The 114,474-nt window shown below is 64.0% G+C and carries 102 protein-coding genes, 2 tRNA genes and 1 pseudogene (1 of these 105 cut by a window edge); 45 read left to right on the forward strand and 60 right to left on the reverse strand.

Annotation, left to right across the window (positions count from 1 at the left end; all coding sequences use genetic code 11):
• From M4J40_RS13450 to M4J40_RS13460, 3 genes and pseudogenes are all read left to right on the forward strand, one after another.
• Positions 1–347 (forward strand): annotated as a pseudogene (locus M4J40_RS13450) (altronate oxidoreductase); the annotation flags it as partial.
• 98 nt (positions 348–445) lie between these two features.
• On the forward strand, positions 446–988 hold the full coding sequence (locus tag M4J40_RS13455) for a UxaA family hydrolase (protein WP_251754650.1): 543 nt from the start codon (positions 446–448) through the stop codon (positions 986–988).
• The gene (locus tag M4J40_RS13460) at positions 931–1,197 is read left to right on the forward strand and encodes a UxaA family hydrolase (RefSeq protein ID WP_251754651.1); all 267 of its coding nucleotides are present in this window, start codon (positions 931–933) and stop codon (positions 1,195–1,197) included. The genes M4J40_RS13455 and M4J40_RS13460 overlap by 58 nt, the downstream gene beginning before the upstream one ends.
• A 9-nt stretch (positions 1,198–1,206) precedes the next feature.
• On the opposite strand, the gene M4J40_RS13465 is transcribed toward M4J40_RS13460, so the two are convergent.
• From M4J40_RS13465 to M4J40_RS13485, 5 genes are all read right to left on the reverse strand, one after another.
• Positions 1,207–1,842 carry a LysE family translocator gene (locus M4J40_RS13465; protein WP_251754652.1) on the reverse strand — a complete coding sequence of 212 codons (636 nt, stop codon included), beginning with the start codon at positions 1,840–1,842 and terminating at the stop codon, positions 1,207–1,209.
• Positions 1,843–1,911: 69 nt separating this feature from the next.
• Positions 1,912–5,271 carry an error-prone DNA polymerase gene (locus M4J40_RS13470; protein ID WP_251754653.1) on the reverse strand — a complete coding sequence of 1,120 codons (3,360 nt, stop codon included), beginning with the start codon at positions 5,269–5,271 and terminating at the stop codon, positions 1,912–1,914.
• Between the two features lie 15 nt (positions 5,272–5,286).
• Positions 5,287–6,762: a DNA polymerase Y family protein gene (locus M4J40_RS13475; protein ID WP_251754654.1), complete on the reverse strand. Its 1,476-nt coding sequence runs from the start codon at positions 6,760–6,762 to the stop codon at positions 5,287–5,289.
• 19 nt (positions 6,763–6,781) lie between these two features.
• Positions 6,782–7,657 carry an ImuA family protein gene (locus M4J40_RS13480; RefSeq protein ID WP_251754655.1) on the reverse strand — a complete coding sequence of 292 codons (876 nt, stop codon included), beginning with the start codon at positions 7,655–7,657 and terminating at the stop codon, positions 6,782–6,784.
• 250 nt (positions 7,658–7,907) lie between these two features.
• The gene (locus M4J40_RS13485; protein WP_251754656.1) at positions 7,908–8,663 is read right to left on the reverse strand and encodes a DeoR/GlpR family DNA-binding transcription regulator; all 756 of its coding nucleotides are present in this window, start codon (positions 8,661–8,663) and stop codon (positions 7,908–7,910) included.
• Positions 8,664–8,755: 92 nt separating this feature from the next.
• Between M4J40_RS13485 and M4J40_RS13490 the strand changes: the two genes are divergently transcribed.
• On the forward strand, positions 8,756–9,367 hold the full coding sequence (locus M4J40_RS13490) for an NUDIX domain-containing protein (RefSeq protein WP_251754657.1): 612 nt from the start codon (positions 8,756–8,758) through the stop codon (positions 9,365–9,367).
• 222 nt (positions 9,368–9,589) lie between these two features.
• Here the strand turns inward: M4J40_RS13490 and M4J40_RS13495 are convergent, their stop codons facing one another.
• Complete coding sequence (locus M4J40_RS13495) at positions 9,590–9,835, reverse strand: hypothetical protein (protein ID WP_251754658.1); 246 nt, start codon at positions 9,833–9,835, stop codon at positions 9,590–9,592.
• Positions 9,836–9,987: 152 nt separating this feature from the next.
• Between M4J40_RS13495 and M4J40_RS13500 the strand changes: the two genes are divergently transcribed.
• From M4J40_RS13500 to M4J40_RS13510, 3 genes are all read left to right on the forward strand, one after another.
• The gene (locus M4J40_RS13500; RefSeq protein ID WP_311134130.1) at positions 9,988–10,977 is read left to right on the forward strand and encodes an L-threonylcarbamoyladenylate synthase; all 990 of its coding nucleotides are present in this window, start codon (positions 9,988–9,990) and stop codon (positions 10,975–10,977) included.
• A 90-nt stretch (positions 10,978–11,067) separates the two neighbouring features.
• Positions 11,068–11,997, forward strand: a complete 930-nt coding sequence (locus M4J40_RS13505) for a histone deacetylase family protein (RefSeq protein ID WP_251754659.1) — start codon at positions 11,068–11,070, stop codon at positions 11,995–11,997.
• A 511-nt stretch (positions 11,998–12,508) separates the two neighbouring features.
• Positions 12,509–12,700, forward strand: coding sequence for a hypothetical protein (locus tag M4J40_RS13510; protein WP_100081086.1), 192 nt, complete (start codon positions 12,509–12,511; stop codon positions 12,698–12,700).
• 266 nt (positions 12,701–12,966) lie between these two features.
• On the opposite strand, the gene M4J40_RS13515 is transcribed toward M4J40_RS13510, so the two are convergent.
• Together M4J40_RS13515 and M4J40_RS13520 are read right to left on the reverse strand one after the other, a co-directional pair.
• On the reverse strand, positions 12,967–13,527 hold the full coding sequence (locus tag M4J40_RS13515) for a copper chaperone PCu(A)C (protein WP_251754660.1): 561 nt from the start codon (positions 13,525–13,527) through the stop codon (positions 12,967–12,969).
• Positions 13,528–13,640: 113 nt separating this feature from the next.
• Complete coding sequence (locus M4J40_RS13520) at positions 13,641–14,027, reverse strand: hypothetical protein (protein WP_251754661.1); 387 nt, start codon at positions 14,025–14,027, stop codon at positions 13,641–13,643.
• A 212-nt stretch (positions 14,028–14,239) separates the two neighbouring features.
• Between M4J40_RS13520 and M4J40_RS13525 the strand changes: the two genes are divergently transcribed.
• On the forward strand, positions 14,240–15,217 hold the full coding sequence (locus tag M4J40_RS13525) for a magnesium transporter CorA family protein (RefSeq protein ID WP_251754662.1): 978 nt from the start codon (positions 14,240–14,242) through the stop codon (positions 15,215–15,217).
• Here M4J40_RS13525 and M4J40_RS13530 read toward each other — a convergent pair.
• From M4J40_RS13530 to M4J40_RS13540, 3 genes are all read right to left on the reverse strand, one after another.
• The gene (locus tag M4J40_RS13530) at positions 15,212–16,894 is read right to left on the reverse strand and encodes a Na/Pi cotransporter family protein (RefSeq protein ID WP_251754663.1); all 1,683 of its coding nucleotides are present in this window, start codon (positions 16,892–16,894) and stop codon (positions 15,212–15,214) included. The two genes, M4J40_RS13525 and M4J40_RS13530, sit on opposite strands and share 6 nt — an antisense overlap.
• 615 nt (positions 16,895–17,509) lie before the next feature.
• A complete protein-coding gene (locus M4J40_RS13535) occupies positions 17,510–18,553 on the reverse strand; it encodes a helix-turn-helix domain-containing protein (RefSeq protein WP_251754664.1) in 1,044 nt (347 codons plus the stop codon).
• 138 nt (positions 18,554–18,691) lie between these two features.
• Positions 18,692–19,288: a TetR family transcriptional regulator gene (locus M4J40_RS13540; RefSeq protein WP_251754665.1), complete on the reverse strand. Its 597-nt coding sequence runs from the start codon at positions 19,286–19,288 to the stop codon at positions 18,692–18,694.
• Between the two features lie 479 nt (positions 19,289–19,767).
• Here M4J40_RS13540 and M4J40_RS13545 point away from each other — a divergent pair, with 479 nt between their 5' ends.
• Genes M4J40_RS13545 through M4J40_RS13555 form a run of 3 tightly spaced genes read left to right on the forward strand, consistent with a single transcriptional unit; the run spans position 19,768 to position 24,934 of the window.
• On the forward strand, positions 19,768–20,769 hold the full coding sequence (locus M4J40_RS13545; RefSeq protein WP_251754666.1) for an efflux RND transporter periplasmic adaptor subunit: 1,002 nt from the start codon (positions 19,768–19,770) through the stop codon (positions 20,767–20,769).
• Complete coding sequence (locus M4J40_RS13550) at positions 20,766–21,842, forward strand: efflux RND transporter periplasmic adaptor subunit (RefSeq protein ID WP_251754667.1); 1,077 nt, start codon at positions 20,766–20,768, stop codon at positions 21,840–21,842. The genes M4J40_RS13545 and M4J40_RS13550 overlap by 4 nt, the downstream gene beginning before the upstream one ends.
• On the forward strand, positions 21,842–24,934 hold the full coding sequence (locus M4J40_RS13555) for an efflux RND transporter permease subunit (protein WP_251754668.1): 3,093 nt from the start codon (positions 21,842–21,844) through the stop codon (positions 24,932–24,934). The genes M4J40_RS13550 and M4J40_RS13555 overlap by 1 nt, the downstream gene beginning before the upstream one ends.
• Before the next feature lie 166 nt (positions 24,935–25,100).
• On the opposite strand, the gene M4J40_RS13560 is transcribed toward M4J40_RS13555, so the two are convergent.
• The 11 genes from M4J40_RS13560 to pdxH all read right to left on the reverse strand — a co-directional run bounded on the left by M4J40_RS13560 (position 25,101) and on the right by pdxH (position 39,709).
• The gene (locus tag M4J40_RS13560; RefSeq protein WP_251754669.1) at positions 25,101–27,053 is read right to left on the reverse strand and encodes a bifunctional 2',3'-cyclic-nucleotide 2'-phosphodiesterase/3'-nucleotidase; all 1,953 of its coding nucleotides are present in this window, start codon (positions 27,051–27,053) and stop codon (positions 25,101–25,103) included.
• A gap of 66 nt (positions 27,054–27,119) precedes the next feature.
• Positions 27,120–27,818: a GNAT family N-acetyltransferase gene (locus tag M4J40_RS13565; RefSeq protein WP_251754670.1), complete on the reverse strand. Its 699-nt coding sequence runs from the start codon at positions 27,816–27,818 to the stop codon at positions 27,120–27,122.
• Positions 27,819–27,947: 129 nt separating this feature from the next.
• Positions 27,948–29,870: a 1-deoxy-D-xylulose-5-phosphate synthase gene (gene dxs, locus M4J40_RS13570; protein WP_251754671.1), complete on the reverse strand. Its 1,923-nt coding sequence runs from the start codon at positions 29,868–29,870 to the stop codon at positions 27,948–27,950.
• 121 nt (positions 29,871–29,991) lie between these two features.
• The gene (locus M4J40_RS13575; RefSeq protein ID WP_251754672.1) at positions 29,992–30,450 is read right to left on the reverse strand and encodes a GyrI-like domain-containing protein; all 459 of its coding nucleotides are present in this window, start codon (positions 30,448–30,450) and stop codon (positions 29,992–29,994) included.
• A 257-nt stretch (positions 30,451–30,707) separates the two neighbouring features.
• The gene (locus M4J40_RS13580) at positions 30,708–31,775 is read right to left on the reverse strand and encodes an ABC transporter ATP-binding protein (protein WP_251754673.1); all 1,068 of its coding nucleotides are present in this window, start codon (positions 31,773–31,775) and stop codon (positions 30,708–30,710) included.
• A complete protein-coding gene (locus M4J40_RS13585; protein WP_251754674.1) occupies positions 31,772–34,483 on the reverse strand; it encodes a sugar-binding domain-containing protein in 2,712 nt (903 codons plus the stop codon). Before M4J40_RS13585 ends, M4J40_RS13580 begins: the two co-directional genes overlap by 4 nt.
• A gap of 61 nt (positions 34,484–34,544) precedes the next feature.
• A complete protein-coding gene (locus tag M4J40_RS13590) occupies positions 34,545–35,825 on the reverse strand; it encodes an extracellular solute-binding protein (protein ID WP_251754675.1) in 1,281 nt (426 codons plus the stop codon).
• A 65-nt stretch (positions 35,826–35,890) separates the two neighbouring features.
• The gene (locus tag M4J40_RS13595) at positions 35,891–36,745 is read right to left on the reverse strand and encodes a carbohydrate ABC transporter permease (protein WP_251754676.1); all 855 of its coding nucleotides are present in this window, start codon (positions 36,743–36,745) and stop codon (positions 35,891–35,893) included.
• Entirely contained in the window at positions 36,742–37,662 is a 921-nt protein-coding gene (locus tag M4J40_RS13600; protein ID WP_251754677.1) for a carbohydrate ABC transporter permease, read from the reverse strand. Before M4J40_RS13600 ends, M4J40_RS13595 begins: the two co-directional genes overlap by 4 nt.
• Before the next feature lie 1,172 nt (positions 37,663–38,834).
• Positions 38,835–39,080: an exodeoxyribonuclease VII small subunit gene (locus M4J40_RS13605; RefSeq protein WP_134184991.1), complete on the reverse strand. Its 246-nt coding sequence runs from the start codon at positions 39,078–39,080 to the stop codon at positions 38,835–38,837.
• A 20-nt stretch (positions 39,081–39,100) separates the two neighbouring features.
• Positions 39,101–39,709 carry a pyridoxamine 5'-phosphate oxidase gene (gene pdxH, locus M4J40_RS13610; RefSeq protein WP_251754678.1) on the reverse strand — a complete coding sequence of 203 codons (609 nt, stop codon included), beginning with the start codon at positions 39,707–39,709 and terminating at the stop codon, positions 39,101–39,103.
• 243 nt (positions 39,710–39,952) lie between these two features.
• Between pdxH and M4J40_RS13615 the strand changes: the two genes are divergently transcribed.
• Both M4J40_RS13615 and M4J40_RS13620 read left to right on the forward strand, forming a co-directional pair.
• Entirely contained in the window at positions 39,953–40,945 is a 993-nt protein-coding gene (locus M4J40_RS13615; protein WP_251754679.1) for a DnaJ C-terminal domain-containing protein, read from the forward strand.
• Positions 40,942–41,724, forward strand: coding sequence for a DUF1499 domain-containing protein (locus tag M4J40_RS13620; protein WP_251754680.1), 783 nt, complete (start codon positions 40,942–40,944; stop codon positions 41,722–41,724). Before M4J40_RS13615 ends, M4J40_RS13620 begins: the two co-directional genes overlap by 4 nt.
• A gap of 67 nt (positions 41,725–41,791) precedes the next feature.
• On the opposite strand, the gene M4J40_RS13625 is transcribed toward M4J40_RS13620, so the two are convergent.
• Positions 41,792–42,631, reverse strand: a complete 840-nt coding sequence (locus M4J40_RS13625; protein WP_251754681.1) for an MBL fold metallo-hydrolase — start codon at positions 42,629–42,631, stop codon at positions 41,792–41,794.
• A gap of 109 nt (positions 42,632–42,740) precedes the next feature.
• The gene (locus tag M4J40_RS13630; protein WP_251754682.1) at positions 42,741–43,160 is read right to left on the reverse strand and encodes a hypothetical protein; all 420 of its coding nucleotides are present in this window, start codon (positions 43,158–43,160) and stop codon (positions 42,741–42,743) included.
• 216 nt (positions 43,161–43,376) lie between these two features.
• Here M4J40_RS13630 and M4J40_RS13635 point away from each other — a divergent pair, with 216 nt between their 5' ends.
• The 3 genes from M4J40_RS13635 (at position 43,377) to M4J40_RS13645 (ending at position 46,894) form a co-directional block, all read left to right on the forward strand.
• On the forward strand, positions 43,377–44,690 hold the full coding sequence (locus M4J40_RS13635) for an MFS transporter (protein WP_251754683.1): 1,314 nt from the start codon (positions 43,377–43,379) through the stop codon (positions 44,688–44,690).
• A gap of 244 nt (positions 44,691–44,934) precedes the next feature.
• Complete coding sequence (locus M4J40_RS13640) at positions 44,935–45,669, forward strand: TlyA family RNA methyltransferase (RefSeq protein WP_251754684.1); 735 nt, start codon at positions 44,935–44,937, stop codon at positions 45,667–45,669.
• Positions 45,662–46,894, forward strand: coding sequence for a class I SAM-dependent RNA methyltransferase (locus M4J40_RS13645; protein WP_251754685.1), 1,233 nt, complete (start codon positions 45,662–45,664; stop codon positions 46,892–46,894). The genes M4J40_RS13640 and M4J40_RS13645 overlap by 8 nt, the downstream gene beginning before the upstream one ends.
• 78 nt (positions 46,895–46,972) lie before the next feature.
• Here M4J40_RS13645 and ald read toward each other — a convergent pair whose 3' ends face one another.
• A complete protein-coding gene (ald, locus tag M4J40_RS13650; RefSeq protein ID WP_251754686.1) occupies positions 46,973–48,088 on the reverse strand; it encodes an alanine dehydrogenase in 1,116 nt (371 codons plus the stop codon).
• Positions 48,089–48,255: 167 nt separating this feature from the next.
• Here ald and M4J40_RS13655 point away from each other — a divergent pair, with 167 nt between their 5' ends.
• A complete protein-coding gene (locus M4J40_RS13655; RefSeq protein ID WP_251754687.1) occupies positions 48,256–48,714 on the forward strand; it encodes an Lrp/AsnC family transcriptional regulator in 459 nt (152 codons plus the stop codon).
• 94 nt (positions 48,715–48,808) lie between these two features.
• On the opposite strand, the gene M4J40_RS13660 is transcribed toward M4J40_RS13655, so the two are convergent.
• The 3 genes from M4J40_RS13660 to aroC form a co-directional block, all read right to left on the reverse strand.
• Complete coding sequence (locus tag M4J40_RS13660; RefSeq protein ID WP_251754688.1) at positions 48,809–50,938, reverse strand: methyl-accepting chemotaxis protein; 2,130 nt, start codon at positions 50,936–50,938, stop codon at positions 48,809–48,811.
• A 223-nt stretch (positions 50,939–51,161) separates the two neighbouring features.
• Entirely contained in the window at positions 51,162–51,665 is a 504-nt protein-coding gene (locus M4J40_RS13665; RefSeq protein WP_251754689.1) for a GNAT family N-acetyltransferase, read from the reverse strand.
• A 213-nt stretch (positions 51,666–51,878) separates the two neighbouring features.
• Complete coding sequence (gene aroC / locus M4J40_RS13670; protein WP_251754690.1) at positions 51,879–52,997, reverse strand: chorismate synthase; 1,119 nt, start codon at positions 52,995–52,997, stop codon at positions 51,879–51,881.
• A 148-nt stretch (positions 52,998–53,145) separates the two neighbouring features.
• On the opposite strand from aroC, the gene M4J40_RS13675 reads away from it, so the two are divergent.
• Positions 53,146–53,838 (forward strand): ribonuclease HII, encoded by a 693-nt coding sequence (locus M4J40_RS13675; RefSeq protein ID WP_251754691.1) that lies wholly within the window; start codon positions 53,146–53,148, stop codon positions 53,836–53,838.
• A 53-nt stretch (positions 53,839–53,891) separates the two neighbouring features.
• On the opposite strand, the gene M4J40_RS13680 is transcribed toward M4J40_RS13675, so the two are convergent.
• The 8 genes from M4J40_RS13680 to M4J40_RS13715 all read right to left on the reverse strand — a co-directional run bounded on the left by M4J40_RS13680 (position 53,892) and on the right by M4J40_RS13715 (position 61,769).
• A complete protein-coding gene (locus tag M4J40_RS13680; RefSeq protein WP_251754692.1) occupies positions 53,892–54,374 on the reverse strand; it encodes an ATP F0F1 synthase subunit B in 483 nt (160 codons plus the stop codon).
• Positions 54,375–54,385: 11 nt separating this feature from the next.
• Positions 54,386–55,000, reverse strand: coding sequence for an ATP F0F1 synthase subunit B (locus M4J40_RS13685; protein ID WP_251754693.1), 615 nt, complete (start codon positions 54,998–55,000; stop codon positions 54,386–54,388).
• A gap of 146 nt (positions 55,001–55,146) precedes the next feature.
• Entirely contained in the window at positions 55,147–55,374 is a 228-nt protein-coding gene (locus tag M4J40_RS13690) for a F0F1 ATP synthase subunit C (protein WP_100081062.1), read from the reverse strand.
• 64 nt (positions 55,375–55,438) lie between these two features.
• Entirely contained in the window at positions 55,439–56,197 is a 759-nt protein-coding gene (locus M4J40_RS13695; protein ID WP_251754694.1) for a F0F1 ATP synthase subunit A, read from the reverse strand.
• A 69-nt stretch (positions 56,198–56,266) separates the two neighbouring features.
• On the reverse strand, positions 56,267–56,641 hold the full coding sequence (locus tag M4J40_RS13700) for an AtpZ/AtpI family protein (protein WP_251754695.1): 375 nt from the start codon (positions 56,639–56,641) through the stop codon (positions 56,267–56,269).
• Positions 56,642–56,887: 246 nt separating this feature from the next.
• Positions 56,888–60,346 carry a chromosome segregation SMC family protein gene (locus M4J40_RS13705; protein WP_251754696.1) on the reverse strand — a complete coding sequence of 1,153 codons (3,459 nt, stop codon included), beginning with the start codon at positions 60,344–60,346 and terminating at the stop codon, positions 56,888–56,890.
• A gap of 147 nt (positions 60,347–60,493) precedes the next feature.
• Positions 60,494–61,144 (reverse strand): DsbA family protein, encoded by a 651-nt coding sequence (locus tag M4J40_RS13710; protein ID WP_251754697.1) that lies wholly within the window; start codon positions 61,142–61,144, stop codon positions 60,494–60,496.
• A gap of 97 nt (positions 61,145–61,241) precedes the next feature.
• Positions 61,242–61,769: a DUF721 domain-containing protein gene (locus M4J40_RS13715; RefSeq protein ID WP_251754698.1), complete on the reverse strand. Its 528-nt coding sequence runs from the start codon at positions 61,767–61,769 to the stop codon at positions 61,242–61,244.
• Between the two features lie 61 nt (positions 61,770–61,830).
• Here M4J40_RS13715 and mutY point away from each other — a divergent pair, with 61 nt between their 5' ends.
• Positions 61,831–62,943 carry an A/G-specific adenine glycosylase gene (gene mutY, locus M4J40_RS13720; RefSeq protein ID WP_251754699.1) on the forward strand — a complete coding sequence of 371 codons (1,113 nt, stop codon included), beginning with the start codon at positions 61,831–61,833 and terminating at the stop codon, positions 62,941–62,943.
• A 275-nt stretch (positions 62,944–63,218) separates the two neighbouring features.
• Here the strand turns inward: mutY and M4J40_RS13725 are convergent, their stop codons facing one another.
• From M4J40_RS13725 to M4J40_RS13735, 3 genes are all read right to left on the reverse strand, one after another.
• On the reverse strand, positions 63,219–64,379 hold the full coding sequence (locus M4J40_RS13725) for a site-specific DNA-methyltransferase (RefSeq protein WP_251754700.1): 1,161 nt from the start codon (positions 64,377–64,379) through the stop codon (positions 63,219–63,221).
• 175 nt (positions 64,380–64,554) lie between these two features.
• On the reverse strand, positions 64,555–65,061 hold the full coding sequence (locus tag M4J40_RS13730; protein ID WP_251754701.1) for a DUF1993 family protein: 507 nt from the start codon (positions 65,059–65,061) through the stop codon (positions 64,555–64,557).
• 107 nt (positions 65,062–65,168) lie between these two features.
• A complete protein-coding gene (locus tag M4J40_RS13735; protein WP_251754702.1) occupies positions 65,169–65,870 on the reverse strand; it encodes a glycosyltransferase in 702 nt (233 codons plus the stop codon).
• Positions 65,871–66,063: 193 nt separating this feature from the next.
• Between M4J40_RS13735 and M4J40_RS13740 the strand changes: the two genes are divergently transcribed.
• The 3 genes from M4J40_RS13740 (at position 66,064) to M4J40_RS13750 (ending at position 68,568) form a co-directional block, all read left to right on the forward strand.
• Entirely contained in the window at positions 66,064–67,191 is a 1,128-nt protein-coding gene (locus M4J40_RS13740) for a PA0069 family radical SAM protein (RefSeq protein ID WP_251754703.1), read from the forward strand.
• A 76-nt stretch (positions 67,192–67,267) separates the two neighbouring features.
• On the forward strand, positions 67,268–67,699 hold the full coding sequence (locus tag M4J40_RS13745; RefSeq protein WP_251754704.1) for a metallopeptidase family protein: 432 nt from the start codon (positions 67,268–67,270) through the stop codon (positions 67,697–67,699).
• Entirely contained in the window at positions 67,696–68,568 is an 873-nt protein-coding gene (locus M4J40_RS13750; RefSeq protein WP_251754705.1) for an MBL fold metallo-hydrolase, read from the forward strand. Before M4J40_RS13745 ends, M4J40_RS13750 begins: the two co-directional genes overlap by 4 nt.
• 27 nt (positions 68,569–68,595) lie before the next feature.
• Here the strand turns inward: M4J40_RS13750 and M4J40_RS13755 are convergent, their stop codons facing one another.
• A complete protein-coding gene (locus tag M4J40_RS13755; protein ID WP_251754706.1) occupies positions 68,596–69,438 on the reverse strand; it encodes an SDR family oxidoreductase in 843 nt (280 codons plus the stop codon).
• Positions 69,439–69,565: 127 nt separating this feature from the next.
• On the opposite strand from M4J40_RS13755, the gene M4J40_RS13760 reads away from it, so the two are divergent.
• Positions 69,566–69,934 (forward strand): helix-turn-helix domain-containing protein, encoded by a 369-nt coding sequence (locus M4J40_RS13760; RefSeq protein WP_251754707.1) that lies wholly within the window; start codon positions 69,566–69,568, stop codon positions 69,932–69,934.
• 95 nt (positions 69,935–70,029) lie between these two features.
• Complete coding sequence (locus M4J40_RS13765) at positions 70,030–71,073, forward strand: zinc-dependent alcohol dehydrogenase family protein (protein ID WP_251754708.1); 1,044 nt, start codon at positions 70,030–70,032, stop codon at positions 71,071–71,073.
• Between the two features lie 3 nt (positions 71,074–71,076).
• On the opposite strand, the gene M4J40_RS13770 is transcribed toward M4J40_RS13765, so the two are convergent.
• Both M4J40_RS13770 and M4J40_RS13775 read right to left on the reverse strand, forming a co-directional pair.
• A complete protein-coding gene (locus M4J40_RS13770) occupies positions 71,077–71,583 on the reverse strand; it encodes a GNAT family N-acetyltransferase (RefSeq protein WP_251754709.1) in 507 nt (168 codons plus the stop codon).
• Positions 71,584–71,745: 162 nt separating this feature from the next.
• Positions 71,746–72,273 (reverse strand): single-stranded DNA-binding protein, encoded by a 528-nt coding sequence (locus M4J40_RS13775; RefSeq protein WP_251754710.1) that lies wholly within the window; start codon positions 72,271–72,273, stop codon positions 71,746–71,748.
• 426 nt (positions 72,274–72,699) lie between these two features.
• On the opposite strand from M4J40_RS13775, the gene uvrA reads away from it, so the two are divergent.
• The 5 genes from uvrA to M4J40_RS13800 all read left to right on the forward strand — a co-directional run bounded on the left by uvrA (position 72,700) and on the right by M4J40_RS13800 (position 78,258).
• Positions 72,700–75,612 carry an excinuclease ABC subunit UvrA gene (gene uvrA / locus M4J40_RS13780; protein WP_251754711.1) on the forward strand — a complete coding sequence of 971 codons (2,913 nt, stop codon included), beginning with the start codon at positions 72,700–72,702 and terminating at the stop codon, positions 75,610–75,612.
• A 288-nt stretch (positions 75,613–75,900) separates the two neighbouring features.
• Positions 75,901–76,722 carry a dihydropteroate synthase gene (gene folP / locus M4J40_RS13785; RefSeq protein ID WP_251754712.1) on the forward strand — a complete coding sequence of 274 codons (822 nt, stop codon included), beginning with the start codon at positions 75,901–75,903 and terminating at the stop codon, positions 76,720–76,722.
• Positions 76,719–77,090: a dihydroneopterin aldolase gene (folB, locus tag M4J40_RS13790; RefSeq protein ID WP_251754713.1), complete on the forward strand. Its 372-nt coding sequence runs from the start codon at positions 76,719–76,721 to the stop codon at positions 77,088–77,090. Before folP ends, folB begins: the two co-directional genes overlap by 4 nt.
• Positions 77,083–77,553, forward strand: a complete 471-nt coding sequence (gene folK / locus M4J40_RS13795; protein ID WP_251754714.1) for a 2-amino-4-hydroxy-6-hydroxymethyldihydropteridine diphosphokinase — start codon at positions 77,083–77,085, stop codon at positions 77,551–77,553. Before folB ends, folK begins: the two co-directional genes overlap by 8 nt.
• An 18-nt stretch (positions 77,554–77,571) precedes the next feature.
• Positions 77,572–78,258 (forward strand): (5-formylfuran-3-yl)methyl phosphate synthase, encoded by a 687-nt coding sequence (locus M4J40_RS13800; RefSeq protein ID WP_251754715.1) that lies wholly within the window; start codon positions 77,572–77,574, stop codon positions 78,256–78,258.
• Positions 78,259–78,285: 27 nt separating this feature from the next.
• Here the strand turns inward: M4J40_RS13800 and M4J40_RS13805 are convergent, their stop codons facing one another.
• The 3 genes from M4J40_RS13805 to M4J40_RS13815 all read right to left on the reverse strand — a co-directional run bounded on the left by M4J40_RS13805 (position 78,286) and on the right by M4J40_RS13815 (position 82,238).
• Positions 78,286–79,032 (reverse strand): metallophosphoesterase, encoded by a 747-nt coding sequence (locus M4J40_RS13805; protein WP_251754716.1) that lies wholly within the window; start codon positions 79,030–79,032, stop codon positions 78,286–78,288.
• A 148-nt stretch (positions 79,033–79,180) separates the two neighbouring features.
• On the reverse strand, positions 79,181–81,940 hold the full coding sequence (locus M4J40_RS13810) for a valine--tRNA ligase (RefSeq protein WP_251754717.1): 2,760 nt from the start codon (positions 81,938–81,940) through the stop codon (positions 79,181–79,183).
• Positions 81,941–82,028: 88 nt separating this feature from the next.
• Entirely contained in the window at positions 82,029–82,238 is a 210-nt protein-coding gene (locus M4J40_RS13815; protein WP_251754718.1) for a hypothetical protein, read from the reverse strand.
• A gap of 123 nt (positions 82,239–82,361) precedes the next feature.
• Here M4J40_RS13815 and M4J40_RS13820 point away from each other — a divergent pair, with 123 nt between their 5' ends.
• Both M4J40_RS13820 and M4J40_RS13825 read left to right on the forward strand, forming a co-directional pair.
• Positions 82,362–83,258: a LysR substrate-binding domain-containing protein gene (locus tag M4J40_RS13820; protein WP_251754719.1), complete on the forward strand. Its 897-nt coding sequence runs from the start codon at positions 82,362–82,364 to the stop codon at positions 83,256–83,258.
• Between the two features lie 98 nt (positions 83,259–83,356).
• The gene (locus tag M4J40_RS13825; RefSeq protein WP_251754720.1) at positions 83,357–84,100 is read left to right on the forward strand and encodes a hypothetical protein; all 744 of its coding nucleotides are present in this window, start codon (positions 83,357–83,359) and stop codon (positions 84,098–84,100) included.
• Between the two features lie 19 nt (positions 84,101–84,119).
• Here M4J40_RS13825 and M4J40_RS22625 read toward each other — a convergent pair whose 3' ends face one another.
• From M4J40_RS22625 to M4J40_RS13860, 7 genes are all read right to left on the reverse strand, one after another.
• Positions 84,120–84,230 carry a hypothetical protein gene (locus M4J40_RS22625; protein ID WP_405030752.1) on the reverse strand — a complete coding sequence of 37 codons (111 nt, stop codon included), beginning with the start codon at positions 84,228–84,230 and terminating at the stop codon, positions 84,120–84,122.
• A 140-nt stretch (positions 84,231–84,370) separates the two neighbouring features.
• Positions 84,371–85,051 (reverse strand): PopZ family protein, encoded by a 681-nt coding sequence (locus M4J40_RS13835; RefSeq protein ID WP_251754721.1) that lies wholly within the window; start codon positions 85,049–85,051, stop codon positions 84,371–84,373.
• Positions 85,052–85,305: 254 nt separating this feature from the next.
• Positions 85,306–86,730, reverse strand: a complete 1,425-nt coding sequence (locus tag M4J40_RS13840; RefSeq protein ID WP_257235216.1) for a TolC family outer membrane protein — start codon at positions 86,728–86,730, stop codon at positions 85,306–85,308.
• A gap of 282 nt (positions 86,731–87,012) precedes the next feature.
• The gene (locus tag M4J40_RS13845) at positions 87,013–87,669 is read right to left on the reverse strand and encodes a protein-L-isoaspartate O-methyltransferase (RefSeq protein ID WP_251754723.1); all 657 of its coding nucleotides are present in this window, start codon (positions 87,667–87,669) and stop codon (positions 87,013–87,015) included.
• Positions 87,670–87,877: 208 nt separating this feature from the next.
• A tRNA-Cys gene (locus M4J40_RS13850) sits at positions 87,878–87,951 on the reverse strand.
• Between the two features lie 227 nt (positions 87,952–88,178).
• Positions 88,179–88,418, reverse strand: a complete 240-nt coding sequence (locus M4J40_RS13855; protein ID WP_251754724.1) for a hypothetical protein — start codon at positions 88,416–88,418, stop codon at positions 88,179–88,181.
• Positions 88,419–88,912: 494 nt separating this feature from the next.
• Complete coding sequence (locus M4J40_RS13860; protein WP_251754725.1) at positions 88,913–89,167, reverse strand: PGPGW domain-containing protein; 255 nt, start codon at positions 89,165–89,167, stop codon at positions 88,913–88,915.
• Between the two features lie 257 nt (positions 89,168–89,424).
• Here M4J40_RS13860 and M4J40_RS13865 point away from each other — a divergent pair.
• Positions 89,425–89,500: transfer RNA gene (locus M4J40_RS13865), tRNA-Asn, on the forward strand.
• Between the two features lie 82 nt (positions 89,501–89,582).
• On the opposite strand, the gene M4J40_RS13870 is transcribed toward M4J40_RS13865, so the two are convergent.
• On the reverse strand, positions 89,583–90,743 hold the full coding sequence (locus M4J40_RS13870; RefSeq protein ID WP_251754726.1) for an ROK family protein: 1,161 nt from the start codon (positions 90,741–90,743) through the stop codon (positions 89,583–89,585).
• 298 nt (positions 90,744–91,041) lie between these two features.
• Here M4J40_RS13870 and M4J40_RS13875 point away from each other — a divergent pair, with 298 nt between their 5' ends.
• The 9 genes from M4J40_RS13875 (at position 91,042) to M4J40_RS13915 (ending at position 101,291) form a co-directional block, all read left to right on the forward strand.
• Positions 91,042–92,379 carry a GH1 family beta-glucosidase gene (locus tag M4J40_RS13875; RefSeq protein WP_251754727.1) on the forward strand — a complete coding sequence of 446 codons (1,338 nt, stop codon included), beginning with the start codon at positions 91,042–91,044 and terminating at the stop codon, positions 92,377–92,379.
• Between the two features lie 111 nt (positions 92,380–92,490).
• Positions 92,491–93,720, forward strand: coding sequence for an ABC transporter substrate-binding protein (locus M4J40_RS13880; RefSeq protein WP_251754728.1), 1,230 nt, complete (start codon positions 92,491–92,493; stop codon positions 93,718–93,720).
• 75 nt (positions 93,721–93,795) lie between these two features.
• Positions 93,796–94,668 (forward strand): carbohydrate ABC transporter permease, encoded by an 873-nt coding sequence (locus tag M4J40_RS13885; protein WP_251754729.1) that lies wholly within the window; start codon positions 93,796–93,798, stop codon positions 94,666–94,668.
• 20 nt (positions 94,669–94,688) lie between these two features.
• Positions 94,689–95,582 (forward strand): carbohydrate ABC transporter permease, encoded by an 894-nt coding sequence (locus M4J40_RS13890; RefSeq protein WP_405030760.1) that lies wholly within the window; start codon positions 94,689–94,691, stop codon positions 95,580–95,582.
• A gap of 5 nt (positions 95,583–95,587) precedes the next feature.
• Positions 95,588–96,670 carry an ABC transporter ATP-binding protein gene (locus M4J40_RS13895; RefSeq protein ID WP_251754731.1) on the forward strand — a complete coding sequence of 361 codons (1,083 nt, stop codon included), beginning with the start codon at positions 95,588–95,590 and terminating at the stop codon, positions 96,668–96,670.
• 380 nt (positions 96,671–97,050) lie between these two features.
• Complete coding sequence (locus tag M4J40_RS13900; RefSeq protein WP_251754732.1) at positions 97,051–98,796, forward strand: alkaline phosphatase; 1,746 nt, start codon at positions 97,051–97,053, stop codon at positions 98,794–98,796.
• 78 nt (positions 98,797–98,874) lie between these two features.
• On the forward strand, positions 98,875–99,330 hold the full coding sequence (locus M4J40_RS13905; RefSeq protein ID WP_251754733.1) for a hypothetical protein: 456 nt from the start codon (positions 98,875–98,877) through the stop codon (positions 99,328–99,330).
• Positions 99,331–99,333: 3 nt separating this feature from the next.
• Positions 99,334–100,020: an ABC transporter ATP-binding protein gene (locus M4J40_RS13910; protein WP_251754734.1), complete on the forward strand. Its 687-nt coding sequence runs from the start codon at positions 99,334–99,336 to the stop codon at positions 100,018–100,020.
• The gene (locus tag M4J40_RS13915; RefSeq protein WP_251754735.1) at positions 100,017–101,291 is read left to right on the forward strand and encodes an FtsX-like permease family protein; all 1,275 of its coding nucleotides are present in this window, start codon (positions 100,017–100,019) and stop codon (positions 101,289–101,291) included. Before M4J40_RS13910 ends, M4J40_RS13915 begins: the two co-directional genes overlap by 4 nt.
• Before the next feature lie 23 nt (positions 101,292–101,314).
• Here M4J40_RS13915 and M4J40_RS13920 read toward each other — a convergent pair whose 3' ends face one another.
• Complete coding sequence (locus M4J40_RS13920; protein WP_405030761.1) at positions 101,315–102,700, reverse strand: L-serine ammonia-lyase; 1,386 nt, start codon at positions 102,698–102,700, stop codon at positions 101,315–101,317.
• A gap of 124 nt (positions 102,701–102,824) precedes the next feature.
• Between M4J40_RS13920 and M4J40_RS13925 the strand changes: the two genes are divergently transcribed.
• Both M4J40_RS13925 and rnd read left to right on the forward strand, forming a co-directional pair.
• The gene (locus tag M4J40_RS13925) at positions 102,825–104,264 is read left to right on the forward strand and encodes a deoxyribodipyrimidine photo-lyase (RefSeq protein ID WP_251754737.1); all 1,440 of its coding nucleotides are present in this window, start codon (positions 102,825–102,827) and stop codon (positions 104,262–104,264) included.
• A 76-nt stretch (positions 104,265–104,340) separates the two neighbouring features.
• Positions 104,341–105,489 carry a ribonuclease D gene (rnd, locus tag M4J40_RS13930; RefSeq protein WP_251754738.1) on the forward strand — a complete coding sequence of 383 codons (1,149 nt, stop codon included), beginning with the start codon at positions 104,341–104,343 and terminating at the stop codon, positions 105,487–105,489.
• Between the two features lie 57 nt (positions 105,490–105,546).
• Here the strand turns inward: rnd and M4J40_RS13935 are convergent, their stop codons facing one another.
• The 5 genes from M4J40_RS13935 to M4J40_RS13955 form a co-directional block, all read right to left on the reverse strand.
• Positions 105,547–107,019 (reverse strand): Ppx/GppA family phosphatase, encoded by a 1,473-nt coding sequence (locus tag M4J40_RS13935; protein WP_251754739.1) that lies wholly within the window; start codon positions 107,017–107,019, stop codon positions 105,547–105,549.
• Positions 107,020–107,050: 31 nt separating this feature from the next.
• The gene (locus M4J40_RS13940) at positions 107,051–109,258 is read right to left on the reverse strand and encodes an RNA degradosome polyphosphate kinase (RefSeq protein WP_405030753.1); all 2,208 of its coding nucleotides are present in this window, start codon (positions 109,256–109,258) and stop codon (positions 107,051–107,053) included.
• 159 nt (positions 109,259–109,417) lie between these two features.
• Positions 109,418–110,101 carry an HdaA/DnaA family protein gene (locus M4J40_RS13945; RefSeq protein ID WP_251754740.1) on the reverse strand — a complete coding sequence of 228 codons (684 nt, stop codon included), beginning with the start codon at positions 110,099–110,101 and terminating at the stop codon, positions 109,418–109,420.
• Positions 110,098–111,219 carry an AI-2E family transporter gene (locus tag M4J40_RS13950; RefSeq protein WP_251754741.1) on the reverse strand — a complete coding sequence of 374 codons (1,122 nt, stop codon included), beginning with the start codon at positions 111,217–111,219 and terminating at the stop codon, positions 110,098–110,100. Before M4J40_RS13950 ends, M4J40_RS13945 begins: the two co-directional genes overlap by 4 nt.
• Positions 111,216–111,761, reverse strand: a complete 546-nt coding sequence (locus M4J40_RS13955; protein WP_251754742.1) for a CDP-alcohol phosphatidyltransferase family protein — start codon at positions 111,759–111,761, stop codon at positions 111,216–111,218. The genes M4J40_RS13950 and M4J40_RS13955 overlap by 4 nt, the downstream gene beginning before the upstream one ends.
• A gap of 228 nt (positions 111,762–111,989) precedes the next feature.
• Here M4J40_RS13955 and purM point away from each other — a divergent pair, with 228 nt between their 5' ends.
• Positions 111,990–113,054 carry a phosphoribosylformylglycinamidine cyclo-ligase gene (purM, locus tag M4J40_RS13960; RefSeq protein ID WP_251754743.1) on the forward strand — a complete coding sequence of 355 codons (1,065 nt, stop codon included), beginning with the start codon at positions 111,990–111,992 and terminating at the stop codon, positions 113,052–113,054.
• A 21-nt stretch (positions 113,055–113,075) separates the two neighbouring features.
• Positions 113,076–113,726, forward strand: coding sequence for a phosphoribosylglycinamide formyltransferase (gene purN, locus M4J40_RS13965; protein WP_251754744.1), 651 nt, complete (start codon positions 113,076–113,078; stop codon positions 113,724–113,726).
• A 3-nt stretch (positions 113,727–113,729) separates the two neighbouring features.
• Here the strand turns inward: purN and M4J40_RS13970 are convergent, their stop codons facing one another.
• Positions 113,730–114,474 carry the 3' portion of an SOS response-associated peptidase gene (locus M4J40_RS13970; RefSeq protein WP_251754745.1) on the reverse strand. Its footprint extends 32 nt past the window's final position, so 745 of the gene's 777 nt are visible here — the last part of the coding sequence; its start codon lies beyond the right edge, outside the window; the stop codon is at positions 113,730–113,732.

Consider the following 114,474-nt stretch of genomic DNA (forward strand, 5'->3'; position numbering starts at 1 on the left):
ACCGTCTCCTCGCCTACATGGATCGAAACGGCAAGCCGGCGCCGTTGATGACGCTGGCGCTCGCCGCCTGGCTGGTGTTCTACCTCGGCCGCTTCCAGGGTGCGGAGGCCTATCCGCCGCGCGACGGCGCCGACATCCTCGCCAAGGTGAAGGCGATCGGTGCGCTCGACGACGGCACGGAGAAGGGCCGCGAGGCGATGGTTGCCGCCTATCTCGGCGAGGCCGCCTTCTGGGGCAAGTCGATCGACACGCCGGCGCTCAGGAGTGCCGTCCTCGCCGACTTCGCCGCGCTGACCACCGAGCCGATGAGCTTCGAGCGTCTTGGCCAGTTGATCGACGCCCGCTGAGCAAGACTGCTGATTGGGCGGCGCCCAGCCCCCATATGTCACAAGACCGGCGCTCGGATGCGCCGGTCCCTTCGCCTCAAGTCCCAAGGATGAGAGCCATGCCGCGCGTTCTCAAGATCCACCCCGACGACAGCGTCGCCGTCGCCCTCGAGCCGCTCGCCAAGGGCACCGTGATCGACGCCTTCGGTCTCACACTCGGCGACGACGTGCCGCAGGCGCACAAGTTCGCCCTGAAGGACATCGCCGCCGGCGACAAGGTGATCAAATACGGCGCGGTGATCGGCATCGCCCGCGAGGCGATCGCCAAGGGAGCGCATGTCCACGTCCACAATCTCAAGACCGCGCTCGGCGACATCCTCGACTATCAATACGCCGGCAATGTCGCGGCCCGTCCGCAGAATGGCGGTCCGGTGCCGACCATCTCGGCCTATGAGCGGGTCAATGGCGACATCGGCATTCGCAACGACCTCTTCATCGTGCCGCTGGTCGGCTGCATCAACGGCCTCGCCGACAACATCGCCAAGGCGGTGGAGAAGGCAATGACGGCGTCGCCGTCACCGCGCTCGCCGCCTCGGGCTGTCACATGGTGCTGTTCACCACCGGTCGCGGCACGCCGCTCGGCGGCGTCGTCCCCACCATGAAGATCGCCACCAACTCCGACCTTGCCGGCCGCAAGCCGCACTGGATCGACTTCGACGCCGGTCCCATCGCCACCGGAAAGACCACCGTCGAGGGCCTCCGCGACAGCTTCGTCGAGGCCGTCCTCGACATCGCATCCGGAAAGCCGACCAAGAACGAAACAAACGACATCAAGGAAATCGTCATCTTCAAAACAGGCGTGACGCTGTGAGGTGAGCCCTCAACGCTGGAGGGCGGCGAGCTTCGCGGCAAGGCCGATGAAGAGCGCCCCCAGCGAACGGTCGAGCCACAGGGTAAGCCGAGTGCTGGCGCGCAACCGCGCCGTCAGCCAGGCGCCCCCAAGAACCACCAAGGGCTCCACCGTCGCGGCAACCACGACGATCAGAACGCCGTGCAGCAGAAGCTGCAGCGGCACCGGCCCGGCGCCCTCGACGACGAACTGCGGCAGGAAGGCGAGAAAGAAGATCGCCACCTTTGGGTTCAGGATGTCGACCAGCATGCCCTGCAGGAAGACGGCGGAGAGGCGACTTTCGGCCGGGTCTTCCCCGACATCAAACGCAGTGGCTTTCGAGCGCAAGGCCTGAACGCCCAGGAAGGCGAGATAGGCGACGCCGGCCCACTTCACCAGCGAGAAGGCAGCGGCCGAAGTCGCGACGATGGCCGACAGGCCAATGGCAGCAAAGACCACGTGACAGAAGGCGCCGGCCCAGAGGCCGAACATGGCGGCCATCCCCTGCCGGCGGCCACCGCGCGCCGTATGACCGAGGATGAAGGCAATATCCGGCCCCGGCGAGACGTTCAGCAGAAAAACCGCCACGAAGAAGGTCGCCCAGTGCGCCAGATCGTATGCCAACATGTGTCCCTCACCTCGTCATGCCCAAGCCTTATCTGTTCGCCGCCGACAATGCATGCCCAAACAGTCGCCTCACGCCCGCCGTCGCGCGGGCACATGCCGGGTTGCCCGAGCGGGAACATCAAGGTCGGCGGCCACGTCCGGTTCGGCCGGCAGGGGCGCGTTGGCCGGATGAGGCGGCTGGTAGATGGGATCGGGCAGCCCACCGCCCTTGTCGGTGGCGCGCACCGCCTCGCCGGGCGGGGTCAGCGCCGCCGCCGCGTTGTCGGACGCGAGGTGGCCGAGCAGATGCGTCAGGTTGACGATGCGGTCGGCCACCACATGGATGACGCCACTTTCGGACTGCATGCGGCCGGTGACCGATACCATGCGGGACCCGAGCACGATGGCGCGATGCGCCTCGAACACCTTGGCCCAGACGACGATGTTGGCGATGCCGCTCTCGTCTTCGAGCGTCAGGAAAATGGTGCCCTTGGCAGTGCCCGGTCGCTGACGCACCACGATGAGGCCGGCCACCGTGACACGGCGGCCGTCGGCGGTCCGCGTCAGGTCGTCGCAGGGCATGGCGCGCAGGCGATCGAGATGGGAGCGCAGGAAACTGACAGGATGGGCACGCAGCGACATCCGGAGATGACGATAGTCCATCACCACCTCCTCGCCCGGCAGCATCGGCGGCAGGTGCATGTCCGGCTCGGTTTCGCGCCCCGCACCCTCGGCTGCCAGGAACAGTGGCAGGTCGTCCTTGTCGCCGGAACGTCCAAGACCGCGCACCGCCCAAAGCGCATCACGCCGGCTGAGCCCGAGCGAGGCGAAGGCATCGGCGTCGGCAAGCCGTTCCAGCGTCGAGCTCGGCAGGCCAGTGCGGAGCCAGACGTCGCGGACGGAGTCGTAGCCCCTGTCACGACGCTCGGCGACTAGTCGGCCGTCATTTTCCTTGAGGCCTTCCACCTCGCGGAAGCCGAGGCGAAGGGCATGGGTCGTCCGGATATGCCCGGCCATCGAGGCGTGGCGCGGATGCGGCATCACCTCCGGCGCGCCGGGCTCCAGCGTCGCATCCCACTCCGAGAGGTTGATGTCCGGCGGTCGCACGGTGACGCCATGATCGCGCGCGTCACGCACGATCTGGGCCGGCGCATAGAACCCGAGCGGTTGGGCGTTGAGCAGCGAGGCGGCGAAGACGTCCGGATAGTAGCACTTGATGAAAGCCGAGGCGTAGACCAGCAGCGCGAAGCTCGCGGCGTGGCTTTCGGGAAAGCCGTATTCGCCGAAGCCTTCGATCTGCCTGAAGCAATTCTCGGCGAAGCTGCGATCGTAACCGCGCCCAGCCATGCCCTCGACCATCTTGTCGCGGAAGGTGTGGATGGTGCCCATGCGGCGGAAGGTGGCCATGGCGCGTCGGAGCTTGTCCGCCTCGCCTGGCGTGAAACCGGCGGCGACGATCGCGATGCGCATCGCCTGTTCCTGGAAAAGCGGCACGCCCAGCGTCTTGCCGAGCACCTGTTCCAGTTCATTTTTCGGACCGTGCTCGGGTGACGGCGAAGGATAATTGACCTGCTCGATGCCCTGCCTCCGCCTGAGATAGGGATGGACCATGTTGCCCTGGATCGGCCCTGGACGGACGATCGCCACCTCGATGACGAGATCATAGAAATGGTTCGGTCTGAGGCGCGGCAGCATGCTCATCTGCGCCCGGCTCTCGATCTGGAAGACGCCGAGCGTGTCGGCGCGCTGGATCATGGCGTAGACCGCCTTCCGTTCGGCCGGCAGGCTGGCGAGCGTCCAGTGTCGATCGTATTGCTCGCCAAGCATCTTCAGCGCCTTGGCGAGCGCCGTCAGCATGCCCAGGGCGAGAATGTCGACCTTCAGCATGCCAAGCGCGTCAAGGTCATCCTTGTCCCATTCGACGAAGGTGCGGTCGGCCATGGCGGCGTTGCCGATCGGCACGGCTTCGTCGAGCCGGCCCGCCGTCAACACGAAACCACCGACATGCTGGCTGAGATGGCGCGGAAAGCCCGAGAGTTCGCCGGCGTATTTCAGCACCATGGCGAGACGCGCCTCGGTGGGGTCGAAGCCGGTGCGGCGGGCGTCGTCGTCCTTCAGTCCCTTCGATGGCGAGCCCCAGACAGAACCGGACAACGCCGTCACCGCATCATCGGTAAGGCCGAACACCTTGCCCACCTCGCGCACGGCACTGCGGCCACGGTAGGTGATCACCGTGGCGGCGATACCGGCCTTCTCCCGACCGTAGCGCTGGTAGATGTACTGCATCACCTCCTCGCGCCGGCCATGCTCGAAATCGACGTCGATATCCGGCGGCTCGTCGCGCTCGATCGAGATGAAGCGCTCGAACAGCAGATCGCCTCGCCTGGGATCCACGTCGGTAATTCCGAGGCAATAGCAGACGACGGAATTGGCGGCGGATCCGCGCCCCTGACAGAGAATGCTCTGCGAGCGCGCATAGCGGACGATATCGTAGACGGTGAGGAAATAGGGCTCGTATTCCTTCTGGGCGATGATGGCGAGTTCATGCTCGATGGTCTTGCGGATTGCCTCGTCAACTCCCTCCGGAAAGCGGCGCTTTACTCCCTCTTCGACCAAGGCTCTCAATGCCTCGGCGGCCGTGGCGTAGCCCTCGAAGGCTTCGCGCGGATATTCATACTTGAGTTCGTCGAGCGAGAAGCCGAGCCCATCAAGGAAACGCACCGTCTCGCTCACCGCCTGCGGCAGGTCGGCGAACAAGCGCTCCATTTCTTCCGGGCGCTTGAGATGGCGTTCGGCATTCTGTTCAAGGCGGAAGCCGGCCTCGTCGATGGTGACGTGCTCGCGGACGCAGGTGACGATGTCCTGTAGCGGTCGCCGTTCGGGGGTGTGGTAGAGCGGGTCGCCGAGGGCGATCGGCTTGATGCCGGCCGATTTTGCCAAGGTTGCAAAACCGGCAAGGCGCCGTCGGTCGTCGCCGAGGCGCGGCATGGTGACGCCGAGCCAAAGCTGGTCGGGCAAATCACCAGCGAGCGTCTTCACCTGGGCATCGAAGGCCGGCAGACGACGCCGTGGCGGCACCGCGATCAACCGAAGCCCTTCCGAAAACGCCTTGAGATCGTCAACCGTCAGGATGCAATCGCCCTTCTCTGCCCGCCTGTTACCGGTAGTCAGCAGACGGCAGAGCCGGCCATAAGCGGCGCGATCCTTGGGATAGGCGAGGATGTCTGGCGTGCCGTCGGCAAAGACGAGACGGGAGCCGACGGCGAGCCGCACGCCGTATTCCTTGGCTGCCACATGAGCGCGCACGACGCCGGCCAGCGTGTTGCGGTCGGCGATGCCGATGCCGGCATAGCCAAGCTGCCCGGCCGCTCCCACCATCTCCAGGGGGTGAGAGGCGCCGCGCAGGAAGGAATAGTTGGTGACGGCGGCAAGCTCGGCATAGGCGGTCATGATCGCCTCCGCTCCTCAGGCAAACAGTCCGTGCACGAACCAGCGCGGATGCGTGGTTTCGACCTGAAAGAGGCCTTCGCGGAACATCCAGAAGCGGCGCCCCTCGGCGTCCTCGACGCGGAAATAGTCGCGCGTCGGCGCCTCCTGCCGCCACCACTCGCCGGCGATCCGCTCCGGTCCCTCGGCGCGCTTCACCTCATGCGTGACGCGCCGCCAGCGAAAGCGGAGCGGCGGACCATCCGGCACCGAGGCCATCGCTTCCACCAGTTCCGGCTGAGCGAACAGACGGATCGGCCGCTCGGGCGGATCGCCGGGCAGGACATCGGATGCCGGGAAGCTGCCCTCTTCCGCCACGTGGGCCGGCACGGCGCGGCTTGCCCGCTCGGGAATATGGCTCGCATAGAACTTGAGACGCCGCACGCGGCCCCGGCCGATGCGGGCCCCGACCCGGTCGACGAAGCGGGTCAGTTCCAGCGCCGTGTCGGCCCCGGCAAGCGACAGGACCTCGGCGTCGCGACGGCTCGCCTCGGTCACGGCGACGGTGACGCAGTCGAAGCCATAGCCGGCGTCGAAATCCTCGGCGAGGCTGTCGAGCCGGCGGCAGAGGATATCCTGCATGACCGTTGCCTCGCGGCTTGGCCGGCTGAGGCCCGCCTCGACATGGGCGAGCGCGCCATCGACGCGCCAGAGGCTGAGGCGAAGACGCAACGCCCCCTCGCCAGCGGCCTCCAGCCGTTCGGCCAGTGCGCCGATCAGCGACAGGGCGACGGCGCGCACATCTTCCTGACGGGCAATCGGCTCGAAGAAGCGTCGCTCGGCGCAATAAGGAGCGACGGGCAGTCGTGGAGAAAAGGCCTCGTCGGCGAGCCCCAGCGCCCTGTCGAGCTGGATGAGCGGAGTACGGCCGAAGCGGGCGGTGAGCGGGGCGCGTGGGCCGTCCATCAGGTCGCCGATGCGCTTGAGACCAACGCGGGCGAGCGCATCCACAGTCATCGCGTCGAGCCGCAGCGCCGCCATGGGCAGGCCTGCCAGCGCTCGCCGCTCCTCGCCGGCCTGCAACCGCCCGCCTCGCCCGAAGGCAGCAAGCGCATGGGCGGCGCCGATGGTCGAGGCGATGGCGATGACGACCGTCATCCCCTGTCGTTCGAGCCGTTGCGCCATGTCGGCCGCCAACGCCTCTTCGCCACCGAACAGATGGGCGCAGCCGGCAATGTCGAGGACCAGCGTGAAATCCTCCGGATAGGGAAACTCCAAGTCGACGGACGACGTACCAATGCGGCGGCCGGCCAGCGGCGTATAGCGCTGCGCCCAATCGCAGAGACGATCGAGGAAGGCGGCATCGGCCTCGGGGTCGGCGGCCCGCACATCGAGCCCGGGTACGCGGGCGCGGGCATCGGCCAGACCGAGCCCCGGCTGCAACCCAAGCCGCACCGCCTGCTCGTCGACATGGGCGAGACGCACGGCGCTCCGATGCTTCGCCGTCAGCACCATGGGCGGGCGCGCAGCTGTCTCAGCCGATGCGGAAGGGGACGACCGCTCCCGATCCAGACGGGCGAGACGGTCGGTTGCCAGATGCGGCAGCCAGGCGACCAGATAGCGGGACTGCCAAGGGGCCGACCCCCTGGGTTTTAGGCCTGACGCGCGGGGTTCGGAAGGATTGCTCATCGATACGCCACTCCATCATCCACCCGCCGACAGGACCAAGGCGGTTACGCGCGAGGTCGGCCGCGAAAACCGGATTGCCGGGGTGTCGGCCGCCGTCGCTCGGGGCGGCCGAGATGCGCCAGCGCGTGACGGCGCTGGTCGGTCCCGGCACGCCGCCCGTCCTCAGCAGGATACCGGTGGCGCGGCCGCCATCGGCGATCAGCGACAAGCGGCGGCAGGCCGTCAGATCCAGCCGGCGGTCGTCGCCGAAGGGTTCGATCAACACCGCCGCGAAGGCGCGGGCGGCAAGCCCTTCCTCGGCAGCGCGCAGCACGTCGGCAGTATCGCCGGCCGTCACCGCGACGAGCCGCGACGGATCGAGGCCGAAAGCGGCCAGGCCAGGCCCATAGGGTTCGCCGGCCTCGCGCCCGGCCATCTCGGCCCGCACCCAAAGCCAGAGGCTGTCCCGCCCGGCCGCTCTCAGCAGCAGCCCGGCGCAGGCCAGTGCGAAGCCGGTTGCCGAAGCCATGTCGGGCGCACCAGCCGGGCTCACGTCGTGCAGCGCACCACGCTTGAGGCCGCCCGTCGCCGCATCGACCTCCGGATGGCCGAAGGGAAGCGCCGTCGTCTCCGCGCCCGCCCAGGCGTTCGCGACCCGGCCACCGCGAAAGACGGAAGTCGGCGCGGCACGAACTGCGGCGGGCGCGATGTCGTGCACCGGCACGCCGGCCAATTCTTCCACAGCTCCTGGATCGGCACGATCATCGCGCCGGCCGCGTGCCCGTTCCAATTGGGCAACCTGCCGTCGAAGCATAGCGATCCTGTCCGTCGACTCGCTGGCGAGCACGGTTCAAACCCCCTTTTCCGTGGTTTTGTTCTCTATATGTTCCAGTATAGGAGAGGCTTTCGAAGAGTCAACGGGGATGCGACGGAAACCCGCCGGGATCCATCTGTTCGGACTCGCAAAATCGTCGTTTTCCTGACAGCTTCGGTCATGCCTCGACCAGGGTCAGGCCGGAGGCCCTGAAGGGGGCGAGCACCTCTTCGCCAAGGTCCGACACCGTCACGAGAGTACCGGCATCGCTGAGCGGCATGATCTGGTAGGGCGACGCCGCCCCCAGCTTTTCGCGCGTCGCCAGCACGATGGTTTCCGCCGACTGACGGGCGATCAGGCGCTTGATCGCCGCTTCCTCCCGGTCGCCGGTGGTGACGCCGGTTTCCGGATGAATGCCGGTCGCGCCCATGAAGAAGAGATCGGCGCGGATGCGCGAGATCGCCTCGGCGGAGGTCGCCCCCACCGCGACGATGGAATGCTTGAACAGCCTGCCGCCGATGAGTTCGACCTCCACATGGGGATGGCGGACGAGTTCCACGGCGATGCTCGGGCTGTGGGTCACGACGACTGCCTTGAGGTTCTGGGGAAGATGACGCGCCAGCTGCACGTTCGTCGTGCCACCGTCGAGAAAGACGACCTGCCCGGGCTGGATCATGCGGGCGGCGGCCTGTCCGAGCCGCGCCTTCACCGACGAGCCGACTTGTTCGCGCGCGGCGAAATCGGCAACTGCCGACGAGGCCGGCAGGGCTCCTCCATGCACGCGCTGCAGCAACCCCTCGCCGGCAAGTTCGCGCAGATCCCGGCGGATCGTATCCTCGGACACGCCAAGCTTCTGGCTGAAATCCTTGGCCACGAGACGGCCTTCCTGCCTCAATACCTGTTGGATCAAGGCCTTGCGTTCAGACGTGAGCATGCATTCCCCATTTGCACGAAATTTCTTGACTATGCACGATATTGCACGAAACTAGAGGCAGGTCCAGAGTCCCGAATGGTAAGGATACGATCTTGAGCATAGCCGATCGCGTTCGCGTGGAAGACGTCACCGTCCTCTCCAACGACTGGTACGTCCTGAAGAAGACAACCTTTTCCTTCCGCCGCAGCGACGGAAGCTGGCAGCGCCAATCGCGCGAGACCTACGACCGGGGGAATGGCGCAACGATCCTCCTCTACGACCCGGACCGCCGCACCGTGATCCTGACCCGCCAGTTTCGCTATCCGGCCTTCGTCAACGGCCATGACGACTTGCTGATCGAAGCGCCGGCCGGACTTCTCGACGATGCCGCGCCCGAGGATCGCATCCGAGCCGAGACGGAGGAGGAAACGGGATTTCGCGTGCGCGACGTCCGCCCGATCTTCGACGCCTTCATGAGCCCCGGCTCGGTTACGGAGCGACTGCATTTCTTCGTCGGCCGGTACGAACCCGGCGACAGAATCTCAGCTGGCGGCGGCAACGAGATCGAGGGCGAGGACATCGCCGTTCTCGAAGTCGACATCGACGAGGCGCTGGCGATGATCGGTTCGGGCGCCATCCGCGACGGCAAGACGATCATGCTCCTGCAATACGCTGCCCTCCATCTCTTTCCGCAATCGGCACAGACCAAGGATGCCCCTCGGTGATGCCCTCCATGACCGGATCTTCCATCCGGCGGCCGAGCGCCGTCCTGCCATTTGCGACTCAGTTACTCGCCTCCCCGGTGAAACCAAGAGTGCCGACAATGACGTCCGCGTGGCGCGAGCGCGTGGGTCAGCGGTCTATCAACGGCTGGAAGAGGTTGCCGGGAATGATCGATCGCGACGGTGGGCAATCAGCCCTTTAGAGCACCCGCCGATCAGGTTGAATCAACCTGATCGAAAAGCGGCTGCTCCAGCAAATGAATCTGGAGCATTCGCTGGACGACCAAATGTTTCAATTTGGTCGGCGAATGCTCTAGGCGGCGACTTGCGCTGCGCCCGGGGACCGCTGACCTCGACGATGCGAGGCCCGCCCTCAAGCAGCCCCAGATCGTCCTGCCGCAGCATGATCTTGAGTCGCCGATCCACCTTGGCGCGCAGTTTCGGATATTCGATCGACACCGCGATACGCATCCCCCCTCCTCGAAATCTCCCAATCCCCTTTCGCCCGTAATCAGGAAGCCGATCACGGTCAAATCTCGGTTCCCCTCGTCCTTCGCCTTGACGTCGCCATGGATTGGTCTCACACAGGCCCCGTCCGGCGAAACGCTCCGACAGGATCCCCCGTGCCCAACCGTTCTCCAGAATTCGCCCGCATCGAAGCGGCAACAGATGAATCCATCCGTCGTGCCGCCGACCTCATCCGGCAGGGAAATCTCGTCGCCTTTCCGACCGAGACCGTCTACGGCCTCGGCGCTGACGCCACGCACGGGCAAGCTGTGGCCGCCATATACGAGGCCAAGGGGCGCCCAACCTTCAATCCGTTGATCGCTCACGTCGACAGCATCGCCATGGCCGAAACGCTGGTCGTCTTCGATCCGCTGTCACGGCGGCTGGCCGAAGCTTTCTGGCCAGGACCATTGACGCTGGTACTGCCGTCCCGGCCGGACTGCCCGGTGTCCTCGCTGGCCACGGCGGGGCTCGACACGCTCGCCGTGCGCATGCCGGCGCACCGGGTGGCGCTCGATCTGATCCGCGCCTCCGGCGTGCCGATCGTGGCGCCAAGCGCCAACACCTCGGGTCACGTGAGCCCGACCTCCGCCGCTCACGTCTACGGCGACCTCTCCCGCCGCGTTCCGCTGATCCTTGACGGCGGTCGCACCGAGGTTGGCCTCGAATCGACCATTCTGCAGGTCCGCGACGACATCCCCTATCTTCTGCGGCCGGGCGGCCTTGCCCGCGAGGAGATCGAGGCGACGGCTGGTGTTGCCGTCGTCCGCTCGGAAGGCGATCCATCCGCAGCCCCGGTCGCACCCGGCATGCTCGCCTCCCATTACGCGCCGCATGCCCGCGTTCGTCTCGATGCCCGCCGCGTCGAACCCAACGAAGCGCTGCTCGCCTTCGGCGGGACGCCCGTACGCGGCGTCGCAGATGCAAAGCGCGTCTTCAATCTCAGCCCGACGGGCAGCTTGCGCGAGGCGGCAGCCAACCTGTTTGACATGCTGCGCCGGGCCGACGGCCAGGATATCGCCGGAATCGCCGTGGCGCCGATCCCCACTCACGGGCTGGGCGAGGCGATCCGCGATCGGCTGACGCGCGCGGCAGCACCACGCTAAACCTTCCTGCTACTTGACGGCACGGTTGCAGCGGCATCCTCTATCCTAGGATTTTCACGGACGCCGCCTGGCGTCATGCGGAGAGGGTGCATGCGGACACTTTTCCTGAGCCACCCACGCTATCGCGACCATCTCGCCCCGGAAAACCATCCCGAGCAGCCCGACCGCATCATCGCCATCGAGCGGCAACTTGAAGGCGAAGCGTTCCAGAATCTGATCCGCGACGTAGCGCGCCCCGTCACCGACGCAGAGATCCAGCGCGTCCATCCGGCTGGCTACGTCGACCACATCCGCATTCAGGCGCCGCATGACGGGCTGATGTCGATCAGCAGCGACACCATCCTGTCCAATGGAACTTACGAGGCTGCAAGGCTCGCGGCGGGCGCCGCCTGCCTCGCCGTGGACGAAGTGATGACCGGCCTCGTCGACAACGCCTTTTCCGCGGCTCGCCCCCCCGGACATCATGCCAGCGCCCGGCAGGCCATGGGCTTTTGCTTCTTCAATCACGCCGCCATCGCCGCCCGTCACGCCCAGGCGACTCACGGAGCCGAACGCGTCGCCATCGTCGACTTCGACGTCCACCACGGCAACGGCACGCAGAACATCTTCCATGACGACGAGTCGGTGTTCTACGCCTCCATCCACCAGGCACACCTGTTCCCTGGTACCGGCGAGGCATCCGAGACCGGCGTCGCCGGCAACATCCTCAACATTCCGATTGGCGCCGGCGCCGACGGGGCGGCCGTTCTCGCAGCGATGACAGGCGCCGTTCTGCCAGCGGTTGCCGCATTCCGGCCCAATCTCCTGGTGCTTTCGGCTGGCTTCGATGCCCATTATCGCGACCCACTTGGCGACCTAAACCTCGTCGAGGCCGATTACGCCGTCCTTACCCGCGCCCTGATGGACGTCGCCGATCGTGTCTGCGCTGGCCGCGTCGTGTCCCTGCTGGAAGGTGGCTACGACATCAATGCCCTCGGCCTCTCGGCCGCTGCCCACGTCTCGGCGTTGATGGGACATTGACGCGAACAAAGAATACCACCTGAAGCCGGCGTAATAGGCGGGATGCCCCAGTTCAACGACCGGTCGAGGGCAGCCACGACCAGTGTTCGGAGCCATGCGTAGCGACTTTAGGCGCAACTGTTTGGCACCAAGCCTCATCATCGCCCGACGAAGGTCCCGTCTCGTCATGCAATGCCGCCCCTATCGGCAACCGATCCGGCCGGCAACTCAAATTATTCTTAACGATCAGTTAAGTTTTTCTTGGCACGCCCATTCACTTTGCATCGTCTTGGATACTTGATTAGCTTTTGACCTCTACCCTCGGCAAAGCAAATGTCGCATTTTGGCCACGCACTCAAAAATCCAATACGATGTAGGAAGAAATCCGAACCGCATGAATGCTGTCTGCCCTTGTTCAGCCTCATTCGCAGGATTAATATATGAACGTGGAAAGCGTGATTTAGACACGCTATTCCAGAATGAATACATAAGACAAACCACGTACCCGGCAACGGGGTAGGACGGTACCCAGATGGTTAAGCAAGCTGACGCTGTTAACAAGGGCCAGATCCAACAAGGCAGCGAGTTGGAGCTTGATGCCCAATATCACGAGATCGGCATTCCCGCGGTGAACGCCGCCGCGCGCGCAATGCGTCGCCAAGTGCAGCAGAAAGACTACACGACGGTCCAGCAGACCGCGCCCATGTTCTCGTACGAGGACTGATCGATCGACCTATCGGGGCCAGTGCGCAGCCGGCCCGACGGTGATCTTCCCTTCAGATTTGTTCCGGAGGCTTGATGCGACGGCCAGTGATGGCTTGGCGCGTGAGGTAGGGCTTTTGCCTCCAGCATGAACAGCTGATTTTGTCGGCGGCCGGGGCACTCTGCTCCGGCCGCCGACGTTTCCGGGCTACCGAAAGCCACAGGAAACTCGCCTTTACAACAAGATAGAGCTCTTCCGCTGAACCTGAACTCAGCGGAGACGCCAGATCATCCGCCGTGCTTCATGCCGGCTCCGCCCATGGGCATGGCTCCATGTCCACCGGCCTTTGAGTCCTTCGCCTTGGCGCTGATCGCCTCGACGGCGAACTCCACCGGGACCTCACCCGCCTTCTCGAAGACAAGCGATCCCTTGACCGTTGCGCCGGCCTCGAGGGGGGCTGTCAGCTTCATGAACATCAGGTGGTAGGAGCCCGGTTTCAGCTCCACCGTGGAACCGGCGGGAATGGCAAGACCGCCCTCCAGCTGCCGCATCTTCATCACATCGCCATCCATGGTCATCTCATGGACTTCCGTACGGCCGGCCAGAGCGAAACTGCCGCCGATCAACCTGTCGGCCTCGTTGCCGGCATTGACGATGGTGACGAAGCCGCCGCCCATTTCGGCACCTTTTGCGGTGGCGCGCGTCCATGGGTGGTTGAGAGTGAGCGCACCGGCCTTGAACTCGTGGGCCAAGGCCGTCTCGATCGTCACCCCGGAGGCAGCGGGCAAAACCGAGACAGCGCAGGCGATCAATGCGGCGCGAAGAAGCGTGGTGGGAAACTGGACCATTGGGAACCTCGACAAAAATGAAATAGCAATCGCTTTCAGAGTGGCCGCGCGCCCGTCAAACGGGGCGATCCGGCGTGAAAGAGACCGTCGGTCTTTGTTGGAAGACAGAGACGTCAAACGAGGCTTGGGGGCGCCCGCTGTGGAGGTGGCCCACCGTCCGGCGCAGTCCGGAGGGGAGCCTCCGGCTCGACCGACCTCAGCCGCAATGGGAAGCGGGCCGGCTGGGGCAAGCCAATCATCGGCACAGGCAACGCGGCGACAACGCTTCCGAGACAGCATGAAAGACAGTCATGGGCGATCCGGACCGGATCTTCGACGGGTTGCGTCCTGTCGGCTTCGGCGATGACCGAACAAAGGGTGAAGCGATAGCCATCTCGCCCTTCGGCGTGGGCGACGGCGAGAGGCGCAAGAACCTGGAGCACAAGTGCATAGACGAACAGGACGCGCAGAAGACTGCCCGCCAACCCCGCCAGCTCTTCTCGCCGACCGTTGCCCCTCATGAGCTCACCGCTAACATATCCGACGAAACACTTACCAGATCGCCTTGGCGGTGCAATGTCCAGCGGGAAAGACTCGACCGGCGGCACGCCCGCGTATACAGAAACGGCAGACGGCAGCGCCTCCTTCTTCAGGGAGAAGTCGCCGCATTCGGAGATTATGCCCATCGCCAAGCGAACCGGCCTCGCGAAGGCCAGAGTTCTGGACGTCGCCTATGCTCAATGCGTTTCATCCCGTCGGCGACAAGCTCGAATACGCCCCCAATTGCGGCATCCTGGTTCCAGATCAGCAGACGCTGTGGATCGACCTGATGACGCCGACGCGTGCCGAGGAGCTGGCTGTCGAGAAGTTCATCGGCGCCGAGCTTCCTACACGCGCCGAGATGGAAGAGATCGAACCATCCAGCCGGTTGTCGGTTGCCAATGACGTTCTCTACCTCACCGCTGCCCTGCCCTGTCGCGCCGGCAGCAACGATCCGGGCATTACCGTCGTCACGTTCGTGCTCACAGACAAGCATCTCGTCACCGTCCGATACGACGAGCCGGGCACCATTCCTCTTGCCATCAAGAACGTGACGACGGCAGGGGCCAACGTGACGACCTCGCATGGCGCGCTGCTGACCATCCTGGAGGCCGCCATCGACCGGCTGGCCGACGTCATCGAGCAATCGGGCGCCCGCATCGAGACCATCGCCCGACGCGTATTCGAGGATGACTCGCGCACGTCGCCATCGGGCGACCGCTACAAGAGTTCGTTGCGACGCATCGGTCGCGAAGGCCTGCGCCTTGGCCATTTCCAGGAGAGCCTGATCTCGCTCTCCCGGCTTCTTCTTTTTCTCACGGCCAAGATGGAAGGGCCGCGTTACTCCAAGGAAGATATCGCCCGCCTGAAACCGATGAAGAGCGACGTGACGGCGCTGGCCGACCATTGCCGGGGGCAGGAAGAGCGCATCACCTTCCTGCTCGACGCGACGCTGGGTCTCATTTCGATCCAGCAGAACGACACCATCAAGATCTTCTCGGTTCTGGCCGTGATCTTCATGCCTCCGACGCTGGTCGCCAGCTTCTACGGCATGAACTTCCGCTACATGCCGGAACTGGAATGGTCGTACGGCTATCTCTGGGGCATCGCCGCCATGATCCTGTCCGCGGCCGGCACCTACGGCCTCTTCCGCTGGAAGCGGTGGCTATGATCCGTGCAAGGGGCGTTCCCGGTCGTCGGGAGTGTCATCGACGGCGGAGGGCAGATCCGCAGGGCTTGGCTTGATGCGGGACTCCCTGAGATCGCCGTGTCGATCGAGCGTGGCATAGGCAATGGTGGCGAACTTGGAGTTGATCTCCTTCAGCGCCGCGATCGTCTCCAGGTGCTGGTTGCTCGAACCGAGACTGAGGTGATCGCCCTGGCGGAGCCGAGCAAGATGGGCGGCGCGGCTGTGGCTCTCCATCTCGGTCACCGCCTGCTTGTGGCTCACCAAACGCCGCGCCGTCGAGACGTCCCCGGTCCAGGCCGTCTCCTCGGCAAGAATGATCGCCTGATGCACGGCTTGCACCATGGCGTCAATCTCAGCCTTTCCCTCTTCGGAGAACTGATACTCGCCTTTGATCTGCTCCAACCGGAGGTTGATGAACTTGCCGGCAAAGATATCCCCGCAACGCTCCAGGCGGATCGCGAAATCGACGATTGGCCGGATGTCCGCCAGCTCCGCCTCGTCGACTGTCGGCAGCTTGGCATAGATCTCGCGGATGCTGGCCAAGGTGGCGTTCATCCGCCTTTCCAAGCCTGCCATCCGCTGCGGGTCGGGGACGGGCGCCGTGGCATCGTTGAGCATCAGCGCGGCGATTTCCAGCATGCTGGCGAGCTGGCGCTTGATCATCGGGAAAGCCAGACCAGCGTCGTCGACCACTCCTTTGGGCAGGCTGACGGTCAATGGCGTGCTATCGGCGCCAAAGCGTTGGTCGATGAAACGCGCCAGACGCATGCAAAGGGGGGCGGACAGCAGCAGCGTGGCATTGAATGCGAGATGCCCGGCAAGCATCACCTCGCCGGTACCAAAGCCAACGCGTCCCGTCAGTCCGCCGAAATGTGCGCCGACCAGCAACAGAAGACATAGCAGAACGAAGACAAGTCGCAGTGCCGCCACCGCTCCCGCGACCGCCTTGCTGCGTGCGCTTTCGTATTTCAGCAGCCATAGCGGCAGGAGCGCACTGCCCAGATTGGCCCCGAGCACGATCCCGAGGCCGGCGCCGATACCAAGCGGGGCATGAATGGCGAAAGCCATGGTTGCCAGCAGTGCCGCGATACTGGAGTGCATGAGGAGCGTCAGCGCGCCGCCGGCCAGCAAGGCCGTTACCGGATCGTTGTTGAGATAATCGACGATGGCGGCGGCGCCCGGCAGGTTGGCAAGCGGGGCGACGCTTTGCCTGATGATCGAGAGGGACAGGAAAATCAGTCCCAGGCCAAGTATGGTCCGGCCGTAGTTGCGAAGACGCGGCTCCGTCGCGCGCAGGTGAAGGTATCCTCCGACAAGAATGCAGAGCGGCCCCAATGCGGAGACCGGCAGTTGCAGAAACTGCACGGCCAACGCCGAGCCCATGTCGGCACCAAGAGCGACGCTCGCGGCGACACCAACCGGTATCGCCCCCGTGCCGGCAAGCCCGGCCACAATCAACACGACGGCGGTGCTGCCCTGCATGACGAGGCCAAGCCCCGTGCCGGTCATTACATTGCGGACCGTTGACGATCCCTCGCCAAGGCTCGACCGGATACGGCCACCCCACAGGCGCTCGATACCGATACGCATGAAGCGCACGGCAAACAGCAGAACCATTGCGCCGCTCAAAAGTTGGATCGCAAAGTTCAGGATCGTCATCGAACAGGCTTCCACTGGAGCTTCATTCCGGCAGTCTACACGCTTGCCGCCTAACAAATTCGGCAACTTGCCCCCCCCAACCGGAGCACCACAGCCGATCAGTTTGGCGACCCCGATCGAAAGGACCTTTTGCGATAGGTGGGGCCTCTCCGAGACAGACGCCATCCCTGGCCACCGGCTCTGAGAGGTTGGAAACCCGAGTCGCGATCGACCTTGGCGACGCCGTTCCAGGGGAATGACGTCGGTTCCTGTCCGCCGCGACCATGACACTCATGTGTGGGCGACCCAAAGGCGCTGCTTGTCAGGAAAGGAGGTCGAGGCGGCTGCACCGGGCTCGCCCGGGCATATGGACTTGAGATTGATCAGGGTCGGCAAGAAAGACCAAAAAACCTATTCTGAAAATGGCTTCTGAATGGGAAGCCAGTGATCAGCCGCCTCGATGGGCCCGATCATCTCGGGACCGATGCTCCATCGCATGCGGACCGGCGGATTTCTACGTTCCAGTACGTAGTGGCCCGGAAATGGTCGGACTGTGCCAACCACCCAGCATTCCGTGACACCTCTTCTCAGGCGCAAAGAAAGCACGCGACCTTCGCCGCAGATCGCCGCCCGGTCCTATCGCCCAATGCTCTCGATCCATTGGGCCCACCCCATTTCCGACAGCCGCCATGCGGCGTCCGGCAAACTCCGGCCCGAGGCGGCCAGTTGCCGCACTGCGCGGGGCGACAGACCGTATTCGCGACGGAAGGCTCGGCTGAAGTTCTCCGCATTGGCAAAGCAGTGGAACCTTCCGATTTCGGAAATCGACATATGTCGCCGGTCGGGTGAGCGCAGCGCGTGCAAGGCGCACTGCAGCCGTCGCCGGTTGACATAGGTGGCAAAGCCACCAACGGGCTCGAACAACCGGTAGGCCTTCCGCCGAGACAGCCCGAACGTTGCAAGCAAGCTGTCGAGCGTAAGACTGGGATCGAGAAGGTTGTCCTCGACGTGGCGTCGCAAACCGACAAAAGACGCCAGATTGACCCCGGCCATGCTCCGCTCGTCCGCGTGACCGTTGATGGCGGCGGCGGCAAGATCGAGCAGCGGTGGAATGGCGATCTCAGCTTCGCGAAGCGACATCCTGTCGAGCTGGCCATAAAAGCTCTTCAGGCTTTCGCGAAACAACGCGACTAGCGGCAAGCCCGCCGGAACAACCTTCATGTGGGTGGCGTCGGCATACTCTACGCGCGTCGCCATCAGCCGGCGCGGCACGACGAAGCTGATCTGGTCGTGATCGGTGGTTACGGTCGACAAAGGCTGAGCCATGTCGATGACGTAGAGGTCGCCCTCACCGGCGACCTCCGAGTTGCTCCCTCCTCGGGAGACGCTTCTTCCCTTGAGGTAGAACTGCAGCAGGTAGCCGTCCAAGCCGTCGCGACCGATCTTGTAGCGCGAGCGGTCAAAGTCCTGCGCAGTGCTGCGCACACGTCCGAGGGCGACATCCCCCATGAAAGCCGCGTCGACACTGGCGAAGAAGCCCTCCTTGACGCTCTTTCGCGGGCGCGTATCGAAAATGACGTCGATCGCCTCTGTCCAGGCCGACTGGGCCAGTCGATCCGGCAGGACGCGGGTATCAAAGCGAGAACGGAGGAGCTTGGACTCGGCGGAAACGGCGCTCATAGGGGATCGGGCGCTCCGGTTGCCGCGCAGGAAGCCGGCAATCTGGATAAATACTCATACATAGCAGACGTGGAATATCAAGCCGGCCAGCGCGGCCGCCATCCGCCAGCATGGCAACGCGGGGCGCGTGACTGCGTTTCAGGCGACGTCGCTCTTGCCCACGTCGCCGAGGCCACCGGCAGGGTCGACCAAGGAAGCGAACAGCGTCTCAAGGCGCTTTTCGAGCTCACCATCTTCCATTCTCAACGAGGGCAGGCGCAGGACATCGCGCAAAACCGCCACACCCGCCACCAGCGTCAAGATAAGCGCACTGCGGACCGAGGCATCGTCCCCCTCCAGCCAGTCTGCCAAGGGCGAGACGAAATGGTCTTCGAGTGCGGAACGCATGACCTCTTCCGCCTGAAGGTTTCCAGCCGAACGGATCATCGCCCGCGCCGGATCAAAGGTCGGATCAGCAGCCGTCCCCGACGCAACAAGCTGTGCCGCGAGCTGCTTGCAGAACTCGAGCCTGTTGGCAGACAGCAGATTTTGAGCCGATATGGCGCGCGCAATGGCCTCGTTGAACAGGCCCTGCTTCGAACCAAAGTATCGGTTGACCAAGGCCACGTTCACGTTGGCCGCAGCGGCAATCTCTCGAACGCCCACGCCGTCAAAGCCATGCTCGGTGAATGCGTTCTGTGCCGCCACAAGTATGGCCGCCTGCGTCGCCTCGGCATTTCTCTTTCCCTTGGTCAAGACAGCATCGTCCTTTCATCGAGATCTCCTCGGTGAGACCCCAGGTTTCGCCGTGAAAGCTCAGTCTCTCGTCTTCAAGACGCAACTCCGGCGCAAAACGGTTCCCAAGCTTTCCGGAGCTGCTCCGGTCCATGCCCTCACAAGAGCCTACACATGATCGAGCCGATGCGGGAGTTCCAGTCCAAGCTTTCCTCGTATCGGTTGGCCGTCAATTAAACACTCGTTGACATGACGAGACGTGTCTGTATGCTAGCCTCAAGTAAACAAGCGTTGACACGAAGTGTGCGCATGGAGGCGCAGGCGAACAGTCCGGCGTTTCCGTCGTTGCGTCGTCCGAGGCCAAGCCCGAACGGTAGTTTGAGAAATCAGCGAACATGACGTCCCCCCCTTGTCTCTTCCGCCGAGCGGCGAGCAGATTTCTCGGCCTATCTCTTCTCGCGCTAGCGGCAACGGTTACCGGCTGCACCGAGGAGACGCCCTTGCCGCAACAACTCCTCCACGTGAAGGTCGAAGCGCCCAAGGCTGTGACGTTCGCGTCCGAAATCAGACTGACGGGCGAAGTTGCCGCCAATGCGCAGATCGACCTCTCCTTCCGAACGCCCGGTCGCGTCACGGGGTGGACCGCCGACGTTGGCGCCGAGGTCCGCGAGGGCGATGTTCTTGCGCGCCTCGACCCCACACAACAGCGGGCAAATGTGGAAGCCGCCGACAAAGCCCTGTCGGCCGCCGGCACCACTCTCCGGCAGGCGCAGTCCAACTACGAACGGCAGCAGGCGCTTCTGGCGAAGGGTTTCACGACGCGGCGGGATTTCGACGCCGCGCTGCAGGCGCTGCGAATGGCCGGCGGCACAGTCGACGGAGCACGCGCCCAGTTGGCCTTGGCACGGGACCAACTCGACCAGACCACGCTGAAGGCACCGTCTGACGGCATCATAACGGCGCGGAACCTGGAGCTAGGGCAAGTCGTCGCTGCGACCCAGCCGGTATTCGTCCTGGCTCAGGATGGACCGCGAGACGCGGTCGTCTCCATTCCTGAAACGTTGGTGGAACAGGTTGCCGCCTCCAACGTCGAGGTGTCTCTGGTGTCCGAACCAACCGTGCGTGCGATGGGCAGTGTGCGCGAGATCGCTCCCACCGCCGGCGACGGCACTGGGACGGTCCGCGTCAAGATCCAGCTCGAGCGGACGCCCCCCGACATGCTTCTGGGCTCAGCGGTAAGCGTGGTCATGAAGACGGCCGCCACAAAGCGGATCGTCATTCCGCAGACGGCCCTTTTCTCCGACGGAGGCCTGCCGTCGGTCTGGATCGTCGACCCCGTCTCCAGCCGCGTGAACCTGCGTCCCATCAGCATCGCTTCGTTCGAGACCTCCGCGGTCATCATTCGCGGTGGCCTGGACCCAAGCGAGCTGCTCGTAACCGTCGGAACGAACATGCTGCACCCCAACCAGAAGGTCGCCTTCGATCAGGGGGGCACGTTGTGAACTCGCTTCCACTTGTAGCCGTCCTTCTTGGCACAGCCTTTTTGCTGGGATGCGACGCAAGCTCATCAACCGAGGGAACGTCGCCATCCCCCCGCCCCGTCCTGTCGATCGTCGCCAAGCAGGAAACGCCCCAAAGCGAAGCTTTTGCCGGTACGATCGAGGCGCGGATCTCCTCCCCCCTGGCCTTCATGGTGCCGGGGCGCGTGGTGTCGCGCAGCGTCGACATGGGAGACTGGGTGACCAAAGGCGCCATTCTGGCCACACTGGACTCGGTGCCGTTCGATCTCGCCGTTCAGTCCGCCAGCGCCAATCTGGCCAACGCGGAAGCCCAGCGCGCCACGGCGGAAGCCTCCGAAAGCCGCATCGACGAGCTCTTCCGTCAGAAAACCGTTGCCACCGCCCAGCTTGAGGCCGTCCAGCAGATGCGCGAAGTCGCGGACGCCGCCGTCGCCCAGGCCCAAGCCTTGCTCGATATCGCACTCGATCAACGCGCGCATACCGAGCTCACCGCCGACTTCGATGGCGTCGTCACCGCCGTTCCCTTGGAGGTCGGGCAAACAATCGCGCCCGGCCAGCCGGTCATGACGCTCGCGGCTTCGAACCGGCTCGAGGCCGTGATCGACGTGCCCGAGGAGACCGCCAAGGATATGTCCCCCGATGCGGAGTTCGAAGTGAGCAGCCAGACGTCGCCGGTCAGCACGAAGGGCAGAGTTCGCGAGGTCTCGCCGCGCTTCGACACGCTCACCAAGTCGCGCCGCGTGAGGATAGCCCTCGACGCACCGCCGTCGTCCCTTCGCCTTGGCTCGACAATCCTCGCCCGCCTCGCCGGGACCGCACCGTCGGCGCTTCGTTTGCCGGAAACCGCCATACGGGAGCACGCAGGGAAGACGTCCGTCTGGGTTGTCGACACGGAAACACTGACGGTGTCCGAGCGGGTTGTGGAGTTGTCCGACCGCCGGGATGGTCTTGTCACGGTGGTCTACGGCATCGCGCCAGGAACGCGCGTCGTGACCGCTGGCGTGCACTCGCTCACCGAGGGGCAAATCGTCAAAATCAACGCCGAGGCGCCATAATGGCCGACACTCAGATGCATGAGGACCGCGATCCGTCGCGCCCGTTCAACCTGTCCGCCTGGGCGATTGATCACGCCTCGCTCGTCTGGTACCTGCTGATCGTCTCGATGGTGGCCGGCGCCCTGGCCTACATGAACCTCGGCCGGGAAGAGGATCCCTCGTTCACCATCAAGACCATGGTGATCCAGGCCCAGTGGCCGGGCGCCTCGATCGACGACACCATCTCGCAGCTCACCGACCGGATCGAGAAGAAGCTCGAAGAGCTGGACGTCATCGACTACACACGTTCGGTCACCTCACCGGGAAAGACCACGATCTTCGTCAACTTGCAGTCGACGATCAGCCACGCCGACGTCAAGCCGACGTGGAAAGAAGTCCGCAACATGGTGGCCGACCTCAGCTACCAGTTCCCGCAGGGCGTGCTCGGTCCGTTTTTCGACGATCGCTTCGGCGACGTTTTTGGAAACGTCTATGCGTTCACCGCCGATGGACTGACGCAACGGCAGTTGCGCGACTACGTGGAGCAAGTCCGGACCTCCGTTCTGACCGTTCCCGATGCCGGGCGCGTCGACCTGATCGGCGCTCAGGACGAAGTGATCTACCTCGAGTTCAACCCTCGGCAGCTCGCCAACCTTGGCCTCGACCAACAGGCCGTGATGCAGGCGCTGCAGGCTCAAAACGCCATCGTACCATCCGGCACGCTGGAGGCCGGCGCTGAGAAAATCAGCGTGAGGGTCAGCGGTCAGTTCGTTTCGGAGGAGAGCCTCAAGACGATCAACTTGCGGGTCAACAACCGCTTCTTCCGACTGAGCGATGTCGTCACCATCACCCGAGGCTTTACAGATCCGCCTGACTCGCTGTTTCGCTACAATGGGCAACCCGCCATCGGCCTCGCCATTTCCATGAAGGCCGGCGCCAACATCCTCGAGTTCGGAGACGCGCTGCGCACCAAGATCGACAAGGTCGTCGCCCGTCTGCCCGTCGGCGTCGGTGTTCACATGGTGTCCGATCAGCCCAAGGTCGTTCAGGAGGCGATTGGCGGCTTTACCAAATCCTTGTTCGAGGCCGTCGCCATCGTGCTGGTCGTCAGCTTCCTCAGTCTCGGCATGCGAGCCGGTGTGGTTGTGGCCCTCTCCATTCCGCTGGTGCTGGCCATCACCTTTCTGTCGATGGAAGTTCTCGGCATCACGCTGCAGCGCGTCTCGCTCGGCGCGCTGATCATTGCGCTCGGCCTTCTGGTCGACGACGCCATGATCGCGATCGAGATGATGGTGGCCCGCCTTGAAAAAGGCGAGACGCTGCGTCAAGCCGCGATGCAGATCTACACATCGACCGCCTTCCCGCGCCTGACCGGCACGCTGGTGACGATTGCCGGTTTCATACCCATCGGCCTCAACAGTTCCAGCGCCGGCGAGTACACCTTCACGCTGTTTGTGGTGCTCAGTCTGTCATTGCTCATCTCGTGGGCGGTCGCCGGCATCTTCGTTCCGCTGCTCGGGGTCACGTTGCTGCCGTCCAGCCTCAAGAAAGAGCACGACAAGCCAGGCGCTCTCATGGCGGCCTACCAGAAGCTGCTTCGCCTCGTCATGCGCCATCGTTGGCCAACGATCGCGGTCACCCTGGTGGCCTTCGCCGGATCGGTTTACGGCCTGCAGTTCGTACAGCAGCAGTTCTTCCCGACATCCGATCGACCGGAGGTGTTCGTCGACTGGACGCTGCCGCAGAACTCAACCATCGCCAACACCAAGGCGCAAATGGACAGGTTCGAAGCGACCCTGGCCGAGAACCCCGACGTCCAGTCGTGGACATCATTTGTCGGGCAGAGCTCGATCCGCTTCCTGCTAACCCTCGACCCCAAAGCGCCCGCCAATTACATCGGGCAGACAGTGATCGTCGCCAAGGATCACGAGGCCCGCGAGCGCATCGTCGAAAAGCTCGGCACCGAGCTTCGTCGCGACTTCATCGGCATGGACACCTATGTCAGTCTCGTCCCGCTCGGCCCACCGGCCGGTCGGCCGATCCAGTACCGGCTGAGCGGGCCGGATATCCAGAAGCTGAGGGGATACGCCCAGGGGTTGGCGGCGCTCTTCGACGGTGATCCCAGGATTGCCCCGCCGGTGTTCGACTGGAACGAGCCGGGTAGAGTGGTGAAGGTCGACATCCTTCAGGACAAGGCAAGGCAGCTCGGCGTGAGTTCAGCCGATATCGCCACGGTTCTCAACGGAACCATCGGCGGTATAACCGTCACCCAGATTCCCGACAGCACCTATCTCGTCAACGTGGTGGTCAGAGGCGGCGACAGCGAGCGCAACGCGATCGAGACGATCCGGGACTTGCAACTGCCCACCACCAGCGGGCAATCCATCCCCCTCGCCGCGATCGCCACGTTCAAGTACACCATGGAGCAGCCGGTGGTCGCCCGGCGCGACCGCATGCCGACCATCACGGTCAGCGCCGACATCATCGGCGACACCCAGCCTGTGACCATGGCCCTGAAACTGACTCCCAAGATCGCCGAGTTCGAGCGGTCTCTGCCAGACGACTATCGGATCGTCGTCGGCGGCCCGGTCGAGGAAAGCGAGAAGTCGCAAGCGCCGATCATTGCCGTCGTTCCGCTGATGCTTCTGACCATGGCGACCATATTGATGATCCAGCTTCAGAGCTTCCGCCGGCTGTTTCTGGTGTTCTCGGTCGCACCGCTCGCCCTTATCGGCGTGGCCATCGCCTTGCTGACGACCCATCAACCACTGGGTTTTGTTGCCATTCTCGGCATTCTCGCGCTGATCGGCATCCTCATCCGCAATTCGGTCATCCTGATCGTTCAGATCGAAACGCTGCGCCGCGAAGGTCTTTCCACGTGGGCCGCCGTCCTTCAGGCGTCGGAACAACGTGTGCGGCCGATCATACTGACGGCCGCCGCCGCCAGCCTCGGCCTCATCCCGATCGCCGCCGAAGGATTCTGGGGCCCGATGGCCTTTGCCATGATGGGCGGCATCATCATCGGAACGCTGCTCACCATCCTGTTCCTTCCGGCGCTCTATGTTGCCTGGTTCCGGGTGCCGCCACCGGAGACCAGTCCGTCTGTCGGCTAAAGGGGCAGAGGCAACTCCCGAAACAGCTATCCGCGTTCCCGGCAAGCAAACGCGGTTTTGCACGGAGGAGCAGCAAAGGGCTCGCCACCATTCCAACGCTAGAAAGACGATGCCCGGCGTCGCCGCCGGGCATCGACAAGGCAATCGTCTACGGAGCAGAGCTCGCTCAGGCGACCGTCAGGCGATACTTCGCAAAGCCCTCCTCGGCATCGCCGACCTTCTCCACCTTCACGCCGGCCGGCACGGTATCCAGCGTCGCGTTGGGCGAGTTGGGGAATGTCAGGTTGACGCCTTCGGGTAGCTTGGCGATCGACCAGTTGCCGTCCGCCGACGGATTGATGGTCTTGTTGGCTATGATGTAGCGGACGATAACGTCGCGATTGCTGTCGGGGCCCGTGAAGACCACGGTGCTGCCATCGGCGCCGGGGAAATGACCGCCACCGCCGGCGCGGTAGTTGTTGGTCACCACCAGGAACTCCTGGGTCGGCTCGACCGGCTTGCCCTGATAGGCAAGATCGATGATGCGATGCGCGTCCGGCGCCACCACCTTTCCGTCGTTGTCGTAGCGCTTTTCCTGCGTCACATCGATGCGGTAGGTGACGCCATCGATGACGTCATAGTTGTAGGACGGGAAGGACGTGTCGATCAGCGGCTGCTCGTCGGGACTGGTCGGGTCGATGGTGTTGAAGATGCCGGCCGAACGCTCGAGCCACTCCCTCACCTCTTCTCCCGTGACCTTCACGATGCGGATCGTGTTCGGATAGAGATAGATGTCGGCAACGTTCTTGATGGCGATCGGCCCCTTGGGCACGAAGGTGTAATAGTCCGGCCCCGAGCGGCCGCCGCACTTGAAGGGAGCCGCCGCCGACAGGATCGGCAGGTCCGGCAAGCCAGCCGCCTTTGCCTGGGTGGCGCCATACCAGAGCTGCGCCTGGCTGACGATCTGCACTGACGGATCGTCGGCAACCAGCGCCCAGTAGCTGGAAATCGGGGCCGAAGTCTCACCAACGGGGCGACGGACATAGTCGAGCGTCGCCTCGTGATCGTCCTTCACGGACGCAAGCACGGCCGGCACCGCGTCCACCCGCGAGACGATCTTCTTGTCGGCCGTCCGCTCATAGATCGGCCGTGCCTCGACCTGGAAGCCATTGATCTTCCATCCTTCGCCATCCTTGACGAGATCGAGATCGATGACTCCGAGATGGCTGCCCCAGAAACCGGGCATGACGGTCGGCACGCCGTTGAGCGTCCCTTTCTCGATATCGGCGCCATCGATGCCGGCGAAATCCTTGCCGGGGAAGACGAGATGCTGGTGGCCGGTGAAGATGGCGTCGATGCCCGGCACTCGCGAAAGGAACAGCGCCGCGTTCTCCTCGCCGCCAGAGCGTTCACCGCCGGCGATACCGGAGTGGCAGAGAGCCACGACCACATCCGACTGTGCGCGCAGCGCCGGCAGATACTTGCCCGCCGCATCGACGATGTCGATGGTGGTCGCCTTGCCTTCGAGGTTGTCCTTGTCCCACTGGACGATCTGCGGCGGCACGAAGCCAATGACGCCAATGCGGAGCACATGCTCCGCCCCCGTCGCGTCGGTCACCTTGGCGTCGAAAACGCGGGTCGGCTCGATGAGCGGCGTACCGTCTGGCTTCAGAACGTTGGCGCAAACGGCCGGGAACTCGGCGCCCGACAACGCCTTGCCAAGGAAGTCGAGCCCATAGTTGAACTCGTGGTTACCGAGCGTACCGCAGAGATAGCCGAGACCGTTCATGGCGGCGACGATCGGGTGCTTGTTGTCGCCGTCCAGCCCCTTCTCATAGGCAATGTAGTCGCCAAGCGGGCTGCCCTGGATGAGGTCGCCATTGTCGAACAGAACGGCGTTGCGGACCTCGTCACGGGCTGCGGAGATCAAGGCCGCCGTCTTGGCAAGCCCGACGGTGTCGTCGGCCCGGTCGCGATAATAGTCGTAAGGATAGACGTTGACGTGAAGATCCGTGGTGGCCATCAGGCGCAAACGGACGGACGGCTCGGCAGCCGCGGCAACCGTGGGAACAAAAGCGACGAGCGCGCCGGCGGCGGTAGCAAGAAGCAGTTCGCGGCGGCTGAGACGGTGGATCGGCATAACGACTTGTCTCCCAAATGGACGCCCCTCAGGGGCCAAACGTGTCGGCAACGGTGTATTTTCACGCTATCTGAAGTCTTCCAGGCGCCTTCTCTGCCGCCCCTCGGCATCGAAATTGTCCGGCTTCAGCCAGGCATCGAAGGCATCCCTCAGCGTCGGCCACTCCTTGTCGATCACGGAGAACCACGCGGTATCACGGTTACGTCCCTTGACTATGACGGCTTGGCGAAAAGTGCCCTCGTAGGTGAAGCCCAACCGCTCGGCGGCCTTCATCGACGGCATGTTGAGTGCGTTGCACTTCCATTCGTAGCGGCGGTAACCCAGCCCCTCGAAAGCGTGCTTCATAAGCAGATAATGCGCTTCGGTGGAGAGGGCCGACCGCTGCATCAGCGGAGACCACGTCACCCAGCCAACCTCGATCGAACCGTTGACAGGATCGATGCGGAGATAGGAGACGATGCCCACCGGCTTGCCGTTCGCCTTGTCCACCACCGCGAAGAACAACGGATCTTCCGAGGAAACAAGAGGACCGACCCAGGCGCCGAACTCCGCTTCGTTCGCGAAAGGTCCGACCGCCAGATAGGTCCACATCCGGCCGGCGCGGTCTGCGGAATAGGCGGCGAACAGATCCGGCGCATGAGCGACGGACAGTGGCTCAAGCCGAACCACTCGACCGTCGAGCACCGTATGCGACGGACGCCGACGCGGCTCCCAGCCCGCCACCACCGGTCCAATGGGATCGCCGTGGTCGTCCAACTCCTGCAAGACCATGTCTCCCCCCGAACAACGCGCAATCCGACGAACACTGGGCGCCGTTTCAATTCTATGTTGTAGCATCACCCGGCGGAAGCCCTGCCCCGCTTTTGCGAGACGCTCTCCCCATTCGAGTGGACCTTATTTGCCGATCACACCGGCGAGTTTGACGCGATTCTGCCCGAGCGCGGTCAGCACCGCCTGAACAATGCCCTGTGCGTCGAGGCCCGCTTCGGCATACATGCGCTCCGGCCTGTCGTGATCGACGAAGGTATCGGGCAATGTCAGCGCACGGAACCGGAAGCCTCGATCGAAGCGCCCTTCTTCAATAAGCGCCTGCGCAACGTGGCTACCGAAGCCACCGGTGGAGCCCTCCTCCACGGTGATCAGGAGTTCGTGGTGGGCGGCAAGCTGCCGGATCAGCTCGCGATCAAGCGGCTTGGCGAAGCGCGCATCGGCCACAGTGGCCGGAAGCCCGAACGTCGCCAGTTCCTCCGCCGCCTTCAGCGCCTCGCCAAGCCGGGTGCCGAAGGAGAGGATTGCCACCTTGCCCCCACTTGAAACAATGCGGCCGCGACCGATCTCAATGGGCTGTCCCTGTTCCGGCAGCTCAATGCCAACGCCTTCGCCACGCGGATAACGGAAGGCGATGGGACCGTCGTCATAGGCAACCGCCGTCGCCACCATATGCCTGAGTTCCGCCTCATCACCCGGGGCCATCACCACCATGTTGGGCAGGCAGGTGAGAAAAGCAGTGTCGAAGGCTCCGGCATGCGTAGCGCCGTCGGCGCCGACGAAACCGGCGCGATCGATCGGCAGGCGAACGGGCAGGTTCTGCAAGGCGACGTCGTGCACGACCTGGTCGTAGGCACGCTGCAGGAAGGTGGAATAGATGGCGCAAAAGGGCTTCAAACCCTCGGTCGCCATGCCAGCCGCGAAGGTAACGGCATGTTGCTCGGCAATGCCGACGTCGAACACACGGTCGGGGAAGGCCTTGGCGAAGAGATCCAGGCCGGTGCCGGCCGGCATGGCGGCGGTGATACCGACGATGCGTTCGTCGCGCCGTCCCTCGTCGACCAGCGTTTCGCCGAACACCTGCGTATAGCTCGGCGCATTGGCCTTGGGCTTGACCTGGGCGCCGGTCACCACGTCGAACCGACCGACGCCGTGGTACTTGTCGGCAGCGGCCTCGGCGGGCGGATACCCCTTGCCCTTCTTGGTGACGACGTGCAGCAGCACCGGCCCATCCTTGGCGTTGCGCACGTTGCGCAGCACCGGCAGCAGGTGGGAAAGGTTGTGCCCGTCGATAGGGCCGACATAGTAGAAGCCGAGCTCCTCGAACAGCGTACCGCCGGTCAGGAAGCCGCGCGCATATTCCTCGGCCCGCTGCGCCTTCTGCCGGAGGCCTTTCGGCAGGTTGAAGGCAAGCTGCTTCATCGCCTCGCGCAGCGTCAGATAGGTCGGGCCGGAAACGAGACGCGCCAGATAGGCGCTCATGGCGCCGGTCGGCGGAGCGATCGACATGTCGTTGTCATTGAGGATGACGACGAGCCGGCTATCCATGGCGCCTGCGTTGTTCATCGCCTCGTAGGCCATGCCGGCCGACATGGCGCCATCGCCAATAACGGCGATCACCTGGTTGTCGTCGCCCTTGAGGTCGCGCGCTACGGCCATGCCGAGGCCAGCCGAAATCGAGGTGGAGGAATGACCGGCCCCAAACGGGTCGTAGACGCTCTCGGCCCGCCTGGTGAAGCCGGACAGACCGCCGCCCTGACGCAGGGTACGGAAATCGCTGCGCCGCCCCGTGAGAATCTTGTGAGGATAGGCCTGATGCCCAACGTCCCAGATCAGCCGGTCGCGCGGCGTATCGAACACGGCGTGCAAGGCAACGGTCAACTCGACAACGCCCAACCCCGCACCAAGGTGGCCGCCCGTCGCAGACACCGCGTCGATCATCTCGGCGCGCACCTCGGTGGCGAGTTGCTCAAGCTCGGCAATCGACAGCATCTTGAGGTCGTCTGGTGACGACACCTTGTCGAGGAGCGGGGTGGCGGGACGCGACAATCCAAAAAATCCGTGAAACTACGAGGGCAAACCCCTCACTCTCAGATACCAGTCAATCACAGTCTCTTCAATTCTCAAGCGCTGAGTTTATCAAGCTAAATTACGGCGGATGCAGGGACGCTCATCGAGCGAGACCGAATTGAATCTCGATGAGATGGTAGGACGAGCCAGGTCCCCGCCAATCATGATAAATTTCCCGACTCTCGCCGGAGAAGACGTGTCGCGATCGCTCGATCTCCGACACCAGCGGGCCATAACCCTTTGAAAACAGCGTTCGCAAGGAACCTCGGTGCAACGCCGAAGCGGCGATTATAGGTTCGAGGTGCATCAGTTCGAACCCTCCCGAGTAGGCCAACGGTCGCTCGATCGGAAGGCAGATCCGCCAGTCGAACAGAGTCTTGCCATCACGCGGAAGGTCATTGGAGATGAAGGTCCACGGACCTGCGACGGTCAGCCGCAGATCCTCCACTTCGGTCATCATGCCAGGATAAAGTTCGGCCGAGACCGACGCCACGTCCCGGATTCGAATCCTCCGAGCCGCACTCAGCACCCACATGTCCTGCGTTTCGACGATGTTCATCCGGCTCCCCTTGCTCGTGTCGGCAAGCTACCGGGGAATCTGTCGGCACCAAGAGGCAGGATGAGATTTCCTTTCCAACCCAAATGGCAAAACAAGAGCGGATTGGAAAATCTTACCTCTTTCGTTTCCATTCCCAGTCAAACGGCTCAACGCCGGCGGTCGATCGTCGACTCGTCTCTTTTCCACCGCGATCATCACGGTTGGCGATCGACGCCAAACAACCAGGACGAAACACGGCGTCTGGGCACCGGCCGGGGTCAGCGTAGCCGGCGACCGTCGGAGTCAAAAGCGAGTATGTCATCTGCCCGGCAGCGCAAGGACAAGACTTCGCCGACCCTGGACCTTTGATCGCCCCGCTGTGCGAACCGAACAACGGTTCCATCAGCCAAGCGACCATGGACAATGGACTCGCCACCCAAGTTCTCGACGACACTCACATCAAACTGAAAGACAACATCGCCAGCGTCGTCGCCGATACCCAAGCTCTCCGGTCGGATACCCAGCGTCACATTGGCGCCAGGCGTCAGCGCCGACACGAGCTTTAGGCGCGCGACCGTGGAGCCAACTGCTGCGCTATTGTTCGCCTGGACCGTGGCGGGCAGCATGTTCATCTTTGGTGAGCCGATGAAGCCGGCGACGAACAGATTGTCCGGATCTCGATAGAGATCGACGGGGCGACCGATCTGCTCGACCGCGCCGGCGCGCAGCACGACGATCTTGTCGGCGAGCGTCATGGCCTCGACCTGATCGTGGGTCACATAGACCATCGTCGAGCCGAGTTGCTGATGCAGTTTGGCAATCTCGATGCGCATCTGGACGCGCAGCTCGGCATCAAGGTTGCTGAGCGGCTCGTCGAACAGGAACGCGGTGGGCTGCCGGACGATCGCCCGGCCTATGGCAACCCGCTGCCGCTGGCCGCCCGAGAGCTGCGACGGCTTGCGCCCCAACAACGGCTCCAACTGAAGGATGGCAGCCGCTTCCCGCACGCGCCGCTCCGTCTCGGCCTTCGACATCCCGGTCATGCGTAAGCCGAAGCTCATGTTCCCGGCGACTGTCATATGCGGATAGAGCGCGTAGGACTGAAACACCATGGCGAGGCCACGCTCGGAGGGCGCGACATTGTTGACGATGCGATCGTTGATCAGCAGGTCGCCGCTCGTCACATCCTCAAGGCCGGCGACCATCCGCAGCAGAGTCGACTTTCCACATCCGGAAGGACCCACGAAGACGCAGAATTCCCCCGATTCGATCGCCAGATCCACGCCGTGAATGACTTTCGCCGCTCCGAAAGCCTTGGTGATATGCCGCAACTCGATCGCGCTCATACGGACACCGCCTTCCACCATCCTAGAACTGTCGTCTGATCCAACGTCGGCACCGGGCCGGACGGGGCTGCCAGATATTCGGCGAGCGCCTTGCGGAAAGTGCGCGCAACCGGCCGGGCGTCCAGATCGGTCGCAACGTCAGCAGCGCAAAGGATGAGACGTCCCCGTCCGATCCTGGCTTCCGCGACCAGCATCAGATCGCGATTGGCGTTCCAGTCGTCGATAACGCGCACGATGGGTGCAAAACCGATATCCGCCGTGTCGAAAGCCCGGCGGCGGTGGGTCAGTTCCCACCAATGCCAGTCGGAATGGCTCGCAGTCGGGAAATGCTCGAAAAGCCGATTGTCGGCTTCGATCAGCAATCCCAGCGTATGAGGCGCCTGCCCACTGGTCCAGAGCGTGTTCCAGAAGGCGGCGGTGTGGCCGAGGACGGCGTTGGGCTTCATGGCCTCCGGTGGAGGCGACAGCACAAGCGTCTCACCACCGGCAACGCGCGCCAACGTGGCCTCGTCGAGCGTCTCGACAAGTGGCAGGACTGGGTCCGCGCCGGCGGCTGCACTCATCACCCACAACCCCCAGCGATTGCGATAGTTGGCCCCCTTGAGTGTCAGCACAACATCATAGCGAGCCGGCGCGGAAAGGCCGGAGAGATCGATCTCGATGTCACCAAGCGTATGCAGGTATCCGCTTTCGAGCCGAAGGCCGTTGACCTGCCCCTCATCCAACACGGTTCCGCGATCGTTGCGCAACTGCCAGACGACCGTCGGGTTCACGAGAGCAGTCGGACCGAACTGTGCCAGCTGCACGGTCGCGACAAACCGTTCGCCTGTGATCTTCACGAAACCATCGGCCCGAAGAAGCGGCACGATCGGAGCGCAAAACTCGCGAAACTCAGCCGCGTCGACATAGGGCTTGGGATCCCAGAAGGCATCGACGACACCAACGAGCGCCGTACCCTGGCCGGAGAAATCCTGCAACCCAAGGAGTTGGGTTCCGGCCATATCCGGCGTACGCAGCGCCGCCTCGAGCTCTTCCTTGTAAAGCTGGGTCTGCAGCGCGCCGCTGGCCAGCATCATCCGTCGGGCGAGCGCGCCACGCCCTTTGGCGGCGAGATCGTCGCGCACCATCATCAGGTTGCGAGCCTCCAGAACGCCGCCGTACTTGCCGATCTCGGCAAGGTCGGGATAGACGCACCACTGGCCGGTCTCGTGGCTCACCAGCGCCATCGGAAGCGCATCGACCCAGTCGCTCCAGTCGGTGCGGGTCTCAAGAGAGCGAGCATTAAGACGACCGTCAAGGCCCTCGCCCCAGCGCTGGTTGCGCGGTTCGGGCTTCGAGATGTAGTCGGCCCGCTGGATGGTCGGCCAGCCGGACCCGCCGGTGTAGACGCGGCGGTCATCGCGGGCATGCCATTCGTCAATGAAGCGTTCGAGGAAGGCGTGGACGCCCGCTCCGTTCACCTCGTTGCCAACGCAGAGCATGACGAAACTCGGATGATTTCCGTAGCTGGCGACGATGCGCTCCGCCTCAACGTGGATATAGCGATCAAGGGCCGGATCGGCGCCAAGCATCGGCCAGACGGGCGTCTCGACATGCAGCAGCATGCCGAGACGGTCGGCGACCTCGAAGGCGGCTTCCGGCGGGCAATAGGAGTGATAGCGGATGTGATTGAGACCGTAGGCCTTGGCCGTGCGGAATACCTTCTCCCAGCCCTCCGGATCGGTCGGCGGATAGCCGGTCTGCGGGAAGATGCAGCAATCGAGCGTGCCACGCAGAAAGACTGGGCGGCCGTTGAGCTTCAGGCGGCGACCATCCCGCGCGAAGCTCCGAATGCCGAAGCTGGTCACGCGCTCGTCGAGTTCAGCGCCATCGCGCATCCAGCGAACCGTGAGACGATGGACGACGGGCGAGAACTCGTCCCAGATGTCGGCCTCGGCCGGTAGGTCCGCGTCGATGATAACCGGCGTAAAACCGCTTGAGACCGTGATCGGTTTCCGGATGACGACCGGCTCGGCAACGCCATCCAAGGCGAACTCGAGAACGAGCTGATCGTCGTGCGGGTCGCTCCAGAAAGACGGGAAGCGGTTGTCGGCGTCGAAAGCATCGAGTTCGACCCTGACCGTCACATGGCGGTCGGGCGCGCGCACGTCCAGCCGGGCGATCGATGCCCTGGCGGCCTCGACGCGCAAATAGCCGACGACGCCGTTCCAGTTGGTCTGCGTGTGATCGGTGTTCGAGTGAGCGACGGCCTTCATCATGGCGCTGTCGCGAACGATGGCGTCGCCAACGGCCTCGAAACGACCGTTGTCGATCATCATGACGATCCGGTGTTCGCCGGCGCTCAGCGGACCGGCCATCATCCGCACTGCCGTGGACAGGCTCTCGTCCCGTCCGAGCTTGTAGCCGTCGAGCCAGATGTTGACCTCGCCGTGCGGCCGCTCCAGTGCGATGGTGAAGAAGTGGTCCTCCCCCCCCTCTGGAACGCTAAAGCTGCGCCCGTACCAGGCCTTGCCCACATAGGGATGACGGCGGCTGAGATGGGCCATCGTCCGCGTCGTCGTCAGCGGCGTCTTGGCAGCTTCATCGACGCTCCCTGGAAGGTCGATCGTGTCATTGAGCCCGGAGACATGCCAGGCCTCCGCCTCGCCTCTGCCAGTCGGGTCGAGCGCAAAGGACCATTGTCCCTCAAGAGGAATCGAAAACAGCATGTCGGCCTCTGGAAAAGGCGGGCACCAGCGGTGCCCGCGGAGAGAGTTCCTGTCCGGTCGCTTACATCCGGGCTTCGATCTCGGCCTTTGCCCCTGCGAGGGCCTCATCAACGCTCATGACGCTGCGCGCGACGTTGTTGATCGCCGTTCCCATGGCGGTATAGGCGACGCTGTCGAGCGGGTTAAGCGTGAAGGGCGTCATCTCCGCCTGTACGGGAGCAAACACCGCATTGACGTTTTCGCCGCCGTAATAGGCGTCGGGCGCGTTCAGCCAGTCGGCCTTGCTGGCCGGCGTCCAGGCCGGATAGAGGTCATCGCCCGAAAACTGCTGCTTCAGGCTCTCGTTATCGGTAACCAGCCAGCGGACGAAGGCCCATGCCGCTTCCTTGTTCTGCGAGCTCTTGAGGACGCCGAGATAGTCGCCGCCGCTGTTGAAGGCGCGCTTGCCCTCGAAGGCGGGCGCCGAGGTCACGGACCACTTGCCCGCCTGGTCGGTGGCATAGGCGCGCTTGAGCAAACCGCCGAACCAGTTGCCGTAAAGCGCGGTCGCAAGCTGGCCGCGCTGGAAGGCGCCCTGCCATTCCGGGCTCCAGGCCGAGAAGGGCGAAATCAGCCCTGCCTCGGAGGCTTCCTTCACCTTTTCGAGCGCCGCCTTGAAAACCGGATCATCGAGCTGCAGCTTGCCGTCGGCGCTGAAATAGCTGACGCCGGCCTGGGCCATCATGGCGCGGACGATTTCCTCACCATTGCCGATGACCCAGCGCTGGTTCGGCACGACCAGCTTCTTGCCTTCCCGGATGAAAGCATCCCAATCACTGAAGAGTTCAGCCACCGCCTTGGGGTCGGACGGCAGGCCGACTTCGGCGAAGATGTCCTGCCGGTAGAACATGCCGCCCGGGCCGGTGTGCTTGGGCAGCGTGGTGATGCGGCCGTCAGGCAGCGTCGAGTTGGCGGCGGTGAACGGAGCGAAGTTGGCCATCAACTCCTTGGCGCCGTAAGGGGCCTCGGCGAGATCGACCCACTGGTCCTTGTCCCTGAGAAGCGCCATCATGCCGATCTCCACGCAGGCGACATCGGCGCCGTTTCCGCTCAGAAGCGCGCGCTGCACGGCGTTGAGATAGGCGTTGTTGGTCTGCGGGATGCCCTGAACGTTGACCTTGATGTTGGGATAGGCGGCATTGAAGGCCGGCAGCAGAGCCTGGAACGTTCGATCGTTGTTGGGCCAGGTCAGCACGCTGATGGAACCCGAGATGTTCCTGTCAGGCGCCTCCTGGGCATACGCCGACGTCGAAGCCGTCACGGCCAGCGCCGCCGCGGCGAGTATTCTCAGTCCCTTTGCCATTGCTCTCTCCTCCACTTGAATCGGCTGCCGGGGCGTTTCTCCTTGCCGTCCGCGACGCCTCCGCCTTATTTCACCGAGCCCGATGTCAGGCCGGCGATGAACTGCCTGCTCAACAGCGCAAACAGCACGAACACGGGGACGAGCCCCATCAGCGTTGCCAGCATGACCGCCGGCATGTCCGAGTAATGCGTGGTCGACAGCGTCGTAAGCGCCAGCGGCACGGTGAACTTTGTTCCGTCGCCGAGGACCACCAGAGGCAGTTGGAAGTCGTTCCACGTGCTAATCAGCGTCCAGACCGCCAACGCGGCCAACCCCGGTCGGATGATCGGCACGACGACGAAAAAGAACGCAGCTATGCCACCGGCACCGTCCATCTCGGCCGCTTCGTAGAGTTCGCGCGGCACGGTCGAACCGACGTAGGTGTACATCCAGACGACGCCGAATCCCGACGCCACGGCAGGCACGATCAGCGGCCAGAAGGTGTTGAGCCAGCCGATGGCATTCATTTGCAAGAAGAAGGGGATAAGGGCCAGCGACGGCGGGAAGAACAAGGTGGCGAACGTCACCACCAGCAACGTCTTGTGACCCGGCGCGCGCGTGTAGCGCGACAGCCCGTAGCCGGCGAGCGAGCTTACCAGTACCAACCCCACCGTCTTCGGCAGGGCCACGGCGAGGCTGTTGAGGATCGGCCGGAAGGGCGGGAAGACGTTGGCGATGTTGGCATAGTTCTGCACGATGTTGTCGCCGAACCAAAGGGGCGGTGGAAACTGGAAGACCTCGTTCAGCGTCCTGGTCGCAAAGACCGCCGTCAGATAGATCGGCAGCAGGAAGAACAGCGACAACAGTCCCAGCGCCACCGTCACGCCGATGTTGAAGCGCTTCTCGCGATTGGACATGCGCCCAAGAATGCCCTTGCTCATGCTCCCTCTCCCGCTTTGGTGCGGCGCATGAGGCTCCTGTAGACCAGCGTTAGGACGACGACTGCCGCGAAGATGTACCAGGACACGGCGGAGCCGAGACCGAAGTTGAGCTGCGTGAAGGCGGTGGCATAAAGATACATGCCGACCGTGGTTGCACTGTTGTTCGTGCCGCCGAGGCCTTGCGTCAGCACAAAAGGCTCGTCGAACATCTGCAGCCCGCCGAGCGTCGCGGTAATGACCGCGAAGGCGATGGATGGCATCAGCAGCGGCAACGTGATCCGGGACAGGATTGCCCAGCGACCGACACCATCCATGCGCGCCGCCTCATAGATATCGCGCGAGATCGACTGCAGGCCGGCGAGGAAAATGATGATGTACCAACCCGTCCAGCGCCAAATGACCAGCAGGACGACCAGTGGCTTGATCCAGACCTCCGACCCGAGCCAGTCGAAATAGCTCGGTGTGCCGGTCATGGCCCCCGTCAAGAGATTCACCAGCCCGCCGTTGGCCGAGAAGAACAGGCGCAGCACCACCGCCGCGATGGCCGGCGCCACCAGGAGCGGCACCAGAAACACCATACGGAAATAGGTTTTGCCGGCAGCGACATACTCGTTGATGGCGACAGAGAGAACCAGGGCGAGAGAGATGGTCAGGAGGGTCGACCAAAACCACAGATAAATGGTGTTGGCTACCGCCTTCTGGAACACCGGATCGTGGAGTGCCCGGACATAGTTTTGAAAGCCGATAAAGACCGGGGAACCGAAGCCATCCCAACGTGAAAACCCGAGGTAGAACGAGAACACCACCGGAAAGACGGAGAAGGCCAGGAAAATGGTGAAGAACGGCAGCACCGAGATATAGAAGGCGCTGTTGCGCCGCCACTGGGAAGCTGGTGTTCGGCTTACCGTTTCGACCATATGGCGCCCCTCCCGAGACCTCAGACCTCATAGACACAGCGATGCGACGACGCGCCACGTTCTCACGGCCTTCTCCCAGCCGTCAGTCACCGCCGCGATAGGCCAAGCCTCGCCGCTTCAAACCCTCCAGCCCGCAAAACTGATCCGCAGGAATGGCTCACCGAAGCTTGCGCCCCAGTGAGAGCGCTTGATCGAAGTGTTGACGTTCTTCTTTAAGCGAATCCCCGGGCAGCTGGAATGACGTAAACACTGAGCGGCATGGATGATTCTATGGGCAGCGCGACTTCGCTTGCTGCTCCGGCCGACAAAGACCCACGGGGCGCTGGCGGTAACGATAGGGTTCACAGCCCCTTCCGCAACCACTTTCCGGATCAGATCTCCTCCGGTACGGGTGTAACGACAAGGCTCGGCATGCCATGAATGCCTATGTAAAGCATGCGATACGGCAGCTGACGTTCTCCGCCCATCGCGTGGGCGCCTGCAGGGAACACAGGCCGCTTTCCAAACATCGCCCTTGCCGTCTCCGGTCCGGCGAGCTGAATCCACCTAGCCGCGCCAAACCGACAGCGCTTGAATTACAAGGCAGCGCATTTGAAAAATGGTCGGCCTTGCTGGAATTGTCGCGATGGTCTCTTCTGGATTGATCTGGAACATGGAGGAGCGCTCAGGCTACTGTGACAGTAGCAATCGGCGCGCAAGCGAGGCCACCGCTCGCGTCAAACGCTCCCGGTCGGGCCGGGAGGCATTTCGGAGGTCGCGAAGAGACTTGCTCGTCCCGTGACAGTTTTTCTTGCCGTCGTCCGAGATGTGTCCGCAGTGGGCGCCGGGTTACCCCCTTTTGGCAGGACTCGCGACGCTGTGGGCTGCATGGAGTATCCTCTGACAGCAGCACATCACCCAAGCGAATAGAAGACATCCACCCAGAGCTTATCATCGGCGAGGTCTGGCCCGCACTCCGCACGGCGGTTTCTGGCTGATTGAACGATGAACCCTTGCTCGGGTCATGCCAAGTGTGGTGCCGCTTGCTTGCGCGCGCCCAATGCGACCCACGACGCCTCCCCCGCCAAGTCGGAGGAAGCTCGGGACCCAATATCGACGCCGTTCCGGAGACTTTTCTTCCGAATGCGGAAGACAAAGCGAGGGGCGACTGGAAAAACGGCCCCTTGCCCGTTTTACTCCCTGTCGAGCGGTTCGACGCCCGCCGCCGATCCGTCACCGGCGATTCTGATCTTCTCCACCTTGGCCTCTGCGGCCTTGAGCAGGCCGTCGCAATGCTTGCGAAGCGCATCTCCGCGTTCGTAGATGGATATGCTCTCCTCAAGTGGCACCGACCCCTGCTCTAGTCGGGCGACGATGCCTTCGAGCTCCTTCAGGGCCTGCTCGAAGCTAAGGGCGCTGACGTCTGTGGCGTTGGTCATTCTCGGCAGCCTTTCGTCGATCAGGGATAGAGGCGGGTGCGCGTCCAGCCGCCGTTACCGTCTGGCAGGAAGCGGACGCGATCATGCAGGCGGAACATCCCGTCACGCCAGAACTCGACGGCCGTCGGCGCGACGCGCAGCCCCGACCAGTACTCGGGCCGCGGCACAGAGCCGACGCCGAACTTCAATCCCCATTCGGCCACCGCCTTCTCAAGCGCGAAGCGGCTTTCGAGCGGGCGCGACTGCCTGGAAGCCCAGGCGCCGATGCGGCTGCCGCGATCGCGACTCTGGAAGTAGGCGTCCGCCTCGTCCTTCGACACCTCCGAGACATTGCCGCGTATGCGAATCTGCCGCTTGAGGCTCTTCCAGTGAAACAGCAGCGCCGCCTTGCGGCTCGCCAAAATCTGTTCGCCCTTGGCGGAACCGAAGTTTGTGTAGAACACGAAACCTCGTTCATCGAAGCCTTTCAGCAGCACCATGCGAGCGTCGGGCATGCCGTCTTCATCGACGGTGGCGAGCGCCATCGCGTTGGGATCGTTCGGCTCGCTTTTCTCGGCTTCCTTCATCCAGCTGACGAACAGCTGGTATGGCTCCGAGGCTTCCGTGAAATCGGGCTCTGAACTTGACATATCTCGTCGACGCCTCGTCGTGCTGGCTGGCCGCGGCCAGATTCGGGCAAGCGTTCGACCGGCATATAGCCACATCCCGGCCGGCGACAACCTCTTGGACGCCTGCCCCCCGAAAAGATTTTGTCAAAGCCGTGCGACCCGTATAATGGCACACTCTGGAACGGAACGTGATCGGGCATTACATGTTTGGCAGAACCTTGGCGCCATTCGGCGCCATCATCCATTTGAAGAGGGCCAACCAGCATGCGTGATCCGTATGAGGTCCTGGGCGTGCCCAGGAGCGCGGACGAAAACACTATCAAGAAGGCTTACCGCAAGCTCGCCAAGCAGCATCACCCGGACGCCAACAAGAATGACCCACGCTCCAAGGAGCGTTTCGCCGAACTGAACTCGGCCTACGAGATCGTGGGCGACAAGGACAAGCGACGCCAGTTCGACGCCGGCGAGATCGATGCCGACGGCAAACCGCGTTTCACCGGCTTCGAAGGCTTCGGCGGGGCCAGCGGCGCTGGCGGCGGGTTCCGCCATGCCGGCGGACGGGCAACCGACGACATCCTGCATGACATCTTCGGCGATGCCTTCAACAGCTTTGCCAGCGGCGGCGCTCGTGGGGCGCGCGGTGGCCGGCGTGGCGGCGGATTCTCGGGATTCGAAGGATTCTCGGGCGCAGGCGCGGCCGGTCCGGGCGCAGGCGCCTCGGGATCGACCAAGGGGGCCGACGTCATGGTAACGGCCCGTGTCCGCCTGGAAGATATCGTCGGCTCGGGCAAGGTGCGCGTCACCTTGCCGAACGGCAAATCGCTTGACGCCAAGATTCCAGCCGGCTTCGAGCCCGGCCAGCAGCTGCGCCTCAAGGGCCAGGGCGGTGAAGGCACACCGCCGGGCGATGCCATCGCCATTCTCGTCTACGAAACGCACGCCCTGTTCCGGCCCGATGGCTACAACCTGCGCCTCGACTTGCCGGTCACCCTCGATGAGGCGGTGCTGGGCGGCAAGGTGCGCGTTCCGACGCTGGAAGGCGCCGTCGACATGACCATTCCAGCCGGCGTCACCGGCTCGAAGGCTTTCCGCCTTCGCGGCAAGGGCCTACCCGACAAGAAGGGCGTCCGGGGCGATATCTTCGTCACCCCGCGCATCGTGTTGCCGGATGGCGCCGACGCCGGCCTCGAAAAGCTGATGGAGCGTTGGCGCGAGGTTCGCCCCTACGACGTACGCGGGCCGGAATTCTCCTCATGAGCCGCCTGCCCCCACTGCCACTGCCACCGGCGCGCGGAGCCCGCACCGCGCGTTTTGTCGCCAGCCTCGCCTTCATGGTGATGGTGGTGGGGATCGTCTCCCGTCATCTCGATCTGATATCGAGCGGCACCATGTATACGGCCGTCGGGACCGGCCTGTTGCTCGGTCTCGTAGCGCTCGGCGTACTGGCAATGACCATACGCGACGTATGGCAGGAAGGACGAGGGGGCGCCGACAGCGCGTTCGGCACCCTGCTGCTGATCGTCGCTGCCTTCTCGCCGCTGATCGGCGCGGCCGTGGCCTATGTGGCCTACCCGGCCATAGACAGCGTTTCGACCGATACGGACGATCCGCCCGCAGCACCGGCAGACTTCTCGCAGGTGGTGCTGCCGGTCGACCTGCGTGCCGCTCCCAACGAAGCGGCGGCCTTGCAGGAAGATGCCTATCCGGACCTGACGACGCAGGCCACGGACCTTTCCACCGTCGAGGCCTATGCGCTGGCCCGCCAGACCATAGACGACCTTGGCTGGGATATCCGGCTGGCCGAAGAGCCCGACACCGAGGCTGCCAGTGGCCGCATCGAGGCGGAGGCGCGATCGCTGGTGCTCGGCACCCAGGAAGACGTCGTCGTCCGCATTCGTCCCGGCGACAGCGGCAGCCGCATCGACATTCGTTCCATGAGCCGGGTGGCCATGCCCGATCTTGGCGAAAACGCCCGGCATGTCGGCGATTTCATTGCCCGCTTCGGCGAAGTCTCACGGCGACAAGCGGCCAACTGATATCCGTTCCGCTTGATCCGGCCTGATCCAGCTCGAGCGGGTTCCGACCTGACGGAAGCGGTATAGCTCATCTCCGGCTGAGCCGATCCTCGTCTCTCCCCACGAGACCGCGTTCCTCCAGCCAGTCGATATGGGCCTTAACAGAGAGCGCCGCCGCCCCGGCCAACGCCGGATCGAGACCGATGTAGACGGCGGCAACGATCTCACCAACGGTGCGACCCTTGCTATCGAGCGCCCGCAGGATTGCCGCTTCGCGTGCTTGCCGATGGCGCTTCAGCTCCGACACGCGAGCCGGACCGTCGATCACCGGACCGCCGTGCCCAGGCAGGTAGGTGCGGGGACCAACGGTGGCAATGCGATCGAGGGAGGCCATGTAGTCGGCCATGCTCCCGTCCGGCGGCACCACGACGCTGGTCGACCAGGCCATGACATGATCGCCGGAAAACAGCAGCTCCCGCTCGGCGAGATCATAGCAAAGATGCCCGGCCGTGTGGCCGGGGGTGGCAATGGCGCCAAGAAGGCCCGCCTCCGTCTCCACCCTGTCGCCATGGGAGAGCACCCTGTCAGGCCGATAGAGCGGGCGCGTCGCGTCGGGCGCTGCACCGATCACCTCGGCGCCGGTCAACTGAGACAGTCGGCGCACTGCGCCGGCATGATCGGCGTGATCGTGGGACAAGACGATCCGCCGGATCGGAGCGCCCGCGACCTGCAACAGATCCTCGACATGGGCGTCGTCGTCGGGACCGGGATCGATGACGGTGATCTCCCGATCGCCGAGCAGATAACAGTTGGTGCCACGGAAGGTCAGCGGTCCACCGTTGCGGGCCGTTAGGCGACGAACGCCGGAGGCTATCGGCTCGGCAACGCCGTATGCCGGACTGAAATCGAGACCGGAAGCGACGCTCACACCGCCCTCCCCGGACGCAGAGGTCCACCATGTGCGTTCATGGGAGCAGATGAATCCCCTAGGGTTTGCATGAATCGCCCTGACTCGCGATGAACCCACATGGACTCCCTCATCCCGGTGTTCCCGTGCCGCCACCGGGTGACGTGAGCCACTCGACCACCCAGAAAAAGCCCCAGCCAAGAACAAACAACGCAGAGAGCGCCAGGGCAACGATCACCACCATCGTCGATGCCAAGGCGCGGGGCATCATCGGCGCGTCGACGTCGGGGATGGAGGCCAGCGCACGGATCAGATCCGAGCCGGTGTCGGGATCGAAGACAAACATGCCGGTTTGCCTCCGGGCGCCGATCCTGAAACCGTCCGGTCCCATGGTTCGGACGAGGTCCACCGATCGCCATAACGCCACCGTCTCCCCATCCGAACCGACGATGGCTAGCCCTTTCCGGGACAGCTCCGCCTTCGCCGGCCGATGGCGGCCGTCGCCCTCCAGGTACAATCCCTCGACCGCCGCCCAAGCCGTCGTCGTCATGTCACAGCCCCCCCGCGAGTGCCCGAATATGACGGAGCCGCGCTTGCATTTCCAGACGAACTGCCCCAAACCGATTCAAGATACAAAGTTCATGGAAAAGCCGTAGAGGTTCGTGACCTTGTGCGTTCAGACATCGGGCGTACCGATTTCGGCGCAGCTATCGCGGTCGGTCTCGGCCGGCAGTCACCGTCCATCCGCCTGCACACGAGTTCGTCCTTGTCCAAGACCTTTGCCCCACTCGTCTCGCTTCTGACCGGTGTCGCTTTCCTGCTATGCGGAAACGCGTTGTTGGGGACGATGATCCCGCTTCGCGGGCTTCACGAGCACTTCACGCCGGTCATTATCGGCCTCATGGGGTCGTCCTACAATCTCGGCTTCGTCGTGGGCTGCCTCGCCTGTCCCTATCTCATCCTCAGGGCGGGACACATCCGCGCCTACTCGACGCTGGTCGCACTTGCCGCCGCCACGACGCTGGTTCATCCGATGGTCGTCGATCCCGTTGTCTGGATCGGCGCACGCTCCATCACCGGTTTCTGCCTCGCCGGCCTCTACCTCATTATCGAAAGCTGGCTCAACGACCGCGCCACCAACGACAATCGCGGCCTCATCATGAGCGTCTACATCGTCGTCAACTACCTCACGACAACCGCCGGCCAGCTGATGATCCTGCTGGCGCCCATTCAGCATTTCGAGCTGTTCGCGGCCGCTTCGCTTCTGGTGTCGCTGGCCGTCGTCCCTGTGGCGCTGACCACGTCGGCGCAACCGGCGCCGATCGCCATCGTCCAATTCCGACCGCTCGAACTTCTGAAGATAGCGCCCGTCGGCCTCGCCGGCACCTTCATGATCGGCGTCGCCAATGGCGCCTTCTGGTCGCTCGTCACCGTCTTCGCCATCGGGCGTGGTCTGTCGGCGAACGAAGCGGCCATCTTTTTGTCGCTTGCCGTGATCGGTGGCGCCTTGATGCAGTGGCCCGTAGGCCGTCTGTCCGATGCCCATGACCGACGGCTGGTGCTGGCCGTCGTGATGGTGCTCTCAGCCATCGCCAGCCTGCTGACGTTTCTTCTGCCGCTGGGCGGCACCGGCCTGTTCATCATGGCGTTCCTGCTCGGCACCGTCGTGCTGACAAGCTATTCGGTTGCGTCGGCCCATGCCTACGACCGAGCGGACAAGTCCGCCTATGTCGAGATGGCGACCGGCGTCCTGCTCGCCAACGGCGTCGGCGCCGTGTTCGGTCCGCTGATCGCTTCCTTTGCCATGGAGAGCTGGGGGAACGGATCGCTGTTCGTGTTCATGGCGCTGATCGAAATGCTGCTTGCCGCCTTCATCGCCTTGCGCTCGCGTATCCGTCCCACGCAGCCGGACGATCCGAAGGATACCTACGAGCTCTTCTCCACCGCACCTGTTGGCGGCGCCATTCCACCCGAAGCGCCCGCGCCCGACGATCCCATACTCCAGACACCCGTCGTACCGGCACCAGAACCGGAACCGGAACCGGAGCCGCAGGAGCACGAGGAGGCCGAGTCCCCATAGAGTTTCTCCGGTGAACTCGAGTTCGCCGGAGAACTCTATCTCCTTGTTAAGGCGCAGTTCCGGACGCAAAACCGGTACCCACTTTTGCTGGAACCGCTCTAGATCACCATACGCTGCCACCAGCGCTGAGAGCGCGACCCGACCTTTGGTCGTTGCATCGGATCTCCCGAAAGCCGTGCTCGACTTTTCGATCCGATGCTTGTCGGGCCTTGCCAAAGGCCGGCGCCTGCCCCAAAGCATGCCCATGGCAAGGATCCGTCTCGATCAGCTCATCGTCGCCCGCGGTCTCGCGGACAGTCGCGCTCGTGCTCGCGATGCCATTCTGCGTGGCCACGTGACCGTTGCGGGGCGGGTGGCCGACAAGCCCGGCCTGTCCGTCGACGAAGCGGTCGAGCTGTCGATCACCGATCCTGCCGCCGCTTACGTATCTCGCGCGGCCCTCAAGCTCGTCGCCGGCCTCGACCATTTCGGCTTCGATGTCGTCGGTCGCGATTGTCTCGATATCGGTGCCTCTACTGGCGGTTTCACGGAAGTGCTGCTTCAGCGAGGCGCATCCCGCGTCGTGGCGCTCGATGTCGGCCACGGCCAGTTGCATCCGCGCATCGCCGCCGATCCGCGCGTCGACAATATCGAGGGTCTGAACGCCCGCGACCTCGAGGCCGGCGACCTGCCCTGCCGACCCGAGGTAATCGTCTCCGACGTTTCCTTCATTTCGCTGACCCTGGCGCTACCGCCAGCACTGACGTTGGCCCGTCGCCCTGCCGTCGGCGTCTTCCTCGTCAAGCCGCAGTTCGAGGCGGGCCGGCAGGCGATCGGCAAGGGCGGCCTCGTCGACGAGGCCACCGGACGCGTTGCCGCAGAGCGCGTGCGTGTCTGGCTCGACGGTCGCGACGGCTGGCGAACCCACGATCTCGTCCCATCGCCGATCCTCGGCGGAGACGGCAACCATGAATACCTACTCGGAGCGAGCCTTGACTGAACTCGTGATCGACCGCCTTGGTCACCGGGGCGATGGCATCGCCCCACAAGCGGACGGCAAGCCGCTGTTCGTGCCCTATACCCTGCCGGGAGAGACCGTGGACATCGACGTCCAGGGGGGAGCGGCGCGTCTCAACCGCATCGTCTCGCCCTCGCCCGATCGCATCGAGCCGACCTGCCGGCACTATGGCGTTTGCGGCGGGTGCCTGCTTCAGCATCTCGCGCCTGCGCCCTACGCCGACTTCAAACGGCGGCTTGTGGTCGATGCACTGGGCGATCGCGGCCTGACGGCCGAGGTCGGCGAACCCCGCCTGGTGCCGCCAGGATCGCGTCGCCGCGCCACCTTCTCTGGCATCATGGCCGGCCGCCACCCGCTTGTCGGCTTCAACGAGCGGACCAGCCACCGCCTTGTCAGCCTGGACGAGTGTCCGGTGATCAAGCCCCAGCTCCTCGCCGCATTGCCGGCACTGACGGCGCTCACCGGCCTTGTCACCCCTCGCAAGGGCGGGCTCGATCTCACGGTGACGTTGACGGCGGGCGGCCTTGACGTGTCCGTCGCCGGCATCGCGGCGCGCGACATCGATCGGCTGCGTCTGCCGCTCATCGAGCTGGCCGCGCGCTTCGACCTCGCTCGTCTTTCGGCCGGTGGCGAGGCGATCGTCGGGCGTCGGGCGGCGACGATCGAGATCGACGGCGTTATGGTCACGCTGCCGCCGGGTGGGTTTCTTCAGGCTTCCCAGGAAGCAGAGGCGATCATGGGCGACCTCGTGACGGCCGCCATCCCGGCGAAGGCCAAACGGGTTGCCGACCTCTTCTCCGGCGTCGGCACCTTCTCGCTACGCCTTGCCCGACTGGCCGAGGTGCTGGCGCTCGAGGGCGAGGCCGGCGCGGTCATGGCGCTCGACAGGGCGGCGCGCGGCATGACCGGCCGCCACCGCATCACGGCGGAGAAGCGAGATCTGGCGCGCCGACCGCTGGTCGAAAAGGAACTCGAGAAGATCGACGCCGTGGTCTTCGACCCGCCGCGTGCCGGCGCAGCCGAGCAGAGCCAGTGGCTAGCGCGTTCGAAGGTACCGACCGTCGTGGCGGTCTCCTGCAACCCGGCGACGCTGGCCCGCGATCTCAGAACGCTGGTCGACGGCGGCTACAACATCGAAACCGTGACCCCGATCGACCAGTTCCTGTGGTCGAGCCACGTCGAGGTGGTCGCCGTTCTGAAGCGCTGATCGCGTGTCTGCCCGAGATACGACAAGGCCGGCGCGCACAAGTCGCACCGGCCTTGTCTCGTTCCGGAATGGACGACGTCAGGCGAGCGCCTTCGCCGGATCAAGATAGGCGAAGCCGAGCGCGTCGCTCACCGCCTTGTAGGTGATCTTGCCGGCATGGACGTTGAGGCCACGGGCGAGGTGGATGTCGGCCTTGCAGGCCTCTTTCCAGCCCTTGTTGGCGAGCGCCAGCGCGAAAGGCAGCGTCGCATTGTTGAGGGCGAAGGTCGACGTGCGGGCGACGCCACCGGGCATGTTGGCGACACAGTAATGAACAACACCACTCTCGATATAGGTCGGGTCGGAGTGCGTGGTCGCGCGCGACGTTTCGGACGCGCCACCCTGATCGATGGCGACGTCGACGAAGGCCGAACCCTTCTTCATGGCGGCGATCAGTTCGCGACTGATCAGCTTGGGCGTGCCGGCGCCGGGAACCAGAACGGTGGAAATCACCAGATCGGCGCCAGTGACGAGATCGGCCACGGTGTCCTTGTTGGAATGAGCCGTCTTGATGCGGACGCCGAAGGTGGCGATGGCACGGCGCAGCGCATCGATCGAGTTGTCGACCAGCGTCACGTCGGCGCCCATGCCAAGCGCGACATGGGTGGCATTGGTCCCGGCAACACCAGCGCCAAGGATGACCACGTTGGCCGGCGCCACGCCGGCGACGCCACCGAGCAGGATGCCCATGCCGCCAGCTGCGTTCTCAAGCGCTGCGGCGCCCACCTGCGGCGCCATGCGACCGGCCACTTCCGACATCGGAGCGAGCAGCGGCAGCGAGCCGTTCGGCGCCGTCACCGTTTCGTAGGCGATGCAAGTAGCGCCGGACTTCATCAGATCCTCGGCCTGCTCCGGATCGGGCGCGAGATGGAGATAGGTGAAAAGTGTCTGTCCCTCGCGGAGCTTCTTGCGCTCGACGGCCAGCGGCTCCTTTACCTTGACGATCATGTCGGCCGTGGCGAAGATTTCATCGGGGCCGTCGACCATGGAGGCTCCCGCCTTGACATAGGCGGCGTCGCTGATGCCGATCCCCAGACCGGCATTCTTTTCGATGATGACCTTGTGTCCGGCGGCGACGAGTTCACGCACCGACGAGGGAACGAGGCCAACGCGGTCCTCGTGATCCTTGATTTCTTTCGGCGTACCGACAAGCATTTCGATAGTCCCCTGCTGGTTCTGCCGCCGGGTTTACTCCCAGCTTGGCAAGATGACGCATATTTGGCCAATCTTGGCGCAATTTCTTGCACAGATTCAGCAGACTATGGTCGAAAATCGGCATAAAATTCTAACATTCGCCCCTTGAAACGCAGGATATTCAGCCCATGCGCCTCGACGTGACGGATCGTGCGATCCTGACCGCCTTGCAAGACAATGCCCGACCGACCAACGCCGAGCTCGCGGATCGGGTCCATCTCTCAGCCTCGGCCTGTTTGAGGCGCACGCGCCTCCTTGAGGAAAGCGGCCTGATCGCCCGCTTCGTCGCCATTCTCGATCCCCGAATAGCCGGCGTGCCCGGCACCGCCTACGTTTCCGTGACGCTCGATAGCCAGGGGCGCCAATCGCTCGACAAGTTCGAGGCCGCCGTGCGCGTGATACCCGAGATCACCGAGTGCTACCTTCTGGCCGGCCAGCACGACTATCTCCTGCGCGTCGTCTATCGCGACGCCGCCGACCTCGAGCGCATCCACAGCGAGATCCTGACGCCGTTGCCCGGCGTCGTACGCGTCCAGTCGCAGTTGACGCTCCGGACGGTCAAGCGCTCCACCAAGCTGCCGATCTGAAACGCTCCGCTTCAAAAAACGAAAGGCCCGGAGCAGAACACCGACCGTTCGGGTCGACGCTGTTCCGGGCCTGATAAAGTTGAGCGAGGTCGTCTTACGCGGCCGTGACCTTCGCAAGGAAACCAGCCACCAGATCTTCCAGCGCCTTGGTCTCGCGCTCGACATCGGCGGCACTGTCCTTCACCGACTGCGCCGAGCGGGTGGTGGCGCCGGCGGCGCTGGCCACGCGTTCGACGATGCCGAGCACCGAACCGGTGGCAGCGGCGGCGGCATGAACGTTGCCGCTGATCGAGGTGGTGGCTTCGCTCTGCTGGCTCATGGCGTCGGCCATGGCGACGGTATAGCGATTGACGGTCGCCATGGTGTCGGTGATCGCCTGAATGGCTTCGGCCGCCTCTTCCGAGGAGGTCTGGATCGCGGCGATCTGGTGGGCGATTTCCTCGGTTGCCTTGGCGGTCTGGCCGGCAAGGTTCTTCACCTCGGAGGCAACCACGGCAAACCCCTTGCCCGCCTCGCCGGCTCGCGCCGCCTCGATGGTGGCGTTCAGCGCCAGAAGATTGGTCTGGCCGGCGATCGACTGGATCAACGTGACGATCTTGCCGATCTCCTCGGAGGCGACGCGCAAGCCGCCAACCTTGGCGTTGGCGGCATTGGCGCCCTGGGTGGCGCTCTCGACCACATCGCGGGCTGAGTTCACCTGGGTGCCAAGATTGCGGATCGAGGCGTCCAGTTCCTCGGCGGCGGCGGCAACCGAACCAACCGAGCCGGAGGCCGTCGATGAGGCATGCGTGGCCTCGCCGGTACGGATGGTGGTTTCCTCGGCGACCTGCGTCAGGTCGGCGGCGGTGGCCGTCATGTCGGCCATGCGGCGCGTGACGGCCTCGATGGTGTTGTGTACCTCGGCCCGGAACTCGGCAACCACGCGATCGATCTCCTGCTGCCTGACCTCGCGCCGACGCCCTTCTTCGATCTGCTGCTCCTCGAGGCGCAACCGCTCGATGGCAGCGGCGCGGAACACGTCGACCGCGCGGGCGAGATCTCCGATCTCATCCTTGCGCTCACGGCCCGATAGCGAGGCGTCCAGTTCTCCAGCCCCAAGACGGCTGACGTCGGCCGCCAGCGTCGCCAGAGGGCGGGTCAGGCGGCGCGTAAGCTGAACGGCAAGGCCGCCGACCAGCAGGAGCACTGCCGCCGCCACGGAGACCAGGATCAAAGTCAACCGCTTCACCGGCGCGAGAGCGGAACTGCGGTCATGCAGGGACAACACCTGCCACCCCGGACGAACCGGGGCCAGGGCCGCCATTTCCACGACGCCCGGGGTGATCTCGGCATCAAATGCCACTCCTTTCGGCTCTTTGCGCAGCGGATTGGCCGACAGATCGACCACCGTATCGCCATTTGCCGTCTGCCCGAAGGCGAAGCCGGCTCCGCTGCCAACCGAGAGCAGGAAGGAGCGGCCGGTGTCGCCGAGCCCGGTCTTGTCGGTCAGTATCTTCGCGGCCTGGGCCATGTTGACCCGCAACGCCACAATCGCGACGAAGCGACCTTCCATGTTCACCGGCACGACAAAATAGCCGCTGAACCCGACGGTGGTCGCGGGGTCGGGAATGAAGCTGGTGAAGGCGGGCTTGAGCTCTGCCGGCTTGGCGCCCGGCGCCGGAATCATCGCCCTGACCACGTCGGCCAGCCCGGACTTGTCGGCGACGTCGACGATGCGCCGGCCAAACAGCTCGTCCTTGGCATAGGAGTAGTAGGCTCGCCCGCCTTCGTCGAACAGGACGAGGTCGTCGAAACCGGTGTCGCTCAAGGCGGATTCAGCGGCCTTTTGTCCGGCCGCATGGTAGATGAAGTAGCGCTCCGACGTATCCTCGACGGCCGCCATCTGCTCGGGATGCTCTGGGTTCGTATTGCCGTCGACAAACACCTGGCGCAGGCGTGCGCCCGGGTCGTCGTCAAGGAGTTGGTTCCAGGCGCTCTTGAACTCGCGCGCCGATGCCTGGAGGGCGGATGCGGAGGCAACGGCCGCCGCCTGGCTCGTCAGGCTGTCGATCCATGACTGGAGAGCCGCGGCGCGAGCGCCCGCCGCCGTCACGATGGCCTGTCCGGAGAGTTCGGTGACTGTCTTCTCGGCCATCCGTTGCGTCGCAAAGGTCAGGACGGCGGCCAATGCCAGCGAGGACGCCAGCACGACGAAAACTATTCTCCCAGTGAACGATTTCAGCATGGCCGTCCCCGCTAAGTTGGCGTGGGACCGCCCTTTTTTGCAATACCGAGACCGGGAAGCGAACGCCGACGCTCTTCCGGAAACGGCAGACCGGCTCGACTTCCACCGATGCCGGGTCCCCGCCGAAACTGATACTTTCGTATGAGTTTGTGCGCGGTCGCGCGTAAACAAGCCGTAAAGCGAGTATGAAGAATTCGCGATATCTTAAAGATTGCGGCGAGCCCTACGCGAGCGCCCCGGATATCCCGGCGAGCGGCAACTCAAAACGGTGGACAACGTGCCGCCGATGACCAAAGGCATGCGGACCGGTGGTCTGTGTCAAACGAAAACCCTGACGCTCCCAGAAGGCCCGCCCCCTCGCGTTGACGTCGAGAACACCAAGCAGCAATCGTGATGCGCCTCGGGTCTCGGCGATCCTCTTGACCTCGCCGAAAATCGCGTGCCCCAGCCCACCGCCGCGCGCAGCGGACACGAGAAGAAGCAAGCCGATGTAGGCGTCGCGCGGCTCAGGATAGCCGAATGCCAGATCGCCGATGGCTACGAGTTCACCGCCCATTCCCCGCACGCCGAACTTCAGCGGTGGTTCGTCGCCCGTTGGCGGTCGGTCCTCGAAAAAGGCGCGCGCCGCCGCCTCTGGCGTCAGGCCGGTTTCAAGGGCGAGATAGTCCATGGCGTGGCGATAGACGGCTTCCACCGCATCGAGATCGCCGGACGGGTCGAGTGCCACAAGACCGATTGAGCGACTGTCTTGTCGGTCAAGCTTTTAGTTCGTGCCATGGTTGATTGTCCCGGATGAGGGCGTTGAGGATGGTGACGAGCTTTCTGGCCAATCACGGGCTTGGTGTCCCTAAGGGGGGGCGGTCTCCCGTCCGCCACCGCAACCGGAATGATACCAGATCGTGGTGGGGCTAAGTTACAAGGGTAGAGCCATGACCGTGCATCAGCGCAACGGGAAGACGACCGCCCCGTCACGACCGGTCTGGGCACGGTGGCGCAGCTTGTGGTCGGCCAGAACCAGGGCCATCATCGCTTCTCCCACGGGAACCGCACGAATGCCGACGCAGGGATCGTGCCGTCCTCGGGTCATCACGTCGACGTCCTCGCCGGCCGCCGACACCGAGCGGCGATCGGTCAGGATCGACGAAGTTGGCTTTACGGCAAACCGCGCGACCACCGGCTGGCCGGTGGAAATACCGCCGAGGACGCCGCCCGCGTGGTTCGCCGCATGCAGGATGGCGCCATCGTTACCCATGCGCATTTCGTCGGCGTTCTCTTCGCCGGTGAGTTCGGCGGCAGCGAATCCTTCGCCGATCTCGACGCCCTTCACCGCGTTGATCGACATCAGCGCGGAAGCGAGATCCTGGTCGAGCTTGCCATAGATCGGCGCCCCCCACCCAGCCGGTACACCCTCGGCCACCAGTTCCACCACCGCGCCGACCGACGACCCGGCCTTGCGCACGCGGTCGAGGTAGGCCTCAAAACGTGGAACGGCCTCGCGGTCCGGGCAGAAGAAGGGGTTGTCGTCGACCGCACTCCAGTCCCAGTTGGCGCGGTCGATCTTCTCCTTGCCGATCTGAACGAGCGCGCCACGGATGGTAACGCCGTCGATCACCTTGCGGGCAACGGCGCCTGCGGCGACGCGCGCCGCCGTCTCGCGAGCCGAAGAGCGACCGCCGCCGCGATAATCGCGGACGCCATATTTGAGGTCATAGGCGACGTCGGCATGGCCCGGCCGGTACTTGTCGCGAATGTCGCCGTAATCCTTGGAGCGCTGGTCGGTGTTGCGGATGAGGAGCGAGATGGGCGTCCCCGTGGTAACCGGGCCGCCAGTGCGGTCGTCCTCGAACACGCCCGAGAGAATCTCGACGAGATCGTCTTCCCGCCGTTGCGTCACGAAGCGCGATTGGCCGGGCTTGCGCCGATCGAGAAAGGCCTGGATGAACTCCGCCGTCAGCGGGAGCCCAGGAGGGCAGCCATCGACGACGACGCCCAGTGCCGGGCCGTGGCTCTCGCCCCAGGTGGTGATGCGGAAGAGATGTCCGAAGCTGTTGTGCGACATCGGTTTGCCCGAAACTTGAGGAGCGGCGGTAGCCGCAGTTGTCTGGGATTTCTCTTATGGGGCGCGGAAGCCGACGTCAAATGGCGGCCGCGGCGCCAATCTGCCGTATCATGGCTGGATCCCTGATTCGCCAGCCAGAACAGCTCCCATGCCTCGCCGCGCCTCCCCTGCTCCCGATCTCCTTGCCGGCCTCATCGTCGAGGCTTGCGATCGTCGCATGGAGGAGGATTTCGCGCGTCGCTGGGGCGGCCCCGTAGCAGGCGTCGACGAAGTCGGCCGCGGTCCGCTCGCAGGCCCCGTGGTGACAGCGGCGGTGATTCTCACGGATGCGCCACTACCTGACGGGCTCACCGATTCCAAGCAGCTCAAGCCGCGCGCAAGGGAACAGATGGCCGAGGTCATCTGTCGCGATCATATCGTCGCCATCGCCACGGCATCGGCCGCCCGCATCGATGCCATGAACATCCTCGCCGCCAACCTCTGGGCCATGAACCGTGCGGTGCGATCGCTGGCCGTGAGGCCTGTGGGCATTCTGGTCGACGGCCGGGACATCCCTGCCGCCCTGATCGACGCCGGTTATCGGGGGGCGGCCATCGTGAAGGGGGACGCCCGTGTCGCGGCCATCGCCGCCGCGTCCGTCGTCGCCAAGGTGACACGTGATCGAATGATGGCGCTTCACGCCACCGAGTTCCCCGGCTACGGGTTTGAGACCAATGTCGGCTACGGCTCGGCGAAGCACCTGAAGGCCCTCTTTGAACTGGGGCCAACGCCGATCCACCGCCGGAGCTTTCGGCCCGTATGCGAATGCATTGCGGCGCGCTCGGGCGAACGGAAACCATGAAAAAAGGGGCCGCGAGAGGCCCCTTGTTCCCTACCGGTCCGAAATAAAGACGTTCAACCGAACCGCGCCTTTACCTCTTCCACGCCGCTCGAGATGAGATCCGAAGCGACTTTGCCCTGCACCTTCTCGGCAAGCAGGTGCTTCGAAGCGGCCATCGCCATGTCGATGGCAACGGACCGAACCTCGGCAACCGCCGCCGCCTCCGCGTGGGCGATCTTGGCCTCGACGGTGCGCGTGCGCTGCTCGATCAGCTCCTTGAGCGCCACTTCGGCATCGGCCGTCATACGCTTGGCCTCGGCCTCGGCATGAGCGATGATCTCGGCGGCATCCTGCTCGGCGGCAACGCGCTTCTGCTGGTATTCGGCCAGAAGGGCTTCCGCCTCCCTCCGCAGCTGCTGCGCCGCGTCGAGCTCGGCCGTCACTTCCCCCGCCCTCTTGTCGAGCATGCGGTTGACCATGCCAAACACCCCGTAGTAGCCGAGCACGGCACAGAACAGGATCAGACCGACAAAGGCCCATGTGGTATTGTCGAACATAGGGCCTCTCCTCAGTGTTTGCTGGCGGACACGGCGGCAACCGCCGCGATGGCCTCGTCACGGCTCACCTTGCCGACGAGCGCTTCGACGACAGCCTCGGTCGTCTCGGTGGCGATGGTCGACACATGCTCGAGAGCGATGCGCTTGACGTCCTCGATGTGCTTTTCAGTGTCCGTCAGCTTGGCAGCCAACTGAGCCTCGGCCGCATGGCGCCGCCCGTCAATCTCGTGAGCTACCTTGCTCCGAGTCTCATGAGCGATGGCATTGGCCTTGTTCCGAGCAGCGGCGAGCGACGCTTCATAGGAGGCAATGGCAGCGTCCGTATCCGCCTTGGCCTTTTCGGCCTCGACGAGATCGCCTGCAATCTTGGCGGCGCGCGCCTCGAGAATGCCGGCAATCTGCGGAATGACCTTCTTGGCCATCAGGACGTAGAGCGCAATGAAGACGATGGCCAGCCAGAACAGCTGTGAGGGGAAGGTCGAGGGATCGAACGGCGGGAACGCGCCGCCATGTCCGCCGCCCTCGTGGGCCACCGTCGTGCCGACGGCGTCCACCGGCGCGTGGCCGTCCTCCGCCGGAACGATCGCCGGCTCTTGTGCGTTGGCTTGGCTGATGAACCAGCTCATCGACGCTCAGGCTCCATGATGATAACGGCCAAGCGGCGCCCCAAGGTCCAAACCACCTTGCGAGGCGCCGTCTCGTCACGGCCGGCCGGAAACCGGCCAGCGGCTTGCTGCGGGCTCGTTGCGAGCCCGCTTCGACTGTCTCGCGATCAGACGGCGAAGAGCAGCAGCAGGGCGATCAGCAGCGAGAAGATGCCGAGCGCTTCGGTCACGGCGAAGCCGAGAATCAGGCGACCGAACTGGCCGTCGGCGGCCGAAGGATTGCGGACGGCACTCGACAGGTAGTTGCCGAAGATGCTGCCGAGGCCGATGGCGGAACCGGCAATGCCGATGGTCGAAAGGCCAGCGCCGATGTACTTGGCGGCTTCAGCTTCCATTGTAACGCTCCTTGAGAAACAGAGATTTGGATGGTCTTGATGGGTGAACTTCGTCGATCCGTCCTCAGTGCCCCGGATGCAGGGCGTCGTTGAGGTACATGCAGGTGAGGATCGTGAAGACGTAGGCCTGGAGGAAAGCAACCAGGAATTCGAGGGCGGTCAGCGCCACCACCATGATCAGCGGCAACAGCGCTCCGAGGAAGCCGAAGGCGCCAAGCCCGGTCAGCGTCACCACGAAGCCCGCGAACACCTTGAGGGTGATGTGACCGGCCAGCATGTTCGCAAACAGACGGACGGAGAGGCTGAGCGGCCGCGACAGGAAGGAGATGATCTCGATCATCGTCACCAGAGGCACGATCGCCGCCGGCACCCCCGAGGGAACGAACAGCTTCAGAAAGTGAGTGCCGTTCTTGTAGAAGCCGTAGATGGTCACCGTGAAGATGACGAGCAGCGCCAGGGCAGCCGTGACGATGATGTGCGAGGTAACCGTGAAGAAATAGGGCACCATGCCAAATAGATTGGCGGTCAAGACGAACATGAACAGCGAGAACACAAGCGGCATGAAGCGCATACCGCTCTCGCCAGCCGTCGTCCTCAGAGTATTGGCCACGAACTCGTAGGAGAGTTCGGCCACTGTCTGAGCCCGCCCGGGGACCACGGCGCGAGACGAACTACCCCACAGCAGCACCAGCGCGATGGCGGCGAGCACCAGGACCATGAACAGCGAGGAGTTGGTGAAGGAGACATCGTAGCCGTCGATGTTGATGTCCACCAGCTTATGGATGCCGAACTGATGGATGGGATCGGTTCTTACGTCAGCCACCTTGAGGAGCTCCCTCGCTCGATCTCGCCCGCACTACGGCTCCGGGCCAGCCCGCCCTGCCGTTCAAACTCAGTCTTCGCCGTCAGGCGCCCGACGCGGGGACTTGCCCGCCTTGGCGGCAAAAGGATCTTTTGCCACACCCGTCGCACGCATCACGTTCAACGTCCCTGCCGCAAAGCCCAGCAACAGAAACACGATCATGCCCCACGGGCCAGTCCCGAAGAGGCGATCGATCGTATAGCCGATCACGAATCCAACGATCACCCCGGCCACGAACTCCGAGCCGACCTTCATCGCCTGACCGATACCGGTCAGCCCGGACGACTGCGACGCACCACCTTCGGGCTGCCGCTGATCCCGCCGAGCATCCGCCAGCTTCTCTCCCAGCGCCTTGAGGCGGGGATCGCTTCCGGCGTCGTCCGGCCGTTCGTCATCCTGACCCATCGGCGGCATCCTCAAGAACGCAGTCGCCAAGGCCCTGCAAGATCGGGGTAATCCCTGATTTGGCCGGCACCATAGTGTTCACACGGATGCCTGTCAAGATTGGCGACGGCCTATACATTTCATTGATTTATATGCCATTTCCGCCATCGGAACCACCGCCATTCCCAGACTACGACCTTAGTCGAGGCGGGCGTAATCGATTAAGCTGCCATCGCCTCGCAACACGCCCTGTAAAGCCGCCACAGCTCAACTCGCCTCACGGAAGGATTCGGCCGTTTCGAGGTCGACGGAAACCAGTTGCGACACGCCTCGCTCGGCCATGGTGACGCCGAACAGGCGACTCATCCGGGCCATTGTGATCGGGTTATGAGTAATGACAACGAAGCGAGTCTCTGTCGAACGGGACATCTCTTCGAGAAGGTCGCAGTAGCGTTCGACATTCGCATCGTCGAGCGGTGCGTCCACCTCGTCGAGCACGCAGATCGGCGCGGGATTGGTGAGGAAGACCGCGAAGATCAGCGCCATGGCCGTCAGCGCCTGTTCGCCACCGGAAAGAAGCGTCATGGTCTGCGGCTTCTTGCCCGGCGGACGGGCAAGGATCTCCAGGCCGGCTTCCAGCGGGTCCTCGGCGTCGACAAGCTGCAACTCGGCCGTGCCACCGCCGAACAGATGCACGAAAAGTCGCTGGAAGTGGGAGTTGACGATACCGAAGGCGTTGAGCAACCGCTCGCGGGCCTCGCGGTTCAGATTCTGGATGCCCAGGCGCAGCCGGCGGATCGCCTCGATCAGATCTTCGCGCTCGTTGACCAGGGTATCCAGCCGTTCTTCCAACTCGGCCTGTTCCGCCTCCGCCTGGAGATTGACGCCACCGAGCTTGTCACGCTCGACCTTCAACCGCTCGAGCCGGGTCTCGACACCGGCCAGATCCGGCAACGGCGCGGCGTCGTCGATTTCGGCGAGCTGACGCAAGGCATAAAGGGGCGCGTCGAAGCGATCGCGCATCTCGGTGGCATATTCCTCAAGCCGCTGCTTGGCGGCGGCGAGCCGTTCCTCGGCCCGCACTCGCCCCTCTCGAATGGTCGATAGGCGAGCGAGCGCCTCGGCGGCCGCGCGATCGGCCTCGCCGGCCTGCATCTCGCCCTCGCGAAGACGATCCGCTGCCTCGGTACTGGCGGCCTCCGCAGTCGCAACCGCCCTCATCAGGCCGCGCCGGGCTTCGACAATCTCGTCGGGTCGATCGATCAGTTCGGCCCGTTCGTCCTCCACCTGGGCGAGCCGGTCGTCCAGTTCATCCAGGTGAGCCGCGGCATGACGGACTCGATCGCCCCAGCCGGCCCGCTCGCGTTCGATCGCCTCCATGCGCCGCTTACGGAGTTCACCCTCGCGGCGGATCATGTCAACGGCGGCGCGCGCCTCCGAGAACCGGGCGCGCGTATCGGCCGCCTCACCCCGGAGGGCATGAACCCGGGCCGATAGCTCCGAGGCGTCGGCGAGCTCGGCATACCTCTCCTCGGCCTCGGTCTTGCGGGCAGCTTGATCCTCCGCGTCGGTGGCGAGGCGTTCGCGCTGGCCGGCGGCGGCTGCACGGCGGGCAACGGTTTCGGCCAGTGCCCGCTCGGCGACCAGCAGTCGGTCACGCGCGGTGGCGGCGGAGCGCTCGGCGACCTTGACCGCCTCGCGGGCGGCGCGCTCCTCGGCCTCCGCGTCACGAAGGCGCGCTTCGGCGTCATCGAGAACCTGACGCCTGGTTGCGCAAAGCTCGCCCGCCGTTTCGCGAAGAGCGTCGATTTCGGCAAGCCGGTTGCGGGCGGCTAGCCTGCTGGCTGCGACTGTCGGCGCGTCCGCGGCGGCGGCGTAGCCATCCCAGCGCCAGATCGCCCCTTCAAGGGTCACAAGCATCTGGCCAGCGGCGAGCAGGGGCTGCAGTCGAGCGGCGTCCTCGCCCGCAACGACGCCGATCTGCCGCAGGCGGCGGCCAATGAGAGCCGGGCCTTCCACAAACTTGGCGAGCGACGGGACCCCGTCGGGCAACGGCCGGTCGCCGGCGTCGTCACCGGGCATTGTCCAGTAGGCCGGCGCGCGGTCGTCGATCGGCGCTTCGATATCCTCGCCAAGCGCGGCCGCCAGCGCCGTCTCGAAGCCTTTCTGCGGGACGAGCCGATCGACCAGCGGCGGGAACAACTGGCCGTGCTCGATGTCCAGCATCTTGGCCAGAGTGCGCGCCTCGGTATCGAGCTTCTGGAGCTCGCGCTCCGCCTCGGCCAGCGGCCCCGTTGCGGCAAGACGCTCTTCCTCGGCAGCGCCGCGGCCGGCCTCGGCATCGGCCAACGTCGCCTCGGCCTCGAACACCATGGCGGCGGACAGCTCGATCTCCTCCCGGGCCTCGGCGATGGCGTCGTCCGCGCCGAGCCGCTCGTCGAGTTCGGCCAGTTCCGAATCGATCCCTTCGAGGTCGCGCAACAGGCGGTCGAGCCGGAGCCCGGCTTCGCGGATTTCGCGCTCAAGCGCCCCCTTCAGCGCGGCTGCCTCGGCCTCGGCGGCGGTGGCCGTCGCGAGCTCCGCGTCGATCTCGGATAGACGAGTAGCAATGTCGGAAGCGAATGCTTCGGCCTCCGCCCGGCGCTCCTCCTCGCCTAGCTCCTCGGCGGCCAGCGTCTCCGCCTCGTCGGCAAGGGCAGCCAGACGCTCGTCATTCTCGGCCACCAGCGCCGCTTCGCGCGTACGGTCGCGAGCGATCTCTTCGGCGCGGCGAGAAAGCTCGGCCAGCCTCTCGCGAGCGCGGCGCTCCTCGGCCTCGGATTCGGCCAGCGCGATCCGCAGCCGCTGCAGAGCGGCAGCCGTTTCGACCGCCCGATCGCGAAGGCCAGGCAAATCGTGGGCGATGATCGCCTGCCGACGAACGGCCTCGGTTTGCGCGGCCTGTGCGTCGGCCACCGCACCGAAGCTGTCGGTCATTTGCGCTTCGGCTTCCTCGACCTGGGTCATCAGGTCGCTGACGCGCAAAAAGGCGACGGTGGCTTCCGCTTTTCGGATATCGGCTGAAAGGTTGCGGTAGCGCGCAGCCTGGCGGGCCTGCCTGCGCAAACCGTCGAGCCGCGCCTCGATCTCCCGCAACACGTCTTCCATGCGCGTGAGATTGGTTTCGGCGCCCTTGAGGCGCAGTTCCGCATCATGGCGGCGGGAATGCAGGCCGGAAATGCCGGCGGCCTCTTCCAGGATGGTGCGCCGCTGCGTCGGCTTGGCGGCGATCAGTTCGCCGATCTGTCCCTGCCGCACCATGGCCGGCGAGCGCGCGCCGGTGGAAGCATCCGCGAAGAGGAGCTGCACGTCGCGGGCCCGCACGTCCTTGCCGTTGATGCGATAGGACGACCCCGCCTGCCGTTCGATGCGGCGGGTGACCTCAAGGAGATCGGCGTCATTGAAGGCGGGCGGCGCGGTGCGCTGATCGTTCCTCAGCACCAGCGTCACTTCGGCGGCATTGCGGGCAGGCCGCTTGCCCGAGCCGGAGAAAATGACGTCGTCCATGCCGGAGGCGCGCATCGCCTTGTAGGAGCTTTCGCCCATTACCCAGCGCATTGCCTCGACGAGATTGGACTTGCCACAACCGTTCGGTCCGACAACGCCGGTCAGGCCGGGTTCGATGACGAACTCGGAGAAGTCCACGAAGGACTTGAAGCCCTGTATCTTCAGCCGCTCGAACTGCATTGGCGATCCGCTTCGGCCCCACTCTATTCATAGAGTGTGACCCTGCCATGGACCACCACATCATGAAGGCCGCGACACACGCCCGGCAAGAGGCGTGAGTCGCGGCCCTGTTGATATCCGGCGGTTATCACCAGCTGAGAATCAGCCTCAGAGAAGCGGATCGATCTTGGCCGACATCTCTTCGACCGACATGAAGCCAACCTCGCGCTGGCCGTTGATGAAGAAGGTCGGCGTTCCCGTGATGCCAAACTCGTCGGCGCCGCGCTTGCGCGTCGCGTTGAGATCGTCGAGCAGCTTCTGGTCCGTCAACGTGGCCTCGAAGGTTGCGGGCGAGTAGCCGAACTGCTTGGAGACATTGCGCAACCCGCTGAGCGGATCCTCGACAAAGGCCCATTCGCGCTGCGTCTTGAAGAGATAGGACACCACCTCGAAATACTTGCCGCCCGGAGCGTTGCGCGCCAGCATGAAGCCGGCGGCGGCCAGCGGGTCCAGTGGGAACTCGCGAAGCACGAAATACATCTTGCCCGTGTCGATGTACTTGGTCTTGATCTCTTCAAAGGTCTTGTTGTGGAAATCGGCGCAATGGCTGCAGGTCATCGACATGTACTCGACGACCTTCACCTTGGCATTGGGATCCCCCAGCGCCATATCGGGTAGCGCACCCGGCTTCATGAGTTCGTTCTCATCCACCGTAGCTGCCGGTTCCTGGGCGAAAGCCAGCCCGGGGAAGGAAGCGAACGCGGCAAAGCCGGCCGCGGCTACAGCTGTGGTCGTGAGGAAGCGGCGGCGAGTCAACATGTCGTTCCCTTTCGGATAACCGGCCCTACAGGGTCCGTCATTGGCGGCAAATTATGGCAAGGCCACGTCAATGGAAAGAGGATGTGTTCTTTCCGCCTCAACGACGGGCGCGGCTGTCGCCACTGATGGCCCTTCCCAACCGCTCGACGGCCGCCTTCAGGCCATCATCGGAAATGCCTGAGGCGAGCGTCCGAACCCGCGCCTCGGCTTCCGGCGAAAGCTTTGCCAGCTTCGGCCGTGGCGGCGGTCCGATCTTCACCGGGGGCAGTTGCAAAGGCTTCAGGCGACCGACGAGGCGGTAGCCGAAAAAGGTGTTGATGCGCTCGATGAGCTGTGGGGCCTCGAGCGACAGGCGCATGGCCGCCGCGCCGGAGCAACGCACGGTCAGCACCGCTGGCTCGTGGTCCTCTTCGTCGATCAGTCCTTTCGGCCTGCGAGGCCAGGAAAGCTGGTCGGGCGCCGTGGTTTCGGCGTAGGCGGGGCCGACGATATCGGGCCAGTGAGCGACGAGATCGAGCGTGGCGAAGCCGCGTTTGCGGCAAGCTGCATTGAGCGGCGCGGCAATGATGTCGGCGAGCGGCCTCACACCCTTGTAGACGAAAGCCGGTTTTCTCAAGCGCGCCATCTGCTATGGAACCTCCAGCATCCCATCGGGACTTATACTCTCAAGCCGCAGGTTATCTCACATGCCGGCGCCATCCGCCACAGCCCTTCTCGACTGGTACGACGTTCACGCCCGCCGACTGCCCTGGCGAGTGCCGCCGGAAGACCGGGCACTTGGCGTCCTGCCGGATCCCTATCGCGTCTGGCTCTCGGAGGTGATGCTCCAGCAGACGACGGTCGCGGCCGTCAAGAGCTATTTCCTGGATTTTCTGGAGCGCTGGCCGACCTTGCAGGCACTTGCCGCCGCTCCGCGCGACGATGTGATGGCCGCATGGGCGGGCCTTGGCTACTACTCTCGCGCCCGCAATCTCAAGGCCTGCGCCGAGACTGTAGCCCGCGACCATGACGGCCGTTTTCCCGATACGGTGGAGGGCCTTGCCGCCCTGCCCGGCATCGGCCCCTACACGGCGGCGGCGATCGCTGCCATCGCTTTCGACGTGCCGGCCACGGTCGTCGACGGCAACGTCGAACGGGTGGTGGCGCGCCTGTTCGAGCTGGAGACGCCGCTGCCGGATGTCAAGCCGGAGATCCGGCGCCTGACGGCGACGATGACCCCCGACCAACGGCCGGGTGATTTCGCCCAGGCCATGATGGATCTTGGAGCCACCATCTGCACACCCAAGCGCCCGGCCTGCGCCTTGTGTCCGTGGTCAGAGCCCTGTCTCGCCCGCCGTCGCGGGGATGCCGAAACCTTGCCAAGACGACGGCCCAAGGCGGAGCGGCCGACCCGCCACGGCGTCGCCTTCGTCGCCCGGCGGCACGATAGAGCGCTCCTTGTCCGCCGCAGAGCCGACAAGGGCCTTCTAGGAGGCATGCTGGAGGTCCCCGGTAGCGAATGGCGGGAGGTGACGACGGTGGATGAGGCCACCGCCCCGTTCCAGGCTGGCTGGAAGAACGCGGGAAAAGTCGAGCACACCTTCACCCATTTTCATCTTGTGCTGACGGTCATGGCCACCGAGGTCGGCGATCGACCGCCGCCCGCCGGCTGTTTCTGGCTCGACGCCGCCGCCGTGGCGGGCGAGGCTCTGCCAACGGTGATGCGCAAGGTCGTCGAAGCGGCGACGGGCGCGCCGATACGACGAGCAGCTCGACGCTCAGGGCCGGCTCCACATGCCAAGCCAGCATCCGGAAGTTGAGTGATTGCTTTCAGCTACGACCATCGTCGCAAGAAAACTAACTTGGCGGTTAACGGCGAAGGTGCGATAATCCCGGGCATTGGGGCGTGACCCGACAGTCATTAGGTCGGCCCTCGTCGGGTTGGGCTAATCCGGCGTGAAGGTCGGGCGACAGAGATTTTCAGGGTAGGCCAACCCCGCATGCCGAATGGCACGGGTTTAAAAAATAGGCGCCAATAAGAAATGGCTCTCCGAACGATCGGGGAGCCTTCTTTTGTAACTGGACGTTTGTTCCGTCAGGCGCCGGCGGACGCCAGTTCGCTACGAACGCGACCGCGCAGCTCATCGATCAGAACCAGTGCACCCTGCTTCTCGACGTGCCAGTAGGTCCAGCCGTTGCACGCCTCGAGCCCCTGCACCGAGGCGCCCACTTTGTGGATCGATCCGGCGATGGCGCCCGTCGCGATCGAGCCGTCGGCCCGAACCGTGGCAACGTGCCGACGGCGAGCGTCGCATAGCCTGTCGCCCGGCCGGATCAGGCCAGCTTCGATCAATGAACCGAAGGGGATGCGCGGTTCGGCCCGCTTCGGCGTGACCACCGCGAGCCCATCGTCCGGGGCGCGTTCGACGGAAGCGATCCGCGCCTTGGCGAAGTTGGCATAGGTGCTGTCGCGCTCGACACCGACGTAATGGCGACCGAGCCGCTTTGCCACGGCCGCCGAGGTACCGGTGCCGAGAAACGGATCGAGGACGACATCGCCGGGCTTCGACGAGGACATCAGCACCCGCCAGAGCAGCGCTTCCGGCTTCTGCGTCGGATGAACCTTGTCGCCGTCCGCCGTCTTCAAGCGCTCGCCGCCCGTGCAGATTGGCAGAAGCCAGTCCGAGCGCATCTGAAGATCGTCGTTGAAGGCTTTCATGGCCTCATAGTTGAACGTGATGCCCTTGGCGTCCCGATCGCGCGACGCCCAGATCAGCGTTTCATGCGCGTTGGTGAAGCGCTTGCCCTTGAAGTTGGGCATCGGGTTGGCCTTGCGCCAAATGATGTCGTTGAGCACCCAGAATCCGAGATCCTGCATGATCGAACCGACGCGGAAGATGTTGTGATAGGAGCCGATCACCCACATCGTGCCGGTCGGCTTCAGCACCCGGCGGCAGGCAAGCAGCCAGGCACGGGTGAAAGCGTCGTAAGCCTCGAAGCTATCGAAACGATCCCAGTCGTCGTTGACGGCATCGACCTTCGACTGATCGGGGCGGGTGAGATCACCCCCGAGCTGCAGGTTGTAGGGCGGGTCGGCAAAAATGAGATCGACCGAGGCCTTGGGCAGACGCTCCAGGGCGGCGACGCAGTCGCCGACGATGACGCTGTCGAGCCAGTCAGGCGCCGACGACGCGGCAGGGGAGTGGAAGAAAACCTCGGACGACGACGCAGCCGCCCGCTGACGCAGTACACTCATGGCTCTCCCACTCCGACGCAAAACAAACAGGAGGGGGTCTTCACGCCCCTGCCGAAGACCAATCTGCTCCGGCAGGGTAAATTAGGAGTTAAGCGAGGCGATTCCTCATTGATTAATTATTTCAATGGTTTGTTAACCATATATTGGGCAGAGCGAACTCGTCGCGCGCGACCGCTCACTCGCGCCAAAGGAAATCGCGCTTACCGACGGACACGCCGAGATGACGCAGGATGTCGTAGGCGGTGGTCATGTGGAAATAGAAGTTTGGCAGAGCGAATCCCTGAAGGTAGTCGAGCGCCGAAAGCTCCATCGTTTCCTGCCGGAGCTTCAGCGTCACGATGGTTTCCTCGCGACCATTGACGGCAGAAGCCGGCACCGATGCAACGAAAGCGAGTGTCTTGTCGATGCGGGCGTAAAGCTCCGCGAAGGTTTGCTCGGTGTCGGGGAAAGAGGGAATGTCCCGACCGGAGAGACGGGCCATCGCCCCCTTGGCGTGATCCGTGGCGATCTGAACCTGACGCTTCAGGTCGAACATGTCAGGAGCCAGTCGGGCGCCGAGCACCGCTTCCTCGGTGAGGCCGCGCGCCGGTCCCTCGGCCTCGCCGATCTTCAGGACATGGACGAGGGACTTGAGCCGCGCAGTGAAGATTGGCGCGGAGATGGCGTGAAGTTCGATGGTCATGGGATTCCTTCCGGCTGGCAGCGCCCCTCCAAAGGGGCACTCTTGCTGCTCGTCCACCTGATTAGCGAGCCGCTACCGCCGGAACCAGTCAACTCTCGGAGAGAAGGTCAGGCTCGCCGACCGGTGAGCCCGGCGATCATGCCGACCGGCAGACGGATGGCGAGCAGCAGCGCCGCCAACGCACCGGCTGGACCACCACCGGTGAGCGCATCGCCCTGCCCGTCGGAAATCACGCGCACGACCGGCGCCCGGAGGCGCAGGAGACGCCGACGCCCGACGCGGCGGATGAGATCGACGCCGGCCAGACCGTCGCGCCGGCTGAAGCCGCCAAGCTCGCGGAAATATCCCCGGGAGATAATCAGACCCTGGTCGGGATAGGTCACGCCGGCACAGCGGCCGAACAGGCGCAACAGATAGTGCTTCAGGCTGCCACCGAGCGTGTCGTCATCGGACGCGAGACGGAAAACGGCTGCGAAGCGACTGTCACCATGCCGAAGGCGCCGCTCGACCATAGCCTGGAAGTCGCTCTCCCAGCCCGGATCGAGCAGAACGCCAGGACGCAGGAACATCAGAAAGTCGCCCCTCTGGGCCGCCGCCGCGCCTATGGCGCATCGAGCCCAGGCGCCACCGGAGCCGGCCATCAGATCGCACCCAGTGCCCTCAGCGACGAGATGCGTCTGGTCGTCGGAACCGCCATCCACCACGACGACCTCGCGCACCGTTCCATCCGCAGCCGCGGTGACCAGCGTCGAAAGGGTACGAGCGAGAGCTTCCTCGCTGTTCCGAGTGGGGATGACAACCGAGATCATACTTTCGTTCTAGCGGGTTTTCCTGGGAAGTGCGAGCCCATCCTAACGCCGACGAGCAATCGCCATCTCAGGTCGGCTGGGGCCTTCCCTGTCGGACGACAAACGGCCTGCGAGGAACCTTTCCAACAGCTGGAGGAAGTGGATATCAACAGAATGTTCTTGACCCGTTCTCATTCCGACATAAGATCAAATCATGAACATCGAATGCCACCACCTCATCGAGCCCATCCCGGCGCCGGAGATCGCCGAAACGGCGGTTGCCGCCGGACGCCGGCGCGGCCGGGGTGCTGGCATCAATCCTTCGGGTCGGTTCGAGGCCTATGCCCGCACCGACTTCGACGACGGCTGGGGCGACAATGAAGAGTTGCCGCCGTTCAAGACGACAGTTCAGATCGAGCCGGCGCGGTCGGTCATCACGCGCAACGATAGCCCGGACATATCCTTCGAACGCTCGCTCAACCCCTATCGGGGCTGCGAGCACGGCTGCGTCTATTGCTACGCCCGACCGAACCACGCCTATCTCGGTCTGTCGCCGGGACTGGACTTCGAAACCCAGCTCTACGCCAAGACCAACGCTGCGGAAGTGCTGGAACGCCAGTTGGGCGCGCCGTCCTATCAGCCGAAGGTGATCGCCATCGGAACGGCGACCGACGGCTACCAGCCGATCGAGAAGGAGCAGCAGATCACCCGGCGCGTGCTGGAGGTGCTGGCGAAGACCCAGCATCCGGCGCTGATCATCACCAAGTCGGCGCTCGTGTTGCGCGACATCGACATTCTCCAGCCCATGGCCGCCCAAGGACTCGTCAAGGTAGCCATTTCGATCACCACGCTGGACCGTCGTCTGGCGCGCGCCATGGAGCCTCGCGCCTCCAGCCCACAGCGACGCTTGGAAGCCATCCAGAAGCTCACGGAGGCCGGCATTCCGGTCGGCGTCATGATGGCGCCGGTCATTCCGGCGGTCACCGACAGCGAGATCGAGCGCATCCTGGAAGCGGCCCATACTTTCGGCGCCCGCGAGGCCGGTTATGTGCTGCTGCGCCTGCCTCTCGAAGTCTCGGAAATCTTTCGCGAGTTTCTACTGCGCGAACTTCCGGGCCGCTATCGGCATGTCATGAACGTCCTGAAGTCGATGCGGGGCGGCAAGGATTATGACGCCGAATGGGGCAAGCGCATGCGCGGTACCGGCCCTTATGCCTGGCAGATCGGCCGTCGGTTTGAGCTGACCGCCAAGCGCCTCGGCCTCAACAAACATCGGGTGAAACTCGACACGGAGAAGTTCGTTAAGCCCGGTAACGGAGGCGTCCAGCTCAGCCTGTTCTGAAAGAAACGTCCCTCCCCTTGACGCCCCCCATCGTCGCCGACACTTCTGGGGGCGATGGAAGGCAAGGGAGAGAGCGATGAAACTCTTCGGCGGTGGCGCCAAGTTCGACTGGAAAGACCTGAAGGCGCCCGAGCTCGATGACTTCGAGGCGATGGCGGCCGAGGCCTATGCCGCCTTGCCGGCCGACTTCCGGGCAATGACCGGCGAGATCGAGATCCGCGTGGCCGACTTCCCTGACGAGGAAGTCGTCAAGGAAATGGAACTCGAAAGCGATTTCGACATTCTCGGCCTGTTCCATGGCACCGGTCTCGCCCACGACGCCGCCATACCGGAAACCGGGCGGTTACCCAACCGTGTCTGGCTCTATCGTCGCCCCATCCTCGACTATTGGGCCGAGCACGAAGAGACGCTGGGCGATATTGTCGCTCATGTTCTGGTCCACGAAATCGGTCACCATTTCGGGCTCAGCGACGACGACATGTACGATCTTGAGGACAGCGAACCGTGACCGATACGAGCACCTTGCGCATTCTGAAGCCGGCACGTGGTGTCTTCGCCTATTACGACGGGCGCATACTGGGCGTCCGGCTGCACTCGGAAGCGAAGAACTGGCTCGACGATGGTGCCTACAGTCTCGGCATCGCCTCCTACGCCATCGTGGAGGGCAGCGAAGCAATCGTCTTCGACAGTCACATTTCGCTCGACCACGCCAGAGCCGTGCGACGCCACCTCGAAAGGCTTGGCGTCACCCGGTGCAAGCTTGTGCTCAGCCACTGGCATGACGATCATGTTGCCGGCAACGCCGTCTTTGCCGACGGACCGATCGTAGCCCACCGCCTGACGCGCGAGGCGCTCGCCGCCAACCGCGACAAGCTGGAAAACGGCGACCCGGCGATCCGGCCCCTGGTCATGCCGACCGACGTGTTCGACGACGAGATGAAGCTCGTGGTCGGGAACCGTGTCGTCGAGGCCTTGCACTTCGACATCCACAGCGCCGATGGCGTCGTGTTGCGGCTTCCCGACGCCGGCCTTCTTCTTGCCGGCGACGTGGTGGAGGACACGATCACTTACATTTCCGAAGCCGATCGCACGCCAACGCATATTTCGGAGCTGGGCCGCCTCGCCGCCCTCTCCTTCGCAAGCATTCTGCCGGCGCACGGAGACCCTGGGCGGATCGCGGCGGGGGGCTACGACACCGGGCTTGTCACGGCCAACCGCAGCTACCTGATGCGGCTTCTCGCTGGCGAGGGGCGCGACGGTGCGCCGCTCTCCCGCTTTGTCGCCGAGGACGTGGCGGCCGGCCGTATCGACTATTTCGAGCCATACGAGGCGGTGCATCAGGCCAATCTCAAGGCACTCGCGGCGGCCGGTCTTTGATTTCCCGCCGCCGCGAGCGTCAAGACCTCAGCCCTTGAGGATCGCGACATTTTCCTTCACCCAGGCGTCCACCCGACGCGCTGGATGACCGGTCAGCCTTTGCACATCGTCAGTCACGACAGCCGTCCAGCCCTCGCGAACCGGATAGAAGATCGAGGCGAGGAAACGGGCGTAGACCTCGGGAACCCCGGCGCCGACCAGCGTGGAGACGAAGGTGTCGTCGTCGACCGCCTGATAGGCGACTGGCTTGCCGATGGCCTCGGAGATCAGCGCGGCGGCTTCGGCGTAGCCAAGCGCTTCCGGTCCGGTGAGATTGAAAGCCTTGCCGTCGAAACGATCGGTCGTCAGAGCAGCGGCGGCACTGTCGGCGATGTCTCGCGTATCAATGAAGCTGGATTTTCCCTCGCCAGCCGGCACCGCGATGACGCCGGCGGCGTCGATGCCGGGCTTCCAGTAATTGATGAAGTTGTCGGTGAACCAGTTTGGCCGCAGCACGACCCAGCGGACGCCAGACCTCTCGAGAGCGATTTCCACCTGACGGTAGGGAATGGAATCGTCGGCATCGACGCCCAGAACCGACTGCAGCACCACCTTGACGCCACGTGTCGCCGCCGCCTCGATGACCGGCGACAGCAGCGCCTTGGCCTCCGTGTAACCGCCCGGCAGCATGACGAAAGCGCGATCGACATCTTCGAAAGCGCTGGGGAAGGTCAAGGGATCGGCCACGTCGAAGACGACCCCTTCGGCGCCCTCAACCGGCTTGCCGCTACGGGATGCCGCCTTGACCGCCTCGCCCCTCGCCAGAAGCGCCTTTACGAGCGGCCGCCCAACGTTGCCGGTGGCGCCGAGAACGAGAATCTTGCCAGCCATATCGAAACTCCTTAGTATCTGAGTGAAACCTTGTTTCGTCTTGGAACATAGTCAATTCTGGAAACTATTGAAAGAAGGCAGTTTCCAGTGACCAGGTTTCCCTCGGGAAACCAACGAAAGGGCACCGATGACCCCCGCTTACGACGTCTTTGACGATCGCTGTCCCACCCGCATGGTACTCGACCGGCTGGCCGACAAATGGGCGCTGCTGGTGCTCGACCGGCTGAAGGGTGGCCCGGTGCGGTTCAATCATCTCCGACGCGACATCCGCGGACTGTCCCAGAAGGTGCTGTCCCAGACGCTGAAGCGTCTCGAACGTGACGGACTGGTAAAACGCACCGTTCATCCAACCGTTCCGGTCAGCGTCGATTATGCGTTGACCCCGCTCGGCCAGACGTTGACCGAGACGGTCGCCGCCTTCGCTCATTGGGCCGAACTCAACATGGACGCGGTTCTCGCCGCCCAGGCCGCCTATGATACGGCTTCGGTGGGCTGACAGGTGGGCTGCCATCGGCAATCTCACGCTTTTTGAAGTGCATTGTCCGTGCTATCGCCGGGGCGGTTGGTCGATTGCCGGCCTGGAGATTGAGAATGCGCGCCATATTCTATGAGTTGTTCGGCCAACGCCCCGAAATCCGCACCCTGCCCGACCCGACGCCGGAGGCGCACGGCCTTGTGCTGAAAGTGGAGGCCTCGGGAATCTGCCGCTCCGATTGGCACGGCTGGATGGGGCACGATCCCGACATCGCGCTGCCGCACGTGCCCGGCCACGAGTTCGCCGGACGCGTCGTTGCCGTCGGCCGCGACGTCCGCCGCTTCCGGGTAGGCGACCGGGTCACCATGCCCTTCGTCGCCGGCTGTGGCGGCTGTCCGGAATGCGGCTCGGGCAACCAGCAGGTCTGTCGCAACCAGACCCAGCCCGGCTTCACCCATTGGGGCTCGTTTGCCGAGTATGTCGGCGTGCACAACGCCGATGACAACGTGGTGGCGCTGCCTGACGACATCGATTTCCCGACCGCGGCCAGCCTCGGCTGTCGCTTCGCGACATCCTTCCGCGCGGTGGTCGACCAAGGGCGCGTACGTGGCGGTGAATGGGTCGCCGTGCACGGCTGCGGCGGCGTGGGCCTGTCGGCTATCATGATCGCCGCGGCGATGGGCGCCAACGTGATCGCCATCGATATTGCCGACGACAAACTCGAGTTTGCCAAGACGATCGGCGCCGCGGCCACCATCAACGGTCGCACCACGCCGGACGTTGCCAGCGCCATCCGCGACCTGACGGGCGGCGGCGCCCACCTCTCCATCGATGCGCTCGGTCACCGGGTAACCGCCCGCAATTCCATTCTCGGCCTCAAGCGGCGCGGTCGCCACGTGCAGGTCGGTCTGATGCTCGGTGACGACACCGAGGCGCCGATCCCGATGGCGCGCATCATCGGCTGGGAACTCGAGGTTTATGGCAGCCACGGCATGCAGGCTTGGCGCTATGACGACATGCTCTCGATGATCGCCACCGGCAAGCTGGCGCCGCAAAAGCTGATCAACCGCCACGTCGGGCTCGACGAGGCGATCGATCTGCTTATCGGCATGGACCGGTCTCAGGAGACCGGTATCAATGTCATTACCGACTTCGGCTGACGCCTACCTGGCGGAGAAGAACGCCGGGTGGAAGGCGATCGGCCTCCAGACCGGCGGTTCTTCGAAGGCGAGCGCCTGGACATAAGGGTCGGGCACCCCCTCGCAAGACAGGCCCGGCCGGGCGACAAAGCCGAAACGACCGTAGTAGGTCGGTTCGCCGACCAGAACGATGCCGGTCGCGCCCAGGTCTGCCAGCTGCGCGAGACCGGCCCGAACCAGCGCCGAACCAACACCGCTACGCTGCAACGCTGGTGTCACGGACAGTGGTCCCAGGCCGAACCAATGGCCGGACATGTCCGTCTCGACGGGCGAAAAGCCGGCGTGGCCGACGATTTCACCGGCCGGATCGATGGCGACAAGCGACAAAGCCAACACGCCGGCAGCGCGCAGGTCACGGATGATCGCCGCCTCGGTGCCACTGGCATGGGCAGCGGTCAGAAAGGCAGCCGTGGTCAGTTCGCCGATGGCGGACTGATCGGCCGCCATTTCACTGCGGATGACAAAACTCATTTTCTTCATTTCCGATTGCATGACAAAGCGGCACGGCTGCCGCCAGGGCAGTCGCGCGTCGACGTTGCGTCGGAACGAGCCGGACCCGGACCAAAAGATCCGGGCGCGGCTCAACCCGCAGTGTCCGATCGGAAAGGAAGGCTAGTCATCGTCCCGTCGCCCTCAGAAGGGGATGTCGTCGTCGAGATCCGACGAGAAGTTGGAAGCCGGGGCGCCACCACCCTGAGCGCGACCACCGCCGCCGCCCGAACGAGCAGGCGCGCGGTCCATCGGACCGGACGAGCCATAGTCCGAACCGCCATCGCCGAAGTCGCCCTCGCTGCGACCGCCGCCTTCGCCACGGCTATCGAGAATGGTCAGCTCGCCACGGAAACGCTGCAGCACGACTTCGGTGGTGTAGCGTTCCTGACCGGACTGGTCGGTCCACTTGCGGGTCTGAAGCTGGCCCTCAATGTAAACCTTGGAGCCTTTCCGCAGATACTGCTCTGCGACCTTGGCCAGATTCTCGTTGAAAATCACCACCGAGTGCCACTCGGTGCGCTCCTTGCGCTCGCCGCTCTGGCGGTCGCGCCAGTTTTCCGAGGTGGCAATGCGCAGGTTGACCACGGCGTCGCCCGACCCCATCCGCCGCACCTCGGGATCGCGCCCGAGATTGCCGATCAGGATGACCTTGTTGACGCTGCCTGCCATGGCTTTCTTCCCTCAAACTCGTTACCTTCGGCCCGGCGCGTTGGCGCATCAGACCGGCCGGACCATGCCGGCAACACGGCTGTACGTTAACGCCGGCACCAAACCCGCGATACCCCGGCCCGGAAGCGCCACCTCCTTTTCCACAGTGAGAAAAGGGCTGGCGTCCGAGCCATGTTCCTGATACGTTCTAGACGTTTCATGAGGATGTCGCAACCGAATTCCGAGGCTTTCCGCGTTTCATCACTGGATCCGGCGGCATGGCTGCCGCGCGTGCCGGCGCCTTGCAGGTTCCCCGACGATCCTGACAGGATGCGACAGCAGACCCGGACTAGCTTGGCGCGCCTCGGGCCGCCCAGTTCATGAGCTTCGGGCAAGACAATCCGCTTCCCGCCCTCCCCGGGATACGCGACAAGGACGACGACTGACATGCCGAACAAGCCGACCAGCATTTTCGATCAGGCCCGGCGCTCCCTTTCGGTGCGCGGCGCGCGCGAACATAATCTCAAGAACATCGACGTCGATTTGCCGCGCGACAGCCTGATCGTCATGACCGGCCTCTCCGGTTCGGGCAAGTCTTCGCTCGCCTTCGACACCATCTACGCCGAGGGTCAGCGCCGCTATGTCGAGAGCCTCTCGGCCTATGCCCGCCAGTTTCTCGACATGATGCAGAAACCGGACGTCGACCAGATCGACGGCTTGTCGCCGGCCATCTCCATCGAGCAGAAGACCACGTCGCGCAACCCGCGCTCGACCGTCGGCACCGTCACCGAAATCTACGACTACATGCGCCTGTTGTTTGCGCGCGTCGGCGTGCCGTATTCGCCGGCCACCGGCCTGCCGATCGAGAGCCAGACCATCAGCCAGATGGTCGACCGGACGCTGGAACTGCCCGAGGGAACGCGCCTCTACCTGCTGGCTCCGATGATCCGCGGCCGCAAGGGCGAGTATCGCAAGGAGTTCGCCGAACTCCAGAAGAAGGGCTTCCAGCGCGTCAAGGTCGATGGCGCCTTCTATCCGATCGAGGAGGTCCCTTCCCTCGACAAGAAGATCAAGCACGACATCGACATCGTCGTCGACCGCATCGTCGTCAAGACTGACCTCGCCGCCCGCCTCGCCGACAGCTTCCAGACGGCGCTGGCGCTCGCAGACGGCATCGCCGTGCTGGAACTTGCCGACATTGCCGAGGGCGAGACCGAGCCGCGCCGCATCACCTTCTCGGAAAAGTTCGCCTGTCCGGTCAGCGGCTTCACCATTGCCGAGATCGAACCGCGCCTGTTTTCCTTCAACAACCCCTTCGGCGCCTGTCCCAAGTGCGATGGCCTCGGAACCGAGCTGAAGTTCGAGGCAGATCTGGTCGTCCCCGACGACAGCCTTTCCCTGCGCGGCGGCTGTGTCCTGCCATGGGCGAAGACGGGCGCTTCGTCACCCTATTATGCGCAGACCCTCGAGGCGATCTGCCGCCATTTCAAGGCGTCGATGACGACGCCCTGGAAGGATCTACCGCAGAGGGTGCGCGAGGTCATCCTCACCGGCTCGGGCGGCGAGGAGATCTCCTTCACCTATGACGACGGCCTGAGGACCTACACCACCAAGAAGCCCTTCGAGGGCGTGGTGGGCAATATCGAGCGCCGCTGGAAGGAAACCGATTCCGACATGGTGCGCGAGGAGCTGGGCCGCTTCCAGTCGGACCACCCTTGCGAAGCGTGCGGCGGCTACCGGCTTAAGCCGGAAGCGCTCGCCGTCAAGATCGCCGGCCTGCACATCGGCCAGGTCACGCAGATGTCGATCCGCGAGGCGGTCGTTTGGTTTTCCGGTCTGCCGGACCAGCTCACCGCCAAGCAGAACGAGATCGCCGTCCGCATCCTCAAGGAAATCCGCGAACGCCTGCGCTTCCTCAACAATGTCGGTCTTGAGTATCTGACGCTGTCGCGTTCGTCCGGTACCCTGTCGGGCGGCGAGAGCCAGCGCATCCGCCTCGCCAGTCAGATCGGCTCGGGTCTCACCGGTGTGCTTTATGTGCTCGACGAGCCATCCATCGGCCTGCACCAGCGCGACAACGACAAACTGATCGAAACGCTCAAGCACCTGCGCGATCTCGGCAACACCGTGATCGTCGTCGAACACGACGAGGACGCCATCCTCGCCGCCGACTACGTGCTCGATGTCGGCCCAGGCGCCGGCATTCATGGCGGCAAGATCGTCTCCGAAGGTACGCCGGCCGAGATCATGGCCGATCCGGCCAGCCTCACCGGTCAGTATCTGTCCGGCGCGCTCGCCATTCCCCTGCCCGACAAGCGACGCAAGCCGCAGAAGAACAAGTACATCCGCGTCGTCGGCGCCCGAGCCAACAACCTCAAGGACGTGACGGCCGATATTCCGATCGGCCTGTTCACCTGCGTCACCGGCGTGTCGGGTGGCGGCAAGTCGACGCTCTTGATCGACACTCTGTTCAAGGCGGCGGCGCGCCGCCTCAACGGTGCCCGCGAGCAAGCCGCGCCGCATGATCGCATCGAAGGACTGGAACTGCTCGACAAGGTGATCGACATCGACCAGTCACCGATCGGTCGCACGCCACGTTCCAACCCGGCCACCTACACCGGCGCCTTCACGCCGATCCGCGACTGGTTCGCCGGCCTGCCGGAAGCCAAGGCGCGCGGCTACGGGCCAGGTCGCTTCTCGTTCAACGTCAAGGGTGGCCGCTGCGAGGCCTGTCAGGGCGACGGCGTCCTCAAGATCGAGATGCACTTCCTGCCGGACGTCTACGTAACCTGCGACGTCTGCAAGGGCCATCGCTACAATCGCGAGACGCTGGAGGTTCTCTTCAAGGGCAAGTCGATCGCCGACGTGCTCGACATGACCGTCGAGGAGGCCTGCGATTTCTTCCAGGCCGTGCCGGCCATCCGCGACAAGATGACGGCATTGCGCGATGTCGGTCTCGGCTACGTCAAGGTCGGCCAGCAGGCAACGACGCTCTCGGGTGGCGAGGCGCAACGCGTCAAACTTGCCAAGGAGCTGTCACGCCGGGCCACCGGCCGCACGCTCTACATCCTCGACGAGCCCACCACCGGCCTCCACTTCCATGACGTGGCCAAGCTGCTCGAGATGCTGCACGAGCTGGTCGAGCAGGGCAACACGGTGGTGATCATCGAGCACAATCTCGAGGTCATCAAGACCGCCGACTGGCTGGTCGACCTCGGCCCCGAGGGGGGCGACGGCGGCGGTCGCATCGTCGCCGCCGGTACGCCGGAAGAGGTGATGAAAGTCGACGCCAGCTACACCGGCCGGTATCTCCGAGAACTGCTCGACCGCCGCCCGCAAAGGCGCAGCGCGGCGGAGTAAGCGCCACAAACCCGTTCATTCCGCCGGCCAGCCGTGAAGTCAGCGGCCGGTGGGTGCGGGGTTCGGCCGCCAGTCGGACGAGGCAAGGTTATGCGAGAGAGTCCGAAAACAGTGATAATGCATTGTTTTATTTAAGGATTCATCGCCTTCATACTCTGATTCAAGTGAGGCGATCTTCACATTTTGATTCAGGATGAGCCACTTCACCCTCAACGGCAGAACAGCCGCTTGCCAGCGGCTGGTGCGCGGGCTACCTCAGAGGCTCGATATCCAGACGCGAGCAAGCCTATGGTCCTTTCCCTCCTGCCCGACCTCGGCAAACGCACGCTGGTGATGGGCATCCTCAACGTCACTCCCGACAGCTTCTCCGATGGCGGGCGCTACGCCTCGGTAAAGACCGCCCTAGCCCATGCTCGGGCCATGATCGCCGAAGGCGTCGACATTCTGGATGTGGGTGGCGAGTCGACACGACCCGGCGCCACGGAAGTTGGCGCCGAGGAAGAGATAGCCCGTGTCCTCCCGGTGATCGAGCGACTCGCCGCCACCGAGCGCACCCCGCCAATCTCCATCGACACCTACAAGGCAAAAACAGCCGAGGCAGCGCTCGGAGCTGGTGCGAGGATCGTCAACGACGTCTGGGGGCTGCAGCGCGAGCCGGACATCGCGTCGGTTGCCTCCGCCCATGGCGCAGCCGTCGTCGTCATGCACAACCGAGGCGACGTCGATCCAGCAATCGACATCATCGAGGATATGAAAGCCTTCTTCACGCGCTCGCTGGAGATCGCCCGCAAGACCGGCATCCCGGACGATCATGTCATCCTCGACCCGGGTGTCGGCTTCGGCAAGACGTTCGAGCAAAACGTCCAGGCTGTGGCCCGCGTCGGCGAACTCAAAGCGCTCGGCTTTCCGGTGCTGATGGGGACGTCGCGCAAGCGCATGATCGGTGCTCTGATCGGACCCGAGCGACCGGTCACCGAGCGGCTTCATGGCACAGTTGCCTCGAATGTCGCGGCGATCCTCGCCGGCGCCGACATCGTTCGCGTCCACGATGTCGCAGCCCATCGAGACGCCGCTGCCGTCGCCGACGCCATCAGAAAGGAAATGCGATGAGCGATCATATCCGCGTCCATCGGATCGCCGTTTTCGCTCGCCACGGCCTGCTTCCCGAGGAAGCGGCAATCGGGCAACGCTTCTACATTTCGCTCGACGCATCGGTCGATACCCGCGCCGCCGGCACCAGCGACGACCTCACCAAGTCCGTCTCCTACGCCGACATGACCGACATTGTCGTCGGCATCGCCACGACACGCCGCTTCAATCTGTTGGAGGCGCTCGCCGAATCGATTGCAATCGATATTCTCGCAACCTTCCCGCTCATCGAGGCGATCAGCGTCTGTGTCGAGAAGCCTTCGGCGCCCGTGCCCCACGTTCTCGACACCGTGTCGGTGGAGATCACCCGGAGTCGTGCCGATGGCTAAGGCGGCGCTCAGCCTTGGCGGCAACATAGGCGACGTCCGCGCGACCATCGCAGAAGCTCTGCGTCTGCTCGAAGGGGCCGGCGTGAGACTGGTTGCCCGTTCGTCGGACTACCGTACGCGCCCATGGGGCAAAACCGACCAGCCGGATTTCACCAACGTGTCGGCAGTCGTGGAGACGGTGCTGACCCCGCTTCTGCTGCTCGCCACCTGTCTCGACGTGGAACGCCAGCTCGGACGGGTTCGTCACGAGCGGTGGGGGCCGCGCCTCATCGACATCGACCTCATCGCCTATGACGATGTGAGGATGGACACTCCAGAACTCACGCTGCCGCACCGACACGCCCACGAACGCGGTTTCGTGTTGATTCCCCTTGCCGAGATCGCTCCGGACCTCTTGATTGGCGACAGGACCGTTGCCGAGCTGGCGGCCCGATTCGCAAACGACCCGATCGAAAAGCTCTGACGGTAGCGGAGGCCGGCCATGACCGCACTACAGGTGACCGTCGCAACGGCGGACGAGGCAGAGGCTGCCATCGCAGCTGGCGTGACCATGCTTTTCGCCGCTGGCGATGTAGGCGAGGCAGCGTCTCCCCTTTCAAGCTCCGAGCTGCGCGCCATAATGGCCGTTGCTGGCGAGAAGGCAGAGGTAGCGGCGTCAGCCGGGGGCCTGGAGGCTGACGGCTTGGCCGACCTGGCGTCGACGGGCGTCACAGCACTTGTCCTACCGGTGCCGACCGGCGATGCGGGCGCCGCCATGCTATCGCAGATCGGCCGTTCGATGGCCGCCAGCGTCAAGCTGATCGCCGCCTTTCCCCCCGAGGCCGGGCCGGACTTCGACCTGCTGCCGGTGGCGGCCATAGCCGGCTTCTCCGGCGTCTGGCTTGCCGCGCCCGAAGCTTCGGACGGACTGACCAAGGCCGTCAAGCTGGCTGACATCGCCCGCTTCATCGCCGCCGCGCGTCGGTCGAAGCTCAGCGTCGGTCTTTCCGGTGGCCTGCGCATCGTCGATGTCGGCACCCTGCTGCCGCTTCGGCCGGATCACCTTGGCTTCCGCGCCGCCGTGTCGGAGGATGAAGACCCGGCGAAACCGCTCGATCCGGCGCGCATCCGCGCCGTCGCCGCAGCCTTCGCCATTCACTCGGTACGGCCTGCACCAGACGAGGCTTGAAAGACTCGATAGCTCGCGGCTCGGAGATCAGACGATCCAGCCGCTTTCGAGCGCCGACACCCATTCCTCCCGCCCGGCTTCCCGCGCGAGGCGAACGACATTAGCGGTGTCGTAGGGCACGGCATGGTGCACCACCGCCCAGCCGTTCGCTCGCTTCTCGGCGATGGCATAACGGGCTTCCGGCGCGCCGACCTGCATGATGTGGACCGGCGCATCGTCGGTATAGCCCTGCAAACCGACGCTACCGGGATTGACCACCACGGCGCCGCACTTCAGGCGCGCAATGCGCGGCACATGGGTATGGCCGCAAAGAAGCAGGCTCGACGGGCCTATCGCTGCCGTCACCCCTCGCGCACGGTCCTCTACCAGATCACGGTCGGCAAGCCGCATGCGGCCGCCTTCGACCGTTTCCAGCCAGTACTCGATGTCGGAGGCCGGCGTTCCATGCCAGGCGATCACCGGGCCGACCGACAAAGAGGCGGGCAATCCTTTCAGCCAGGCAACATGGGCGCCGGAAAGCTGGTCGTAGGCATGGCCGTCCGACGGCCCCATTTCGGAACGCGGCGTGGTGACGAGCACCCTGTCATGATTGCCGGCGATGCAGGCAATCGACGATGTCATCAACATGTCGGCGGTTCGTCGCGCCTCAAGCGGACCCGAGAGATGGTCGCCGAGGCAGAGCGTGGCATCCACCGAACGGTCGGCAAGATCATCGAGCACGGCCGTCAGCGCGTCGGCATTGCCGTGGATATCGGAGAGAATGGCGATCCGCATGCGAGGCTCCCCCTCAACTTCTCCAGGACGTGCAAGTTCCGGCCGGAGCATCAATGGCAACCAAGTCGCGCCCACATGCGCGAGCGCCCCGGAATCGGAAGAGCCTCGCGGCGGACCGCGAGGCTCAAAATCAAACTCGGACCTCAGCTCAGGCTAGTCGCGCCAGTGCCTCGCGCACCTTGGCGAGGCGCTCGGCATATCCCTCGCGCTTGGCCTTCTCTTCCTCGACCACCTCTTCGGGAGCCTTGGCGACGAAGGCGGCGTTGCCGAGCTTCTTGTCGATGCGTTCGATTTCGCCGATCAGCTTGCCCTCTTCCTTGCCAAGGCGAGCGCGCTCGCCGTCGAGATCGACCACGCCCGAAAGCGGCAGGGCGATGACGCCGTCGGCGGTGACGATCTGGGCCGACTGTCCCGGCGCAGCTTCGGCGGTGGACACCTCCGACACGCGGGCGAGACGCAGGATGGCCGGCGTGTGGGTGGAGAGCCACCCCCGGACCTTTTCGGACGCACCGACCAGAACCAGCGGCAACAGCGTGGCAGGCGCAACGTTCATCTCGGCGCGTACCGAACGGATCTCGGTGATCACGTCGATCAGCCAATTGATCTCGTCGGCCGCGTCGGTTGTCTCGCGGCTTCCTTCCGGCCAGTTCGTCAGGACGAGAAGATTGTCACGGGCCGGACCTGTCTCGCCGGTCTTGGCCCAGAGCTCCTCGGTGATGAACGGCATGAAGGGATGCAGCACCTTCAGGATCTCGTCGATCACCCAGGCGCAGGTGGCGCGCGTCTCGTCCTTAGCCGCACCGTCGTCACCGGTCAGGACCGGCTTGGTGAACTCGAGGTACCAGTCGCAGAAGGAGTTCCAGACGAAGCGGTAGATGGCGCCGGCCGCATCGTTGAACCGATAAGCGTCGAGCGCCTCCGACACCTCGGCCTGCGTCTTCCGCACCTCGGTGACGATCCAGCGATTGAGCGTCTCGGTCGCCTTGTCGGGATCGAAGCCGGCAACGCGGACGCAACCGTTCATCTCGGAGAAGCGGACGGCGTTCCAGAGCTTGGTCGCAAAGTTGCGGTAGCCGCCAACACGGCTGGTGGCGAGCTTGATGTCGCGTCCCTGGGCAGCCATGGCGGCCAGCGTGAAGCGCAGGGCGTCGGCGCCGAACTCGTCGATCAGGTTGAGAGGATCGATGACGTTGCCCTTCGACTTCGACATCTTGGCGCCCTTCTCGTCGCGGACGAGGGCGTGGATGTAGACGTCCTTGAAAGGCTCGGTGCCCATGAAGTGCTTGCCCATCATCATCATCCGGGCCACCCAGAAGAAGATGATGTCAAAGCCGGTGATCAGCACGTTGGTCGGGTAGTAGCGCTTGAGCTCCGGCGTCTCGTCGGGCCAGCCGAGCGTCGAGAAAGGCCACAGCGCCGACGAGAACCAGGTGTCGAGCACGTCTTCGTCACGCTTGAGATCGACCGCCTTGCCGTAGTGCGCCTTGGCCTCATCGGCAGCGGCAGCCTCGCTCTCGGCAACGAACACCTTGCCATCCGGCCCATACCAGGCCGGGATCTGATGACCCCACCAGAGCTGGCGCGAGATGCACCAGGGCTGAATGTTCTCCATCCAGTCGTAATAGGTCTTTTCCCAGTTCTTCGGCACGAAGACGGTGCGGCCTTCCTTGACCGAAGCGAGAGCCGGCTCGGCCAGCACCTTGGCGTTGACATACCACTGGTCGGTCAGGAAGGGCTCGATCGGTACGCCGCCACGGTCGCCGTGCGGCACCTGATGGACGTGCGGCTCGATCTTGTCCAGAAGGCCGACCGCCTCGAAGGCGGCGACCACAAGTTTGCGCGCCGTGAAGCGATCCTTGCCATGGAGACTGTCGATGGTCTGGTCGAGTTCGGCGGAGGGAGCAACACCCTCGAGGAAATCGGCATTGTCCTTGAGGACCATCGCCGCCTCGACGTCGAGCACGGAGATCGGCTTGCAGCCCTGGCGTTTGCCGACCTCGAAGTCGTTGAAATCGTGCGCCGGGGTGATCTTCACCGCACCGGTGCCCTTGCTCGGATCGGAATACTCGTCGGCGACGATGGGGATCAGGCGACCAACCAGCGGCAGCTTGACCTTCTTGCCGACGATCGCCTTGTAACGCTCGTCGGTCGGATGCACGGCGACGGCGGTGTCGCCCAGCATGGTCTCGGGACGCGTCGTCGCAACGACGATATAGTCGCGCGTTTCGAATTCGGTCGGCTTGCCAGCCTCATCGAAGGCGATCGGATGCTGGTAGGTGGCGCCCCCCTCCAGCGGATACCGGAAGTGCCAGAGGTTGCCCTTGATTTCCGTCTGCACGACTTCGAGGTCGGAGATGGCCGTGAGCAGCTTCGGGTCCCAGTTGACCAGACGCTTGTCCTTGTAGATCAGTCCCTCGCGGTAGAGCTGGACGAACACCTTCAACACGGCCTTGGAAAGGCCGGCATCCATGGTGAAGCGCTCGCGCGACCAGTCGCAGGAAGCGCCGAGGCGCTTCAACTGCCCGACGATGGTTCCGCCCGACTCGGCCTTCCACTCCCAGACGCGCTTGACGAACTCTTCGCGACCGATCTGGCGGCGATGGATCTGCTTCTCGCCCAACTTGCGCTCGACCACCATCTGCGTGGCGATGCCCGCGTGGTCGAGGCCCGGCTGCCAAAGCACATCGAGACCGCGCATGCGCTGCAGGCGCACGAGAATGTCCTGCAGCGTGTTGTTGAGCGCATGGCCCATGTGCAGCGAGCCGGTGACGTTCGGCGGCGGAATGACGATGGTGAAGGTGTCCTTGCCCGGCCTCTTGCCGGCGCCGGCGGCGAACGCCTTCGCATCTTCCCAGGCCTTGGCGATGCGCGGCTCAACGTCCGCCGCTTCGAATGTCTTTTCCAGCATGATCCGACGTCTTTTTCCTGTCGTCTTTGGGTGAGCGACGGTTAGCCGCTGTGCCCCCGAAAATCAACAAGAAGCGCCTTTTCAGCCGTCAAAACCCATCAAACCCACCGTGCCGATCCGCCGCGCGTCGCATCCCCGCCTCGGTCATCCGGCCATCGATGAACCCGATATCCCTCAACATGTGGTCATTGAACTCGTCGAGATGCTGGCCACGCCACCATGCCAAGGGGGCGAGCATGTCGGCGAGCTTAGTTGACGCGGACAGAAAGCCGGCGCGCCAACGGTCGCGCCGGACCATGGAATGATCCACGCATGTCATGATCGTTACCCTTGATCCGTTAATGCTGTGAAGGCAATATCGGCCGGAAAGCCAAGCGTTTCCAATCGAACATACAACCGTATCCATAAAGAGAACTTATTCATGAAACTCGGCCGACAGATGCCACTCAATGCGCTGAGGGTGTTCGAAGCGGTCGCGCGCCTGATGAGCTTCACCCGCGCGGGCGAGGAGCTCGGCATGACGCAGACGGCGGTGAGCTACCAAGTGAAGCTGCTGGAAGGCGTGCTGGGCGAGCTTCTTTTCCGACGGTTGCCAAGACGGATCGAACTGACCGAAGCCGGGGAGAGGCTGCTACCCAAAGTAAGTGAGGCTTTCGTTCTTCTGGGTGAGGCCATGGCCGCCGCCCGAACCGCTGTCGAGGAACAACTCGTCATCAACACGACACCGACCTTCGCCGCCCACTGGCTGGCTCGTCGCATCGGCAACTTCCAGCTCGGCGCGCCCAACATCGCGGTGCGGCTGATCACCGACAACACGCCGATGGATTTCGGCCGAGATCCCGGCGATGTCGCGATCCGCTTCGGCAGGGGCAACTGGCCAGGCCTTGTCGCCCACCATCTGATGGACCTCGACTTCGCACCGATGCTCAGCCCGTCTCTTCTCGACCGGGTCAAGCCGTTCGACGGCCCGCGCGACCTTCTGAAATGCAAGATCATCGACCCCGGCGATCCGTGGTGGCCCCTCTGGTTCGAGGCGGCGGGGGTGCCCGACGCCAACCTTGAGGGACGCCAGCGCAACCTGTTCGGCTCGCAAACACTGGAGGCGAGTTCGGCCATAGCCGGCCATGGCGTGGCCATCCTGACCCCGACCTTCTATCGCGAGGAACTGGCGAGCGGCAGACTGGTCATGCCCTTCGACCTCGTGTGCAGCGACGAGTCCGCCTACTGGCTGGTCTACCCGGAAAACCGACGAAGCCAGCCGAAGATCCGCGCATTCCGAGACTGGTTGTTGAGGGACATTGAAAAGAACCCGCCGTAGGCCGGAGTTCGTTAACCATATTTTCGTGAGATTTCAGCGCCTGGTTTCGACTTGAGACACGTCTAAAGCTGCAGAGGGAGTTTTCCCGGAGGTAGCAGATGTCGTCCCTTTCCGCCCTGACCGGCAACGCCAGCAATCTCGCCGCCCTTTTCGGGGCGTCAAACAGCAAGGCTACGTCGGCGGCAGCCGCCTTTGAGCCACCAGCTTCGTCCGGTAGTCAGGGCGACGGCTCGACGACCGGCACTGTCTCGTCGACCAACTCCTTCTCATCGCTTAGCGACGACCTGCAATCGGCGCTCCTGTCGCTCCAGGAACAGATGGAAGGGAGCGAGGGCCCCATGATGCCACCGCCTCCTTCGGACACCTCGGCAGCTGCGTCCTCGACCGACGATGCGTCCACGGCGTCCGGGGAGACGACTCCTGCCATGGCGCCACCGCCACCGCCGCCGCCACCCGAAGAGAGTACCTCAAGCACCGAAGCGGCGTCATCTACCGGTTCGACCGATGATGCCGGCACCTCGGCATCAAGCGAAACCTCCTCGTCAGAAAGTGCCTCCGGCGCATCCGGTACGAGCGAAAGCAAAGAAATCGTCAGCACGACCTATCTCGACAACGCGGACGGCAGCACCACCATCACTGTCAGCTACTCGGATGGCTCGACCAGCGTGACGACAACCGGCGGCCAAGGTCAGTCCGCCTCCGCTCCCGACGCCTCACGGGCGAACATGTCCTACGGGCTCGGCAACAGTAGCGGCAGCGGATTGTCGCAGGCAGTGAGCAGCCTCTACACCAGCGTCGCCAACAACGCCGCGGCGACCTATTCGGCGGGGATCGCAGCCTGACGGACCGAACACCTGTCCGTCAGCCAACCGATGCGCGAGGGGCGTGGAGAATGATCGCCGCGCCCGTCAGGTCCCAACGACGCGGCGCCTGTCGCTCGACCGCCCATATCCAGGCCTGTAACGCAGCCATGTGGACACCATCATAGGCTGCGAAGGTCCGGCCGGCGGCGAGGCTGTCGATGCGGGGCAAAACGAGCGTGCCAACAGGCGAAACAGCTGGCAATCTCGAGAAAAGCGGCGAGAACTGAAAAAGAGGGCACTTCGCGCACTTCAGCGGCCGCGCGAAACGCGCTCGATCTCGGCACGCACCAGCCGTTCGACGATCACCGGCAGATTCTCGTCGAGCCAGGCACGGAGCATCGGCCGCAACATCTCCTTGACGAGGTCGTCGAGCGTTCGCGCGTTGGCCGCAAGCACCGTGTGGCTCAACTGACCGAAAGCCGATTGCACGGTAGCGCTGGCAGCAGCAGAAACCAGCCGCTCCTCGACATCGGGCTCCAGAGAGGGCTGGGTACGCGGCGCCTCCGTCCGGGGAGGCTCCGGTGCGCGCGCAGGCTCGGGCTCCGGCTCGGCAAAGGCAACCTCGGCTTCGTCGTCCTTAAGGCCCTCCACCAGCTCAAGTGACTCGGCCTCATCGAGCGTGGCGACGTCGGCAAGGTCGAGCACTTCAGGCTCTTCCCCGTCATCGGCGTCGTCGACGTCCATCTCCGGCTCGTCCTCGTCGTCACCCGACTGGGCAAACAGCTTGTCGAGATCTTCCTCGGAAATGTGCTCATCCTCGAGCGCCGGCTCGGCCATGGTTTCGACCTCCGGTTTCGGAGCGGCCGCCTTGGCCGGGGCCGGCTTGGACGCCTCAGCCTCCTTGCCGTCGGGTTCGTCGGCAATGATCCGCCTGATGGAAGCCAGGATCTCTTCCATTGAAGGTTCGGCGGACGCAGCTGCCTTGGCCATTGGTCTACTCCGAGTGGGTCGCCCCACCACATGTTACACGATCGATCAATGCCTTCTTCCGCACGACACTTCTGGCAATCGACTTGTCTCCACCTTCCCACGGCGGAGCCGAACGCCAAACAACGCGGCGGTCAACCGGCTAAATGCCGGCAACAAGCCTGATTCGACCTCCGAAGTATAGATTAGTTAACGCTGCTGAAAACGGTTTGCGTCGGAGATCAAGCGGTTTATCCCCGGCACGGGCCGTTTCAGGGTCAACGGCCGTCCGGCGTGCGCAGCCCGATCCACTTGTCGCGAACCTGCTCGTAGTGATGTTCCGGCTTGTATGCCGTGACCTTGAGGCCAAGCCGCTCGCGATCAAGGCGCCCCATGGCGGCGACGACACTATAGCTGGCGACCACGAACTGGGCCTGAGCACCGACCTCCGACAGACGTGCATCGATCAGAGTGCTCTGGGCATTGAGAACATCCAGGGTCGTCCGCTGGCCGACCTTCTGTTCCTCAACGACGCCTTCGAGCGCCAACCGGCTTGCCTTCACCGACGCTTCGGCCGCGACGATCTGGGCTCTCGCCGACTCTAGAGCACTCCACGCCTGGGCAAGCGCCGCATCCACCGACATGCGCGCCACGTCGACCTGAAGCTTGGCCTGGCCGAGTTCTTCCTTGGCCTGGCGGACGGTGGCGTACTCCGAACCACCTTGATAGATCGGAATGGAAAGCACGGCGGCGACGGACCCCTCCAGCGAACGGGCACGATCGGGTGTGCTGCCGTCGTTGGAGACGCTGCCGGCGAAAGCACTGCTCACCGTACCCTGAAGAACGAAGCTCGGCAGCAACGCGCCTTCCTGGATTTCCACGTTATAGGAGGCCGTATCGGCATTATGGATCGCAGCGCGGATCATCGGATGCTCGGTGCGTGAGGCATCAATGGCAGCCGAGAGCCTGGCCGGCAACAACTTGGTGATCGGGCCGGGTGAGCGAAGCCCCTTGGGCTCATGTCCGACGACCTTGACATAGTTGGCCCGCGCCGTCAGCAGGTCGGCTTGTGCCGCGCTGACGGCTGCGGTTGCGGCGGCCAGCGCCGCCTGAGCCTGCGAGACGTCCGTCCTCGTGCCCTCACCAACCGAGAATCGGTCGTTGGAGGCCCTTACCTGCTCCTGCAGGAAAGCGACGTTGGATTTCCGCAGCTCGAGCACCTGCCCCGACAGAATGACGTTCATATAAGCAGATGCCGTGTCGAGCAGGGTAGACTGCTCGGTGTTGCGCAACTGCTCGCGCGACGCCTTCACGGCCGACTCGGCCCGCTTGACGCCATTATCGATTCGCCCGCCCATGTAGAGCGGCTGGACGATCTTGATCTCCCCCCTCACGGCGCCGGTATCCGTGTAGGCACTCGCCCAGTTAGACATGCCCTGCGGCCTAAGTCGCGTATCGGTCGCCGTGATACCGGCGGAAATCTGGCCGTTGATCGTCGGCCGATAGCCCGAGAGCGCCTGGGGTACATTCTCGTCGACAGCTCGCGTTCCCGCCCGCGCCGCGTTGAGCGACGGGTTGTTGGCGTAGGCTGCGGCCATCGCCTCCTGCAGTGATTCCGCAGACGCAGCGCCAGACAGAGCGAGAAAAAGGCCGACGGCTGCCGACAGGTACAAAGAGGGACGGAACGCCACGACACACCTCATCTTTATCGCCGACCGATGCGATATAGCCTGCAATCGACGCCGGGTCTTCTCACGCCTGCGCGAGAAAGCCGGCTGACCGCCACACTCGCTAACAAAACGTTAATCGTCGACGACGGAATATAGACGAAGAAGGCGAGAACGGAAGCGCGGCCGGCAACGAGGCGGCAAATTCAGTCAAATCGATGCACAGAAATCACAGCAGCGACAAAAGACCAGCCAGCGAGATTTACGCTGGCCGGCGAACAGGTACAGTCGCATGAAACGTACCGTTACAGGCTGGAACTAGAAGGCGAACGTCTCGACCGCTTCGAATCCAGGCAGTACCGGAACAGATGCATCGAACAACGCACGGCCGGAAATGCCACCATCGTCCCTGGCATAAAGCTTGGCTCTGGGTACGCCGCGACCTTCCTCGACGAGAAGCAATCGGCCGCCCTTGGCCAGTTGGTGGGCGATGGCGTCCGGAAACGCCGCGACGGCTCCGTTGAAGATAATGACATCGAACGGCGCCGCATCGGGAGCACCCTTGACCAGCGACGCCTCGACGACCGCCACATTGGCGAGGCCCGCAAGCTGCCGACGGGCGATGGTCGCCAAGTCCGAGTCCTGCTCCAAGGCCACGACGGATCCTGCGAGGCGGGCCATTACTGCGGCGCCATAGCCCGATGCGCTGCCAACCTCCAGCACCTTGTCGGTCGGCTTGATAGCCGCGTATTGCAGCATGCGCGCCAGCACCATCGGCTGGATCAGCACGCGCGAAGCGCGCCCTCCGCCGAGCGGCAAATCCCGATCAAGATAGGCAAGCGGCCTCTGATCGCCCGGCGCGAAATTCTCGCGCTCCACCTCGCCCATCGCATCGATGATGCGGAGATCGGTAACGTCGTTCGGCCTGACCTGACCGTCGACCATCTTGGTGCGCAATGCCGGAAAATCGACCATGGATCGCAAATCCCCAGGAATTCTCTGCTGGCTCCTCCAATAGCCGCCCCCCTCTTCCGAAACAAGGGCTTCTACGCAGCATTGCGGAGTGGATGCACGAGTCTTCCGACATGACAGGCCGGACAAGTCATTCAAATGGGTACAGAACGAAACGCTCGAGAGATCCCCGAGCCAAAAAAGTCTTTTGAATTCATCACCTTGGAAAGTCTGGAGGCCACGGAGGGAATCGAACCCCCGTACACGGATTTGCAATCCGCTGCGTCACCACTCCGCCACGTGGCCTCACGGAGAAGGGTTCATAAGCGAGCGCGACAGCATAGACAAGGGGGGAAGGGGCAAATTCCGCTTTATTGAACGCCTTGGTTGGTTGATGCATTTACCAATGCCCGCTTGGCATACCATCCCCCACACAAAAGCGGTCAGGACGCGCGCCCTACTCCGGCGGCCGTCGCCAGTCGACAAGACCGGCGACAGCCAACCCAGAAGCGCAGGACTTCCCCGGGCGCCACTCAGACGGCAACCGCCAACTCGGCAGGGAATGCGCCCCGGGCGAGAGCCTGCCCGGCAATGGCGCCACGAGCGGCAAGATGGCGCTCCGCCGCCCGCTCGGCCTCGGCGACCGAACCGTAGAGCTCACCATCGAGGTCCCAGACGTCATACTTGACGGCAACGAAACGCACCTGATCTCCCGCCGGGGCGGCAACAGCAACGGCCTTTCCGGCCACTTCAATAACAATTGGCTTGGGCATAATACTACTCTCCTGGCCTATCGCCCGAGGCGAGACCATCATCCTGTCGACTACGTTTTCGTGAGAAGTGTCAGATGCTCAGCAAAGACACATTCGCCATTGGCGTTTCGAGCCAAGATGATTGGGGCGGATCGTCGAACGGCATACATTCGTGCGCGCGGTCCGCGTGTGCGAAATGTGTGTCATTTATGACCTCCTTTCCCAAGATCGAGAGAGCATTACTCTCTGGGGCAGAGCGATAATGATCAACAACGACCGAAATATGACGCCGTTCGATTCGGCCTGATGTCATCGGTCGGCAATATCGCGATCCCACCGCGTCTGTCCTGTACTCAACTTGCCATAAGTGGAGTCCCCACTCCAGAAACGAAATATCAAAGTCGGGAACATTCGCGTGAAGGGAGTCCACCACGGCGCCCCCCCTCTGGAGCAGCCGCTTTTCGATCAGGTTGATTCAACCTGATCGGCGGGTGTTCGAAACGCCAACAGCAAGCCTAGACGGAGCCGACGTCGCGCCCTCTCCAGCGATTAAAGCGACGGACGATCCAGACTTCGGCGCGCCGCCTGATCCGACGGGCGAGTCGCGAATCCACCGACAGGATGGCAAGGCCAACCGGAATCATCCAGAAGCCGACAACCGGAAGAAAGCCGACGAGCCCCATGGCGACGAAGGCAAGCCCCATGGCGACGCGCAGCGGCCGGTTTCTCGGCAATCGCACCGTCCGCCCCCAGAGTGTCACCTTCGGCATGACCAACCTTTCGAAGCGCTCGCGATCCCGGCGCAAACCGTTCCGGACAGATAGGAAAGTGCACCCGGCTTTTCAAAGCACCTCCGGTTTTCGCGGGAAACCGCTGGTCCGGCAAAGGGAAAAGCCTTTCTCCACCATGTCGTTAGCTATAGATTTTCCACGTCTTCCGGCGTTTTCGCACCACCAACGCATTTTCCTTGCCGAGGGGGCTTTGCAAACCGGAACAGCTTTGTTATACGCACCGCCACCGAAGCTGTTCCGCGATAGCTCAGTTGGTAGAGCAGGTGACTGTTAATCACCGGGTCGTAGGTTCGAGTCCTACTCGCGGAGCCATCGGTTTCCCAAGGAAATCAAGAAGTTCGTTTTGACCTATCCACTTGTGGATCGGTGTATCCGGTCGCATGGCATCGCTCGTTTACGATGGAAGCGAGAAGAAGCTGTCGATGGCGAGCGCGGCCGCGCCGCGCGCCCAGGCGTCATCGTTCCAGAACTCGACGAACACCTCGGTATCGCGCTGGAAGTTCTTCTCTTTCAGCGAGGCCACCAACGGCTCTAGCAAGGCGGGGCCGAACTGCACGCCTTCGCCACCGATCACCATGGTTTCCGGATCAAACAAGCTGGCAAAGGTCGCGGCTGCGGCGCCAAGGCGACGACCGGCGGTCGCCAGAATATCGCATGCCACGGGATCGCCCTCCCGCGCCAGAGCAGCGAGGGAAGCGGGATCGATGGCCTGGCTTGACGGCCGGACCATGCGATAGGCGTTGAGAATGGCCGGCAGGGAGGTCACCGCCTCCAGGCAACCAAGACGACCGCACTCGCAACGTGGGCCGTCCTCGACCACGGCAAGGTGCCCGATCTCGCCCGCGCCGCCATAACGGCCGCGCAGAAGCTGACCGTCGACGATCATCGCCGCACCGATGCCACGGCCGAAGGAAAACACCGCAAGCGACGACGCCTGCCGCCCTGCCCCGAACAGATGCTCGGCGAGCGCGAAGGCGTTGACGTCATTGTCGACCCAGACGGGTGCACCGGCCAGACTTGAGATCAGCGCGGCGATGGGGACGTTGTTCCAACCGAATCGATCGCACCGCAGACAGACCCCGCTTTCGGCATCGTGCTGACCGGGCATTGCAAGGCCAATGCCGATGAGTCGCTTGCGGTCTTCACCTGACCGTTCGAGAAGAGAGGCGAGCGCATCGGCGGTGGACCTTGCAACCGCTTCAGGCGAACGCGCATCCACGTCCGCCGTCAGGGTATCGATGACGGTGGTCCCGAGATCGGTAAGCGTCGCCCTGAGGCTATGCTCCATCAACTTGACGCCCAGCGATACGTGGCCGGCATAATTGAGATCCAGGCGCGTCATCCGGCGCCGACCACCATCCGCCACCGCCTCGCACTCGGTGATCACCCGCTGTTCCAGAAGCTCCGACGACACATATGAAATAGCCGCCGGGCTCAGCCCGGTCGCCGCGGCAATGTCCGAACGCGCCGTGGGGCCGTGCCGGCGCAGGTGGTTGAGAAGCAGCAGCCGGTTGAGCGTGCGCGACGTACTCTGATTTCCCTTCAACGAGGGCATGAGGACATTTCCATTTCCGGAGCCGGCGACCCGTTCGCTTCACTTATAGAAACGAACGCAGACGGATTTCAACATGTCGGACAACTGCGGATGGCCTCCCCGGAGCTGCATCGATTGCGCCTCCTGCCGACGGCGAACTTGCGCAAATGGCTGAAATCGGCCTGAACTCTCGCACTTCCCTCGTCTCGCCCCGACCGCTTTCACATAAATTTCGGAGGGCAAACTATCTCGCTTGACTCAGGATACATTTCATTTAATTAATTGAAGTCATATCAGGTCATCAACGGCGGTCCTCTACATGCCTCGCTCCACACGAGCCCAGTTTCCCGACGCTTTCCGGTGGGGCGTCTCCACCTCCGCGCTGCAAATCGAAGGCGCCTCGGACATCGAAGGCCGTCGCCCCTCCGTCTGGGACACGTTCGCGGCGGAGCCGGGCAGAATCCGAAACGGCGACACGCCGGCGGTGGCCTGCGATCACTATCATCATCTCGACGAGGACCTCGATCTGGTCAAAGCGCTCGGCGTCGGTGCCTACCGTTTCTCGGTGTCCTGGCCGCGCATCCTGCCGAGGGGAACCGGCGCGGTGAACGAGGCCGGCCTCGCCTTCTACGACCGCCTCGTCGACGGGCTGCTGGAGCGAGGTGTCGAACCCTGGCTGACGCTCTATCACTGGGACCTGCCGCAGCCGCTTGAAGACGCAGGCGGCTGGCCGCGCCGGGAAACCGCCCTCGCCTTCTCGGACTTCGCCGACGTGGTATCCCGCCGGCTCGGCGACCGCGTCAAGCGCTGGATTACTCACAACGAGCCTTGGTGCAGCACGATCAAGGGCTATTACGAGGGCGAGTTCGCGCCCGGCAAGCGCGACCTCGCGGCGGCCATGCAGGCGACCCACCACGTTTTGCTGTCGCATGGCCTGGCGTTGCCCGTACTCCGGTCCAATGTCGTCGGCGGCCAATGCGGTATCGCCCTGAGCTTGCACCCAATCCACACGGCAACGGATTCCGAAGCCGACCGCCTCGCCGCCACCCGCCACGATGGCCTCAGGAACCGCTGGTTCCTTGATCCGCTGCACGGTCGCGGCTACCCGGAAGACGTCCTCCGCGAGCTGGGCCCCGCCGCTCCGACGATCGCCGAAGGGGATCTCGCGACCATCGCCGGCAAAACCGACTTTCTCGGTATCAACTATTACTTCCGGGAGATCATTGCCGACGATCCCGAGGGCGGACCGATGCGGTCGCGCGTCGTCGAGACGGGGGCTTCCGACGTCACCGGCTTCGGTTGGGAGGTCTACCCCGAGGGGCTCACCGAGCTGCTTCTTCGCGTCACCCGCGATTACCACCCTGGGCCGATCGCCATCACGGAAAATGGCGCCACCTACCCCGATGAGATGGCGGCGGACGGCAAGATCCATGACGAGCGACGAGCGATCTACATCCATCGCCACATCGACGCGCTGCGCGATGCGATGAACGGCGGCGTCGATCTCGCCGGCTATTTCGTCTGGAGCCTGCTCGACAACTTCGAATGGGCGGAGGGCTACTCCAAGCGGTTCGGCTTGGTACATGTCGATTTTGCCACCCAAGAGCGGACCATGAAGGACAGCGGCCGCTGGTTTGCCGACTTTTTGAGACCCTGATCCGGAACGCCGGACCTGGAGGATACTTCCCTGCCGGCTGTCGCAGCCGGCGCGGAAGGCGGTGTTGAAGAGGCCCGAGGGGAGAGCATTGGGCCGCGATGAAGGAGGAGAATGATGTTTAGCAAGCTTGGAGTACTGGGCTCGATCATGGCCTTTGGCCTGACGACGACCACACCGGTCTATGCCGGCACCGCGGAAGTCATCCACTGGTGGACCAGCGGCGGCGAGGCGGCGGCACTGAAAATCCTCGTTGATGCCTATGAGAAGACGGGCAACACCTGGAAGGACAATCCGGTGGCCGGCGGCGAGGCCGCCCGCATGGTTGCCCGCACGCGCATTCTCGGCGGCGACCCGCCAACGTCCATGCAGTGGCAGGTCGGCGCCCCGCTGATGGCGCTCGCCGAGGAAGGCCAGCTCAACGATATCGACGCGGTGGCCAAGGACTGGGACAAGCTCCTGCCCAAGGTGATCGCCGACAACGCCAAGTTCGAAGGCAAGTATGTCAGTGCGCCGATCGACATTCACGGCCACAACTGGCTCTGGGGCAACCAGGCCGTCCTCGACGATGTCGGTATTGCCATGCCGAAGAGCTGGGACGAACTGATCGCCTCGGCCGACAAGATCCGCGCCAAGGGTTACATCCCGCTGGCGCTCGGCGGCCAGTCCTGGCAGGAAATCTTCGTCTTCGAAAGCATCCTGGTCGACGTCGGTGGTCGCGACTTCCTGACAAAGGTCACCTATGACCTTGACGACGCCGCACTGCGCAGCCCGGAAATGCTGAAGGCCTTCCAGACCTTCGCCAAGGTGCGCGATCTCGTCGATCCCGGCAGCCCGAGCCGCGACTGGAACATCACCGGCGGCATGCTGATCAGCGGCAAGGCTGCCTACATGATCATGGGCGACTGGCTGAAGGGCGAGTTCGTGGCCGCGAACAAGGTTCCCGGCAAGGACATCGCTTGCGAGATCTTCCCGGCCGGCGGCAAGACGCTGGTGTTCGGAACCGACTCCTTCGCCATGACGGCGGTGAAGGACCCGGCGCAGAGGGAGGCCCAGTTGGCCCTCGCCAAGACGATCATGGATCCTGTGGTGCAGAAAGAGTTCAGTCTGCGCAAGGGTTCGATCCCGCCACGTCTCGACGTGGACAAGACCGGCTTTGACGCTTGCGCCCAGATCGCCATGGGGGCGGCGGCCGAAGGCCAGCTGTTCCTGGTGCCGGACAACGTGGCCGACGCCACGAGCATCGGCGCCCTGGTCGATCAGATGACCACCTTCCTGCACAGCGACATGACGCCAGAGGAAGGCATGACCGCCATGGCCGACGCCGTAGCCGCGACCCGCTGACGGGCATTCGACCTGATGTGCCGGCGGCGGCTTGCCGCCGGTACGCTCCCGATCCGTGAAGCCAAGGCTCCGATCATGCGCAGATTCCTCCAGCGGCACGTGTCGCAGGTCGCCCTATCGCCGTCGCTGGCGCTGATCGCGATCTTTCTCTACGGCTTCATCGCCTACACGGCGGCGGTCTCGACGACCAACAGCAAGGCCTTTCCCCGCTTCGACAATTTCGTCGGCCTCGAACAGTATTGGCGCCTGTTCCATACCCCGCGCTGGCATGTCGCCTTCACCAACATGTTCCTGTTCGGAGGGCTGTTTCTGCTCGTCACGATTTCCCTCGGTCTCCTGATCGCCATCCTGATAGATCAGCGCATTCGTGCCGAAAGTTTCTTCCGGTCGATCGTCATGTATCCGATGGCGATGTCCTTCGTGGTGACCGGCATCATCTGGCAGTGGTTGCTCAACCCGACGCTCGGCATCGAGGTGATGGTGCACCAGCTCGGCTTCGAAAGCTTCCGGCTCGACTGGCTGACCAACCCGAACACCGTCATCTGGGCTCTCGTGGTCGCCGCCTTCTGGCAAGGCTGCGGCCTCGTCATGGCGCTGTTCCTCGCCGGCCTGCGCGGCATCGACGAAGACATCTGGAAGGCGGCGGCCGTGGACGGTATCCCGGCCTGGCGGGTCTACGTCTTCATCGTCATCCCGATGCTGGCCCCGGTATTTCTCACCGTCGTCGTGCTGTTGTCGTTGTCGATCGTTCGCGCCTTCGATCTCGTGGTTGCACTGACCAACGGAGGCCCCGGCGTGTCGTCCGACCTGCCATCGGTGTTCATGTTCGACATGGCTTTCCGCCGCACCAACCTCGGCCTGTCGGCCGCCTCGGCAGTGGTGATGCTCGGCACGGTGCTGGCGATCCTGATCCCCTATCTCTACGTCGAAACGAGGGAGCGCGCCTGATGTCGACCTCGACAGACGCAATGCCCCGGGCCCAGCGGGCCGGCTGGCTGACGCCCCGGCGGGCCAAGGCGATCCTGAAGCGGGGCGTGCTCTACCTGCTGCTGGCCATCGTCGCCTTCTTTTTCGCCGGGCCGCTCTACATCCTGCTCAGCACGTCGTTCAAGACGATGCCGGAGATCCAGGCGGGCGGGCTGATGTCCCTGCCACACGAACCGACGACCCAGGCCTGGGTCACAGCCTGGGGCGAAGCCTGCATCGGCATCACCTGCGGCGGCCTCAAGGGCTACTTCGGCAACTCGATGATAATGGCCGTCCCCGCCGTGCTGATCTCTGTGATGATCGGCGCCATCAACGGCTACGCGCTGGCGAAATGGCCTTTCCCCGGCGCCCGCTTCGTGTTCGCCGCGCTGGTTGCCGGCAACTTCGTACCGTTCCAGGTGGTGCTGGCGCCGGTGTCGGTCACGCTGCGGACGCTCGGCCTGTTCGGTTCGGTGGAGGGGCTGATCCTGATCCACGTGATCTACGGCATCCCCATCACCACCATGCTGTTCCGCAACTTCTTCCTGTCGGTGCCCAACGACCTGATCAAGGCGGCGCGCATCGATGGCGCCGGCTTCTTCTGGATTTTCTTCCGCATCGTGCTGCCGCTGTCGCCGTCGGTGATCGTGGTGGCGCTGATCCTGCAGTTCACCGGGATCTGGAACGACTTCCTGTTCGCCGTCTCCTTCTCCAATCCGTCGAGCGCGCCGATGACGGTCGCCCTCAACAATCTGGTCAACTCCAACTTCGGGGTGAAGGAATACAACGTCCACATGGCCGCGACGGTGATCGCCGCCGCTCCCACCCTCATCCTCTACATTCTGCTCGGCCGCTACTTCCTGCGTGGCATGACCGCCGGGGCCGTCAAGGGTTGACCGTCATGATCGACATTCGGATTTCCAGCTGCAACAAGAACTACGGTTCGCTGAGGGTGCTGAAGGACATCAACCTGGAGATCGAGCGCGGCGAGTTCATCGTGCTCCTGGGGCCATCGGGCTGCGGCAAATCGACGCTCTTGCACATCGTCGCCGGCCTCGACCGATTGAGCTCGGGCGCGATCGAGATCGGCGGCCGCGACGTTACCGATGTCGAGCCCAAGGATCGCGACATCGCCATGGTGTTCCAGTCTTACGCGCTCTACCCAACCATGAGCGTGCGCAGCAACATGGAGTTCGGCCTCAGGATGCGCGGCAAGCCGATGGCCGAGATCCGGCCACTGGTCGAGGAAAAGGCCCGCATGCTGCACATCGACCACTTGCTCGACAGGCGGCCGAGCCAGCTCTCCGGTGGCCAGCGCCAGCGCGTCGCCATCGGCCGGGCCCTGGTGCGCGACCCCAAGGTGTTCCTGTTCGACGAGCCGCTCTCCAACCTCGACGCCAAACTGCGCGCCAGCATGCGCACCGAGATCAAGAAGCTGCATCAATCGCTGGGCACGACGGCGATCTACGTCACCCACGACCAGCTCGAGGCGATGACGCTCGCCACCCGCATGGTGGTGATGAAGGCCGGCGAGATCCAGCAGGTCGGCAAGCCGGAGGAGGTCTATCATCGGCCGGTCAACCTGTTCGTCGCCGACTTCCTCGGCAATCCCGGCATGAACTTCATGAAGGGCCACCTTCGTCTGGATGGCAACCGCGTGTCGGCCGACGTCGGTGCCGCGACAATACCGCTCGATGGCTATGCCTTCGATGAGAAGCCCACCGACGGACAGGCGGTGGTGGTCGGCCTGCGTCCAGAATCCGTCCAGCCGGCAACGGGCGGTGAGCCGTTTTCCCTGACGCTCAAGCCGACATTGATCGAGCACACCGGTTCGGACAATCTCGTGGTGCTGGCAATGGGAAGCGAGGAGATCGTCGGCAAGTTCCCCTCCGACATGCTGCCGAAGCTCGGAGAGCCCGTTACCGTCGGCTTCGATCTTTCCCGCCTGTCGGTGTTCGACGCCACGACCGAACGGCGCATCTGATTGCGCTGGCGCGTCCGACGCGCCTGCGGGTCTGCGATCACAATGCCGATGAGGATATGGGCGGCGGTGGCCACATCTCCGCGGCAGCCGAGGGCGTCATTGATCCGGTTGCCGAAGGCGTTCGCGGTTCCGCCCTTGATGCGGATCGGGCAAAGGCATCGCGGGCAAAAAGCGAGGCGCTGGTCGGAGAACGTTCTTAGCCAGCACAACTCCGGTCGGGCACACGCTCGTCCGGCCGCTCTGTCCAGGATGAATTTCGTATATTTTTCAATTACCTACATGTCACAAGGCATTCACAGTACCGTCACGCCCGCGTCATGCCCCCTGCCTACCAAGGAGCGCGCGCTCTTCAACGCGATCCATCTTTTAAGGGGCAGACCATGCGCACTCTTCTTCTGGCGCTCGCCGCCAGCACGGCTCTGATCGGAACGGCCGGCGCGGCCACCATCTATCCGCTCGACCGGGCGACCATCCTTGCCGGCTCTCCCTTCGACTTCAAGGTTGAGTTTGACGGCCAGGTGAAGGCCGACGACGTCAAGATCACCGTCAACGGCGCCGACTACAAGGCGACGCTGGGCAATGAGGTCCAGTTCGTCGAGAGCGAAAAGGGCAAGGACGACGCTGCCCTCGGTTCCGCAGTGCTGCTGCGTAACGTCAAGATCGACAAGGCCGGTGCCTACACGGTCGAAGTCGCCGCCGGCGACGAGAAGAAGTCGGTCACCTGGGACGTCTATGCCACGCCGGCGACCCCCAAGGCCAAGAACATCATCTTCATGGTCGGCGACGGCTTGTCGGTCGCTCACCGCACCGCTGCCCGGCTGATGTCCAAGGGCATGACCGAAGGCAAGGCCAACGGTCGCCTCGCCATGGATGACCTCGACCACATGGCGTTCATCGGCACCTCGTCGACCGGGTCGATCGCCACCGACTCGGCCAACACCATGTCCGCCTACATGACCGGCCACAAGTCGGCCATCAACTCCCTCGGCGTCTATGCCGACCGCACGCCGCCGTCGCAGGACGACCCGAAGGTCGAAAACATCGCCGAAGCCGTGCGTCGCCAGACCACCAAGTCGATCGGCGTCGTGGCGCTCTCCGAGCTTGAAGACGCCACCCCGGCCGCTGTCGTTTCGCACACCCGTCGCCGCGCCGACAAGGCCGACATCGTCGGCATGTTCTACGACATCAAGCCCGAGGTGATGCTGGGCGGTGGCTCGGCCTACTTCCTCAGCAAGGAAGTGCCGGGCTCCAAGCGCAAGGACGACAAGGACTACATCAAGCTGTTCCAGGAAGCCGGCTATCAGCTGGCCACCGACAAGGACGAGCTTCAGAAGGCCGCTGGCGCGGACAAGGTCCTGGGCCTGTTCCACACTGGCAACATGGACTATGCCGTCGACCGCATGCAGCTCAAGAAGGGCAGCGTCGACAAGTTCCCCGGCCAGCCCGGCCTCGTCGAGATGACCAAGACCGCCCTCGAAACGCTGTCGAAGAATCCCGAAGGCTTCTTCCTGATGGTCGAGGCTTCGGACATCGACAAGGCCAGCCATCCGCTCGACTTCGATCGCGCCGTGTTCGACACCATCGAGTTCGACCACGCCATCGCCGCCGCCCGCGAGTTCCAGGCCAAGAACCCCGACACGCTGATCGTCGTCACCGGCGACCACACGCACGGCGTCTCGCTGATCGGCACCATCGACGACACCAAGGACGTCAAGGAAGGTCGCGAGAAGGTCGGGACCTATGATGCCGCCGGCTTCCCGAACTACGAGGACAAGGATGGCGATGGCTACCCCGACAGCATCGCCGTGACGCGCCATCTCGCTATGTTCGCCAACAACGGTCCGGACCACTACGAGACTTTCGAGCCCAAGCTCGATGGCCCGTTCGAGCCTGCCGTGAAGACCCAGGACGGCAACTACGTCGCCAACGAGAAGTACAAGGACGTTCCGGGCGCCATGTTCGTCGAGGGAAATATCCCCCGCGACGAGGACACCGGCGTTCATGCGGTTGACGACGTCGTGCTGCAGGCCGCCGGCCCCGGCGCCGAAGAGTTCAAGGGCTACATGGAACAAAGCGACGTCTACAAGGTCCTCGCCGACACCTTCGCCCTCGGCGTGAAGCAGTAGTTCCAACGCATAGCTTGCGGGCCGGGTGGTCGACGGCCGCCCGGCCCGCAGACATTTTTCAGGCGAATGGAGGCTTTCATGGCTCGGACGGTCGTACCCGCGCTCAGCCGCCGGACATTTCTCGCCGGGCTCGCGGCTCTTTCCAGCGTCGGATTTGCCAAGGCCGGCGACACGCTGACCTTCGACGAGCTCTACGGCAAAATCTCGGTGCTCGGCCTAGCCTTCTCCGACAAGACCAAATCGCTTTCCGGCAAGACCGTAGCCATGCGCGGGTTCATGGCTCCACCTCTCAAGGCCGAAGCAAAATTCTTCGTGCTGACTGAAATCCCGATGGCGCTCTGCCCATTTTGCTCATCCGACTCCGATTGGCCAAGCAACATCGTCGTCGTCTACATCGACGAGCTGACCACCTTCGTTCCTCCATCGAAACTGATCGAGGTGACGGGCACGCTGGAGGTTGGTTCGTGGACGGATCCGGAAACCGGGTTCGTCAGCCTGCTGCGTCTTGTTCATTCCTCCTTCGAGACGGTGTGAGTCATGTTGCCGCTTGCTCTTTCCGATGTCGCCATCTCCTTTCCCGGTCTGGCCCAGCCGGTGCTTTCCATCGATCACCTTGAGGTGCCCGCGGGTGGCCGGCTTGCGGTCACGGGCGCATCGGGGTCGGGCAAGAGCACCTTCGTCAATCTTGTGTCCGGTCTCGAACGACCCGACACCGGCGCCATCCGCTGGGATGGCACCGATATCACCACGCTGTCGGAAAGCCGCCGAGATCTTTGGCGGGCCCAAAATGTCGGCCTGGTCATGCAGGACTTCCATCTGTTCCCGGGGCTTGCCGCCATCGACAACGTGCTGCTTCCCGCCCGTCTCGCCCGCGCAGCCACGGCGGAGGTGAAGTCGCGCGCCCACGAGCTCCTCTCCCGCGTCGGCCTCGCCCGACCCGAGCAGTCGGTCGAGACCATGTCGCGCGGCGAAATGCAGCGCGTCGCCGTGGCGCGCGCTCTTTTACGCCGGCCCGGCGTACTCATTGCCGACGAGCCGACCGCCAGCCTCGATGCGGAAGCCGGGGCCGAGGTCGGTCAGCTGTTGCTGGAGCTCGCCAACCAGGAGGGCGCCACGCTGATCGTCGTCAGTCACGACGAGCGGCTGACCGAGCGACTTGATCGCCGCATCCGCCTTGCCGACGGCCATATCGTCGCAGACACTGCCATGAGGGCTTCGTCATGATCCGCTTCGTCCTCGCCGATCTCCGTCGCCTCTGGGCCGCTTCGCTGGTCATCGTTTTGCTGGTGGCGCTCGCCACCGCGCTCGGCGTCGCCGTAACCCTTCAGGAGCGCGCCTTGCGCCTCGGTTCGGCGCGCGCCGCCGACAAGTTCGACCTGATCGTCGGCGCGCCGGGCTCGGAAACCCAGCTCGTGCTCTCCTCGGTGTTCCTCCAGCCAGCGGCGCTGCCGCTGATGCCCGGCGAGGTGCTGACCAAGCTGATTGCCGATCCGCGCGTGGCCTGGGCCGCGCCCATCGGCTTCGGCGACAACTTCCAGGGATATCCGATCGTCGGCACGACCACCGCCCTCATCTCCGGCACCACGACCGGCTTCTCCCAGGGGCAGATGTTTGCCCGTGAAGGCGAAGCGATGGTCGGATCGGGCGTCGACCTTCCGATTGGCGCCGAGGTGAAGCCCATGCACGGCGCGGCCGGCGAAGGAGGCGAGACGCACGCCGAGAGCATCTACCATGTCGTCGGCAAGCTCCAGCCAACCGGAACGGCTTGGGACAGGGCCGTTCTCGTTCCCATCCAGGCCGTCTGGCATATCCACGGCCTCGGCGAAGACCACGACCATGAGGAAGCTGGTCATGACGAGCACGAGGCTGCCGATCATGAGGACGAGGCTGGCGAGGAGCATCATCACGGCCATATCGACGCCGATGCGCCGCTCGACGAGGACTTCGACCATGAAGTCCCCGGTCTTCCCGCCGTTCTGGTGAAGCCGAAGACGATCGCCGACGCCTATGCGCTGCGGCAGGCCTACCGCACCGGCGAAGGCACGCGCGCGGTCTTTCCCGCCGAGGTGCTGACGGGACTTTACGCGACGCTCGGCGATGCCCGCGCGGTCCTGATGTATGTCGCCTATGGCGCGCAGACGCTGGTCGCCGCGGCGCTGATGTTGATCGCCGTCATCCACGTTGCGCAACGGCGCAAACAGATCGGCGCCCTCAGGGCCTTCGGCGCGCCGCGCCTTGCCGTATTCGGCATCGTCTGGCTGGAGCTGCTGTTGCTTGTCGCGATTGGCGTCGGCGCGGGCTTCGGTCTCGGCTATGGCGCGGCGGAGTTTCTAGCCGGTCTGTTCACCGCGCAAAGCGGCGTCCACATGCCGGTGGAGTTCACCAAATCCGACGCCGCCCTGGCGGCGACCTTCCTTGCCGTCGCAGCCCTGATGGCTGCCCTGCCCGCCGCCCTCGCCTATCGTCAGTCGCCGGTGGAAGCGCTCAGGGGATGAAGGCGCGGAAGCAGCCTATCTGATCAGCACGCCGTGACGTTGACGGCGAGACCGCCAAGCGAGGTTTCCTTGTATTTCGACTGCATGTCGAGCCCGGTCTGGCGCATGGTCTCAAGGGCCGCGTCGAGGCTCACGACATGACGGCCGTCGCCGGCCAACGCCAATGACGCAGCATTGATCGCCTTGATGGCGCCGAAGGCGTTGCGCTCGATGCAGGGGATCTGCACGAGGCCACCGACCGGATCGCAGGTCATGCCGAGATGATGCTCGATGGCGATTTCGGCAGCATTCTCCACCTGGGCCGGACTGCCTCCGAGCGCGGCACACAAGCCGGCGGCCGCCATGGCCGCCGCCGAGCCCACTTCCCCCTGACAGCCGACTTCGGCGCCGGAAATTGAGGCGTTGCGCTTGATGAGACCGCCAATGGCAGCAGCGGTCAGAAGAAAGCGGCGAAGACCATCCCGCTCACCGCCGCAGAAATCCCGGTAGTAGCGCAGCACGGCCGGCACCACGCCGGCGGCGCCGTTGGTAGGCGCCGTGACCACGCGGCCGCCGGCTGCGTTCTCTTCGTTGACCGCAATGGCAAAGCAGGAGACGTAGTCCATCACCACCATCGGCGAACGGTCGTTGCCCGCCTCGCGCGCCTGAATGCGCTCGTGGAGCTGCCGCGCCCGTCGGCGTACGCCAAGCCCACCGGCCAACTCGCCGTCGCGCGAGAGACCGCGATCGATGCAGGCGAACATGGCGTCGGCAATGCGATCGACGGCCACGAGGCAGTCCTCATCGGGCTTTCGGGCAAGTTCGTTGTCGAACGCGATGTCTGCGATCGAACGCCCCGTGGCCGCGGAGAGGGCAAGCAGTTCGGCGGCGGTGCCGTAGCGCCATGGCAACGTGGTTGCGCCACCGCCTCCCTCCGTCTCCCCCTCGCAAACCACGAAGCCACCACCAACCGAATACCAGACCTCCGACAGAATTTCGGCGCCGGAAGCATCGTGGGCGGCAAAGCGCATCGCATTTGGATGGCGTTCGAAGGTGGCGACGCAATCGAAGACGATGTCGCGATCGAGATCGAAGCCGATCCTCCGGCCATCCGGCAAGATGAGCTCGCGCATGGATGCGATATCGACCAGCTTCTTGTCGGCGAGGTCGGGATCGATATCGTCGGGCCGGAAGCCGGCTAGACCGAGGACCAGCGCCTTGTCGGTGGCGTGCCCCTTTCCGGTCCAGGCAAGCGAACCGAAGGCGGTCGCCGTGATACGGGCCACGTCTGGGAGACGGGTTTCGAGATGCCGCATGAAGGCAAGGGCGGCGCGCATCGGCCCGACCGTGTGCGAAGATGACGGGCCGATGCCGATCTTGAACAACTCGTCGAAGGCGGCCGGCGGACGATCATCGGCGGCAGCCGGCAGAATGTCGGATGGCGAGAGCAAGGCCCGGCTGTCTCCTCCCTAGGGCGCCTTGTCGCGCCCGTGAAATCCACGCCATATGGAGTGGTTTGCGGCCAACTGGCAAGAGCAACGAGAAGGAAGCGACATGAGCGCGGAAAAAAGTGCCACGGCACCGGTGATCGCCTGGTTTCGCGACGATTTGCGACTTGCCGACAATCCGGCGCTTGACGCGGCAAAGACGTCGGGCCGGCCGGTGCTCTGCCTGTTCGTACTCGAAGAAGGCACCGAGCGGCGTCCGCTCGGTGGCGCCAGCCGTTGGTGGCTCGACAAAAGCCTTGCCTCCCTCGACGGCGACCTCAAGCGTCTTGGTGGCCGATTGGTGCTGAGGCGCGGCGATCCACGTCTCATCCTGCCGGAGATCGCAGCAAAGACGGGCGCCACCGGCCTGTACTTCAACCGCCGATACGACCGCGAGGGAAGCGGCATTGACGAGGCGGTGGCCGGAGAGTTGCGCCGGCAAGGCGTCGCCGTATCCAGCCATGCCGCCTGGTTGCTGTTCGAACCGGGCACGATCAGGACGAAGACTGGCGGAGCCTACCGCGTCTTCACGCCATTCTGGAAAGCGTATCGGCCGCATCTCTCCCCTCGCCCCGTGCTCCATCGCCCGCCCGACGCCTTGTCCTTCTTCAGTGGCGCGGTCGCTTCCGATCCCCTTGCATCCCTCGGTCTGCATCCAACCCGTCCCGATTGGTCGGGCGGACTCGCCGCCAGCTGGACGCCGGGCGAAGCCGGCGCCAGGGCCCGGCTTGTCGCCTTTCTGGACAGCGACCTTTCACGCTATGCCGCCGAGCGCGACTTTCCGGCCGCCGGGGCTTCGTCTCGTCTGTCGCCGCATTTGCGTTTCGGCGAGATAGCCGTGGCGCGCGTCGTTCATGAGGTCATGAGAGCACAGGCCGCCGGCTCCGTGCCCGACGAGGCGGCGGAGAAGTTCCTTGCCGAGATCGGCTGGCGGGAGTTCGCCTGGCACCTGCTGGCTGATTTTCCAGACCTTGCAGCGCGCAACTATCAGGTGGGATTCGAAGGGTTCCCCTGGCAAGACAACGCCGCCGCCCTGAACGCCTGGACCATGGGCCAGACAGGTTACCCGATCGTCGACGCAGGCATGCGCGAACTCTGGCAAACCGGCTTCATGCACAACCGCGTTCGCATGATCGCCGCATCGCTCCTCGTCAAGCATCTACTCGTGTACTGGCAGAAGGGCGAAGAGTGGTTCTGGGACACGCTGGTCGATGCCGACGTCGCTTCCAATCCGTTCGGCTGGCAGTGGGTGGCGGGCACCGGCGCCGATGCCGCGCCCTATTTCCGCGTCTTCAATCCGATAGCCCAAGGCGAGAGATTCGATCCCGATGGCGCGTACGTCCGCCGCTTCGTGCCTGAGATCGCAGACCTCCCAGACAAGCTTCTCCATCGTCCATGGGAAGCGCCACCGCTGCTTCGCCCCAACGCCACCCTTTATCCCCCGCCGATCATCGATCACGACGAAGGAAGGAAGCGTGCCCTCGCCGCTTTCGCGGAGCGCTTCTAGTTCCTTGGGGGATCGGGTGCATTTCGTAAGGCGGAGCGCGCGACAAAGCGGTTGGGCTAGGCTATAGACGATGCTCATGTCGATGATCACCACCACTTCCGCGCTCGCCGAGGCCTGCGCACACCTCGCCCGCTTCGACTTCGTCACCGTCGATACCGAGTTTCTCCGGGAAAGCACCTTCTGGCCCAAGCTGTGTGTCGTGCAGCTCGCCAGCCCCGAACAGGTGTTCGTGGTCGACGCGCTGGCGCCCGGCCTCGATCTCGCGCCCTTCTTCGAGCTGATGCGCAACGAGACGGTGCTGAAGGTGTTCCATGCCGCCCGGCAGGACATCGAAATCGTCTGGCATCTCGGCGGCTTCCTGCCGGTACCGTTGTTCGACACGCAGGTGGCTGCGATGGTCTGCGGCTTCGGCGATTCCATTTCCTACGACCAGTTGGTGGCGCGAGTGACCGGCGTCGTGCTCGACAAGTCGAACCGCTTCACGGACTGGTCGCGTCGCCCGCTGAGCCAGAGCCAGATCGACTATGCCGAGGCCGACGTCACCCATCTCCGGGATGTCTACCGTCACCTGAAGGACAGCCTCGCCAAGGCCGGCCGCACCGATTGGGTGTCCGAGGAAATGCGGGTGCTGACCTCCGTGGATACCTATCGCACGGATCCCGATGAAGCCTGGCAGCGGCTCAAGATGCGCGTCAAAAAGCCGCGCGAACTGATCATCCTGAAGGAAGTCGCCGCCTGGCGGGAGCGCGAAGCCCAGGGCCGCGACGTCCCGCGCTCGCGCGTCATCAAGGACGACTGCATCTACGAGGTCGCCACGCAGGCGCCGACCACCCCCGAGGCGCTCGGTCAGCTGCGCACCATTCCCAAGGGCTGGGAGCGCTCTCGCTCCGGCGAGGAAATCCTCGCCGCGGTGCGCCGCGCCCTTGAAACGCCCAAGGAAGAGTGGCCCAAGCTGCCACGGCACCGCCAGCTCCCCGAGGGAACGGGCGCCGCCGTCGACCTGATGAAGGTGCTTCTGAAGCTGGTGTCGGAAGCCGAAGGCGTTGCCGCCAAGGTGATCGCCACCACCGACGATCTCGAGGATATCGCCGTCTCCGACGAGGCCGATGTGCCGGCCATGCGTGGCTGGCGGAGGGAGATGTTCGGCGAACAGGCCCTCAAGCTGAAGCGCGGACATCTCGCCATCACCTTCGACGGCAAGAGAATCATCGCCATCGAGCGGTGAAGCCTACGCATCTCCGGTCGAAGGTATCCAGAGATACCCCGACCAGAGATGCTATCCTTATCCCGCGACGCGGATCACGCCGTCCTTGAGGCCGGCGACCTTGGCGAGCTGGACAACCCGTTTGAGCACACGGTCGCCGGAGAGGTCGCCGAGATCGGTCGGCAAATCAAGAATCAGCCGGTCTCCCTCGGTGGACAACTTGGTGCGTGGCAACACATCAGGCATCGAAGCGCTGACCAGATAGGCGACCCGCAGCACGGCGCCCAGCGTCCGCGCGCGCTCCTTGAGGCGGGTGGACGCCAGTTCGCGGATACGCGGCGAAACGGCGTCGTCCACCAGGCCAACGTGCCGGTAGAAGACCGCAAGCGCCAGATAGGCGCGCCCCGGATGATCGATACCGACAAAGGCGGCATTGGAGAGAATGCCTAGGCTTTGCTCGCCGCGATAATCGGGATGGGCGCGCCAACCGATGTCCGAGACAAGACAGGCCGCGGCACGAAGGCGCTTCTCGTCCTCGTTCTCCTCGATGCCGAGCAGCGCAAAGGCGGACTCGGACCAGGAGACGAGCTCCTTTGCATGGCGAGGCGACCGGGAGCGAACCCAGTTGAGTTCCGAAGCCGCTTCGATAAGCGGGTCCTTGACACGTTCCTCGTCCGAGAGACGCTCGTAGAGATACCCCTCACGGACGCCCAGAGCGGAAATCACCACATGCGACGGACGGATCGCGCGGATCACCTGTTCGAGCACAAGGGCGCCATAGGGTAGCAAGCCACGGCGAGAGCGCGAGACCACATCGATCTGATCGATGCTGTCGGGATCGCGACGAGCGACGACCCGGGCAAACTCCAGCGCTTCTTCGGCCCGGATCGAGTAATCGTGCATCACATGCAGCGGATAGCCGGTTTCGTACATGTGCAACAGTGCGAGCGACCGCCAGGTGCCGCCCACGGCATAGAAGGGGAGCCCGGTGCAGGGCATCTGCACAATGGCCGGCTCCAACGCATCGGCAACGATTTTCTCGGCCTTGCGAATGGACCCCTCGGAGGCTTCCATCAGGCGAATGCCTCCGAGAGGATAGGTGCGACCTGTGCCGACCCCACCATTCTCGATGCGGATGAGCTCCAGGCTGCCACCGCCGAGGTCGCCGACGATGCCCTCCGGATGATTCATGCCCGACATGACGCCGAGCGCCGATAGACGCGCCTCGTCGGCGCCGGACAGCAAGTGAACCTCGACGCCGCAGATTCGTTCCACAGCTGCCAGGAACTCCGGACCGTTGGCGGCATCGCGGGCGGCGGCCGTGGCGAGGATGTAGGTTTCAACCGAGCCGCTCTGCTCGGCCAGAAGCTTGAACCGGCGGATGGCGGCAAGCGCCTGATCCACCGACTGGTCGTTCATTCGACCGGTCGCGGCAAGCCCCTTGCCGAGACCCGCCAGCACCTTTTCATTGAACAACATGGTCGGCGCCCGCGAGAGGCGCTCATAGACGACGAGGCGAACGGAGTTGGAGCCGATGTCGATGACAGACACTGGGCCATAGCCGGGCAAGCGCCCGGGGGCTTCACACCGGCAGGTGCTTTTCGTTCCGTCCGGCAATAGACTTGGGTGCGTCTTTTTCAAGCGAGTGTCCACGTCCCGATAGAGATGGATGGGTCATGAAGTAGCGGTGCGCGTTGAAAGGCTCCTCGCCTGCCATCGGCACAATGCGTTCGTGGCCACCGTCAGGCAACAGGCGCCAGCTCTGCTGGTTGTCGCGGAGATTGGCCACCATGATCTGGTCGACGGCTTGGGCGTGCACGGTCTCCGTGGTTAGGGGCACCAGCACCTCGACACGGCGGTCGAGATTGCGCGGCATCATGTCGGCAGAACCGATGTAAACCGTGGCGCGCGAGTTGGGCAATGGCTGACCGTTGCCGAAGCAGAAAATACGACTGTGCTCGAGGAAACGTCCGACGATCGACTTGACGCGAATATTGTCGGAGAACCCTGGAATCTGCGGTCTCAGGCAACAAATGCCACGCACCACCAAGTCGATCGATACGCCGGCCTGGCTCGCCTCGTAGAGAGCGTCGATGATGTCGGCATCGACCAGCGAGTTCATCTTCATCCAGATTTGGCTGGGGCGACCGGCCTTCGCGTGCTCGATCTCCCGGCCGATGCAGTCGATGATGGTCTTTCTCAGCGTCAGCGGGCTCATGGCCAGCGCGTTGAGCGACTGAGGCTCGGCGTAGCCCGTAATGAAGTTGAAGATGCGCGCCACGTCCTGAGCGATGGTCTTGTTGGCCGTGAAATAGCTGAGGTCGGTGTAGATCTTCGCGGTAATCGGATGGTAGTTGCCCGTGCCGAGGTGGCAGTAGGATGTAAGCTGCTGCCCCTCGCGGCGCACCACGAGCGACATCTTGGCGTGCGTCTTCAGCTCGAAGAAGCCGAACACCACCTGAACGCCCGCGCGCTCGAGGTCGCGCGCCCAGCGGATGTTGGCTTCCTCGTCGAAGCGCGCCTTCAGCTCGACCAGCGCCGTCACCGACTTTCCGGCATCGGCCGCCTCGATCAGCGCACGAACGATAGGGCTGTCGTTGGACGTTCGATAGAGCGTCTGCTTGATGGCGACCACTTCGGGATCGGCCGCCGCCTGCCGCAGGAACTGCACCACCACGTCGAAGGACTCGTAGGGGTGATGGACGATCAGGTCCTTCTGGCGAATGGCCGCGAAGGCATCGCCAGCGTGTTCGCGGATGCGCTCGGGATAACGAGGCGCGTAAGGCTCGAACTTGAGATCGGGACGATCGAGGCTGACGAGCTGGCTGAGATCGTTGAGGGCGAGCAACTCGTCGAGGAGCTGAACCTCATCCGGCATGCAGCCGACCGCTTCGGTGACCAGTTGGCGCAACGCAACCGGTGTCGAGCGCTCGAACTCCGCTCGAATGACGAGCCCCTTGCGCCGACGCTTCAGCGCACTCTCGAACAGACGAACCAGATCCTCGGCTTCTTCTTCCACTTCAAGATCGCTGTCGCGCAGGATGCGGAAACTGCCCTGCCCGCGCACCGTGTAGCCGGGGAACAGGCGACCGATGAACATCGTCACGACCTGTTCGAGCAGGATGAAACGCGTCACGCCCGGATAGGCGCTGTCATCGGGCAGGCGGACGAAGCGGTCGATCTTGGCCGCCATGCGGATGAGCGCCACCATGCTCTCATTGCCGCGCACCCTGACAAGATCGAGGACGATCGAAAAGCCGAGGTTCGGAATGAAAGGGAATGGATGGGCGGGATCGACCGCAAGCGGCGTCAGAACCGGAAATACGGAGGACAGGAAGTAGTCTTCGAGCCAGACCTCGTCACCGCTCTTCAGCTTGCCCGGTTCGACGAGGAGGATGCCGGCCTTCTCGATCTCGGTGCGCAGATCGCGCCAGCGGGCCTGCTGGGCGTCGGCAAGATGGGCGGCGGCTTCGGAAATCACCGCCATCTGCTCGGACGGCGTCAGACCGTCGTCGGACCGGGTGGTGACGCGCTCGCGCACCTGCCCCTTGATGCCGGCAAAGCGCACCATGAAGAATTCGTCGAGATTGCTGGCCGATATCGACAGAAAGCGCAGCCGCTCCAGGAGCGGATGGCTGGGGTTCTCCGACTCCTCCAAAACGCGCCGATTGAATCCCAACCAGGAGATCTCGCGATTCACGAACCGCTCGGGCGATTCCATGGTCAGAGCCGGGACAGCCCCGGCCTCGGCCTCTATCGTCTCGCTCACGGCAGTTTCCGTCTCGCTCATCTCCACGACCTCACGCTCGCGGGGCTTTGCCCCGGCTCCAGGCGGAACCGACCGGCAACTGTCAGTCTAGCCCACGGTCCAGATCCATGCACCAGCAATGTGACAGTTTGTCTACGGCTTCCTGCGGTCGCAATGACGCTTTCGTGACGCACTTCGAGTTCAAGCCTCGCCCTCCGGCGCCAGCACTTCGGCGGCAATCGCCCGGGTGATGCGACGACCGCGCGCCAGCGACTCGCGATCGAGGGCATCGACCAGCGCGCAGGCAGCGGCGCATGATCGCTCCATGCGCAACAGAATGTAGTCGAGCACGCCCGCGTCGATGGCGAGCTGGCGATCCGCGAGAAGCTTCACGATCACCTTCTCGAGAAGCGCGTCATCGGGTGGGCCGAGGAATGCCGGTTGGGCGGCGCGCAGGCGCGAAAGAAGGTCAGGCAGCGTCACACCCCAGACCGATGGCACGGCATGCGCGGTGATCAGGACGGACGCACCGCGCCCACGGGCCGCATTGAGCAGGTGGAACAACGCATTCTCGTCGAGGGCGGGATCGTCGGCGTCTTCCACCGCGACGGCGCCGGTGCTGACGAGCGCCGTGGGATCGGCCGATGCCAGATCGGCGGCGTCGACAACCGCGGCGCGACTTTTGGTCGCCCAGATGTTGACAAGGTGCGTCTTGCCCGAGCCGTTCGGACCAATCAGCAGCACCACCGAGGCTGGCCAATCGGGCCATGCATCGATGAAGGCGGTCGCCTCGCGGTTGCCCTCGCCTTCCACGAAGTCCTCGCGGCTCATCGCGGCCTGATGCGGCATGGCGAGCGGCAACTGGCGCGGTTTCATGCGACTCATGGGGCGACGTCCTTGGCTGGATTGGCGGCCTCGCCGTTCGCGGCGTCGGATGGGCTGCCCTGATCGAGACTGTAGAAGGAGCTTTCTCGATACTTGGAAAAGGCGAAGCGAACCAGCACGGCCACCGAGGCGGCGGCCGGCACCGCAATCAGCAACCCCACGAAGCCGAACAGCGTGCCAAAGGCAAACAGGGCGAACATCAGCCAGACCGGATGCAGCCCGACCGACGAGCCGATCAGCTTGGGCTGGAGAATGTTGCCCTCGATGAACTGGCCGATTCCGAAGATGCCGGCAATGACGGCGATCCACGTCCAGTCGGGCCAGAACTGATAGAGAGCAACGCCGATGGCGAGACCGCCGCCGACGATCGAACCCAAATAGGGAATGAAGCTGATGAGGCCGGCCACAAGGCCGATCAGCAGGCCAAAGGACAGACCGGCCAGAGACAGAGAAACGGCATAGAAGAGGCCAAGCAGAGCCGATACCGACACCTGTCCCCTCACAAAACCGGCCACACCGGCGTTCATCTCCCGCGCCAGGGCCCGGATGGTATCGCGGTGATGGCGCGGCAAGTTATCATCGACGGTCGCCACCATTCGATCCCAGTCGAGCAGCATGTAAAAGGCGACGACCGGCGTGACGACGAGGAGCGAGACGACGGAGATCAACGTCTGACCGCCATTCCAGACCGACGACAGCAGCGTCGTCATGATGGAGGAACCGTTGCTGAACAGCGCGCCGAGCGAGCCGCGGATGTCGGTCGCCGAAATGCGCAAGGCCCTGAACAGGCGCGTGCCCGCCTCGTGACTCAGCCAGCGCTGCGCGGCGTCGAGATAGGCCGGCATGTTGGCGATCAAGCCCTGAAGCTGGCTCCCCAACACCGGCACGATGATCATCAGAGCCAAAAGCGCCAGCAGCACGAAAAGGACGAGGATCAGCGCTGTGGCCAGCGTTCGCGACAGGCCAAGCCGCTCCAGACGGTCAGCGACCGGGTCGAGCAGATAGGCCAATGCCATGCCGGCGACGAAGGGCAGCAGGATGGAGGAGAAGACATAGAGCAGCAAGCCGAAGACCAGCGCCGCTCCCGTCCAGAAGAATATCGTGTTCCCAAGCTTCACGCGCCGCCCTCACCTTGCATGAATGCAAGCCAGCCCCTGACGTAGGCGGCGGCAGAGACGAGGGTCAAGGCCGCGACCATCCAGCCCATGATATCCACAAGCCACTCCAACCGCCATGCCAGGCCGAGGCCGCCGAGCAACAGGATGACATAGAGAATCTGCGCCGCCGTGTTGGCCTTGGAAATGAGGAGCGGCACGATCGGTACTGGCTTCGACGCCAGCCAGGACAGGATGACGCCGCCGACGATCAGCACGTCACGACTCACGACCAGCACCGTCAGCCACATGGGCGCATGGCCGATCGCCGCCAGTACCACGAAAATGGAGACGAGCAGAGCCTTGTCGGCGACGGGATCGAGCAGACGACCAAGTTCGCTCGCCTGGCCGGGGACGTGGCGGGCAATTGCTCCATCGACGCCATCGGAAATGCCCGCAGCCACGAACATGGCGAAAGCCCAACCGAAATCCCCGTCGAGCAGCAGCAGGATCACGACGGGAACGGCAATGAGACGAGCCAGCGTAATGAGATTGGGTATGGTCAAGAGCGTTCCCGGCGAAAGGTCGCGTTCGTTTCAGTCCCAAACCGGCCGTGCCGAACCGGTGGAGGCTTTGGTCATTTGATCATCGTCGTCAGTCTTTCCAAGACCGACCTCCGGCCAAGCCTGCGATTTTCGCGTCACTCGAGGCAGGAAAGGCTCAGTTTGGACTTGTTATTTGCCGTCGTTTCGGCTTCTTGCCGAATATCCAAACCAGCGGAGGCTCGAGACTCCATGAACGGCAAGAACGGGCTCACCTATCGCGACGCCGGTGTCGACATCGACGCCGGAAATGCCCTCGTCGACCGCATCAAGCCACTGGTCAAGGCAACCCGGCGGATCGGCGCCGATGCCGACATCGGCGGCTTCGGCGGCCTGTTCGATCTCGCGGCCTGCAAGTTCCGCGATCCGGTTCTGGTGGCGGCCAACGACGGCGTCGGCACCAAGCTCGCCGTGGCCATCGAGGCGGGCATCCACGGCTTCGTCGGCATCGATCTGGTGGCCATGAGCGTCAACGATCTGGTGGTCCAGGGCGCCGAGCCGTTGTTCTTCCTAGATTACTTTGCAACTGGCCGCCTTTCCGTCGATACCGCCACCGAAGTGGTGGCCGGCATTGCCGAGGGCTGCAAGATGGCGGGCTGCGCCTTGATCGGCGGCGAAACGGCGGAAATGCCGGGCATGTACAAGGACGGCGACTACGACCTCGCCGGCTTTGCCGTCGGCGCCGTCGAGCGCGGCAGCATTCTACCCCGCGACACAGTACGCGCCGGGGACGTCATTCTGGGCATAGGCTCGTCGGGCGTTCATTCCAACGGCTTCTCGTTGGTCCGCAAGATCGTCGAGCGGTCTGGACTTTCCTATGCCGACCCATCGCCGTTCTCGGACGGCGAAACCCTGGGTTCGGCGCTGACGGTGCCGACCCGCATCTATGTGAAGTCAGTACTTGCCGCCCAGAAGGAAACGGGCGCCATCAAGGCTCTCGCGCACATCACGGGCGGTGGTTTCGTGGACAATATTCCGCGCGTACTGCCGCCCGGCCTGTCGGCCCGCATCGATCTCTCGGCGGTCGAAATGCCGAAGGTGTTCGGCTGGCTGGCAAGGGTCGGCGGCCTCGATCAGGCAGAACTGGTGCGCACCTTCAACTGCGGCATCGGCATGATCGCCGTCGTCGCGCCCGAAGATGCCGGCCGGGTGACGGCCGCTCTTTCGGCAGCCGGCGAGACCGTGATCCATTTCGGCGAGATGATCGCCGACCCCGAGGGCCCCCGCACTCTGTTCGAGGGTGCGCTGGAACTTTGAAGGGCGAGTAGGGATTGCGTGATGGACAAGCTCAAGGTTGGCATTCTGATTTCAGGGCGCGGATCCAACATGGCGGCGTTGGTGGAGGCGGCCGGCGATCCGGCCTTCCCCGCCGAAATCCGTTGCGTTCTCTCCAACCGTCCCGATGCCAAAGGGCTTGAGTTTGCACGGGAACGAGGGATCCCGGCCATATTGGTCGACCACAAGGCGCATGCCACCAAGGCCGAGTTCGAGGCGGCCGTGACGGAAGCGCTGCTTGCCCACGAGGTGGACTTCGTCTGCCTCGCCGGCTTCATGCGCATCGTTTCGCCCGCGTTCATCGAGCGCTGGCACAACCGCCTGATCAATATCCACCCATCGCTCCTCCCCTCCTACAAGGGGCTCCACACCCACGAGCGGGCGCTGGCCGATGGCGTCAAGCTGACCGGCTGCACGGTGCATTTCGTCAGGGCTGAAATGGATGTCGGGCCGATCGTCGCACAAGCAGCCGTGCCGGTGATCTCCGGCGACACGCCCGACAGTCTGGCCGCTCGTCTGCTGACGGCAGAGCATCGCCTCTATCCGCTTGCTTTGCGCCTGATCGCCGAGGGCAAGGCGAAGGTCAACGGCGAGACCGTGGACATAGCGCCGGACGCCGTCGATGAGACGGCACGCTTTTTCTCCGCGAGATAATCGTCAGAACAAGCTGCCTTGCGCCGGCGGTTCGTCCTCGGGATCGGTGGTCGGCTTTGCCTGGGTCGGCTTTACATCGACTGTCAGCGGCTCGGCGAGCGGCGCGATCAGAGCTTCGTCGTCATTGCCCACGCTATTGGCCCGCTCGCTGACCGGGATCGCCTCCAGAAGGTCGTCGGCGGCCGGCCTCATCAGGTGGGCGACATCCCGAGGGCGACGATTGCCGCAGTCGAGCCACTCATCCCAATCCCTGGGGTCCAGGATGACCGGCATGCGATCGTGCAGCATGGCCATCAATCCGTTGGCCGACGTGGTGAGAATGGCGCCGGTGTCGATCTCGCTTCCCCCCGACCCCAGCCAGGTCTCTGTGATGCCGGCAAAAGCCATCGTCGAGCCGTCACGTGGGCGGATGTAGTAGGGCATCTTGGCCGCCCCCATCCGCCTCCACTCGTAGAATCCGGAGGCAGGAACCAGGCAACGGCGATGGCGCATCGCCGTGCGAAACGACGGTTTGTCGGCGGCTGTCTCGGAGCGGGCGTTGAACAGGAGCGACTGGGTCTTGGCCTCTTTCGTCCATGCGGGAATGAGACCCCACCGGACCAGACGCGCATGTCTGATTCCATCCAGGCCGGCATCAATGATGGCGATCGGCTGAGTCGGCGCAATATTGTAGCGGTTGCTCATGTCGAGAACGCGCTCGTCGTACCCGATGGGGAGACTGTAGCCGAACAGGTTCTGCATCGCCCTC

Source organism: Pleomorphomonas sp. JP5 (assembly GCF_023721815.1).
In the GTDB taxonomy this organism is placed as follows: Bacteria; Pseudomonadota; Alphaproteobacteria; order Rhizobiales; family Pleomorphomonadaceae; genus Pleomorphomonas.

What these genes read in the sequence shown, in the direction of transcription:
- ald (WP_251754686.1), bottom strand. Translation starts at nt 48,088, where the DNA reads ATGCTTGTCGGTACGCCGAAAGAAATCAAGGATCACGAGGACCGCGTT.
- M4J40_RS13835 (WP_251754721.1), bottom strand. Translation starts at nt 85,051, where the DNA reads ATGGCCAAGGCAGCTGCGTCCGCCGAACCTTCAATGGAAGAGATCCTG.
- M4J40_RS13475 (WP_251754654.1), bottom strand. Translation starts at nt 6,762, where the DNA reads ATGGTGCTGACGGCGAAGCATCGGAGCGCCGTGCGTCTCGCCCATGTC.
- M4J40_RS13765 (WP_251754708.1), top strand. Translation starts at nt 70,030, where the DNA reads ATGCGCGCCATATTCTATGAGTTGTTCGGCCAACGCCCCGAAATCCGC.
- M4J40_RS13640 (WP_251754684.1), top strand. Translation starts at nt 44,935, where the DNA reads ATGGCAAGGATCCGTCTCGATCAGCTCATCGTCGCCCGCGGTCTCGCG.
- M4J40_RS13905 (WP_251754733.1), top strand. Translation starts at nt 98,875, where the DNA reads ATGGCTCGGACGGTCGTACCCGCGCTCAGCCGCCGGACATTTCTCGCC.
- rnd (WP_251754738.1), top strand. Translation starts at nt 104,341, where the DNA reads ATGTCGATGATCACCACCACTTCCGCGCTCGCCGAGGCCTGCGCACAC.
- M4J40_RS13685 (WP_251754693.1), bottom strand. Translation starts at nt 55,000, where the DNA reads ATGAGCTGGTTCATCAGCCAAGCCAACGCACAAGAGCCGGCGATCGTT.
- M4J40_RS13595 (WP_251754676.1), bottom strand. Translation starts at nt 36,745, where the DNA reads ATGAGCAAGGGCATTCTTGGGCGCATGTCCAATCGCGAGAAGCGCTTC.
- M4J40_RS13860 (WP_251754725.1), bottom strand. Translation starts at nt 89,167, where the DNA reads ATGCCGAAGGTGACACTCTGGGGGCGGACGGTGCGATTGCCGAGAAAC.
- folB (WP_251754713.1), top strand. Translation starts at nt 76,719, where the DNA reads ATGAGCGATCATATCCGCGTCCATCGGATCGCCGTTTTCGCTCGCCAC.
- M4J40_RS13840 (WP_257235216.1), bottom strand. Translation starts at nt 86,730, where the DNA reads ATGAGGTGTGTCGTGGCGTTCCGTCCCTCTTTGTACCTGTCGGCAGCC.
- M4J40_RS13465 (WP_251754652.1), bottom strand. Translation starts at nt 1,842, where the DNA reads ATGTTGGCATACGATCTGGCGCACTGGGCGACCTTCTTCGTGGCGGTT.
- M4J40_RS22625 (WP_405030752.1), bottom strand. Translation starts at nt 84,230, where the DNA reads ATGGCTGCGTTACAGGCCTGGATATGGGCGGTCGAGCGACAGGCGCCG.
- M4J40_RS13705 (WP_251754696.1), bottom strand. Translation starts at nt 60,346, where the DNA reads ATGCAGTTCGAGCGGCTGAAGATACAGGGCTTCAAGTCCTTCGTGGAC.
- M4J40_RS13870 (WP_251754726.1), bottom strand. Translation starts at nt 90,743, where the DNA reads ATGCCCTCGTTGAAGGGAAATCAGAGTACGTCGCGCACGCTCAACCGG.
- M4J40_RS13895 (WP_251754731.1), top strand. Translation starts at nt 95,588, where the DNA reads ATGATCGACATTCGGATTTCCAGCTGCAACAAGAACTACGGTTCGCTG.
- mutY (WP_251754699.1), top strand. Translation starts at nt 61,831, where the DNA reads ATGCCGGCGCCATCCGCCACAGCCCTTCTCGACTGGTACGACGTTCAC.
- M4J40_RS13690 (WP_100081062.1), bottom strand. Translation starts at nt 55,374, where the DNA reads ATGGAAGCTGAAGCCGCCAAGTACATCGGCGCTGGCCTTTCGACCATC.
- M4J40_RS13485 (WP_251754656.1), bottom strand. Translation starts at nt 8,663, where the DNA reads ATGCTCACGTCTGAACGCAAGGCCTTGATCCAACAGGTATTGAGGCAG.
- M4J40_RS13885 (WP_251754729.1), top strand. Translation starts at nt 93,796, where the DNA reads ATGCGCAGATTCCTCCAGCGGCACGTGTCGCAGGTCGCCCTATCGCCG.
- M4J40_RS13715 (WP_251754698.1), bottom strand. Translation starts at nt 61,769, where the DNA reads ATGGCGCGCTTGAGAAAACCGGCTTTCGTCTACAAGGGTGTGAGGCCG.
- M4J40_RS13725 (WP_251754700.1), bottom strand. Translation starts at nt 64,379, where the DNA reads ATGAGTGTACTGCGTCAGCGGGCGGCTGCGTCGTCGTCCGAGGTTTTC.
- M4J40_RS13615 (WP_251754679.1), top strand. Translation starts at nt 39,953, where the DNA reads ATGCGTGATCCGTATGAGGTCCTGGGCGTGCCCAGGAGCGCGGACGAA.
- M4J40_RS13755 (WP_251754706.1), bottom strand. Translation starts at nt 69,438, where the DNA reads ATGGCTGGCAAGATTCTCGTTCTCGGCGCCACCGGCAACGTTGGGCGG.
- M4J40_RS13775 (WP_251754710.1), bottom strand. Translation starts at nt 72,273, where the DNA reads ATGGCAGGCAGCGTCAACAAGGTCATCCTGATCGGCAATCTCGGGCGC.
- M4J40_RS13735 (WP_251754702.1), bottom strand. Translation starts at nt 65,870, where the DNA reads ATGATCTCGGTTGTCATCCCCACTCGGAACAGCGAGGAAGCTCTCGCT.
- M4J40_RS13580 (WP_251754673.1), bottom strand. Translation starts at nt 31,775, where the DNA reads ATGAGCGCGATCGAGTTGCGGCATATCACCAAGGCTTTCGGAGCGGCG.
- M4J40_RS13730 (WP_251754701.1), bottom strand. Translation starts at nt 65,061, where the DNA reads ATGACCATCGAACTTCACGCCATCTCCGCGCCAATCTTCACTGCGCGG.
- M4J40_RS13510 (WP_100081086.1), top strand. Translation starts at nt 12,509, where the DNA reads ATGGTTAAGCAAGCTGACGCTGTTAACAAGGGCCAGATCCAACAAGGC.
- M4J40_RS13710 (WP_251754697.1), bottom strand. Translation starts at nt 61,144, where the DNA reads ATGTTGACTCGCCGCCGCTTCCTCACGACCACAGCTGTAGCCGCGGCC.
- M4J40_RS13585 (WP_251754674.1), bottom strand. Translation starts at nt 34,483, where the DNA reads ATGCTGTTTTCGATTCCTCTTGAGGGACAATGGTCCTTTGCGCTCGAC.
- M4J40_RS13515 (WP_251754660.1), bottom strand. Translation starts at nt 13,527, where the DNA reads ATGGTCCAGTTTCCCACCACGCTTCTTCGCGCCGCATTGATCGCCTGC.
- M4J40_RS13555 (WP_251754668.1), top strand. Translation starts at nt 21,842, where the DNA reads ATGGCCGACACTCAGATGCATGAGGACCGCGATCCGTCGCGCCCGTTC.
- M4J40_RS13825 (WP_251754720.1), top strand. Translation starts at nt 83,357, where the DNA reads ATGTCGTCCCTTTCCGCCCTGACCGGCAACGCCAGCAATCTCGCCGCC.
- M4J40_RS13760 (WP_251754707.1), top strand. Translation starts at nt 69,566, where the DNA reads ATGACCCCCGCTTACGACGTCTTTGACGATCGCTGTCCCACCCGCATG.
- M4J40_RS13590 (WP_251754675.1), bottom strand. Translation starts at nt 35,825, where the DNA reads ATGGCAAAGGGACTGAGAATACTCGCCGCGGCGGCGCTGGCCGTGACG.
- M4J40_RS13875 (WP_251754727.1), top strand. Translation starts at nt 91,042, where the DNA reads ATGCCTCGCTCCACACGAGCCCAGTTTCCCGACGCTTTCCGGTGGGGC.
- aroC (WP_251754690.1), bottom strand. Translation starts at nt 52,997, where the DNA reads ATGTCGCACAACAGCTTCGGACATCTCTTCCGCATCACCACCTGGGGC.
- pdxH (WP_251754678.1), bottom strand. Translation starts at nt 39,709, where the DNA reads ATGTCAAGTTCAGAGCCCGATTTCACGGAAGCCTCGGAGCCATACCAG.
- M4J40_RS13470 (WP_251754653.1), bottom strand. Translation starts at nt 5,271, where the DNA reads ATGACCGCCTATGCCGAGCTTGCCGCCGTCACCAACTATTCCTTCCTG.
- M4J40_RS13655 (WP_251754687.1), top strand. Translation starts at nt 48,256, where the DNA reads ATGCGCCTCGACGTGACGGATCGTGCGATCCTGACCGCCTTGCAAGAC.
- folK (WP_251754714.1), top strand. Translation starts at nt 77,083, where the DNA reads ATGGCTAAGGCGGCGCTCAGCCTTGGCGGCAACATAGGCGACGTCCGC.
- M4J40_RS13530 (WP_251754663.1), bottom strand. Translation starts at nt 16,894, where the DNA reads ATGACGATCCTGAACTTTGCGATCCAACTTTTGAGCGGCGCAATGGTT.
- M4J40_RS13660 (WP_251754688.1), bottom strand. Translation starts at nt 50,938, where the DNA reads ATGCTGAAATCGTTCACTGGGAGAATAGTTTTCGTCGTGCTGGCGTCC.
- M4J40_RS13805 (WP_251754716.1), bottom strand. Translation starts at nt 79,032, where the DNA reads ATGCGGATCGCCATTCTCTCCGATATCCACGGCAATGCCGACGCGCTG.
- M4J40_RS13925 (WP_251754737.1), top strand. Translation starts at nt 102,825, where the DNA reads ATGAGCGCGGAAAAAAGTGCCACGGCACCGGTGATCGCCTGGTTTCGC.
- purM (WP_251754743.1), top strand. Translation starts at nt 111,990, where the DNA reads ATGAACGGCAAGAACGGGCTCACCTATCGCGACGCCGGTGTCGACATC.
- M4J40_RS13700 (WP_251754695.1), bottom strand. Translation starts at nt 56,641, where the DNA reads ATGGGTCAGGATGACGAACGGCCGGACGACGCCGGAAGCGATCCCCGC.
- M4J40_RS13940 (WP_405030753.1), bottom strand. Translation starts at nt 109,258, where the DNA reads ATGAGCGAGACGGAAACTGCCGTGAGCGAGACGATAGAGGCCGAGGCC.
- M4J40_RS13525 (WP_251754662.1), top strand. Translation starts at nt 14,240, where the DNA reads ATGCTCAATGCGTTTCATCCCGTCGGCGACAAGCTCGAATACGCCCCC.
- M4J40_RS13675 (WP_251754691.1), top strand. Translation starts at nt 53,146, where the DNA reads ATGCCTCGCCGCGCCTCCCCTGCTCCCGATCTCCTTGCCGGCCTCATC.
- M4J40_RS13820 (WP_251754719.1), top strand. Translation starts at nt 82,362, where the DNA reads ATGAAACTCGGCCGACAGATGCCACTCAATGCGCTGAGGGTGTTCGAA.
- M4J40_RS13575 (WP_251754672.1), bottom strand. Translation starts at nt 30,450, where the DNA reads ATGAACATCGTCGAAACGCAGGACATGTGGGTGCTGAGTGCGGCTCGG.
- M4J40_RS13770 (WP_251754709.1), bottom strand. Translation starts at nt 71,583, where the DNA reads ATGAGTTTTGTCATCCGCAGTGAAATGGCGGCCGATCAGTCCGCCATC.
- M4J40_RS13910 (WP_251754734.1), top strand. Translation starts at nt 99,334, where the DNA reads ATGTTGCCGCTTGCTCTTTCCGATGTCGCCATCTCCTTTCCCGGTCTG.
- M4J40_RS13560 (WP_251754669.1), bottom strand. Translation starts at nt 27,053, where the DNA reads ATGCCGATCCACCGTCTCAGCCGCCGCGAACTGCTTCTTGCTACCGCC.
- M4J40_RS13915 (WP_251754735.1), top strand. Translation starts at nt 100,017, where the DNA reads ATGATCCGCTTCGTCCTCGCCGATCTCCGTCGCCTCTGGGCCGCTTCG.
- M4J40_RS13900 (WP_251754732.1), top strand. Translation starts at nt 97,051, where the DNA reads ATGCGCACTCTTCTTCTGGCGCTCGCCGCCAGCACGGCTCTGATCGGA.
- M4J40_RS13855 (WP_251754724.1), bottom strand. Translation starts at nt 88,418, where the DNA reads ATGCCCAAGCCAATTGTTATTGAAGTGGCCGGAAAGGCCGTTGCTGTT.
- M4J40_RS13520 (WP_251754661.1), bottom strand. Translation starts at nt 14,027, where the DNA reads ATGAGGGGCAACGGTCGGCGAGAAGAGCTGGCGGGGTTGGCGGGCAGT.
- M4J40_RS13620 (WP_251754680.1), top strand. Translation starts at nt 40,942, where the DNA reads ATGAGCCGCCTGCCCCCACTGCCACTGCCACCGGCGCGCGGAGCCCGC.
- M4J40_RS13745 (WP_251754704.1), top strand. Translation starts at nt 67,268, where the DNA reads ATGAAACTCTTCGGCGGTGGCGCCAAGTTCGACTGGAAAGACCTGAAG.
- M4J40_RS13880 (WP_251754728.1), top strand. Translation starts at nt 92,491, where the DNA reads ATGATGTTTAGCAAGCTTGGAGTACTGGGCTCGATCATGGCCTTTGGC.
- M4J40_RS13460 (WP_251754651.1), top strand. Translation starts at nt 931, where the DNA reads ATGGTGCTGTTCACCACCGGTCGCGGCACGCCGCTCGGCGGCGTCGTC.
- M4J40_RS13630 (WP_251754682.1), bottom strand. Translation starts at nt 43,160, where the DNA reads ATGACGACGACGGCTTGGGCGGCGGTCGAGGGATTGTACCTGGAGGGC.
- M4J40_RS13800 (WP_251754715.1), top strand. Translation starts at nt 77,572, where the DNA reads ATGACCGCACTACAGGTGACCGTCGCAACGGCGGACGAGGCAGAGGCT.
- M4J40_RS13495 (WP_251754658.1), bottom strand. Translation starts at nt 9,835, where the DNA reads ATGCGTATCGCGGTGTCGATCGAATATCCGAAACTGCGCGCCAAGGTG.
- M4J40_RS13605 (WP_134184991.1), bottom strand. Translation starts at nt 39,080, where the DNA reads ATGACCAACGCCACAGACGTCAGCGCCCTTAGCTTCGAGCAGGCCCTG.
- M4J40_RS13455 (WP_251754650.1), top strand. Translation starts at nt 446, where the DNA reads ATGCCGCGCGTTCTCAAGATCCACCCCGACGACAGCGTCGCCGTCGCC.
- M4J40_RS13680 (WP_251754692.1), bottom strand. Translation starts at nt 54,374, where the DNA reads ATGTTCGACAATACCACATGGGCCTTTGTCGGTCTGATCCTGTTCTGT.
- M4J40_RS13815 (WP_251754718.1), bottom strand. Translation starts at nt 82,238, where the DNA reads ATGGTCCGGCGCGACCGTTGGCGCGCCGGCTTTCTGTCCGCGTCAACT.
- purN (WP_251754744.1), top strand. Translation starts at nt 113,076, where the DNA reads ATGGACAAGCTCAAGGTTGGCATTCTGATTTCAGGGCGCGGATCCAAC.
- M4J40_RS13945 (WP_251754740.1), bottom strand. Translation starts at nt 110,101, where the DNA reads ATGAGTCGCATGAAACCGCGCCAGTTGCCGCTCGCCATGCCGCATCAG.
- M4J40_RS13890 (WP_405030760.1), top strand. Translation starts at nt 94,689, where the DNA reads ATGCCCCGGGCCCAGCGGGCCGGCTGGCTGACGCCCCGGCGGGCCAAG.
- M4J40_RS13845 (WP_251754723.1), bottom strand. Translation starts at nt 87,669, where the DNA reads ATGGTCGATTTTCCGGCATTGCGCACCAAGATGGTCGACGGTCAGGTC.
- M4J40_RS13810 (WP_251754717.1), bottom strand. Translation starts at nt 81,940, where the DNA reads ATGCTGGAAAAGACATTCGAAGCGGCGGACGTTGAGCCGCGCATCGCC.
- M4J40_RS13505 (WP_251754659.1), top strand. Translation starts at nt 11,068, where the DNA reads ATGCGGACACTTTTCCTGAGCCACCCACGCTATCGCGACCATCTCGCC.
- folP (WP_251754712.1), top strand. Translation starts at nt 75,901, where the DNA reads ATGGTCCTTTCCCTCCTGCCCGACCTCGGCAAACGCACGCTGGTGATG.
- M4J40_RS13535 (WP_251754664.1), bottom strand. Translation starts at nt 18,553, where the DNA reads ATGAGCGCCGTTTCCGCCGAGTCCAAGCTCCTCCGTTCTCGCTTTGAT.
- M4J40_RS13600 (WP_251754677.1), bottom strand. Translation starts at nt 37,662, where the DNA reads ATGGTCGAAACGGTAAGCCGAACACCAGCTTCCCAGTGGCGGCGCAAC.
- uvrA (WP_251754711.1), top strand. Translation starts at nt 72,700, where the DNA reads ATGCCGAACAAGCCGACCAGCATTTTCGATCAGGCCCGGCGCTCCCTT.
- M4J40_RS13740 (WP_251754703.1), top strand. Translation starts at nt 66,064, where the DNA reads ATGAACATCGAATGCCACCACCTCATCGAGCCCATCCCGGCGCCGGAG.